Annotated in this window: 76 protein-coding genes, 1 other RNA gene and 1 pseudogene; 39 read left to right on the top strand and 39 right to left on the bottom strand. The window is 73.3% G+C overall.

Annotated elements, in window-relative coordinates:
* Positions 1 to 251: 251 nt before the first annotated feature.
* Positions 252 to 635 carry a hypothetical protein gene (locus IF89_RS41050; protein WP_158717936.1) on the top strand — a complete coding sequence of 128 codons (384 nt, stop codon included), beginning with the start codon at positions 252 to 254 and terminating at the stop codon, positions 633 to 635.
* Between the two features lie 34 nt (positions 636 to 669).
* Here the strand turns inward: IF89_RS41050 and IF89_RS0129015 are convergent, their stop codons facing one another.
* From IF89_RS0129015 to IF89_RS0128985, 6 genes are all read right to left on the bottom strand, one after another.
* Entirely contained in the window at positions 670 to 1680 is a 1011-nt protein-coding gene (locus IF89_RS0129015) for an LLM class F420-dependent oxidoreductase (RefSeq protein ID WP_030774376.1), read from the bottom strand.
* A 97-nt stretch (positions 1681 to 1777) separates the two neighbouring features.
* Entirely contained in the window at positions 1778 to 4378 is a 2601-nt protein-coding gene (locus IF89_RS41045; RefSeq protein ID WP_158717935.1) for a peptidoglycan recognition protein, read from the bottom strand.
* Between the two features lie 145 nt (positions 4379 to 4523).
* On the bottom strand, positions 4524 to 5339 hold the full coding sequence (locus tag IF89_RS0129005) for a membrane protein (protein WP_030774371.1): 816 nt from the start codon (positions 5337 to 5339) through the stop codon (positions 4524 to 4526).
* Between the two features lie 155 nt (positions 5340 to 5494).
* On the bottom strand, positions 5495 to 6478 hold the full coding sequence (locus IF89_RS0128995; protein WP_030774370.1) for an N-acetylmuramoyl-L-alanine amidase: 984 nt from the start codon (positions 6476 to 6478) through the stop codon (positions 5495 to 5497).
* A gap of 88 nt (positions 6479 to 6566) precedes the next feature.
* Positions 6567 to 7208, bottom strand: a complete 642-nt coding sequence (locus IF89_RS0128990) for a class I SAM-dependent methyltransferase (RefSeq protein WP_030774367.1) — start codon at positions 7206 to 7208, stop codon at positions 6567 to 6569.
* A 94-nt stretch (positions 7209 to 7302) separates the two neighbouring features.
* Complete coding sequence (locus tag IF89_RS0128985; protein WP_030774364.1) at positions 7303 to 8706, bottom strand: SMI1/KNR4 family protein; 1404 nt, start codon at positions 8704 to 8706, stop codon at positions 7303 to 7305.
* 129 nt (positions 8707 to 8835) lie between these two features.
* On the opposite strand from IF89_RS0128985, the gene IF89_RS0128980 reads away from it, so the two are divergent.
* The 5 genes from IF89_RS0128980 (at position 8836) to IF89_RS0128960 (ending at position 14943) form a co-directional block, all read left to right on the top strand.
* Positions 8836 to 9684, top strand: coding sequence for a helix-turn-helix domain-containing protein (locus tag IF89_RS0128980; RefSeq protein WP_030774362.1), 849 nt, complete (start codon positions 8836 to 8838; stop codon positions 9682 to 9684).
* A complete protein-coding gene (locus tag IF89_RS0128975; protein ID WP_030774360.1) occupies positions 9644 to 9838 on the top strand; it encodes a DUF397 domain-containing protein in 195 nt (64 codons plus the stop codon). Before IF89_RS0128980 ends, IF89_RS0128975 begins: the two co-directional genes overlap by 41 nt.
* Before the next feature lie 35 nt (positions 9839 to 9873).
* Positions 9874 to 11481: a serine/threonine-protein kinase gene (locus tag IF89_RS0128970; protein ID WP_030774358.1), complete on the top strand. Its 1608-nt coding sequence runs from the start codon at positions 9874 to 9876 to the stop codon at positions 11479 to 11481.
* A gap of 129 nt (positions 11482 to 11610) precedes the next feature.
* Entirely contained in the window at positions 11611 to 13743 is a 2133-nt protein-coding gene (locus tag IF89_RS0128965; protein ID WP_030774355.1) for an acyl-CoA dehydrogenase, read from the top strand.
* A 12-nt stretch (positions 13744 to 13755) separates the two neighbouring features.
* Entirely contained in the window at positions 13756 to 14943 is a 1188-nt protein-coding gene (locus IF89_RS0128960; RefSeq protein WP_030774353.1) for a lipid-transfer protein, read from the top strand.
* A 70-nt stretch (positions 14944 to 15013) separates the two neighbouring features.
* On the opposite strand, the gene IF89_RS0128955 is transcribed toward IF89_RS0128960, so the two are convergent.
* The 4 genes from IF89_RS0128955 to IF89_RS0128935 all read right to left on the bottom strand — a co-directional run bounded on the left by IF89_RS0128955 (position 15014) and on the right by IF89_RS0128935 (position 16913).
* Positions 15014 to 15499 (bottom strand): hypothetical protein, encoded by a 486-nt coding sequence (locus tag IF89_RS0128955; protein WP_030774350.1) that lies wholly within the window; start codon positions 15497 to 15499, stop codon positions 15014 to 15016.
* Between the two features lie 9 nt (positions 15500 to 15508).
* Positions 15509 to 15766, bottom strand: coding sequence for a hypothetical protein (locus IF89_RS38390; protein ID WP_420706977.1), 258 nt, complete (start codon positions 15764 to 15766; stop codon positions 15509 to 15511).
* Between the two features lie 79 nt (positions 15767 to 15845).
* Positions 15846 to 16397, bottom strand: a complete 552-nt coding sequence (locus IF89_RS0128945) for an RNA polymerase sigma factor (protein ID WP_030774343.1) — start codon at positions 16395 to 16397, stop codon at positions 15846 to 15848.
* A 162-nt stretch (positions 16398 to 16559) separates the two neighbouring features.
* The gene (locus IF89_RS0128935) at positions 16560 to 16913 is read right to left on the bottom strand and encodes a DNA-binding response regulator (RefSeq protein WP_234327902.1); all 354 of its coding nucleotides are present in this window, start codon (positions 16911 to 16913) and stop codon (positions 16560 to 16562) included.
* A gap of 217 nt (positions 16914 to 17130) precedes the next feature.
* On the opposite strand from IF89_RS0128935, the gene IF89_RS0128930 reads away from it, so the two are divergent.
* The 3 genes from IF89_RS0128930 to IF89_RS0128920 all read left to right on the top strand — a co-directional run bounded on the left by IF89_RS0128930 (position 17131) and on the right by IF89_RS0128920 (position 20120).
* Positions 17131 to 17985 carry a MaoC/PaaZ C-terminal domain-containing protein gene (locus IF89_RS0128930; RefSeq protein WP_030774338.1) on the top strand — a complete coding sequence of 285 codons (855 nt, stop codon included), beginning with the start codon at positions 17131 to 17133 and terminating at the stop codon, positions 17983 to 17985.
* 37 nt (positions 17986 to 18022) lie between these two features.
* Positions 18023 to 19099 carry a Zn-dependent alcohol dehydrogenase gene (locus tag IF89_RS0128925; protein ID WP_030774336.1) on the top strand — a complete coding sequence of 359 codons (1077 nt, stop codon included), beginning with the start codon at positions 18023 to 18025 and terminating at the stop codon, positions 19097 to 19099.
* A gap of 79 nt (positions 19100 to 19178) precedes the next feature.
* On the top strand, positions 19179 to 20120 hold the full coding sequence (locus IF89_RS0128920) for a 3-oxoacyl-ACP reductase (RefSeq protein WP_030774333.1): 942 nt from the start codon (positions 19179 to 19181) through the stop codon (positions 20118 to 20120).
* 17 nt (positions 20121 to 20137) lie between these two features.
* Here the strand turns inward: IF89_RS0128920 and IF89_RS0128915 are convergent, their stop codons facing one another.
* Positions 20138 to 21235 carry a hypothetical protein gene (locus IF89_RS0128915; RefSeq protein ID WP_030774330.1) on the bottom strand — a complete coding sequence of 366 codons (1098 nt, stop codon included), beginning with the start codon at positions 21233 to 21235 and terminating at the stop codon, positions 20138 to 20140.
* 224 nt (positions 21236 to 21459) lie between these two features.
* Here IF89_RS0128915 and IF89_RS0128910 point away from each other — a divergent pair, with 224 nt between their 5' ends.
* Genes IF89_RS0128910 through IF89_RS0128900 form a run of 3 tightly spaced genes read left to right on the top strand, consistent with a single transcriptional unit; the run spans position 21460 to position 24502 of the window.
* Positions 21460 to 22317, top strand: coding sequence for a Nif3-like dinuclear metal center hexameric protein (locus IF89_RS0128910; RefSeq protein ID WP_030774326.1), 858 nt, complete (start codon positions 21460 to 21462; stop codon positions 22315 to 22317).
* Positions 22314 to 23057, top strand: coding sequence for a zinc ribbon domain-containing protein (locus tag IF89_RS0128905; protein ID WP_030774323.1), 744 nt, complete (start codon positions 22314 to 22316; stop codon positions 23055 to 23057). Before IF89_RS0128910 ends, IF89_RS0128905 begins: the two co-directional genes overlap by 4 nt.
* Positions 23057 to 24502 carry a bifunctional RNase H/acid phosphatase gene (locus IF89_RS0128900; RefSeq protein ID WP_030774322.1) on the top strand — a complete coding sequence of 482 codons (1446 nt, stop codon included), beginning with the start codon at positions 23057 to 23059 and terminating at the stop codon, positions 24500 to 24502. The genes IF89_RS0128905 and IF89_RS0128900 overlap by 1 nt, the downstream gene beginning before the upstream one ends.
* A 565-nt stretch (positions 24503 to 25067) precedes the next feature.
* Here IF89_RS0128900 and IF89_RS0128895 read toward each other — a convergent pair.
* Together IF89_RS0128895 and rnpB are read right to left on the bottom strand one after the other, a co-directional pair.
* Positions 25068 to 25583: an NUDIX hydrolase gene (locus IF89_RS0128895; RefSeq protein WP_030774320.1), complete on the bottom strand. Its 516-nt coding sequence runs from the start codon at positions 25581 to 25583 to the stop codon at positions 25068 to 25070.
* Between the two features lie 438 nt (positions 25584 to 26021).
* An RNA gene (gene rnpB, locus IF89_RS41055) (RNase P RNA component class A) lies at positions 26022 to 26423 on the bottom strand.
* A gap of 77 nt (positions 26424 to 26500) precedes the next feature.
* Here rnpB and IF89_RS0128885 point away from each other — a divergent pair.
* The 3 genes from IF89_RS0128885 to yaaA all read left to right on the top strand — a co-directional run bounded on the left by IF89_RS0128885 (position 26501) and on the right by yaaA (position 29039).
* Entirely contained in the window at positions 26501 to 27235 is a 735-nt protein-coding gene (locus tag IF89_RS0128885) for a MerR family transcriptional regulator (RefSeq protein WP_030774314.1), read from the top strand.
* On the top strand, positions 27232 to 28062 hold the full coding sequence (locus tag IF89_RS0128880; protein ID WP_030774312.1) for a hypothetical protein: 831 nt from the start codon (positions 27232 to 27234) through the stop codon (positions 28060 to 28062). Before IF89_RS0128885 ends, IF89_RS0128880 begins: the two co-directional genes overlap by 4 nt.
* A 173-nt stretch (positions 28063 to 28235) precedes the next feature.
* Positions 28236 to 29039 (top strand): peroxide stress protein YaaA, encoded by an 804-nt coding sequence (gene yaaA, locus IF89_RS0128875; RefSeq protein ID WP_030774308.1) that lies wholly within the window; start codon positions 28236 to 28238, stop codon positions 29037 to 29039.
* 72 nt (positions 29040 to 29111) lie between these two features.
* Here yaaA and IF89_RS0128870 read toward each other — a convergent pair whose 3' ends face one another.
* Complete coding sequence (locus IF89_RS0128870) at positions 29112 to 29861, bottom strand: bifunctional DNA primase/polymerase (protein WP_030774305.1); 750 nt, start codon at positions 29859 to 29861, stop codon at positions 29112 to 29114.
* Positions 29862 to 29995: 134 nt separating this feature from the next.
* Complete coding sequence (locus IF89_RS0128865; protein ID WP_051807769.1) at positions 29996 to 30643, bottom strand: TetR/AcrR family transcriptional regulator; 648 nt, start codon at positions 30641 to 30643, stop codon at positions 29996 to 29998.
* 76 nt (positions 30644 to 30719) lie between these two features.
* On the opposite strand from IF89_RS0128865, the gene ddaH reads away from it, so the two are divergent.
* Positions 30720 to 31604 carry a dimethylargininase gene (gene ddaH, locus IF89_RS0128860; protein WP_420706976.1) on the top strand — a complete coding sequence of 295 codons (885 nt, stop codon included), beginning with the start codon at positions 30720 to 30722 and terminating at the stop codon, positions 31602 to 31604.
* Positions 31605 to 31641: 37 nt separating this feature from the next.
* On the opposite strand, the gene IF89_RS0128855 is transcribed toward ddaH, so the two are convergent.
* Positions 31642 to 32664 (bottom strand): small ribosomal subunit Rsm22 family protein, encoded by a 1023-nt coding sequence (locus IF89_RS0128855; protein ID WP_030774296.1) that lies wholly within the window; start codon positions 32662 to 32664, stop codon positions 31642 to 31644.
* Positions 32665 to 32673: 9 nt separating this feature from the next.
* A complete protein-coding gene (locus IF89_RS0128850) occupies positions 32674 to 33987 on the bottom strand; it encodes a Bcr/CflA family multidrug efflux MFS transporter (protein ID WP_107047377.1) in 1314 nt (437 codons plus the stop codon).
* Between the two features lie 109 nt (positions 33988 to 34096).
* On the opposite strand from IF89_RS0128850, the gene IF89_RS0128845 reads away from it, so the two are divergent.
* Entirely contained in the window at positions 34097 to 34858 is a 762-nt protein-coding gene (locus IF89_RS0128845; protein WP_030774290.1) for an SDR family oxidoreductase, read from the top strand.
* 102 nt (positions 34859 to 34960) lie between these two features.
* Complete coding sequence (locus tag IF89_RS0128840; RefSeq protein ID WP_030774287.1) at positions 34961 to 35824, top strand: PhzF family phenazine biosynthesis protein; 864 nt, start codon at positions 34961 to 34963, stop codon at positions 35822 to 35824.
* A 121-nt stretch (positions 35825 to 35945) separates the two neighbouring features.
* On the opposite strand, the gene IF89_RS0128835 is transcribed toward IF89_RS0128840, so the two are convergent.
* The 3 genes from IF89_RS0128835 to IF89_RS0128825 all read right to left on the bottom strand — a co-directional run bounded on the left by IF89_RS0128835 (position 35946) and on the right by IF89_RS0128825 (position 39086).
* Positions 35946 to 36809, bottom strand: a complete 864-nt coding sequence (locus tag IF89_RS0128835) for a heme ABC transporter ATP-binding protein (RefSeq protein WP_030774284.1) — start codon at positions 36807 to 36809, stop codon at positions 35946 to 35948.
* 68 nt (positions 36810 to 36877) lie between these two features.
* The gene (locus IF89_RS0128830) at positions 36878 to 38068 is read right to left on the bottom strand and encodes an iron ABC transporter permease (RefSeq protein WP_107047376.1); all 1191 of its coding nucleotides are present in this window, start codon (positions 38066 to 38068) and stop codon (positions 36878 to 36880) included.
* Between the two features lies 1 nt (position 38069).
* On the bottom strand, positions 38070 to 39086 hold the full coding sequence (locus IF89_RS0128825; protein WP_030774280.1) for a heme/hemin ABC transporter substrate-binding protein: 1017 nt from the start codon (positions 39084 to 39086) through the stop codon (positions 38070 to 38072).
* Between the two features lie 115 nt (positions 39087 to 39201).
* On the opposite strand from IF89_RS0128825, the gene IF89_RS0128820 reads away from it, so the two are divergent.
* The 3 genes from IF89_RS0128820 to IF89_RS0128810 all read left to right on the top strand — a co-directional run bounded on the left by IF89_RS0128820 (position 39202) and on the right by IF89_RS0128810 (position 42917).
* Positions 39202 to 40731, top strand: a complete 1530-nt coding sequence (locus IF89_RS0128820; RefSeq protein ID WP_078628578.1) for an HtaA domain-containing protein — start codon at positions 39202 to 39204, stop codon at positions 40729 to 40731.
* A gap of 61 nt (positions 40732 to 40792) precedes the next feature.
* Positions 40793 to 42238, top strand: coding sequence for an HtaA domain-containing protein (locus IF89_RS0128815; protein WP_030774275.1), 1446 nt, complete (start codon positions 40793 to 40795; stop codon positions 42236 to 42238).
* Positions 42239 to 42257: 19 nt separating this feature from the next.
* A complete protein-coding gene (locus tag IF89_RS0128810) occupies positions 42258 to 42917 on the top strand; it encodes a PhzF family phenazine biosynthesis protein (RefSeq protein WP_107047375.1) in 660 nt (219 codons plus the stop codon).
* Positions 42918 to 42961: 44 nt separating this feature from the next.
* Here the strand turns inward: IF89_RS0128810 and IF89_RS0128805 are convergent, their stop codons facing one another.
* Together IF89_RS0128805 and map are read right to left on the bottom strand one after the other, a co-directional pair.
* Complete coding sequence (locus IF89_RS0128805) at positions 42962 to 43609, bottom strand: heme oxygenase (biliverdin-producing) (RefSeq protein ID WP_030774271.1); 648 nt, start codon at positions 43607 to 43609, stop codon at positions 42962 to 42964.
* Positions 43610 to 43739: 130 nt separating this feature from the next.
* Positions 43740 to 44597: a type I methionyl aminopeptidase gene (gene map / locus IF89_RS0128800; protein ID WP_030774269.1), complete on the bottom strand. Its 858-nt coding sequence runs from the start codon at positions 44595 to 44597 to the stop codon at positions 43740 to 43742.
* Between the two features lie 92 nt (positions 44598 to 44689).
* On the opposite strand from map, the gene IF89_RS0128795 reads away from it, so the two are divergent.
* Positions 44690 to 44944, top strand: a complete 255-nt coding sequence (locus IF89_RS0128795; protein ID WP_030774267.1) for a hypothetical protein — start codon at positions 44690 to 44692, stop codon at positions 44942 to 44944.
* 46 nt (positions 44945 to 44990) lie between these two features.
* Here the strand turns inward: IF89_RS0128795 and IF89_RS0128790 are convergent, their stop codons facing one another.
* Entirely contained in the window at positions 44991 to 45596 is a 606-nt protein-coding gene (locus tag IF89_RS0128790; protein WP_030774264.1) for a hypothetical protein, read from the bottom strand.
* An 85-nt stretch (positions 45597 to 45681) separates the two neighbouring features.
* On the opposite strand from IF89_RS0128790, the gene npdG reads away from it, so the two are divergent.
* The gene (gene npdG / locus IF89_RS0128785) at positions 45682 to 46386 is read left to right on the top strand and encodes an NADPH-dependent F420 reductase (RefSeq protein ID WP_030774261.1); all 705 of its coding nucleotides are present in this window, start codon (positions 45682 to 45684) and stop codon (positions 46384 to 46386) included.
* A gap of 97 nt (positions 46387 to 46483) precedes the next feature.
* Positions 46484 to 46675, top strand: a complete 192-nt coding sequence (locus IF89_RS0128780) for a hypothetical protein (protein ID WP_030774259.1) — start codon at positions 46484 to 46486, stop codon at positions 46673 to 46675.
* Between the two features lie 89 nt (positions 46676 to 46764).
* On the opposite strand, the gene IF89_RS0128775 is transcribed toward IF89_RS0128780, so the two are convergent.
* On the bottom strand, positions 46765 to 47568 hold the full coding sequence (locus IF89_RS0128775) for a site-2 protease family protein (protein ID WP_030774256.1): 804 nt from the start codon (positions 47566 to 47568) through the stop codon (positions 46765 to 46767).
* On the opposite strand from IF89_RS0128775, the pseudogene IF89_RS47910 reads away from it, so the two are divergent.
* Positions 47567 to 50927: pseudogene (locus IF89_RS47910) on the top strand (AfsR/SARP family transcriptional regulator). The gene IF89_RS0128775 and the pseudogene IF89_RS47910 sit on opposite strands and share 2 nt — an antisense overlap.
* A gap of 57 nt (positions 50928 to 50984) precedes the next feature.
* Here IF89_RS47910 and IF89_RS0128765 read toward each other — a convergent pair.
* The 3 genes from IF89_RS0128765 to panB form a co-directional block, all read right to left on the bottom strand.
* Complete coding sequence (locus IF89_RS0128765; RefSeq protein WP_030774254.1) at positions 50985 to 51836, bottom strand: ABC transporter permease; 852 nt, start codon at positions 51834 to 51836, stop codon at positions 50985 to 50987.
* The gene (locus tag IF89_RS0128760) at positions 51833 to 52855 is read right to left on the bottom strand and encodes an ATP-binding cassette domain-containing protein (RefSeq protein ID WP_030774251.1); all 1023 of its coding nucleotides are present in this window, start codon (positions 52853 to 52855) and stop codon (positions 51833 to 51835) included. The genes IF89_RS0128765 and IF89_RS0128760 overlap by 4 nt, the downstream gene beginning before the upstream one ends.
* A 123-nt stretch (positions 52856 to 52978) precedes the next feature.
* Positions 52979 to 53848, bottom strand: a complete 870-nt coding sequence (panB, locus tag IF89_RS0128755; RefSeq protein ID WP_030774248.1) for a 3-methyl-2-oxobutanoate hydroxymethyltransferase — start codon at positions 53846 to 53848, stop codon at positions 52979 to 52981.
* A 288-nt stretch (positions 53849 to 54136) separates the two neighbouring features.
* On the opposite strand from panB, the gene IF89_RS0128750 reads away from it, so the two are divergent.
* Complete coding sequence (locus IF89_RS0128750) at positions 54137 to 55165, top strand: endonuclease/exonuclease/phosphatase family protein (RefSeq protein WP_030774246.1); 1029 nt, start codon at positions 54137 to 54139, stop codon at positions 55163 to 55165.
* A 71-nt stretch (positions 55166 to 55236) separates the two neighbouring features.
* Here IF89_RS0128750 and IF89_RS0128745 read toward each other — a convergent pair whose 3' ends face one another.
* Positions 55237 to 56991 (bottom strand): NAD+ synthase, encoded by a 1755-nt coding sequence (locus IF89_RS0128745; protein ID WP_030774243.1) that lies wholly within the window; start codon positions 56989 to 56991, stop codon positions 55237 to 55239.
* A 105-nt stretch (positions 56992 to 57096) separates the two neighbouring features.
* A complete protein-coding gene (locus IF89_RS0128740; RefSeq protein WP_030774240.1) occupies positions 57097 to 58287 on the bottom strand; it encodes a hypothetical protein in 1191 nt (396 codons plus the stop codon).
* A 433-nt stretch (positions 58288 to 58720) separates the two neighbouring features.
* Here IF89_RS0128740 and IF89_RS0128735 point away from each other — a divergent pair, with 433 nt between their 5' ends.
* Together IF89_RS0128735 and IF89_RS0128730 are read left to right on the top strand one after the other, a co-directional pair.
* Positions 58721 to 59422 (top strand): DUF998 domain-containing protein, encoded by a 702-nt coding sequence (locus IF89_RS0128735; RefSeq protein ID WP_043194528.1) that lies wholly within the window; start codon positions 58721 to 58723, stop codon positions 59420 to 59422.
* A complete protein-coding gene (locus tag IF89_RS0128730) occupies positions 59419 to 60348 on the top strand; it encodes an alpha/beta fold hydrolase (RefSeq protein WP_051807765.1) in 930 nt (309 codons plus the stop codon). The genes IF89_RS0128735 and IF89_RS0128730 overlap by 4 nt, the downstream gene beginning before the upstream one ends.
* Positions 60349 to 60364: 16 nt before the next feature.
* Here the strand turns inward: IF89_RS0128730 and IF89_RS0128725 are convergent, their stop codons facing one another.
* From IF89_RS0128725 to IF89_RS0128710, 4 genes are all read right to left on the bottom strand, one after another.
* Entirely contained in the window at positions 60365 to 60784 is a 420-nt protein-coding gene (locus IF89_RS0128725) for a CBS domain-containing protein (protein ID WP_030774233.1), read from the bottom strand.
* 184 nt (positions 60785 to 60968) lie between these two features.
* Positions 60969 to 61652: a DUF305 domain-containing protein gene (locus IF89_RS0128720; RefSeq protein ID WP_030774231.1), complete on the bottom strand. Its 684-nt coding sequence runs from the start codon at positions 61650 to 61652 to the stop codon at positions 60969 to 60971.
* Positions 61649 to 62350 carry a DUF3105 domain-containing protein gene (locus IF89_RS0128715; RefSeq protein WP_030774229.1) on the bottom strand — a complete coding sequence of 234 codons (702 nt, stop codon included), beginning with the start codon at positions 62348 to 62350 and terminating at the stop codon, positions 61649 to 61651. The genes IF89_RS0128720 and IF89_RS0128715 overlap by 4 nt, the downstream gene beginning before the upstream one ends.
* 56 nt (positions 62351 to 62406) lie before the next feature.
* On the bottom strand, positions 62407 to 62784 hold the full coding sequence (locus IF89_RS0128710; protein ID WP_030774227.1) for a hypothetical protein: 378 nt from the start codon (positions 62782 to 62784) through the stop codon (positions 62407 to 62409).
* A gap of 172 nt (positions 62785 to 62956) precedes the next feature.
* Here IF89_RS0128710 and IF89_RS0128705 point away from each other — a divergent pair, with 172 nt between their 5' ends.
* The 3 genes from IF89_RS0128705 to IF89_RS0128695 all read left to right on the top strand — a co-directional run bounded on the left by IF89_RS0128705 (position 62957) and on the right by IF89_RS0128695 (position 65746).
* Complete coding sequence (locus IF89_RS0128705; RefSeq protein WP_030774225.1) at positions 62957 to 64318, top strand: glutamine synthetase family protein; 1362 nt, start codon at positions 62957 to 62959, stop codon at positions 64316 to 64318.
* Positions 64319 to 64642: 324 nt separating this feature from the next.
* Positions 64643 to 64897 carry a hypothetical protein gene (locus tag IF89_RS0128700; protein WP_234327901.1) on the top strand — a complete coding sequence of 85 codons (255 nt, stop codon included), beginning with the start codon at positions 64643 to 64645 and terminating at the stop codon, positions 64895 to 64897.
* 183 nt (positions 64898 to 65080) lie between these two features.
* Entirely contained in the window at positions 65081 to 65746 is a 666-nt protein-coding gene (locus IF89_RS0128695) for a hypothetical protein (protein ID WP_051807763.1), read from the top strand.
* A gap of 13 nt (positions 65747 to 65759) precedes the next feature.
* Here the strand turns inward: IF89_RS0128695 and IF89_RS0128690 are convergent, their stop codons facing one another.
* Positions 65760 to 67829, bottom strand: a complete 2070-nt coding sequence (locus tag IF89_RS0128690; protein ID WP_030774216.1) for a PIG-L family deacetylase — start codon at positions 67827 to 67829, stop codon at positions 65760 to 65762.
* A gap of 250 nt (positions 67830 to 68079) precedes the next feature.
* Positions 68080 to 70572 carry a PIG-L family deacetylase gene (locus IF89_RS0128685; RefSeq protein WP_051807761.1) on the bottom strand — a complete coding sequence of 831 codons (2493 nt, stop codon included), beginning with the start codon at positions 70570 to 70572 and terminating at the stop codon, positions 68080 to 68082.
* A gap of 275 nt (positions 70573 to 70847) precedes the next feature.
* Between IF89_RS0128685 and IF89_RS0128680 the strand changes: the two genes are divergently transcribed.
* Positions 70848 to 73844 (top strand): bifunctional [glutamine synthetase] adenylyltransferase/[glutamine synthetase]-adenylyl-L-tyrosine phosphorylase, encoded by a 2997-nt coding sequence (locus IF89_RS0128680; protein ID WP_030774210.1) that lies wholly within the window; start codon positions 70848 to 70850, stop codon positions 73842 to 73844.
* Here IF89_RS0128680 and IF89_RS0128675 read toward each other — a convergent pair.
* Entirely contained in the window at positions 73795 to 74661 is an 867-nt protein-coding gene (locus tag IF89_RS0128675) for a CAP domain-containing protein (RefSeq protein WP_063831360.1), read from the bottom strand. The genes IF89_RS0128680 and IF89_RS0128675 overlap by 50 nt on opposite strands.
* Positions 74662 to 75620: 959 nt before the next feature.
* On the opposite strand from IF89_RS0128675, the gene IF89_RS0128670 reads away from it, so the two are divergent.
* Both IF89_RS0128670 and IF89_RS0128665 read left to right on the top strand, forming a co-directional pair.
* Positions 75621 to 75989 carry a hypothetical protein gene (locus tag IF89_RS0128670; protein ID WP_030774204.1) on the top strand — a complete coding sequence of 123 codons (369 nt, stop codon included), beginning with the start codon at positions 75621 to 75623 and terminating at the stop codon, positions 75987 to 75989.
* Positions 75986 to 76495 carry a GNAT family N-acetyltransferase gene (locus tag IF89_RS0128665; RefSeq protein WP_030774201.1) on the top strand — a complete coding sequence of 170 codons (510 nt, stop codon included), beginning with the start codon at positions 75986 to 75988 and terminating at the stop codon, positions 76493 to 76495. The genes IF89_RS0128670 and IF89_RS0128665 overlap by 4 nt, the downstream gene beginning before the upstream one ends.
* Here the strand turns inward: IF89_RS0128665 and IF89_RS0128660 are convergent.
* The 3 genes from IF89_RS0128660 to IF89_RS42525 all read right to left on the bottom strand — a co-directional run bounded on the left by IF89_RS0128660 (position 76492) and on the right by IF89_RS42525 (position 80449).
* On the bottom strand, positions 76492 to 77379 hold the full coding sequence (locus tag IF89_RS0128660; protein WP_051807759.1) for a phosphatase PAP2 family protein: 888 nt from the start codon (positions 77377 to 77379) through the stop codon (positions 76492 to 76494). The two genes, IF89_RS0128665 and IF89_RS0128660, sit on opposite strands and share 4 nt — an antisense overlap.
* A gap of 74 nt (positions 77380 to 77453) precedes the next feature.
* Entirely contained in the window at positions 77454 to 78494 is a 1041-nt protein-coding gene (locus tag IF89_RS0128655) for a LacI family DNA-binding transcriptional regulator (protein WP_030774196.1), read from the bottom strand.
* 26 nt (positions 78495 to 78520) lie between these two features.
* Positions 78521 to 80449 (bottom strand): glycoside hydrolase family 13 protein, encoded by a 1929-nt coding sequence (locus IF89_RS42525; RefSeq protein WP_043194527.1) that lies wholly within the window; start codon positions 80447 to 80449, stop codon positions 78521 to 78523.
* Between the two features lie 222 nt (positions 80450 to 80671).
* Here IF89_RS42525 and IF89_RS0128645 point away from each other — a divergent pair, with 222 nt between their 5' ends.
* Genes IF89_RS0128645 through IF89_RS0128625 form a run of 5 tightly spaced genes read left to right on the top strand, consistent with a single transcriptional unit; the run spans position 80672 to position 86487 of the window.
* The gene (locus IF89_RS0128645; protein WP_030774191.1) at positions 80672 to 81943 is read left to right on the top strand and encodes an extracellular solute-binding protein; all 1272 of its coding nucleotides are present in this window, start codon (positions 80672 to 80674) and stop codon (positions 81941 to 81943) included.
* A 7-nt stretch (positions 81944 to 81950) separates the two neighbouring features.
* Positions 81951 to 82997, top strand: a complete 1047-nt coding sequence (locus IF89_RS0128640) for a carbohydrate ABC transporter permease (RefSeq protein ID WP_030774189.1) — start codon at positions 81951 to 81953, stop codon at positions 82995 to 82997.
* Positions 82998 to 82999: 2 nt separating this feature from the next.
* Positions 83000 to 83842 carry a sugar ABC transporter permease gene (locus IF89_RS0128635; RefSeq protein WP_030774187.1) on the top strand — a complete coding sequence of 281 codons (843 nt, stop codon included), beginning with the start codon at positions 83000 to 83002 and terminating at the stop codon, positions 83840 to 83842.
* 51 nt (positions 83843 to 83893) lie between these two features.
* Positions 83894 to 85483, top strand: coding sequence for a glycoside hydrolase family 13 protein (locus IF89_RS0128630; RefSeq protein WP_030774184.1), 1590 nt, complete (start codon positions 83894 to 83896; stop codon positions 85481 to 85483).
* Positions 85471 to 86487, top strand: a complete 1017-nt coding sequence (locus IF89_RS0128625; protein WP_420706975.1) for a LacI family DNA-binding transcriptional regulator — start codon at positions 85471 to 85473, stop codon at positions 86485 to 86487. The genes IF89_RS0128630 and IF89_RS0128625 overlap by 13 nt, the downstream gene beginning before the upstream one ends.
* Positions 86488 to 86724: the final 237 nt, after the last annotated feature.

The raw sequence follows: 86724 nt of genomic DNA, 5'->3' as shown, positions 1-86724 counted from the left end.
TGGTGTGGAGCCTAGACACCTCCACCACACCGGAGGTCTCCGCCATGATCAAGACCCAGCCCTGTTAACAACGCTCGTGATCAATACACCTAGGCCGTGTCTTTCGGATCGTGCCGGGCTCGCGGAGCCCGGCACGCACCCTGATCCGGCCCGATCCACAGACACACTCCAGGTGTGTCGTCCTCCCACAGCCCCCTGGTCGGGGCGGGCCTCGCGGCCCCCTCGACCGCGGGGCTGTTTGAATGGGGGGCGTGATCGAGTACGTGGTGCTGGCCGGCGGGATCGGGGTCGTCGGATGGCTGGTGCGCCGCAAGCACCTGGCGCGGGTGGCTGCCGGGCCCGTGCCGGGAATCCCCGGGATGGCGCGGCAGCCGGCCGGGCAGGGGCGGTGGCGGCCGGGACGGGTGCATGCCGACGGCGGCACGGCCCGCTGGGTCCCGGAGCGCGGCGAGGCGGTGGCGCTGCCCGGCGGGCGGGCCACCGGTCTGAGGATGCCGTCGATGAAGGAGGGGATCTCCATCCATCCCGGGTCGCGGATCGTGACCTGCGCCTACGAGGGCGGCGGGACCATCGAGATCGCCGTGATGCCGCTGGACGTGCGGGAGCTGCTGGAGGCCGTGCCGCGGGCGGAGTGACCGGGCGTCCCGCGCCGCCCGGCGGTCGTCGGTCTCAGCCGTTGAGCTCGGCCAGGACGCGCAGGGTGTGCGGGTCCGGGGCGGTGACGAGGAGGTCGGTGACGGGCCCCTTGCGCCACAGGTCGAGGCGTTCCGCGATCCGCTCGCGGGGGCCGACCAGTGAGATCTCGTCGGCGAAGGAGTCCGGGACGGCGAGTACGGCCTCCTCCTTGCGGCCCGCGAGGAAGAGCTGCTGGATGCGGCGGGCCTCCTCCTCGTAGCCCATCCGGGCCATCAGGTCGGCGTGGAAGTTGCGGGCCGCGTGCCCCATGCCGCCGATGTAGAAGCCGAGCATGGCCTTGACGGGGAGCAGGCCCTCGGCGATGTCGTCGCAGACCTGGGCGCGGGCCATCGGCGCGATCATGAACCCGTCGGGGAGGTCCGTGAGGGAGGCCTGGTGGACGCCGGTGCGGGTCGGCGACCAGTACAGCGGGAGCCAGCCATCGGCGATGCGGGTGGTCTGGGCGATGTTGTTGGGCCCTTCCGCGCCGAGGAGGAGCGGCAGGTCCGCGCGGAGCGGATGGGTGATGGGCTTGAGGGGCTTGCCGGTGCCGGCCGCGTCCGCGCCCCGGTAGGGGTGGCTGTGGAAGCGGCCTTCGAGGGCGACCGGGCCCTCGCGGCGCAGCACCTGGCGGATGACGTCGACGTACTCACGGGTGGCGGTCAGCGGGCTCGCGGGGAACGGGCGCCCGTACCAGCCCTCGACGACCTGCGGACCGGACAGGCCCAGGCCGAGCATCATCCGGCCGCCGGAGAGGTGGTCCAGGGTCAGGGCGTGCATGGCGGTGGCGGTCGGGGAGCGGGCGGCCATCTGCGCGATGGCGGTGCCCAGGCGGATCCGGGAGGTGTGCGCGGCGATCCAGGTGAGCGGGGTGAAGGCGTCGGAGCCCCAGGCCTCGGCGGTCCACACCGAGTGGTACCCGAGGTTCTCGGCCTCGGTGGCGAGGTCGAGGTGGGCGGGGGAGGGGCCGCGGCCCCAGTAGCCGAGTGCGAGTCCGAGGCGCATGAACGGTTCCCTCCAGCCGTAACTGACGAAGCGTCAGGTGACTGTAGGGCAACGGCCCCCCGCCCGGAAGGGCGGGGGGCCGCGGCTCCGGCCCGGGCTACTTGCTGAAGTAGCCGGTGATGTCGGCGATGAGGTCGACGCTGCCGGCGTTGTTGTAGAAGCTGACCTTCCCGTCCACGACCGGGACGACGACCAGGTTGGGGATGGTCTGGCCGGCGGTGAAGTTGAGGTTCGAGGCGCTCGTGCGGGTGGTGCCGCTCGGGTACACCGACACGTAGCTGGACGTCGTCGGGTTGGTCGCCGTCACGTTCAGGATCACCGCGGTGACACCGGTGGCCGGGACGCCCTCGACGCCCGCCACGGTCAGGGTGACGACTCCGCCCTGCCCGACCGGTGCCTTGGCGGCGCCCAGCCCGCTACGGGTGTCCATCAGGCGCTTCGGACCGAGGTTGGAGTGCTTGGCGCCCGCGCCCGAGGAGGTGAAGTAGCCGGTGATGTCGGCGATGAGGTCGACGCTGCCGGCGTTGTTGTAGAAGCTGACCTTCCCGTTCACCACCGGGACGACGACCAGGTTGGGGATGGTCTGGCCGGCGGTGAAGTTGAGGTTCGAGGCGCTGGTGCGGGTGGTGCCGCTCGGGAAGACGGACACGTGGCTGGACGTGGTCGGGTTGGTCGCCGTCACGTTGAGCACCACCGCCGTGAGGCCGTCCTGTGCGGGGAGCCCGTCGACGGCCGAGAGGTCGAGGTCGAGGACGCCGCCCGCGCCGACCGGGGCGACCGGGACGCCTCCCGTGCCGCTCCGCGTGTCCAGGACCCGCTTCGGGCCGAGGTTCATGTGGGTGCCGCCCTCGCCGCTCGCGAGGAAGTAGCCGGTGATGTCGGCGATCAGGTCGACGGTGCCCGCGCTGTTGTAGAACTGCACGATCCCGTCGTGGACGGGCACGACGACCAGGTTGGGGATGGTCTGCCCGGGGGTGAAGTTGAGGTTCGAGGCGCTCGTGCGGACCGTGCCGTTGGGGTAGACCGACACGTGGCCGGACTCCGTCGGGTTGGTCGCCGTCACGTTCAGCACCACGGAGGTCACCCCGTACGCCGGGACGCCCTGGACGCCGGCGACCTTCAGGGCCACCACGCCGCCCGGTCCGACCTTGGCCTTCGGCACGCCCAGGCCCTCGCGGGTGTCCATCAGGCGCTTGGGCAGGACCGGGACGTACTTGACGTCCGAGACGTCCGCGTCGACCGTGACCGGCAGGGTCGTGGAGACCTTGCCGTTCACGGCGGTCGCCCGGATCTGCACCCGGTGGCTGCCCAGGCCGAGCATGGTGGCGACGCGCGTGGCGTCACCGGCGACCGTCGCGACCGACGCGCCGTCCACCAGCAGCTCGAACGAGCGCACCAGCGGTGCGGCCGTGCTGGTGGAGAAGTCGACCACCAGCTGTCCCGGGGTCTTCACCGTGTCACCCGGCGCGACTGCCTTGTCGTTCACGGCGCCGATCTTCAGCCGGGCCGCCGGGCCCGACGTGCGGATCGTGTCCAGCTGCGGGTACAGCTGGTGGCCCGGGCACTCGGTGTTGAAGCCGTCCCGGTGCCCGGAGACCGTGCGGAACGGGTACTGCTGACCGGCGGTGAAGCTGGTGCCGGCGTAGTTCTTCTGCGTGGCGCCCGCAGTCAGCGCGGTCGTGCCGTTCATGTCCGCGTCGTACTGGCCCAGCTTGTACGCGGCCATCTTCGAGATGCCGTCGAGCGCGGCGGGCGAGGCCCCGGCGTTCGTGTAGTCGCCGAGGACCGCGACGCTCGTCGACTCCGAGTTGAAGCCGTAGGTGTGGGCACCCATCACGGGCTGGTCCACGCCGCCCTGACGGCCCTCGAACAGGGTGCCGCACTTGTCGACGAGGAAGTTGTAGCCCAGGTCGCGCCAGCCGTTGGTCTTCACGTGGTAGACGTGCAGACCGCGGACGATGGCCGCGGAGTCGGTGCACTCGTACGGGGCCGTCGCCGCCGTGTGGTGCACGAACAGGGCCTTGATCCTGCCGCCCGCGAGGTAGATCGGGCCCTCGTTGTTCAGGGACTCGTCGGCCCCCCACTGGGCGCGCGTGACAACGTCCGGTCGCGGCGCCGTCGACTCCGGTCCGGGCGCCACCGCGGCGGCGGCCGGCCCGGCGCCCGAGGCGGGCGCGGACTTCGCCGTACCGCTGCGCCCGGGCTCGCCCGGGTCCACCAGGTTCAGCTCCAGACCGGCGGGCAGCGCGGCGGAGCCGCCGCTCACCCGTACCTCGGCCCCGTCCGCGGCACCGACCCACACGGGCTCCGTGGCGCCGCGCGCTCCGGGCCGGTTGCCGTCGAGGCCGCCCTTGAGCGGCTCCAGCGCGACCCACGGCGTCCACGCCCCCGTCGCGGCGTTGCGGCTGCGGGCCTCGATCTTTCCCTGCACCTCGGCGGCGGCGTCCTTCCAGGACACCCCCATGAGGCCGAACCGCTCGGTGCCGTGCGCGGAGACCGAGGCCTCCGTGGCGCTCTTCGGCTCCAGCGCGAGCCTGCGGACCGATCCCTCGACCGGGCCGGCCGTCCCGGCGGCAGCGCTGCTGCCCGCCCGGTCCGGGCCGGGTCCGGCGGCCACGGCCACCCCCGGCAGGCTCAGCGCCACGACGACGCCGAGCGCGGCGGCCAGAGCCGTTGCGCGCGTGCGACTTGCTATCACGTAGTTCCCCACCCGTTTCAACTCATCGAATATGAGTGCTGGTTGGGGCGATGCTACTGACTCGTACCGACAGCTCCGAACGCACGTCGCCCCGCCGGCGGCTGCCGGCGGGGCGACGGGGTGGAACGGGTGGGGCGTCGGCGGTTCAGCCGCGCTGGATCCCCGAGGTGTCGCTCAGGATGCCGCGACGGCCGTCCTGGGTCTGCGCGACGAGCGCGGTCCCGCCGCGCTGCTCGACCGCCAGGTACCAGGTGCCCGGCGCGAGTTCGGCGATCTGCGTGGGCGAGCCGTCCTCCGCGAAGAGGGGCCGGGCCACCGGCACGGCGAACCAGAACGGGCTGAAGTCCGCCGCCGGGGCGGGCGCCGCCTGGTGGCCGGCGCCGGAGTCGTGCTGGCCCGGCGCCGGGGTCGGCGTGCCGCCGTACGGCGGGACCGGCTGCGGGGTGGAACCGTACGGCTGCTGCCCGCCCGGGTAGCCGTAGCCGGCACCCTGCTGCGGCTGGCCGCCGTACGGCTGCGGGGCGGCGGGCCGCGCCTCCGGCACCAGCGAACCGGCGAGCGCCGGGACCTTCGCACCGAAGACGGCCACACCGGCCAGGGCCAGGGTGGCGAGGAAGGCGATGACCGCGCCCGCGCCCAGGTCCAGCGTGCTCGGGCAGGTGATCAGCGCCCACAGGGCGGACCAGGCGGCCGAGACGGCGAGCACGGTGCCCCACCCCGACAGCGGCATGCCGAGCACCTTGCGGCTCTCCGGCTGGAAGCGGCTGGCGACGAGCAGACCCGCGGCGATGAAGCCGAGCAGGAAGACGCTGGGCAGCACCAGACGGTAGGCGTCGGTGTCCCACGCGCTCGGCAGGTCGCCACCCGTGGTGGAGTAGAAATCGAGGAACGAGGCGATGAACAGCAGCGCCGCTGCTCCGATCACCACGCCGTCGCCTCGAGTGAGGGAGCGGATGTTCACGTCTCAGGTGTCCTTCTCGGTCTCGGTCGTCTCGTGGTGCCGCGGTCGCAGCGCAGATCGTGCCTGCAGCAGGGCGGGCGGCACCATGGTACGGAGGTTCTCCGCGGCCGAGAGGATCGGGGCGGCGGGCGTCCCGGCGGGACGCCCGAGAGGGACTACCCGCCCAGGAAGCCGACGATGCCGTCCGCGATGCCCTGGGCCGCCTTCTGCCGCCACTCCGGACTCGTCAGCTTCGCCGCGTCCTTGGCGTCACGCATGTTGCCGCATTCGATGAACACCTTGGGCCGAGTTGACAGGTTCAGTCCGCCCAGATCGTCCCGGACCACCAAACCGGTACCACCGCCGAGGTAGTTGGCGGGCTCCGAACCGGTGGTGCGGGCGAAGTTCCCGGCGATGCGTTCGCCCAGCTCGCGCGACGGTTCGACGATCTTCGCGGTGTCGGCGGCGCCGCTCCTGACCTTGGCCGGGAGGATGACGTGGAAACCCCGGCTGCCGGACGAGACCCCGTCGGCGTGCACGGACACGACGGCGTCGGCCTTGGCGTCGTTGCCGATGCGGGCGCGCTCGGTGATGCACGGCCCCCAGGCGCGGGCGCCGGTCTCGTGGGTGAGGACCACCTTCGCGCCCTGGGCCTCCAGCGCGGTCCGCAGGCGTTTCGACACGTCCATCGTGAACTCGGCTTCCATGTAGCCGGAGTTCGTGGTGGTGCCGGTGGTGTCGCACTCCTTGCGGTTGGTGCCGATGTCGACCTGCTGGTCGATCTCGTCGGTGTGCTGGAAGTTGCCGGTGTTGTGCCCGGGGTCGACGACCACGGTCTTCCCGGTGAGCGGCCCCTTGGCGGGCGCCGGTAGGGGGGCCGCCGCGGGCGTGCCCGGGCTGTCGCTGGGGGTGGAGCCCGGCTTGGCGTCCCGCTGGCCCGGCGACACGGTCGCGTGGCCGGCGGGCTGCGGCGCCGGGCGGGGACGGCTCTCGTCCGACCCGGCGCCGGACAGCGCCTGGGTCAGGACCCAGCCGGCGAGGCAGGCCGGGGCGAGCGCGGCGATCCCGACCACGAGCGTGGAGCGTCGGGTGAACCAGTGCCGGTCCGGATTCGCCGAGGGGCCGGACTCGGGGGGCGGGGAGCTGTCGTCGTAGCGCACGTCGGCGATGCTAGACCGCCGCCCGGCGGCCCGACCGGTACTGCGCCATCCGGGGGCGTGGTGCGCTTATATGAGTGGCGGGTCGGCGTCAGAGGCCCGGCCCGGTGCGGCGCAGCACGCGCAGCGAGTCGGTGACGGAGACCTCCTCGAAGGCCCCCGAGGCGAGGGCGCGCAGGTAGATCCGGTAGGGGGCCTGGCCGCCGTCCGCCGGGTCGGGGAACACGTCGTGGATGACGAGCGTGCCGCCCTCCGCGACGTGCGGGGCCCAGCCCTCGTAGTCCCCGGTGGCGTGCTCGTCGGTGTGGCCGCCGTCGATGAAGACGAGGCCGAGCTTGCCGCCCCAGGTGGCGGCGACCTGCGGGGAGCGGCCGACGATCGCGATCACGTGCTCCTCCAGACCGGCCCGGTGCAGGGTGCGGCGGAAGGTCGGCAGGGTGTCCATCAGCCCGATCTCCGGGTCCACGACCGTCTGGTCGTGGTACTCCCAGCCCGGCTGCTGCTCCTCGCTGCCCCGGTGGTGGTCCACGGTGACCGCGGCCACGCCGGCCTCGCGGGCGGCGTCGGCCAGCAGGATGGTCGAGCGCCCGCAGTACGTGCCGACCTCCAGCAGGGGCAGCCCGAGCCGACCGGCCGCGGCGGCGGCCTCGTACAGGGCCAGGCCCTCCCGCACGGGCATGAAGCCCTTGGCCGCCTCGAAGGCGGCGAGGGTCTCCGGCTTGGGGCTGGCCATGGCGTTCCTCCTGCTGAGCTGCGTGTGGCCGCCCATGCTGCCCTACCCGCCGGTAGGACGCCACGGCCGGGGTGGCCTCCGACCGGCCCGCCGGCTACGCCCGTGGTCCGAGGTCGCCTTCCAGGACCGTCCGGACGATCCGGGGCCGGTCCCACAGGTCCAGGATCTCGTTCGCGACGGCCACGATCGGCAGGGGGTCCTGGTCGCCGTGCGTCCTGATGGCGGCGGCCGAGAGGCCGCGCGGCACCGTTCCGGCGTCCAGGAGCACGCGCCACTCCTGCGGGCCGAGTTCGAGGTATTCCAGCCCGGTGAGTGCGGCGATCTCCAACGGGTCGGCCAGCGTGCCGGGGTACGCGGTCAGCGTGCGCAGACGGGGCAGCCCGAGGACGGGGGCGAGGCTGAGCGGTGCCTCGTCCCACACCCCGATGGACAGGACCTCCAGGCCCGGATGCGCGGCGGCCTCGACACTGCGCAGGCTCGCGACGTTGACCCGGGCGACGGCGGGCGGCCGCCGCTGCCCGCACCCGCGGGGCTCCGAGCCGAGCCGGCCCAGCACGAGGTCGGTGAGGGAGTCGGCGACCAGCTCGGCGCCGACGTTCTCCTCGTGGGACAGCATGATGATCTGGCCCTTGTGCCCACGGGGGCCGGGTGTCAGGTCGACGGCCAGCCGGTCTCCCCCGCCGTTGTCGCCGAAGGCGATCCAGCCGGGTGAGCCCACCAGACCCTGCACCCTGGCCCCGGGCCCGGTGACGACCGCCTCCATCGCCGCGAACTCCCAGCGGCACCGACGGGACGCCGCGTCCGCGACGTACAGGCCGTCGAGGTCGAACAGCTCGCAGCCAACAGCCTCGCACTCGTTCCTCGCCGCGTCGTGGTCGCCACTCAGGTCCTCCCACCGGGCCCGCTTCACCCGGTACAGGACCTTGAGCTCGTCCGGCAGGGTCACGCCCAGGCGTGCTTCGGCCGCCGCGATCTCCTCCTCCGTCGCGCCGATGGCGTGCGGCAGCCGTTCACGCAGCGTCCGCTCCAGCAGCTCCAGGTCGGCCGAGGGGGCCGGCGCCGCCCCGGGGGCCGGTTCGGGGAGCCGTCGCCACGGCTCGGGGACAGCGCCGTCGACCAGGATCAGCGCCCCCGGGTGCGGGGTCCCGATGCCGGGTTCCACGGCGGGGCTGGGGCCCAGCAGCTGGAGCACGGTCCGCCCGGTCGGTCGTATCTCCGCGGTGAACGAGACGTCGTCGACCCCGGCGTCCGCGAGCGCCTCCTGCACCCGCTTCACCGCGTCGTGCTCCTCCTGCATGTCCTCCACCTGTGCGGCCCGGCCGGGGGGCGGCATCCGCCGGGTGAGGGCCAGGCTCCAGCCGCCCCGGCCGATGCGGCCCGTCACGCGGACGGAGCCGGCGGCGGACCTGCGCGCCCGCTCGGCGCGCAGGAGCCGCAGTACCGGTGCCCAGGTCGCGAAGTCGTTCATCGATGCGTCGGAGAGTCCCTGATCAGCCATGGCCGGACCGTACGCGGGGCCGCTGACATCGACGCCGTAGGGGGGTTCCTGGCGGAACGGGTCACCGGACGGTGCGCGGATGGCTACGCTCGGCCACGCAACCGGTAACCGGCTTGGGGGTGACCGTCCTTGGTCGGCGTGCGCGACCTCGATCCCAGCGCCTCACCGCTGGACTACTACGGCTCCGAACTGCGCCGCCTGAGAGAGGACGCGGGCCTCAACCAGGCGCAGCTCGGCAGCATCGTCTTCTGCACGGGATCGCTCATCGGCCAGGTCGAGACCACCCGCAGGGTCCCGACGCGGGATTTCTCGGAACGGGTGGACGCGGCGCTGGGGACGGGCGGGGTGTTCTCCCGGCTGGTGGGGCTGGTGCTGCGGCACCAACTGCCGACCTGGTTCCAGGCGTACGCGGAGATGGAGGCGCGGGCGGCGTACATCTCCTCGTTCCAGGCACAGCTGGTGGACGGCCTGTTGCAGACCGAGGCCTACGCGCGGGCTGTGTTGGCGGCGTGGAGCCGGGAAAACCTCGACGCGAAGGTGGCGGCCCGAATGGAGCGGCAGCGCATTCTGCACCGAGAGAACCCGCCACTGAGTTGGGCGGTGTTGAGCGAGGCCGTGCTTCACCAGGAGGTGGGTGGCCGAGAGGTCATGAGGGAGCAGCTCGCCCACCTGTTGGCTATGCAGAGGCGACAATGGGTGCAGGTGCAGATTCTGCCGTTCGAGGCGGGAGCACACGCGGGACAGATGGGCTCGTTCACGCTCCTGCGGCTGGAAGATGAGCATGACCTGGTCTACACCGAGGACTTTGTGCAGGGCCACATGACGGCCAATCCACAGGCCCTCAGAGAGGGTTCGCTCCGATACGATCATTTGCAGGCAGCTGCCCTGCCCCTGGAGGCATCGGCGGCCCTGATCGCCCGCGTAATGGAGGAGCGCTATGGAGACCATCCAGAACATGACGGGCGCGAAGTGGCGTAAGTCCTCGTACAGCGGTGACACCGGGGGTCAGTGCGTCGAGGTCGCACCCCAGCCCCACCTCGTCGCCGTGCGGGATTCCAAGGTCCCCGAGGGTCCCGTGTTCGCCGTCAGCCCCGCCGCCTTCGCCGCGTTCGTGAAGGCCGTCTCTGTATGATCCGCTCCCGACTCGGGGAGTAGGGGGCGGGGGACATGGAGCAGGTGGAGCCGGGGGGTCCGACGCGCGTGGGGCCGTTCGAGGTCGTCGGCGTGCTCGGGCAGGGCGGGATGGGGCGGGTGCTGCTGGCGGCCGGTCCGGACGGGCGGCTCGTGGCCGTCAAGGAGGTCCTTGCGCACTTCGCCGACGACGAGGGCTTCCGAGCCCGTTTCCGCCGTGAGGTCACCGCCTCGCGCAAGGTGTCCGGTGCGTACACGGCCGCCGTGATCGACGCCGATCCGGACGCGTCGACGCCCTGGCTGGCCTCGGTCTTCGTCGCCGGGCCCTCCCTCGGCGCCGTGGTCAAGGCGGTCGGGGTGCTGCCCGAGGAGGTCGTACGCCGTCTCGCCGCGGGCCTGACGTCGGCCCTGGCCGAGATCCACCGGGCCGGGCTCGTGCACCGTGACCTCAAGCCCGACAACGTACTCCTCGCGGAGGACGGCGTGCGCGTCATCGACCTCGGCATCGCCCGGGCCACGGAGGGCGGGGCGGAGGGCGATACCGGGCTGACACGTACGGGGTTCGTCGTCGGATCACCCGCGTACATGTCGCCCGAGCAGGCGGAGGGGCATCCGCTCACGCCCGCCAGCGACGTCTTCTCCCTCGGTTCCGTGCTGGTCATGGCGCTGACGGGCCGCAGCCCCTTCGCCGGGACCTCCACGCTCAAGACGCTGTACGAGGTGGCGCACGGCGAGCCGGACCTCGGCGGGGTCCCGGCGGGCCTGCGCGGCCTCGTCGCACGCTGCCTGGCCAAGGACCCGGAGGCCAGGCCGACCCCGGCGGAGCTGCACGAGCTGATCGGTCCGGTGCCCCCGGCGGGCCGCCAGTGGCCGTCCGCCGTGTACGGCATGCTCACCGCCCAACGGGTAAGGATCGACGCCCTGTTGGCCGGCCGCTCCTCGGACGGTCCGGAGTCGGCCCCCGCCCCCGCGCGCCTTCCGGAAGCCGCCCCCGCCCCCGGGTCGGGCTCAGTCCCGGCCCCCGCGCCGCGGCCCGTACCGCAGGTGGTGCCGTCGCCACCGACCGGCGTCCCCGGTGTCACCGGCCCCCGCAGCCGGTGGCGTGCACCGCGCCGGATCGCGGCACTGGCGGCGGCCGCGGTCCTGCTCGTGGCCGGTACCGGGACCGCACTGTACGTCCGGGACCGGATGAACGCCCCCATCGCCTACACCGGGATCCCCGGTTGCCAGGCGGCGCGCAAGGCCCTGCCGCTGGAGTTGCGGCCGTCGGGCCGGGACACCTGGTCCCAGACGGCCGACGGCCTGGAGTCCAGCTGCAACGGGGGCGGCGACACCGCGGCGTCGCCGACCGCGCTGGTGCGATGGGAGCTGGCCCTCGGCGGGGACGCGGACGCCAACGCGGCGGCGCAGAAGAAACGCTTCCAGTCGGCGGCGGCCGGTCGGCGCGAGGCACCCCGTCTCGGTTTCGGCACCGAGGCCCACTGGGGATCGGCGGACGCCGACTGGACCTGCGTACTCGCCGTACGGGAGGGCAACCTCTCCGTCCGGGTGAGCCTCCGGGCGAAGCCGTACACCAAGGGCGCCTGCGAGACGAAGGCGAAGGACGTCGCCCGCGCCGCGTTGAAGGCCGCTACGCGCCGCTGACCGCCTGCGGGTGTGCCTTGAAGCAGCGGATCGGGCCCCGGGGCCGAAGTACCGGCCGGGCGCGGGGAATCGGGGAAACACCGTTGCCTGACCTTCCGTCAGAATGGAACGTGTTCTAGCCTGCCGCGCATGGGCATCGGAATCACGCAGGAGCAGCGGGAGTTGGCCGAGGCGGTCCGCGGCTGGGTGGCGCGGGTCATGCCGCCGGAGGAGGTGCGCAAGCTGCTCGACTCCCCGCCGCGAACCGGGGTGCGGCCCGGCTACTGGGACGCGCTGACCGCGTCGGGCCTCCTGGAGCCGCACCTGGAGGGCGGGACCCTGCTCGACCTGGCCGTCGTCGTCGAGCAGGCGGCCCGGGGGGCGCTGCCCGGCGCGTACCTGCCGAGCGTGCTGGCCTCCGTACTGCTGGACCGGGCCGGGGCCGAGCCGCTCGCCGGCCGGGTCGGGGCGGTCGCGCTGGGGCCGGGCACCCTGACCGCCGTGGCCACCGAGGGCGGCGGGCACCTGCTCGACGGGGTCGCCCCGCCCGTGCTCGGCGCCGGCGAGGCCGACCTCGTGCTGCTCGCCGCGGAGGCCGCGCACGGCACCCGCTGGTTCGCCGTGGACGCCGCCGCGCTGGACATCCGGACGCACGAGAGCGCCGATCCCACCCGCCCCACCGCCGAGGTGCGGGCGCGCGGCACGGCGGTCCCGGCCGGACGGCTGCTGGAAGTCGACGCCGCGCTCGTCCGTGACCTCGCCTGCACGCTGTTCGCCGCCGATGCCTGCGGCACCGCCGGGTGGGCCCTGCACACGGCGGCCGAGTACGCGAAGGTGCGCGAGCAGTTCGGGCGGCCCATCGGGCAGTTCCAGGGCGTCAAGCACCTGTGCGCCGACATGCTCGTACGGCTGGAGCAGGCGCGCGCGCTGGCCTGGGACGCCGCGCAGGCCATGGACGAACCCGCCGGTGTGCGCTCGCTCGTGGCGGCCCTCGCCGCCGGGACCGCCCTGGACGCGGCCTACTCCTGCGCCAAGGACTGCATCCAGGTCCTCGGCGGAATCGGCTTCACATGGGAGCACGACGCCCACATCCACCTGCGCAGGGCGGTCGTCGCCCGCCAGCTCCTCGGACCCGGCGACGGGCACCGCTTACGGGCCGTGCGGTGCGCGGCCGCCGGGGCGCGCCGTGAGCTGCGCCTGGAACTGCCCGCGCAGGCCGAGGCGTACCGGGCGAAGGCGCGCGCGGCCATCGAGGACGCGCGGGGGCTGGACCCGGCCGCGGCCCGGCGGATCCTCGCCCCCACCGGCTACGCCGCCCCCCAGCTGCCGCCGCCCTACGGCCTCGGCGCGGGGCCCGTCGAGCAGCTCGTCGTCCAGCAGGAACTGGCGGCCGCCGGGGTCGAGCTCTGCGACCTCGGCATCGCCACCTGGATCGTGCCCTCCCTGCTGGCCCACGGCACGCAGGCACAGCGCGACGCCTACGTACTGCCCACCCTGCGCGGGGAGATCACCTGGTGCCAGCTCTTCTCCGAGCCGGACGCCGGCTCCGACCTGGCCTCGCTGCGGACCAGCGCCGAGCGGCGGGCGGACGGCTCCTGGCTGGTCAACGGGCAGAAGGTGTGGACGAGTTCCGCGCACAGCGCCGACTTCGGCATCCTGCTGGCCCGCACCGATCCGGCCGCGCCCAAGCACAAGGGGCTCGGCTACTTCGTCGTCGACATGAGGAACACCCCCGGCATCGACGTCCGGCCGCTGAAGGAGATCACCGGCGAGGCCCTCTTCAACGAGGTGTACCTCGACGAAGTGGAACTCCCGCCCGACGCGCTGGTCGGCGCGGCCGACGGCGGCTGGCAGGTCGCCCGCAACACCCTCGGCAACGAACGGGTGCACATGGCCGACCGGATGACCTTCGACACCGGACTGGAGGCGCTCCTCGCGCGCGCTGCCGACCTCGACGGCGCCCAACGGGCGCGGATCGGCGCACTGGCCGCCGAGGCGCACGCCCTGGCCTGCATGGGGCTGCGCACCACCCTCCAGCAGGTGTCGGGGCTGGAGCCGGATGCGGGGGCGTCGTTGCGCAAACTGGTCCAGACGCCGCACCAGCAGCGGACCGCCGAGCTCGCGCTCGAAGTGCTCGGGCCGGCGGGTGCGGTGCGGGAGGGGGCGGGGGAGCGGGCGGTGCACGGGCTGCTCATGTCCCGCTGCCTGACCATCGCCGGGGGCACCACGCAGGTCCAGCTCAACGTCGTCGCCGAGCGGATGCTCGGCCTTCCCAGGGACTAGGAGTCACCGGGCATGAAGTCGTACATCGTGGGCGTGGGCATGACGAAGTTCGAGAAGCCCGAGTCGCGGGACCAGCAGTACTGGGACATGGCGAAGGAGGCCGGGTCCGCGGCGCTCGCGGACGCGGGCGTGGACTACGGGCTGGTGCAGCAGGTGCCGGTCGGCCACTGCTTCCAGGCCTCCACCGCCGGCCAGCGGGCGGCGTACGAGCTGGGGCTGAGCGGGGTGCCGGTCTACAACGTCAACAACAACTGCGCGACCGGGGCGACGGCGCTGATGATGGCGCGGCAGTTCGTGGAGGGCGGACTGAGCGACTGCGTACTGGCGCTGGGCTTCGAGAAGATGAAGCGGGGCGCGCTGGGCGGGGGCGCGGACGGAGGGGACTTCGCGACCTCGCCGGTGGCCCGGCACTACGGGATCATGACGGCGGGGCACGGTTTCGAGATGTCCCCGCCCACGGCACAGATCTTCGGCAATGCGGCGCGCGAGCACATGGAGCGCTACGGGACCACACCCGCGCAGCTGGCGGCGGTCGGCGCGAAGAACCACCGGCACTCCGCGGACAACCCCAACGCGCAGTTCCAGGACGTGTACTCGGTCGAGGAGGTCCTCGCGGCGAAGGAGATCCATGCCCCGCTGACGAAGCTCCAGTGCTCGCCCACCTCGGACGGCGCGGCGGCGGTCCTGGTGGTGTCCGAGCGGTTCCTCGTGGCGCACGGACTGCACGACAAGGCGGTGGAGATCGTCGCGCAGGCGATGACGACGGACACGGAGGAGTCGTTCGCGTCGGGCTCGTGCATCGACGTGGTCGGCAAGCCGATGACGGCGGCCGCGGCCCGGCAGGTGTACGAGGCGTCCGGGCTCGGCATCGAGGACGTGGACGTGGTGGAACTGCACGACTGCTTCTCGATCAACGAGCTGCTGACGTACGAGGCGCTGGGCATGTGCGAGGACGGGGCCGCGGGCACGCTGGTGGAGAGCGGGGCCACGACGTACGGGGGGCGGTGGGTGGTGAACCCTTCGGGCGGGCTGATCTCCAAGGGCCACCCGCTGGGGGCGACGGGCCTCGCCCAGGCCGCGGAACTGGTCTGGCAGCTGCGCGGTGCGGCGGGGGCGCGGCAGGTGCCGGGCGCCCGTGTGGGCCTGGCCCACAACATCGGCCTGGGCGGCGCGGCGGTGGTCACCCTACTCCGCCGCTGACGCCCCGGACCCGTGACCGGGGGCGCCGCCCCGGCGGCCGCCGACGGGGGCCGGATCCGGCAGCCGGCGATCACAGCCGGAAGACACCGCGCCAGGTCCAGCCCGCGGCCAGCACCGCTTCGCGCAGCGGCGCCTTCACCGCCGCGGAGCTGAAGCCGGACTCCGGTACCAGGCGCCGCCGGCCTTCGGCGTCCCGCCCGAACCTCCACTGCCTGGAGGTGGAGTTGACCGGCCCACGGGTGTGCTTCCACCCCGAGCCGTCGAAGGACCTCTCCCCGCTCTCCAGGCGCTCCCACTGCTCGTCCAGGGTGCGGACGTCGCGGGCCCCGGCGTCCAGGCGCAGCAGCGTATGGCCGCGCTCGGGGTGCCAGGGGCCCGGCGGGATCCGCCACACCGCCACCAGGTGGGCGCCTTCCCTCGCGGTGCCTTCCCGCAGGACGAACGGAGCGTCCGGGCCGTCGAGCGCGAGCAGCGCGGCCCGGAGCTCCGCGGCGGAGCGTACCGGCGTACCGGGCTCGGGGTGCCGGGTGCCGGTCAGTCGGTCGAGGAGGCCCATCGGGCCAGCCTACGAAATCCCGTTCCCGCCGCCGGACCGCCCTCCCGCCGACGTGAGTTCGCAGCTGCCGTTCGCGCACTGCCTTCGGAGCCGGCCCCGGGAGACGGTCTCGGCCAGGCCGATCGCCCAGCACATCGGGCAGCCGCGCAGCGCGACCACACCGACCGGGGCGAGGAGCAGGGTGGCCGGGCCGAAGACCGGGACGAGGGCGAAGGCCGCGATCAGGGAGCCGAAGCCCACCGCGCCCCGCGCCAGGTGCCGCGGCACGGACGCACTCGCGAAGCTCGATCCGGAGCGGGGTGGGGGGCCCGATCCGCCCCCGGGCACGGACGCCGGGGCCTCGGTGTCAGTGGTGGGCAGCGGCACGGGTGTCTCCCAGGGTGAGTCGGAGCGCGGCACGCGCCCGGTGGAGGCGCGACTTCATCGCGGCCGTGCCGAGGCCCAGCGCGTCGGCGGTCGCCCGCCCGCTGTGCCCCTGCACGTCCCGCATGATCAGGACCCGCCGCTGGTCCGCCGGCAGCGCGGCGATGGCCTCCGCCACCCGCCCCGCCTCCAGGCGCCGCAGCACCTCGTCCTCCGCCGACAGGACGGCCGAGTCCGGCAGCGGCGCCCGCTCCCTCGGCACCAGCCGGGCCCGCCGCAGGCACTCGTTGCGGACGATGCGGAACATCCACGACGCCAGCGCCCCGGACGCCCTGAGCATCCCGATCCTGCGGTACAGGATGATCAGCGCCTCCTGGGCCGCGTCCTCGGCGTCCTCACGCGACGCGCACAGGGAGTACGCGAAGCGCCGTACGTTCGGGTGCGCCCCGGCGACCAGGGCCGTGAGCGAATCGAGGTCGCCGGCCTGCGCCGCGGCGACCAGGGACTCGCCCGGCCAGTCCGTCCGCTCAGCCACGGGCCCGGCCCCGGCGGCGCAGGACGGCGACGGTGCACGCGCAGAGCAGGACGGCCGCGCCGGCGACGACGAGAACAGTGGTCATGCGAAACCTCCGGTTCAGGTGCCGACCCACCTCGGTGTCGGCAACGTACACAAGAGGCGCGGGTCCCCCGAAAGGATTCACCCCAGGGCCGGATCGACCACCGTCTCGCCCGTCGAGGCGCGGCGGACGGCGTCCGCCAGATCCTCGACCGGGCCGTCCCGCAGCACCAGCCCCGCCGCGCCGGCGGCGAGGGCAGCCTCCCGCAGGCCCGGGTGCGCCGAGCCCGTCAGGACGAGGACCCGGCACTCCGGTTCGTCCTCCAGCAGGGCCGTCACCGCCGCCAGGTCCTCCACCAGCGCCACCGCCGGACGGGCCATCGGGTCCCGTACGACCTCGATGTCCGGCTGGAGGCCGAGCTGCAGCGCGAGGGCCGGACTGTGCGGGTCCAGCAGCACCCGCAGGGAGCGGGCCTGGCGGTGTTCCACGGGCATTTCGTCCACCCGCCCAGCCTATCTGACGGGCAGTCATGAGTCTTCCCAAGTGCGGGGGCGTGCGTTATACATTCCCTCACCGGCCGAGCCTAGAACGCGTTCTAGAACCGGCCGTCCCCCATACGACCTCGGTGCGGCCGACGGTGCGGACGACCGCGCCGAGGTCTTCCAGGGCAGCGATTTTCCCGCTCGACCGACGACAGGGAGCCGCATCCTCATGCCGATCGATGCCGCCAGGGCCCTCGCCGCAGACCCCCGCCGGGGGGACATCGGCTGGGACCACAAGGACATCCAGCTCTACCACCTCGGCCTCGGCGCCGGTCTGCCGGCGAACGACCCGGACGAGCTGCGCTACACCCTCGAATCCAAGCTGCACGTCCTGCCCAGCTTCGCGACCGTCGCCGGCGCCGGCATGGCCATGCTCGGCGGCCTCGGCCAGCCCGGCATCGAGGTCGACCTCGCCCACGTCCTGCACGGCGGCCACTCCATCGAGCTGCACCGGCCCATCCCCGTCCAGGGGCGCGCCACCTCCAGCTCCAAGGTCGCCGCCGTCTACGACAAGGGCAAGGCGGCCGTCATCGTGCTGCGCTCCGAGGTCGCCGACGCCGACGGCCCCCTGTGGACCAGCGATGCGCAGATCTTCGTACGGGGCGAGGGCGGCTTCGGCGGCGAGCGCGGCCCCTCCGTCAGGGAGGAGCTGCCCGCCCGCAACCCCGACCGGGTCGAGGAACGGCCCGTCCGCGAGGACCAGGCGCTCCTCTACCGCCTCTCCGGCGACTGGAACCCGCTCCACGCCGACCCCGAGTTCGCCAAGCTCGCCGGCTTCGACAAGCCGATCCTGCACGGCCTGTGCTCGTACGGGATGACCCTCAAGGCCGTCGTCGACACGGCCCTGGGCGGGGACGTCTCCCGGGTCCGCGCCTACCGCACGCGCTTCGCCGGGATCGTCTTCCCGGGCGAGACGCTGCGCATCCGGATGTGGCAGGAGCCCGGCCGCGTCCTGGTGTCGGTGACCGCCGTCGAACGCGACGACGCGCCGGTCCTCGCCGACACCGTCGTCGACCACTCCTAACACTCCGCCCCCCGACAGCACCGACAGGAGCCGCACCGTGCGCGCAGCACTGCAGAGCGAGATCGGCCAGGACAAGCTGGAAGTCGTCGACGACATGCAGGCCGTGGGCTTCGGCCCCGGCAAGGTGAGGATCCGCATCAGGGCCACCGGCCTGTGCCACTCGGACCTGTCCGCGATGAGCGGCGTCCTGCCGCAGCCCGCCCCCTTCGTGCCCGGCCACGAGGGCTCCGGAGTGATCACCGACGTCGGCGACGGCGTCACCGGCCACGCGGTCGGAGACCGCGTCCTCGTCTGCTGGCTCCCGCCGTGCGGCCACTGTCCGTCCTGCAGGCGCGGCCAGGGCCACCTGTGCCTGGAGGCCTTCGGGAACGTCGCCACCCCCAACTTCAAGCGGGGCGACGGCGACGTCTTCGGCTTCGCCGGCACCGGCACCTTCTCCGAGGAGATGGTCGTCCCGGCCGCCTGCGCCGTCCCGATCCCCGACGACCTTCCCTTCGACATCGCGGCACTGATCGGCTGCGGCGTCACCACCGGCCTCGGAGCGGCCGTCAACACCGCCGAGGTGCAGGCCGGATCGTCCGTGGCCGTCATCGGCTGCGGCGGCGTCGGCATCTCCGTCATCCAGGGCGCCAAGGTGCAGGGCGCGGCCCAGATCATCGCCGTGGACCCGGTCGAGTCCCGCCGCGAGGCGGCCCTGCGCTTCGGGGCCACCGAGGCGGTCTCCCCGGAGGAGTTCGCCGACGCCAAGAACCGGATCACCGCCGGAGAGGGCTTCGACTACGTCTTCGAGGTCGTCGGCACGTCCGCGACCGCGCAGAAGGCGTACGAGATGACGCGGCGCGGCGGCTCCGTCGTCGTGGTCGGTGCGGGCGCCCTCGACGACAACTTCCAGGTCAACATGTTCTCGCTGTTCTTCGACGAGAAGAAGATCCTGCCCTCGATGTACGGAGGCGGCGACGTGCTCCGCTCCTACGAGCGCACCATCGCGCTGTGGCGGGCCGGCCGTATCGACCTGGCGAACCTGATCACGCACCGGGTGAGCCTGGCCGAGGTCAATGACGCCCTCGACCAGATGCGCACGGGCGTCGCCCTGCGCACCTGCATCGAACTCTGACGCTCCCCCGGCACCCGCGCCCCCAACGGCTCCGACCTGATCCGACCTGCTCCGACCTGATCCGAGAGGAACGCCACCGATGTCACTCCCACTTGAGGGGCTCAGCGCCATCGTCACGGGCGCCGGCCGCGGTCTCGGCCGGGCCGAGGCGATCGAGCTCGCGCGGCTGGGCGCGAGCGTGGTCGTCAACGACCTCGGCCGGCCCGGCCGGGACGGCTCGGGCGAGGCCTCGGCCGCCCCGGCGCAGGAAGTGGCGCAGGAGATCCGCGCGGCCGGCGGGCAGGCCGTCGCGCACCTCGGCGACGTCGCCGACTTCGAGCAGGCCGGCGAGCTGGTCGAGCTGGCGGTGGGCACCTACGGCAAGCTCGACGTCCTGGTCAACAACGCGGGCATCCTGCGCGACCGGATGGTCTTCTCGATGTCGGAGGAGGAATGGGACTCGGTGATCCGCGTCCACCTCAAGGGTCACTTCAACACCACCCGCTTCGCATCCGCCCACTGGCGCGAACGGTCCAAGGCCGCAGGCGGCCCGGTCTACGGCCGGATCGTCAACACCTCCTCCGAAGCCTTCCTCGGCGGCTCGGCCGGGCAGCCGAACTACGCCGCCGCCAAGGGCGGCATCGTGGGCCTCACGACCTCGACCGCCCTCGCCCTGGCCAAGTACGGGGTGACGGCCAACGCCATCTGCCCGCGCGCCCGCACCCGGATGACGGAGGACGTCTTCGCCGGCTTCGAGGTCCCCGAGGACGGCAGGCTGGACGCCCTCGCCCCCGAGCACGTCGCCCCGCTCGTCGGCTACCTGGCCTCACCCGCCTCCGCCCGGGCCAACGGGCAGCTCTTCGTCGTCCACGGCGGCATCGTGGTCGTCATGGAACGCCCCAAGGTCGCCGCCAAGTTCGACACGGGCAAGGAGGCCTTCTCCTACGAGGAGCTCGACGCGGTCCTCACCCCGCACTACGAAGCCCGACCGGCGAACGAGACCTTCGCCGCCCCCGAGGTCCTGGGCCTGAAGCACGGCTGAACCGTGGGGGGCTGGCCCTACCGGCCCGGCAGCGGCGCCTGCTGGAGCGGGATCGGGCGCGCCGAGGGCGGGGCCGGCGGGGCCGCCGACCGGACCGGCACGTCCACCCGGACCGGCGGCGGGGGAGAGGCGGGAAGCGCCGTCCCGAGGATCCCGCAGGGCACCTCCGGTGTCGCGTACGGCAGGTGCAGACGGCCCTGCGGGCTGAACAGGCCCGCGCCGCCGAGCCAGCCCGCCGGGGCGGTCATCCGAAAGACGTGCCGGTCGGCCGGGCGCCACAGGCCGATGTCCCCCTCGGGCAGCCGCAGCGCCACCCCGCAGGTCTCCGGCATCAGGGCCTGGCCCGGCTGGACGGCGAAGGGCACGGCGTCCCCCCGCCGCAGGCACTCGGGGAAGCGGACCGGGCGCGAACTGCCGAGGACGCCCCAGCCCAGCCGCGGTTCGCCCGGGGCGTCGGAGCGGATCAGCAGCAGTCCGCTGTCCGGGTCGGCCAGCAGCAGGCGGTCGTCGCTGTCCTCCGTGATCTGCAGCAGCGGGGTGACCCTGCCGTCGCCGCCGAGGTCCACCGTGACGGCCTTCGCGGTCCCCTCCAGCTCGCGGTCCAGGGCCAGCAGCCGGCCCGTGCGGTCCAGCCACACCCCGCCGGAGCAGCGCCCCGGGATCCGGGCCACGCGCTGCGGCCCGAAGGCGGACCCCGCCACCTGCCACAGCGTGGTCACGGTGTCCGACGCGGCCACGGCGAAGGCACCGATGCCGTCCGGGGCCGGCGGCAGCAGGAAGACCCGTACGCCCTCCTGCGCGTCCACGCCGCCCAGCTGCAGCTCTCCCGTGCGCGGCCCGGCCGCGGCGCCCGTCGGGTACAGCAGGGCGAAGGCGTGCCGGTCCGCGACGCGGCGGTGGATCAGCACGCGCCCGTCGGTCAGGGGGAGGAGCTCACTGTCCGCCTCCTCGGGCTGGGCGAGGGGCAGGGGTACCGCGTACGGCTCGGGACCGGCGAGGGTCCAGCGTTCCGCGTAGCGCGCCTCGCCCTCCCCGGCGAGCCGGGCGGCGTACGACCCGTCCGCGGAGATCGTGAACGGGGCCGTGGTCGTCATCTCGATGGCACAGACAGTCATCCGGGCCGTCACCTCCGGTGAGGAAGCTAGTTTTCGGGATTCCTGCCGAACAACACGACCAAGGCGGCTTCACACGTAAGGGTGTCCGGGCGGCGATTCGTCTGTGATGCGCGGTGCGGTTGTGCTGCGAGGCATCGAAAGACAGGCCCGGCGGGCGGGCTCCGGGCCGCTTCGCAGGTACCGCTGCTGACCGGACCGGCCGCCACGGACGGTAGCCTTGGCCCGTGCCCCGTCTCTCTGAAGTCATCGCCGCGCTGGACGCTCTCTGGCCCCCCTCGCGGGCCGAGCAGTGGGACGCGGTCGGAACCGTGTGCGGCGACCCCGACGCCGAGGTCGGCCGGGTCCTCTTCGCCGTCGACCCCGTCCAGGAGATCGCCGACGAAGCCGTGGACCTGGGCGCCGACCTGATCGTCACCCACCACCCCCTCTACCTGCGGGGCACCACCACGGTCGAGGCCGGCACCTTCAAGGGCCGCGTCGTGCACACGCTCATCAAGAACGACATCGCGCTGCACGTCGCCCACACCAACGCCGACACCGCCGACCCCGGCGTCTCCGACGCCCTCGCCGGCGCCCTGGACCTGCGGATCACCGGCCCGCTGGTGCCGGACCCCAGCGACCCGGACGGACGCCGCGGCCTCGGCAGGATCTGCGAACTGGACCGTCCCGAGACCCTGCGGGAGTTCGCCGCCCGCTGCGCGGCCTGGCTGCCGCCGACCGCCCAGGGCATCCGCGTCGCCGGCGACCCGGACGCGATGATCCGGCGGGTCGCCGTCAGCGGCGGCTCCGGCGACAGCCTCTTCGCCGAGGTCCGCGCCGCCGGCGTCGACGCCTTCGTGACCGCCGACCTGCGCCACCACCCGGTGTCCGAGGCCCGCGAGCAGAGCCCGCTGGCCCTCGTCGACGCCGCCCACTGGGCCACCGAGTGGCCCTGGTGCGAGCAGGCGGCCGCGCAGCTCGACGCGATCTCCGAGCGCCACGGCTGGGGTCTGCGCACCCACGTCTCGCGCACGGTCACCGACCCGTGGACGGTGCACGCGCCGTCCGTACCCTCCCCTTCTACCTCTGGAGCCCCCAACTGAACGCCGAGCCCGCCGACCAGATCCGACTTCTCGATGTCCAGGCGCTGGACGTCCGGCTGTCTCAGCTCGCCCACAAGCGCAAGTCGCTGCCCGAGCACGCCGAGCTCGACACGCTCACCAAGGACCTGGCGCAGCAGCGCGACCTGCTGGTCGCCGCCCAGACCCAGGCGAGCGACACGGCCCGCGAGCAGACCAAGGCGGAGCAGGACGTCGACCAGGTGCGCCAGCGTGCGGTCCGCGACCAGCAGCGGCTCGACTCCGGCGTGGGCATCTCGGCCCGGGACCTGGCGAACCTGCAGAGCGAGGTCGTCTCCCTCGCCAAGCGCCAGGGCGACCTGGAGGACGTGGTCCTGGAGGTCATGGAGCGCCTGGAGGCGGCGCAGGAGCGCGTCTCCGAGCTGACCGAGCGCGTCTCCGCCCTGGAGGCCAAGGTGGCGGACGCCACCGCCCGCCGCGACGCGGCCACTACCGAGATCGACACCGAGGTCGCGAAGGTCACCAAGGACCGCGAGGTGATCGTCACCTCGATGCCGGCCGACCTGATGGCGCTGTACGAGAAGATCCGCGTCAAGCAGGGCGGGGTCGGCGCCGCACGCCTCTACCAGCGCCGCTGCGAGGGCTGCCGGCTGGAGCTCGACATGGCCGAGGTCAACGAGATCAAGGCCGCGGCCCGCGACCAGGTCGTCCGGCACGAGAACTGCGGCCGCATCCTGGTCCGTACGGCCGACTCGGGCATCTGATGCCGCGTTTCGTCGTGGAGGCGGACGGCGGGTCCCGGGGCAACCCGGGGCCGGCCGGCTACGGCGCCGTCGTCCTCGACCCGGCCTCGGGCGAGACGCTGGCCGAGCGCGCCGCGTACATCGGCGTCGCGACGAACAACGTGGCCGAGTACAAAGGTCTGATCGCAGGCCTCACGGCCGCCCGCGACCTCGCGCCCGACGCGGTGGTCCTGGTGCGGATGGACTCCAAGCTCGTCGTCGAGCAGATGTCGGGCCGCTGGAAGATCAAGCACCCGGACATGAAGCCGCTCGCGGCCGAGGCCGCGCGGATCCTGCCGCGCGCGCAGGTGACGTACGAGTGGATCCCGCGCGAGCGGAACAAGCACGCCGACCGGCTCGCCAACGAGGCGATGGACGCGGGCAGGCGCGGCGGGCAGTGGGAGCCGTCGGCCTCCTCGGCGGCCCTCGCGACGCCGTCGGTCCCGGCGGCCCCCTCGGGACCGCCCGGCGACGCCGCCGCGGGCGCGGCGGCCGCCCGCGCGGCCCTGGCCGCCGCCCGGTCCGGCCCCGACACCGCGGCGGCCCGGGGCATCGCCGGCGACGCGGCCGCGACCGCGGCCCGCACCGGTACGGCGTCGGTGGGCGCGGCCTCCGCACCGGCCGGTCCCGGCCGCGCGGCCACCGCACCGGCGCCCGCCCGGGCAGGGGCCGACATCCTCTTCGCCGAGCCCGGTCCCGGCACGGACGCGCAGATCCCCGCGGCGGCGCCGGCGTCCGACCTGGACGCCCACGCGACGACGGGCAGCGCGCCCGCGGGCGGGCAGGGCTGGGGTCCCGACATGGGGCCGCCGGCCACCTTCGTACTGCTGCGGCACGGCGAGACGGCGCTCACCCCGCAGAAGCGGTTCTCCGGGAGCGGCGGGAGCGACCCCGAGCTGTCCCCGGCCGGCCGCCGGCAGGCGGCGGCCGTCGCCGAGGCGCTCGCCGCCCGCGGTACCGTCCAGGCGGTCGTCAGCTCCCCGCTGCTGCGCTGCCGCGAGACCGCGCAGGCGGTCGCCGACCGCCTCGGCCTCGGCGTGACGGTCGAACAGGGCCTGCGCGAGGTGGACTTCGGCGCGTGGGAGGGCCTGACCTTCGCCGAGGTGCGGGACCGCTTCCCGGACGACCTCCAGGCCTGGCTGGACTCCCCGAAAGCCGCCCCCACCGGGGGCGGGGAGAGCTTCGCGGCCGCCACCCGGCGGATCGCGGCGACCCGCGACCGGCTGCTGGCCGAGCACGCGGGCCGCACGGTCCTGCTGGTCACCCACGTGACGCCGGTCAAGATCCTGGTGCGCCTGGCGCTGGGCGCGCCGCCGGAGTCGCTGTTCCGCATGGAGCTGTCGGCGGCCTCCCTCTCGGCGGTGGCCTACTACGCGGACGGCAACGCCTCGGTCCGCCTCCTGAACGACACGGCGCACCTGCGCTAACCCTGGCGGGGCTGGGCGGGGTGCGGGCCGGTGTGCCGGGGCCCTGCCCCGGCCAAGGGCCGCGCGGGCGGCCGCCGCGCCCGCGGCGGCGTCGCCGGGCGGTCCCGACCGCTACGGTCGCGGACACCCGAGGCCGTGCGGCAAGAGCTGTGGGCCCTGCTCGCAGTCCACCAGGCCATCCGCCGGTTCGCGCACGCCGCCGCCGCGAGCAGCCCCGCCCTGGACACGGACCGGCTCTCCTACCTCCGCTGCGTCCGGATCGCCCGCCGCAGTGTGGCATTCCAGCACAACACCTCCCGACGCACGCTGACCAGCGCCTGGAAGGAGGCCACGCAGGAAGCGCGCTCTCGCTTGCTGTCGGATCAAGAAGCCGATGCGGTGGCCGATCCTGCGAACTCGGAGCGGCCGCAGCAAGGTCGAGCCGAGCCGGTGGGCCCACAACCAGACCACCAAGCAGCGCAAACACAGGGGAGCCGGCAGACCTGTGCCCCGCCAACCAGAGCTCCCGCCCCAAGCGGTGGTTTCAGGAAAAGGCTGCGCCCGTATCAGTCGTGGTTCACGGTGGTCAGATCCAGTGGTAGTTGGTGTCGTCCAGGGTCGGCAGGAAGGCCCGGGCGGCATCGAGCGGCACTGTGGGAGTAGCCAGCTCGGCGAGCGGGACTGGTGGGAACAGAGCCTTGTCGGCCGTGTCCTTGTAGTGGATCCAGATGAGGTGGCCGGCTCCGGCGGTGTCATCGTGCTCGACGGTACGCAGGCGAGCACGGGTGACATCGACGATGTGGAGGCGGAAGACGAGGTGGAGTTTGCGGGGCGGGGTGCTTCCGGGTCGGGCCACCATGGCGTCCCGGATCCAGGTCAGTCGCGGGACACAACTCGATTCTGAGAGGTCCAAGCCCAGTTCTTCGTCGAGTTCGCGTGCGAGGGCCTGATGGATCCGTTCCCCGGGTTGGACGTTGCCACCTGGGAGGGTGTATTGGTCCTGGCCGTTCTTGATGCGGTGGATGAGGGCGATCTCGTCGCCGTTGAACAGGGCCGCGGCGACGCGGATCTTGATGCGGGTGAAAGGTTCGGCGGAGGTCACTGAGGGGCTTCTCCTTCGGTGGATGAGACGTCGTTCTGAAACGATCAGTAAGCGCGCGGATCAGAGTGGAGCGAGGATCATGAGGATTTCGTCGCGGTCGTCACCTGCGGCGAGCCGGAGGGCGCCAGGCCACCGGCCGCGGGTCTGAACATGGTGGACGGTGCCCCAGTGTGAGATCAGCCTGAACGGGTCGCGACGGACGTTGAGCCAACCTGCGAGTTCCCCGTCCATGGTTGCGGCGAGCAGTCGACCGGTGTCGGGGGAGAGCAGGTCGATGATGCGATCGAGGGCCGAAGTCACCGTGGCGGCAGCGACAGGCGGGAAGGGGAAGCCTCCGCCCGTACCAGATGCAACCTGGCCGGCGGTCGAGGCGCAGCGTCCGGGGAGCGCCGCAGCACCACCACCGGACCGCCACCCCCGAACGGGAGTGGAAAGGGGCAGACGAGCCGGCCTGTACGCCGGGTTCTGTCACCCGGTGACCTCGCGGTCGCCGGGGAGACGGCCATCCATCTAGGACCGACGTTGCCGCCGGCCTCGTGCGGTCCACCCGCGAACTCGGGCGGGCAGCCCTCAAGCGTTCGCGCAGACCCGTCCGGGGACGGGTCCTCTTGACCTTGCTCCAGGTGGGGTTTACCTAGCCGCCTGGGTCACCCCAGGCGCTGGTGGTCTCTTACACCACCGTTTCACCCTTACCGGAGGCCGAAGCCCCCGGCGGTCTGTTTTCTGTGGCACTGTCCCGCGGGTCACCCCGGGTGGGCGTTACCCACCACCCTGCCCTGTGGAGCCCGGACGTTCCTCGGCGGGATCCGGGGATCCCGACGCGGCCGCCCGGCCGACTCGTCTGCCGTGGCGACCATGGTACCGGCTGTGCCGTCGCCGCTTGACCTTGCCGCAACGGCAGGGTTTCTACTGGGGGCATGCGGATCGGAGAGATCGCCGCGGTCGTCGGGGTCACCACCCGCGCGATCCGGCACTACCACCATGTCGGGCTGCTTCCGGAACCGGAGCGGCGCCCCAACGGATACCGGGCCTACACCGTCCGGGACGCCGTCCTGCTGGCCCGTGTACGCCGCCTCACCGAGCTGGGGCTCAGCCTGGACGAGGTCCGTGACGTCCTCGCCGACGACGCCGGGCGGGACCTGGCCGACGTACTGGCGGAGCTGGACGCCGACCTCGCCCGGCAGGAGGCCGCGATCAAGGAGCGCCGGCGGCGGCTCGCAGTGCTGCTGGCCGCCGGGCCGGGGGAGGGGGAGCCGCTCTCGCCCGCTCTCGCCGACCTGCTGGCGAAGGCGCCGCGGACGGCGTCCCCGGCCGCGGCGAAGGACCGCGAACACCTGACGCTCCTCGACGTCTCGGGCGCGGGCGGTCAGGAGGTCTACGCCGCCCTGGGGACGGTCGCCGCCGACCCGGGGGTGCTCGCCCTGTACGAGCGGCTGGACGAACTCGCCGACGCCCCCGTGGACGACCCGCGGATCCCGGGCCTGGCGGCCGAGCTGGTGGCCGCGGTCCCGGAGGAGGTGTTCGCCGTGATCCCCCGGGACGGGGTGGTCGTGCCCGGGTTCAAGGAGGCGCTGCTCGCCGAGTACGCGCCCGCGCAGGCGGAAGTGGTGCGCCGGGTCATGGAGGCGTTCGTCGAGAGGGGGCGGGGATGACGGGCGCGGTGCGGTCGGCCCGGCTGGCGGGGGCCGCGGTGCTGCCGGCGGAGCTGGCGCTCGTGGTGTGCGCGGCGGCCGGGCTGCGGCTGCCCGCGCCGGTCCTGGCCGCCGCGGAGGCCGTGGTGTGCGGGGTGCTCGTACTGGAGGCGTGGGTGCTGCGCGGGCTGTACACCGCAGCCCGGGCGGCCGGCGAAGCACCCGGAGCTGCCCTGCGGACGGCGGTCGCGGCCGTGGTCCCGGTGCAGGTACGGCGGCTGCTGCGGCACGAGCTGCTGGCCGGCGCCTCCCTCGGCCGGTGGGTCCTGCGGCGCAAGCACGGGGTGCGCCCCGGCGACCTCGCCGCCGCGTACACCGGACCGCAGACGGCCATGATGTACGGGATGGTCTTCGTGTCGGTGGTCGAGACCTTCGCGCTGGCCCTGCTCATCCCCTGGCCGGCGGTGCACCGGGTGGTGCTCGTGCTGGACGTGTACGGGATCGTGCTGCTGCTCGGCCTGCACGCCGCCTGCGTCACCCGGCCGCACGTGGTCGGCGCCGACGGGTCGCTGCGGATCCGCTACGGGGCCCTCTTCGACCTCGCCGTCCCGCCGGACGCGGTGGCCTCGGTCCGGGTGGACCGGCGCTACCCCCAGGGGCGGCTGGTCACCGTCTCCGAGGAGGGGGTGCTCGACCTCGTCGTCGGCAGCCAGACCACCGTGACCCTGGAACTGCACCGTCCGCTCGCCTTCACCCGTCCGCTGGGCGCGAGGGCGACGGCCCGCACGGTCCGCTTCCACGCCGACGATCCCCACGCCCTGGTCGGCGCCCTGCGCCGGCCGGCGTGAGCGTCCTGCTGCGGTCGACCGGACGGGCGGCCCATCCCGGCGGGCGTCCAGGGCGTGTCTTTCGGAGCATGCCGGGCTCGCGGGGCTCCCTGGTCCGGTGACCCCTAGGACACGCCCTAGGCTGGCCGGGGGGCCGCATCCCCCGCGCCGTGTCGTACTGAAGGAGAACCACCGTGCTCGTGCTGCTGCCGCCCTCCGAGGGAAAGGCCGCCGGAGGCTCCGGCGCACCGCTGGAGCCGCAGGAGCTGTCGCTGCCCGGGCTGGCGCAGGCCAGGGCGGCGGTACTGGAGGAGCTGGTCGAGCTGTGCGCGGGCGACGAGCTGAAGGCCCGTGAGGTGCTGGGCCTGAGCGAGGGCCTGCGGGGCGAGGTCGCCAAGAACGCGGGGCTGCGCTCGGCCGCGGCCCGCCCGGCGGGGGAGATCTACACCGGCGTGCTCTACGACGCGCTGGGCCTGGCCGACCTGCCCGCGGCGGCGCGGGCGACCGCCGAGGACGCACTCCTGGTCTTCTCGGGACTGTGGGGCGCGGTGCGGATCACCGACCGCATCCCCTCGTACCGCTGCTCGATGGGCGTCAAGCTGCCCGGTCTGGGGGCCCTCGGCGCGTACTGGCGCGCTCCCATGGCCGAGGTGCTGCCCGCTGCGGCCGGGGACGGGCTGGTGCTGGACCTCCGTTCGGCGGCGTACGCGACGGCGTGGAAGCCGAAGGGGGAGGTCGCGGGCCGGACCGCGACCGTGCGGGTGCTGCACTCGCAGGTGGTCGACGGCGTGGAGAAGCGGTCCGTGGTGAGCCACTTCAACAAGGCGACGAAGGGCCGGCTCGTCCGGGACCTGCTGCTGGCCGGGGCCGTGCCCGCATCGCCGGCGGAGCTGGTGACGGCCCTGCGGGACCTGGGCCACGTCGTCGAGGCCGAAGCCCCCGCGAAGGCGGGCCGGGCGTGGTCCCTCGACGTGGTCGTGACACAGATCCACCACTGACGGGCCGTCACCGGCGCGCGGTACCGGCGGCCCGGGGCCGGGGAAGGGGCGCCGCCCCCGGCGCCCCGTGCCTCAACGGCCCAGCGGCCAGGCCACCGTGGCCGGGGTGCGGTCGGAGGTGTCCGCGTACGCGGCGCAGGCGTCGGTCAGGGCTTCCAGGAGGGTGAGCGGGTCCGGGAGGGGGTGTTCCGTGCCGCGGACCCAGGCGACCGCCCGGTCACCGGGGAGGGCCGCCGGGGGGACCAGGACGTAGCTGCCGCGGCAGTGCCAGCGCAGCCCGGGGTGTTCGGCCATCGTCTCGGGGTGGCAGTCCAGCGCGCACGGCCACCATTCGTCCTCGTCCTCGGGGGTGCCGCGGGTGGCGGTGAAGAAGAGCATCCGGGCCTGGTCGCCGATGCCGCCCGATTCGGCGACGGGGCCGACCTTGACGCCGGCCTCCAGGAGCCGCGCGAGGGCGGCGGCGCCGGCTTCCAACGGGACGTCGAGCACGTCGTGGACCATGCCGGTCGCGGTGATGAAGTTGGCCTGGGGCTCGTTGCGCGCCCACCGCTCGATCTGCGCGCGGTCGGTGGTCGACTGCGTCTGCCAGGCGAAGGAGACGGGATGTCGGGCCGGGGTCGGACATCCGATGCGGTCGCACGAACATCGGTAACCGGCGGGATGGGCGGCGGGGGCGAGCGGCAGACCGGCGGCTGCGGCAGCCAGGAGGAGCGCTTCGCGCTCCCGGGCGGGGTCCTCGGCGGTGGGCTTCTGCCGCCGGCGCAGCCACTGGGAGATCCTGCTCTGCTCGCCGCGTTTGACGCGGCCGGACTCAGACCCCATCTATCCCCTCACCTCACCGTTGCCCCGGCAGACCTTCACATGGTCCCACCATCCTGCGCCCCGGGTGACCGCTCTCGACGAGCGGGGGGCCGGGGATGGGTGAGCGCCAACCCCTACATACCCCCAGAATCGGGTCAAACATTCCCTGGTGAACGCGGGTTGTCGTGCGGTGGACGTGCGGTGACGTTTGCCACCCCGCCGAGTACGCGGTCCACGAGCGCGTCGGTGTAGGCGTGCGTCAGGGGGGCGGTGCGCAGCAGCCAGCGGTACGTCAGGGGACCGAGGAGCATCTCCACCGTCAGCCGCAGGTCGGCGTCGGGTGCGAGCTGACCGGCTTCGCGGGCGGTGCGCAACCGGGCCTCGTACAGGGCGAGCTGCGGCTCCAGCAGCTCCTCGGTGAAACGCGCGCCGAGCTCGGGGTCGGTGGCGCCGGCCGCCGTCAGGGCGCGTGCGGGGGCCTCGTACTTCTCGTCGTTGAACTCGTCGACCGTCGCCCTCAGGACGTGCTTGAGGTCCGCGGCGAGGTCGCCGGTGTCGGGGAAGCCGGTCCACTCGGCGGCGGTCTCCGCGTCCCCGGCGAGGGCGAGGGAGGCTTCCAGGAGGACGGCGGCCTTGGAGGGCCACCAGCGGTAGATGGTCTGCTTGCCGACGCCCGCGCGGGCGGCGATGGCCTCGATCGTCAGCTTGTTGTAGCCGACCTCCCCGACCAGGGCGAGCGCGGCGTCGAGGATGGCGCGCCGGGAGCGGTCGCTGCGGCGCGTGGCGTCAGGGGTCTTGGTCATACCGCGAACCTATCAAAGCGAGACGTCTCGTCTCTCCTTCTTCCGTCGTTTTCGTAAACCACCCCATCGGTCCACTGTGCCGTCCCCCGTCCAGGAGGGACGATTCTCTCCAGCACTCGTCCCGAGTCGTGAAAGTCGTGAGGAGCCTTCTTTGCGCAGAGACGCCACACCCCGGCGCTATCTGATGTGCCCACCCGCACACTTCAAGGTCACGTACTCCATCAACCCGTGGATGGATCCCACGAAACCGGTGGACCTGCCCCTCGCCCAGGCACAGTGGGAAGACCTCAGGGACCGGTACGTGTCCCTGGGCCACACCGTCGAGACCCTCGTACCGGATCCCGCCCTGCCCGACATGGTGTTCGCGGCGAACGGGGCGCTGGTGATCGACGGCCGGGTCCTCGGAGCCCGGTTCGCCCACCCCGAACGGGGCCCCGAGGCCCGGATCCACCTCGACTGGTTCCGCGGGCACGGCTACCAGGACGTCCACGAGCCCGCCCACGTCAACGAGGGCGAGGGCGACTTCGCCGTCACCGCGAGCTTCGTCCTCGCCGGGCGCGGCTTCCGCTCCAGCCCGCTCTCGCACGCCGAGGCGCAGGAGTTCTTCGGCCGCCCCGTCATCGGGCTCGACCTGGTGGACCCCCGCTACTACCACCTGGACACCGCGCTCAGCGTCCTCGACGGCGACGAGGTCATGTACTACCCGGACGCCTTCTCGCCCGGGAGCCGGCGCGTGCTCCGCCGCCTCTTCCCCGACGCGCTCATCGCCGACGGCCGGGACGCGGCCGCCCTCGGACTGAACGCGGTGTCCGACGGCCGGCACGTACTGCTCCCGCAGGCGGCCGCCGGGCTGTTCGGCCCGCTGCGGGACCGGGGCTTCGAACCGGTTCCGATGGACCTCGGCGAACTGCTCAAGGGCGGCGGCAGCGTCAAGTGCTGCACCCAGGAGCTGCGGTCGTAGACCGCCGGCGGCGGGCCCGCCGGCCCGCCGGGGCGGTCTAATCCTCCCGGTCCGCCGGGGGCGGCGGCCAGGCCCGGCCCCAGTCGGCGTCCCGCGCGGCCTTGTACAGGCCGCCGTGGCGCTTGGTCACGTTGACCCGGGTCAGGCCCGCGCCGTCGCCCTCCTCGGGGCCGCACAGCTCCAGCAGGACCAGCCCCTTGCGGATCTGCGGCTTGCGGATGATCCGCGAGGCGGCCGGCTCCACCGGGAAGCGCGTCGCGGCGACGTAGCTGAACTTCTCGTCCTCGTAGGGCAGCGAGCCGCCCTTGACCTGCCGGTGCAGGGAGGAGCGGCTGACCCGCGCCGAGAAGTGGCACCAGTCCTGGCCGACCTCGATCGGGCACGTCCCGTCGTGCGGGCACGGGGCGGCGACCCGCAGCCCGGCCGCGATCAGCTGGTCGCGGGCCTCCCGGATGCGCAGGTACCCCTCCGGCGTGCCCGGCTCGATCAGCACCACCGCCCGGCCGGCGCGCGCCGCCTCGGCGACGACGGCCGTGCGGGCCTGCTCGGTCAGCTCGCCGAGTACGTACGACACCGTCACCAGGTCGGCCTCGGGGATCGCCAGGCCCGCGCCGATGACGGCCCGCCGCCACTCGGCGCCGCTCAGCACCGGCGAACCGGAGGCCGCCGCCAGCTGTCGGCCCAGGGCCAGCGCCGGCTCGGCCCAGTCCAGTACGGTGGTCCGCCGCGGGCCGTCCCAGGTGGCGTCGACCGCCCAGGTCGCGGCGCCGGTGCCGCCGCCCACGTCCACGTGCGAGCCCGGAGCCCAGTCGGGCGCCGCCTCGGCGAGGCCGTCCAGAGCGGCCCGCACCGCTTCGAAGGTGGCCGGCATGCGGTAGGCCGCGTACGCCGCGACGTCGGAGCGGTCGCGCAGGACCGGCGCGTCGGTGGGGGTCCGCCCCCGGTAGTTGGCGATGAGCCGTTCGACGGCGGCCGAGGCCTGCTTGGGCGGCAGCCCGTCGAGCAGCCCGCCGAGCGCGCTGCGGAGGGTCTCGGCGGTGGTGGGGGCGGAGGCGTTCACCTGCGAAGTTTACGCCGCAGTCGAAGGCGCCCCGGCCTCGCGGGCCTGCTGCCACGGCCGGCACAGGGCGAGGAAGCAGCTCGCCGACAGCACCGCGCACACCAGCTGCACCAGCGCCATCGGCACGGCCGTGTCCTCGCCCGCGATGCCCACCAGCGGCGAGGCGATCGCGCCGACCAGGAACGAGCAGGTGCCGAGCAGCGCGGATGCCGATCCGGCCGCGTGCGGGGTCCGCATCAGCGCCTGTGCGTTGGTGTTCGGCAGCACGATGCCCATCGCCGACATCAGGACGAACAGCGCGGTGGCGATCGGGACCAGCCCGACCTCGCCGAAGACGCCCGTCGCCATCAGCAGCAGGGACACCGTGGCGGCCGTGACGACCGCCAGCCCGACGGCCAGCACCTTGTCCAGGCTGACCCGGCCCACCAGCAGCTTGCCGTTGATCTGGCCGACGAGGATCAGGCCGACGGAGTTCAGGCCGAAGAGCAGGGAGAAGGTCTGCGGCGAGGCCCCGTAGATCTCCTGCACCACGAAGGGCGAGGCGGAGATGTAGGAGAAGAGCGCGGCGAAGGCGAAGCCGCCGGTCAGGGTGTAGCCGGTGAAGACCCGGTCGCCGAGGAGCCCGCGCATGGTCCGCAGGGCGGAGCCGACGCCGCCGGTGTGCCGGCGCTCGGGCGGCAGGGTCTCGCCGAGGCCGCGCCACACCAGCAGGGTGAGGAGCGTGCCGACGGCGGTCAGGACGACGAAGACGCCCCGCCAGTCGGCGAAGCGCAGCACCTGGCCGCCGATGAGCGGCGCGACGATCGGAGCGGCCCCGGAGATGAGCATCAGGGTGGAGAAGAAGCGGGCCATCTCGTCGCCGTCGTACAAGTCGCGGACGACGGCACGCGCGATGACGACGCCGGCCGACCCGGCCAGCCCCTGGAGCAGCCGGAAGGAGATCAGCAGCTCGGCGGTCGGGGCGAGCGCGCAGAGCGCGGTGGCGAGGACGTAGACGACCATGCCGGCGAGCAGCGGCCGGCGGCGGCCCCACCGGTCGCTCATGGGGCCGATGACGAGCTGGCCGAGGGCCATGCCGGCGAGGCAGGCGGTGAGGGTCAGCTGGATCGTCGCCGCGGGGCTGTTCAGGACGTCGGTGACCTGCGGCAGCGCCGGCAGGTACATGTCCATGGACAGCGGGGGGAGGGCGGTCAGCCCGCCGAGTATGAAGGTGACGAGCAGGCCCGTGCGGCGTGCTGCCCTCAGGGGCGCGGCGGTGGGGGCGGAGGGCGATGCGGACGACGAGTCGTGCGAGGGTGCCGTCGCGGGGCCTCTCTCCGTCATACGGGACTCCAGTCTTCTCATCTGCTCTTATGCACCCCTGACCGCCCCATGCTCTCAGCAATCGGAACGTCCCGGGTCCGCAGCGCGGTGTGACGTACCCTGCGGCCCCATGGACGAACGTACGAAGAAGATCGCCGTCGTGACCGGCGCAGGCAGCGGAATCGGCCGCTCCGTGGCGCTGGCCCTGGCCGCCGCTGGCTGGGCCGTGGCCGTGGCGGGCCGCCGGGCCGAACCGCTGGAGGAGACCGCCGCGGCGGCCGGGCCGGACGCCGACGTGCTGTGCGTCCGGGCCGACGTCAGCGACCCGGAGGACGTGACTGGGCTGTTCGAGTCAACGCGCGCCCGGTACGGCCGCCTCGACCTGCTCTTCAACAACGCGGGCACCTTCGGCCCGGGCGGGGTGCCGCTGGAGGACATCACCCACGAGGCCTGGCGCTCTGTCGTCGACGTCAACCTGACCGGCGCCTTCCTCTGCGCACAGGCCGCCTTCCGGCTGATGAAGGCGCAGGACCCGCAGGGCGGCCGCATCATCAACAACGGCTCCCTCTCCGCCCACGTGCCCCGCCCGCACTCGATCGCCTACACCGCGACCAAGCACGCCGTGACCGGCCTGACGAAGTCCCTGTCGCTGGACGGGAGGCCGTACCGGATCGCCTGCGGCCAGATCGACATCGGCAACGCGGCGACCGAGATGACCGAGCGGATGCAGACCGGCATCCTCCAGGCCAACGGACAGCTCGCCGTCGAACCGGTCATGGACGCCGCCGACGTGGCCCGCACGGTCCTGCACATGGCCGAGCTGCCGCTGGAGGCGAACGTGCAGTTCGCGACGGTGATGGCCACGTCCATGCCGTACATCGGCCGCGGTTAGGGGTGTTGCGAAGGTCCTGTGCGGCGCCCGCGGTGTCCGGTGCGTGCTCTCGGCGCGGATGTTGCGTTGCCACCGCGCGGGGCGGGCGCCGATCATGACCGCATGACCGACACCGAGGTACTGCGCTACACGGCCTTCTCCGGCGACCCGAACGGCGGCAACCCCGCCGGGGTCGTGCTCGACGCCTCCGGCCTGGACGACGACGCGATGCTGGAGATCGCCGCCGGACTGGGCTACAGCGAGACGGCCTTCCTCACCGGCCCGCCCGCGGGGCCGGGCGGCCGGGACGGCCGGGCCTTCACCGTGCGCTACTTCAGCCCGAAGGCGGAGGTCCCCTTCTGCGGCCACGCCACCATCGCCACGGCCGTCGCGCTGGCGGAGCGGATCGGGACCGGCGAACTGCTCCTCGCCACCCGGGCGGGAACCGTGCCGGTGTCCGTCACCGCCGAGGACGGCCTGCTGCGGGCGACGCTGACCAGCGTCGAGCCGCACACCGAGGAGATCACCGCCGCCGACCTCGCGGAGGCCCTCGCCGCGCTGGACTGGCCGCAGGCCGACCTCGACCCGGCGTTCCCGCCGCGGATCGCCTACGCCGGAGCCCGCCACCTGGTGCTCGGCGCCGCCACCCGCGCGCGGCTCGCGGACCTGGCCTACGACTTCGCCCGCCTGGAGGCGCTGATGCGGCGCCTGGACCTCACCACCCTGCAACTGGTGCACCGTACGGGCCCGGCGGAGTTCCACGTACGCGACCCGTTCCCGGTCGGCGGTGTCGTCGAGGACCCGGCGACCGGCGCCGCCGCGGCCGCCTTCGGCGCATACGCCCGGGAGCTGGGCCTGGTCCCGCGAGACGCGGTGCTGACCCTCCACCAGGGCGCGGACATGGGCCGTCCGGGCGTGCTCACGGTGGAACTGCGCGACGGCGACCCCCGCGTCCGTGTGGGCGGTACGGCGGTCCGCATCGCATGAACGCGGGTCTGCCGGTCCTCGGCCTCCCCGAGGCGGAGGTGCCCGCCGCGCCGGCCGTCCGGATCGCCGACCCGGAGGCACAGGCCTGGCCCGGCTCCGCCCCGGGGCACGAGCTGCCGGGTCAGGCAGGGGGACCGTCCGGCAGGCCAGGGCGTTGCGCGGCCCGTACGGGGACCACCAGCGGGGCGCCCGTGCGCGGGTGCGGGACCACCTCGACGGGTTGGCGGTACACCCGGCTGAGGAGGGTGTCGCGGAACACCTCGGCGGGCGGGCCGTCCGCGGCGATCCGCCCGTCGTGCAGGACGGCGGTCCGGTCGGCGTAGGCGGCGGCCAGCCCCAGGTCGTGCAGGACGACGACGACCGCGTCACCGGCCGCGGCCCGCTCACGGCAGATCCGCAGCACGAGTTCCTGGTGGCGCAGGTCGAGTGCGGCGGTCGGCTCGTCGAGCAGCAGCAGCGGGGCCCGCTGGGCGAGGACGCGGGCCAGCGCGACCCGGGCCCGCTCGCCGCCCGAGAGCGCCGAGAAGGGACGCGCGGCGAACGCGGTCACCTCGGCAGCGGCCATCGCGGTGGCCACGGCCTCCTCGTCCGCCTCGGCGAAGGGCGTGCCGGCCCAGGGCGCGCGGCCCATCCGTACGACGTCCTCGACCGGGAAGGGGAAGGACAGCGCGGCCGACTGGGGCAGGACCGAGCGGCGCAGCGCCAGCTCGGGAGCGCTCCAGTCGCCCACCGGGCGGCCGTCGATGCGGACTTCGCCGGAGGCGGCCGGCAGGTCGCCGGCGAGTGCGCCGAGGAGGGTGGACTTGCCCGCGCCGTTGGGGCCGACCAGGGCGAGCACCTCTCCGGCCCGGGCGGTCAGGTCGATGCCGGCGAGCACGTCGCGCTGCCCCAGCCGGACGTGCAGGTCCGCGGCCTCGGCGAGGGCCGCGCCGGGCGCCGGGCGGGGCGGGACGGTGCGGCGGCCCCGGGAGAGGAGGCGGGCCAGCGGGCCGGGCCGGGTGACGGTCGTGGCCGCCGTACCGGTCGGGGGTGTCCGGGCGGGGGGTGTGCGGCTCACGCCCAGCCTCCTTGCTTGCGGCGGGTGCGACGCAGCAGCCAGAAGAAGAAGGGGCTGCCGATCAGGGCGGTCAGGACGCCGAGGGGGAGTTCGGCGGGCTGGGCGAGGGTCCGGGCGGCGAGGTCGCCCGCGACCAGCACCACGGCGCCGGCGAGGGCGCTGCCGGGGACCAGGAAGCGGTGGCCGGGGCCGTTGGCCATGCGCAGCAGGTGCGGGACGAGCAGGCCGATGAAGGTGATGACGCCGGCGACGGCCACCGCGGCCGCGGTCAGCAGCGCGACGACCAGGATGAGGGCGAGCCGCAGCCGTTCGACGTCGATGCCGAGGTGGCGGGCGGGTCGTTCGCCGAGGGAGAGGAGGTCGAGCCGGCGGGCGTAGAAGGGGGCGATGGCGAGGCCGGCGACGGCGCAGGGGAGGACCGCGAGCACCTTGGGCCAGGTGGCCTGGGCGAGGGAGCCCAGCTGCCAGAAGGTGATCTGGTTGACCTGGCCGCTGTCGGCGAAGAACACGAACAGGCCGATGAGGGCGCCGGCGAAGGCGTTGACGGCGATGCCGGTGAGGATGAGGGTGACGACCTCGGTCCTCCCGCCGTTGCGGGAGAGCAGGTAGACGGCGCTGACGGTGACGAGGCCGGCGACGAACGCGCAGACGGTGATGGTCCAGTTGCCGAAGAAGCTGAGGCCGAGGCCGATGGCGGCGACGGCGCCGACGGCGGCGCCCGCCGAGATGCCGATGACGCCGGGCTCGGCGAGCGGGTTGCCGAAGACGCCCTGCATGAGGGCGCCCGCGCAGCCCAGGCTCGCGCCGACGAGCAGGGCCAGCACGACACGGGGGAGGCGTACGTTCCACAGCACGCTCTCGCCGACGCGGTCGAGCGGTGCCCCGCCGACGCCCAGGCGGTGCTGGGCGGAGGCGAGTACGTCGGCGAGGGGGATGCCGTAGGCGCCGGTGCCGGCGGAGAACAGGGCGAGGAGGAGCAGGCAAGCGAGGAGGGCGAGGGCGAGCCAGAGGGGTCTGCGGCCGCGGCGCACGCCCGCGCCGGACGCGGCGCCCTTCGGGGATCGCCCCGGCCCCCTCCCCGGCGCGGCGGGTTCGGCCGCGCTCCCCGGCGCGGCGGGTTCGCTCGGCGCGGTGGTGGTGCCCGCCGGGACCCCGCGGTCCGCGGCGGAGCCGTACGGGAGGGCCACCTCAGGCTCCCTTGCCGTGGAGCTGGGTGATGAGGGACGACAGGACCTGGTCCGTGCGGGGGCCGTAGTTGAGGAGGACGCCGTCGTCGACCGTGACCACGCGGCGGTCCATGCCGGCCGGGGTCTGCGCGACGCCCGGGATCTTCACCAGGCCGTCGATGCCGCCGACCGATGCGAGGCCCTTGGACATGACCAGGATCGCGTCGGGGGCCGCGGCCGCCAGGGCCTCGCTGGTGATCGGGGTGAAGTCCTTGCCGAGGCCCGACTCCTTGCCGGTGTCGACCGCCCCGGCCGCTTCGAGCAGGGAGGCCGCTCCGGAGTCCGAGCCGCCCAGCAGGTAGACGGAGGCGGTGCCGCGGAGGTAGAGGAAGGCGACCCGGGGTTGCTTGCCCGAGTCGGCAGGAACGTTCTTGCGGGCGGCCGCGATGCGGTCCGCGGTGCGCTGGTTGAGCTGCGTGCCGGCGTCCCTGACGCCGAGGGCGGCGGCCACGGCGTCGATCCGCTTCGGTATGTCGTCCAGCCCCTTGGCGGGAGCGACGACGACGACCGGGATGCCGGCGTCGCGGATCTGCTGGACCGCTTCGGCGGGGCCCGTGGTGGTCTCCGCCAGGACGAGCGTCGGACGGAGGGAGAGCACGCTCTCGGCGGAGACGTCGTGGCCGCGTGTCACCACCGGCAGCGCCGCGGCCTGTTCGAACGTGGCGGTGATGTCCCGGGCGACGACCTGCTTGCCGAGCCCGAGGGTGTGGACGATCTCGTTGAGGCTGCCGGTCAGCGGGACCACCCGCTCGGCGGAGGCCACCGTGACCTGCGCGCCGTCGGCCGAGGGCACGGTCGCCGGCAGGACGGGCCGCGGTGTCGCCGCGAGCGGCTCCACCCGGTCCGGGACGGCGGCGGGAGCGGGGGCGGCGGGGCCCGGTGGGGTGGCCGTACCTCCGCATCCCGTCAACGCGAGTGCCAGTGCTGCCACGGCAACGGCGAGACGGGGAAAGCGGTGTGACGCGGCGGGCGTAGGCACGAAGGCACCGTCCTGATCGTCCGACTGAGGTTCTGGGGACCCGGGGGTTTTCATCCGGCCCAGGTGTAGCTTAGGTTAGCCTAACCTTGCTTGCTAGACCCTGGAGGGGGCATTCATGCCCGCGAGACCCGTCCGTACGCTCGCCATCGCCCTGCTGGCGGGCCTGTTGGGGGCCCTGCTCCCGGCGACTGCCGCGCACGCGGGCACCGTACAGGGGGGTCGACTCGACTGGGGCATCAAATCGTCCTTCCAGAGTTATGCCACCGGTCCGGTGGCGAAAGGCGGTTTCACGCTGAAGGGCGGAGCCGCCACGGTCGGCGGGAGCCTGTTCCGCTTCCACTCGGCGACCGGTTCCTACGACCCGGCGACCGGTGCGTTCGAAGCCTCGTACGCGGGGGGCGTGACCTTCCAGGGGCACCAGAAGCCCGACGGAGCACACGAGTTGGACATGACCGTCAGCCGCCCCACCGTCAGGATCGGCGGTGGCGGCGGGACGCTGTACGTGGACGTCTCCAGCAAGGCCAAGGACACCGGCACCGTCAGCAACCGCAGCCAGGTGCCCTTCGCGACGCTCGGCGTCGGCGGGATCGACATGAAGGGCGCCGCCGGCCCGTTGACCCTCACGAACATCCCGGTCACCCTGACCGCCCAGGGGGCCCAGGCGTTCGCCGGCTACTACCCCGCCGGTGCGCAGCTCGATCCCCTCTCCCTGTCGGCCGACGTCAGGACGGCGCCGGCGGCCGAGTCCCGGCCGCCCGCGGATCCGCAGCCGGGCACCACCCCTCAGGCGTCGCAGGCGCCGGGTGCCTTCGCCGACGCCGCCGTCGACTGGGGGGTGCGCCGTACCTTCCGCGAGTACGTCACCGGCTCGATCGGGCAGGGCGGGTGGACGCTGTCCGAGGGGGCCCAGGACGGCGGTGCACTGTTCCGCTTCCCGCAGGGCAAGGGTGCGTACGACGGCCGGAAAGGCACCCTCGACGCGGCCTTCGCCGGAACGGTCCGCTTCACCGGCGTCCACTTGGACCTGACGCTCGGCAGCATGGCCGTGAAGGTGGAGAACGGCAAGGGGGTGCTGTCCGCGGACGTCACGACAGCGGGCACGACGAAGAACGCCGTCCCGCTCGTCGAGTTCGACGCCGCGGCCCTGAAGACGGAGGGTGCGCTGGTCACCCTGGCCGAGGCCCCGGCCGTCCTCACGGAGGGCGGCTCCCAGGCCTTCAACTCCCTGTACAAGGCCGGCACCGGGATGGATCCCGTCTCGCTCGCCGTCGCGCTCGACGCGACGGCGAAGCTGCCGGTCCTGCCCGACCTCGGCTCCGCGACCTCCCCGTCGGCAACCCCCGCCGCCTCCGCGTCGTCGGCCGATCCCGCCCCGGGGGCGGACGCCTCGGGTGCGTCGGGCGCGTCCTCCACCACCGGCCTCTACGCCGCCCTCGCCGCGGCCGTCCTTCTGCTGGCCGGTACCGCCCTCCTCCTGGGCAAGCGGAAGCGCCGCACCGCCGTCGCCGACGGCTCCGCCACCGCGACCCCGGCACCGGAGCCGGACGCTCAGTCGGACCCGACACCGGAGCTCAACGCTGTACCGGAGTCGGGTTCGGACTCGGCTCCGGCTCCCGGCTCGGGCTCCGGTGACGCGCCGAAGTAGTGCCGCGCGTTCCTCGCGCACCCCACCCCCTGTTCCCTTCCCCTTCCTGGAGTTCTCCGCGATGTCGTCCATCCGCCGCCCGATCTCCCTCGCGGCTGCCGTCCTGACCGCCGCCGCCCTCGGCGCCACCGCCCTCGCCCTGCCGGCCACGGCCGCTGGCGGCCCCCCGACCGGGCCGGTGAAGATCGTCGGGGGTTCCCTCGACTGGGGTGTCCTCGCGAGCTACCGCGCGTACGTGACCGGCATGGCCAAGGGCACCATCACCGTCGCCGACGGCGCCCTGCAGAACGCCGACGGCACCCTCCGGTTCGTCGACCCGACCGGCCAGTACGACCCCGCGGGCGGCCACGTGGTGAAGGCGGCTTTCAAGGGCAGCGTCACCTTCTCCTCGCCCGCCCCGCCGACCGGCCACGGCTTCGAGGTCAAGCTCTCCGACATCCGGATCGACACCGGTACCAAGAAGCTGACCGCTGACGTCACCAGGTCCGGTGCCACCGCCCAGGACGTCCCGCTGGCCACCGTCGCCTTCGCCGGCCAGTCGATGGCCGGACTCGCCACGACCCTCACCAAGGAGGCCGCGGACGCACTCGGCTCCGCGGGCTACGAGGGCAAGGCCGGGGACCCGCTCACCGCGAGCCTGAAGTTCGAGGAGCGCCCCGCCCCCGAGCCGACCCTGCCGAAGCCGACCCCGACGCAGCCGACTCCCACCCAGCCGAACCCCACCCCGCCGGCCGACAGCACGCAGAAGGTGCTCAACGGCAGGCTGACCTGGGGCGTCAAGGAGTCCTTCCGCCGGTACGTGCTCGGTGCGGGCTCGATCACCCCGGCCGGCGGCGCCGCCAAGAACGGCCAACTCTTCGACTTCGCCTTCGGCAAGGGCGAGCTGGACGTGACGAAGCAGAAGCTGAACGCCTCCTTCGAGGGCAACCTCCGCTTCCAGTACGCCGCCCACGGCATCGACATGACCTTCGGCAACCCGCGCGTCGACGCCACCGGCAAGGCCGGCACCCTCTACGTCGACGTCAAGACCGCCGCCGGCAGCCGGGCGGGTGTCGCCTTCGCCACGCTCGACCTGTCGAAGACCGACTACAGGACGAAGAACGGCGTGCTGGCGCTGAACGCCGTCCCGGCGGCCTTCACCGCCGAAGGCGCCGCCGCCTTCGCGAACGACACCACCGGCTCCATGTACAAGGCGGGCGACGCGATCGACCCGCTCACCTTTTCGGTGGCGGTGGACAAGGACGCCACCCTGCCGCCCACCGGAGGCGCCACCGGCGGTACCTCGGGCGGCGGCTCCACGGGCGGCACCGCCGGCGCCGCGGGCGGCAGCGCGGGCGGAGGCGCCTCGGTCGGCGGTTCGACCGGCGGCGGCTCCGTCGGCGGCCGTCTCGCCGACACCGGCGCCGACGTCCCGGCCGGTGCCCTGCTCGCCGCCTCCGGTCTTGTGACCGCGGCCGGCGCGGGCACGGTCCACCTCGCGCGCAGGCGTCGTACGGCCCGGCTGTGAACCGTGCTTGAATTCCCGCGTGAACGATCTCGATGTGCTGAGGGTCTTCTGCGCGGGTGACGGCCGGTACGGCAACCTGCTCGGTGTCGTGCGGGACGGCCGGACCTGCCCCGACGACGCGTCCCGGCAGGCGCTGGCCGCCGAACTCGGCTACAGCGAGACGGTGTTCGTCGACGACCCCGAGCGCGGGGTCGTCGACATCCGCACGCCCGGCACGCGGATGTCCTTCGCGGGACACCCGCTGGTCGGGGTCGCCTGGCTGCTGGACATCGAGGAGCTCCAGCCGCCCGTCGGCTCCGTATGGGCCCGTGACGACGGGGAGTTCACGTGGATCACGGCCCGGCCCGAGTGGGTCGAGGGCAAGCGCACCCGGCAGTACGACAGCGTCGCCGAGGTCGATGCGCTTCCGGCCCCGCCGCCGGGTGAGGGCTGGCTGTACGCATGGGCGTGGGAGGACGAGGCCGCGGGCCGCGTCCGGGCCCGCGGCTTCCCGCGCCGCCCCGACGGCGTCATCGCCGAGGACGAGGCCACCGGCTCGGCGGCGATCCTGCTGACGGCGGAGCTGGACCGCGCCCTGAACATCACCCAGGGCGCCGGCTCCCAGATCCTCACCGCCCCCGGCGCGGACGGCACCATCGAGGTGGGCGGCCGCGTCCGCTTCGCCCCGCCCCTCGCCTAGAGCCGGCGGGTACGGGGGCCCGTACCCGGCCACGCTCCGACGGGTCACGCGCTGAGGCGGAACTCCTCGCCCAGCTCGCGGAAGACCGCCCCGTTGAAGTCGAAGGCGCGCTTGCACTCGTCGATGATGCGCTGCTTCTCCAGGTCGTCGGCGGCGATCGCGTCCAGCAGCTCGCGGTAGGTCCGCTTGAAGGCGGCAGGGTTGGAGATGTCCGCGAACACGTAGAAGCGGACGCCGTCGCCCTTGCGCTCGAAGCCCCACGTCCGCTCCGCCTTGTCGCGGATGATCTGCCCGCCGGAGAGGTCGCCGAGGTAGCGGGTGTAGTGGTGGGCCACGTACCCGCCGGGCCACTCGGCCGCGCACTGGGCCACCCGTGCCGCATAGGCCTCGGTCGACGGCAGTGCCACCGCGTTCTCGCGCCACTGCGGGCCCCGCAGGTGCGCGAGGTCCCGCTCTATCTCCGCGACGCGCATCAGCTCGGGCCGGATGAACGGACCGGCCACCGGGTCGTCCGCGAGGGACTCGGCCGCATCCTCCAGGGCCCGGTACACGAACCACAGCTGTTCGGTGTAGCGGGTGTACGCCTCGACCCCGAGCCGTCCGCCCAGCAGGTCGCTCATGAACGTCGACGTCTCGGCCTCGGTGTGCTGCTCGTGCGATGCGACGCGGATGACCGTAGAGAAGGCGTCCAAGGCGGACCTCCAGGGAAGAGGAAGCGGGCGTGACGGCAGTGCCGTCACGCCCGATCCTCCTACTTAGGCTTGCCTAAGTCAATGTGTTCCCGACGTCTTGTCGGTAAATGAGGGCCCTTCCGGACACCCCTCAGGGAAGGGTCAGGATGTCCGCCCCGGAATCCGTCACCACCAGCGTGTGCTCGAACTGCGCGGTGCGCTTGCGGTCCTTGGTGACGACCGTCCAGCCGTCGTCCCACATGTCGTAGTCGTGCGTGCCCAGGGTCAGCATCGGCTCGATCGTGAAGGTCATCCCCGGCTCCATGACCGTGGTCGCGTGCGGGCTGTCGTAGTGCGGGATGATCAGGCCGGAGTGGAAGGACGAGTTGATGCCGTGGCCGGTGAAGTCGCGGACCACGCCGTAGCCGAAGCGCTTCGCGTACGACTCGATGACCCGGCCGATGACGTTGACCTGGCGGCCCGGCTTGACGGCCTTGATCGCCCGGTTCAGCGCCTCGCGGGTGCGCTCCACCAGCAGCCGCGACTCCTCGTCCACGTCGCCGCACAGGTAGGTGGCGTTGTTGTCGCCGTGCACCCCGCCGATGTACGCCGTCACGTCGAGGTTCACGATGTCGCCGTCGCGCAGGACGGTGGAGTCGGGGATGCCGTGGCAGATGACCTCGTTGACGGAGGAGCACAGCGACTTCGGGTAGCCGCGGTAGCCGAGCGTCGAGGGGTAGGCGCCGTGGTCGCACATGTACTCGTGGGCGACCTTGTCGAGCTCGTCGGTGGTCACCCCCGGCGCGATCAGCTTGGCGGCCTCCTCCATCGCCCGGGCGGCGATCCGGCCGGCGATGCGCATGGCCTCGATGGTCTCGGCCGTCTGCACCTCCGGTCCGGTGTACGGAGCGGGCGCGGGCTTGCCGACGTACTCGGGCCGGCGGATGTTTCCGGGAACGGAACGGGCGGGAGAGAGCTCGCCTGGTACGAGCAGCGACTGACCGGACATGCAAGCGAGTGTATCCAGCGGGGATGGGGCAGCATGGCGGACAGAGCAGCACACAGCGGCTTGCGGAGGCATCGAGAGGAGCCTGGACGACGATGGCCCTGTTCAAGAAGCGCCAGGTGGGCAAACCCGGCGAGTGGTACTACTGCCTGGTCCACCAGAAGGTCGAGGAAGGCCCCGAGTGCCCGGCGAAGGACAGGTTCGGCCCCTACGCCTCGCGTGAGGAGGCCGCCCACGCCATGGAGACGGCGCGGGAACGCAACCTGGAGTGGCAGAACGACCCCAACTGGAACGACAGGACCCCCGAAGAAGAAGAGGGCACCGGGACGGGCACGGGCACGGCCGGCTGACAGGAGCGCGGCCGGCCGCGACGGACGCCGGCGGCGCCGGGAGCGGCTACCAGCGGCTGGGCGGCGGTGCCATCAGCCGGTCCGCCAGCCCCGCCAGCCGGTCCCGCAACCGGCGGGGCCCGCGCCGCACGGGCGGCCCGTTCTCCCCGGCCGCCGCGCTGACCAGGTGCTGCACGGTGTCCAGGTCCAGCTCGGCGCCGTCCTCCGGCACCGACAGCACGTCGTGCGCGAGCGTACCCAGCTCCCGGTCCCCACCGTCCAAGGACAGCACGGTCGCCCCGGCGCGACGGGCGTCGTGCACCCGCTCCAGCAGCCCCTCGCCGGGCTCCCGCGGCGCCACCACCAGCACCGTGTGGCCCCGCCCGGCCGCCGCCAGCCGGCCCAGCCCCACTGACAGGTGCGGCGGCGCCCCGGGCCGTACGCGGTGCCGCACGAGCGTCGGCGCCAGCTGCGGTTGGCCCGACCAGGCGGCCTCGTCCACGAGGTGCGCGGCCATGTGCCAGGGCTCGTAGCCCTCGGTCCCCACCAGCAGCAGCTTCGCGCCGGCCGGCACCACCGACCGGCGCAGCGCCCCGGCGAAGCGGCGCGCCTCGCCCGGCCACTGCGTACCGGCGAGCACCTCGCGCAGCAGGGCGACCCTGACGGCATCCATGGCGGCAATCCTCCCGCATCACACCGACACGGGGGGCGCTTCCCCCGTCTTCGGCCCTGGGCTACCCGGCAGTACCCTCGCCCCCATGACTTCCTCAGACAGCACGCAGAAGCCGCCGGCCAAGGACCCCTGGGACCTGCCCGACGTGTCCGGCCTCGTCGTCGGCGTCCTCGGCGGCACCGGCGACCAGGGCCGGGGCCTCGCCTACCGGCTCGCCCGCGCCGGCCAGAAGGTGATCATCGGCTCCCGTGCCGCCGACCGTGCCCGCGGCGCCGCCGAAGAACTCGGGCTCGGCGTGGAGGGCGCCGACAACGCCGAGTGCGCGCGCCGCAGCGACATCGTCATCGTCGCCGTGCCGTGGGAGGGCCATGCCGAGACCCTCGAAGCACTGCGCGAGGACCTCGCGGGCAAGCTCGTCGTCGACTGCGTCAACCCGCTCGGCTTCGACAAGCAGGGCGCCTACGCCCTCCAGGTCGCGGAGGGCAGCGCCGCCCAGCAGGCCGCCGCCCTCCTGCCCGACTCCCGCGTCACCGCCGCCTTCCACCACCTCTCGGCGGTCCTCCTCCAGGACGAGTCGATCGACGAGATCGACACCGACGTGATGGTCCTCGGCGAGTCCCGCGCCGACACCGACATCGTCCAGGCCCTCGCCGCCCGCATCCCCGGCATGCGCGGCATCTTCGCGGGCCGCCTGCGCAACGCCCACCAGGTGGAGGCCCTCGTGGCGAACCTGATCTCCACCAACCGCCGCTACAAGGCCCACGCGGGCCTGCGCACCACGGACGTCTGACCCCCGACCCGGCCGGGGACCTTTACGGCAGCACTGCGGGGCATGGGGGACACTGGAGGGGCTCTACCGCCTTCCGTGTTCCCGAGGAGCTCTCCCCATGCCCCGCCTTGCCGTGTTCGCCGTTGTCGTCTGCGCCCTCGCCGTGGCAGCGGCCGTCGTCGCCTTCGTGGAGGGCAGCTTCCTCGGGATCGTGTGGGTGCTGCTCGCGGGCCTCACGTCGAACATGGCCTGGTACTACATGCGCAAGGCCAAGGCCGAGAAGGCCGCGACCGCCCCCCGCAACGTCTGAGGCGCGGCCGACCGCGGCCGACCCTCCCTCGGTACGCCGACGTTCATGACCGCCGAAGCCGGAGTGGGCGGACACCGCCCGGCTCCGCCCTAGTCCTGCGGGACCTCGCACAGGCCGGTGCCCTTTTGCCAGAAGCGGTACAGGTCGCGGCCGCAGTACGTCTCCAGCTCCGACACGCCCAGCGCCGACAGGACGGCGTCGACCACGTCGAAGAAGAAGGCGTTGACGCCCGGGATCCACAGCAGCGCGAATACGGCGATCAGGCCGAACGGCGCCAGCGGCTCCACCTCGCGCCGCACCCGGTACGACAGCCAGGGCTCGATCACCCCGTAGCCGTCGAGGCCCGGCACCGGCAGGAAGTTCAAGATCGCCGCCGTCACCTGCAGCAGCGCGAGGAACCCCAGGGCGTAGCGGAAGGCGAGGGGCACCCCTTCCAGGGCGTCCAGCCAGAACGGGGCCGTGCAGACGATCGCGAAGGCCACGTTCGTGAGCGGTCCCGCCGCCGAGACCAGGCTGTGCTTCCAGCGGCCCCGGATCCGGTCGCGCTCGATGAAGACCGCACCGCCCGGCAGGCCGATGCCGCCCAGGATGACGAAGAGCACCGGCAGGACGATGCTGAGCAGCGCGTGCGTGTACTTGAGCGGGTTCAGCGTCAGGTAGCCCTTGGCGCCGACCGTGAGGTCGCCGCCGTGCAGGGCGGTCCGGGCGTGCGCGTACTCGTGCAGGCAGAGGGAGACGATCCAGGCCGCCGTCACGAAGAGGAACACCGCGAGCCCGGCGCTCGCCGAGTAGCCCGTCCACACCGCCCAGCCCGTGACGGCCATGACGGCGCAGACGCCGAGGAATACCGAACTGATCCGCCGCTCGTGGCGGGCGCCGCCCTGATGACCCATGCGGGGCAACCTATCCCGGGCCGCGGACGGAAAACGGTTCGGGGTCGGGCCGGGGTCCGGGGACAATGGGCCGGTGCGTTACGCGATTCTCGGCCCGGCCCAGGCACTCCGCGACGACGGGACCCCCGTGGCCGTCGGCGGCGCGCGCCTGCGCGCGCTCCTGACGGCGCTCGCGCTGCGCCCCGGGCGGACGGTGCCGGTGCGGCTGCTGGTCGAGGAGGTGTGGGACGCGCAGCCGCCGGCCGACGCCGTGGCCGCGCTCCAGGCCCTGGTGGGCCGCCTGCGCCGGGCGCTGGGGCACGCGGCCGTGCTGTCCGCAGAGGGCGGCTACCGGCTGGCCGCCCGCCGCGAGGACGTCGACGTGTACCGCTTCGAGCGGCTGGTCCGGGCCGGCGCCGAGGCCGGGGACCCGGCCGAGGCCGCCGCCCGGTACGAGGAGGCCCTCGCCCTGTGGCGCGGGCCGGCCCTCGCGGACCTGCCCGACCCGGCCGCGGAGGCCGCGCGCTGGGAGGCCGTACGGACGGACGCCCGCCGGGGCCGGCTCACGGCGGCCCTGGCCCTGGGCCGGGCCGAGCAGTGCCTGCCGGAGCTGACCGCGCTGTGCGCGCGGCAGCCGCTCGACGAGTCGTTCCAGGCGCTGCGGATCCGGGCGCTGCGGGACGCCGGGCGCCCGGCGCAGGCCCTGTCCGCCTACGACGCGGTACGCCGGGACCTGGCCGACCGGCTCGGTACGGACCCGGGCCCGGCCCTGCGCGCCCTGCACGCCGAGCTCCTGGCCCCCGCGGAATCCCGCCCGGCCCCCTGGCCCGGGCTCGGTCCGGGCCCCGCACACCCGGCCGCGCCCCCGGCCTTCGGCGCCGGTTCCGCCTCCGGACCGGCGGCGCCGCCCGCCGCCCCGCCGTTCGGCCCGGTGGCGCCCATCACCGCGCTCGGCTCCCCGGCCCCGGCCTCCCCGGCCGGGCCCGGCTCGGGCACCGGTCCCGCGCCCGGGCCGGGTGCGCCCGCCGCCCCTACGGCCGGCGCCGTCCCCGCATCCCCGGCCCGTTCCCCGTACCCGGCCGCGCCCGAGTCGGCCCACGGCCCCGGCGCACCGGCCGCCCCCGCTGCTGCCGGGCCCGCGGGAGACGCCAGCGGCTTCCGGTTCGGGGTGCCGGGCGCCCCGGGTCCCGGCGGCGCCGCCCCGGCGCCGGTGGCGGGCGAAGGCTCCGGACACGTCGCCGCCCCGCCCGGGCAGGGCCACGGCAACCTGCGGGCCCGCCTGACCACCTTCGTCGGCCGTGAGGACGACATCCGCGTCATCGGCGACGACCTGGCGCGGTCCCGGCTCGTGACCCTCCTCGGCCCCGGTGGCGCCGGCAAGACCCGGCTCTCGCAGGAGGCCGCCGAGGCGCACGAGGGACGCGGCGGTTGGCCCGACGGCGTCTGGCTCGTCGAGCTGGCCCCCGTCGACGACCCGGAGGACGTCGCCGAGGCCACCCTCGCCGGCCGCGGCCCGGCTGCGGCTGCTGACGCCGCGGCAGATCGCGGACCGGCTGGACGACCGTTTCCGGCTGCTGACCAGCGGCGCCCGTACGGTCCTGCCGCGCCAGCAGACCCTGCGGGCGGTCGTCGACTGGTCCTGGGACCTCCTCGACGAGGCCGAGCGGACCGTGCTGCGCCGCCTGTCGGTCTTCGCGGGCGGCTGCGACCTCGCCGCCGCCGAGGCCGTCTGCGGTGACGCCGACGCTGCACCCTCCGGCATGGACGTTGCCGACACCCTCGGCTCCCTCGTCGACAAGTCCCTCGTGGTCGCCGCCCCCGGCCCCGACGGCATGCGCTACCGCCTCCTGGAGACGGTCGGCGAGTACGCCGCCGAGCGCCTCGCGGAAGCCGGCGACGACCGCGACGCGACCGGCCGCCGCCACCTCGTCCACTACCGCGAACTCGCCCGCACCAGCGACCCGCTGCTGCGCGGCCGCCGCCAGCGGGCGGTGGCCGAACGGCTCGCCACCGAGTACGAGAACCTCCGTACCGCCCTGCGCCGGGCCGTCACCACCCGCGACGCCGACGAGGCACTGTGCCTGGTCCACTCGCTCGGCTGGTACTGGCACCTGCACGACCAGCGGACGGAGTCCCGGCACTGGGCGGAGGCGGTCGCGGCGCTCGGCCCCAACCCGTTCACCGCGCCCGTCGTCCCCGCCGAGCCGGTGTACGGGCAGCTCGTGGACGCGCCGCCGCCCTACAGCGGCGAGGTGCTCACCGAGGCCTGGCGTGCCCTGCACCTGGTGCGGCTCGCGGCCCGCGACCAGACCAACAAGGACTGGGACGACCCCGAGGTCCGGGCCCTGGTCGACGGGGTGATCGCCGCGTACCGGCCCGGGCTGCCGCAGACCTGCCGGACGCCGGCCTCCCTGTGGATCTACGCCGTCATGATCGCCGGCGAGGCCGGGCTGCTCAAACGGGTCGTCGACGCGACCGTGGACACCGCCCGCACGCTCGGCCACCGCTGGGAGCTCGCCTCCGCGCTCCAGTTGCGCGCCAACATTCTCGCCAACCGCGCCGACTGGGCGGGCGACGCCTCCCGCGACGCCGACGAGAGCCTGGACCTCTTCCGGGAGCTGGGCGACGACTGGGGCTGCGCGGAGGCACTGTCCGCCCGCGCCGAGTCCCGGGAGCGGCGGGGCGAACACGCCCTGGCCGCCCGGGACTACCGCGAGGCGATCGCGTACGCGGAGCGGCTGGGCGCGAAGGCACAGGTGACGGTGTTGCGCGTGCGGATGGCCGGTGCGCTCACCGAGACGGGTGAGATGGCGGAGGCCGAGCGGATCCTCACCGAGATCACCGCCACGGTGCAGCGCTTCGGCAACGAGGCGATGCCCGCGGCCCGGATGTTCCTCGCGGGCATCCTCGGCCGGACCGGCCGGATCGCCGAAGCCCGCATCCAGATCCAGGTGCTGCGCGAGGAGTTCGCCTACGGCGCCTACGCCATCTTCGACGTGTTCCTGCTGGCCACGACGGCCTGGCTGGACAATCAGGACGGCCGGTACGAGGACGCCCTGCAGCGCATCCGCGAGGCCGCGGCCGCCTTCCGGCACCCGCTGGCGCTGATGGTCGCCCCGCACCTGCCGGCCACCTTCCTGCTGACCGCCGCCGTCTCCCTCGTGTCGCCCGGCGGCCCGCAGCGGGCGCACGACGGGGCGCGGCTGCTCGGCGCCCACCGGGCCCTGCTGCCGCCCGACCACGTCCCCGTGACGACGGAACGGGAGGACTTCGCCTTCGCCGAGAAGCAGGCCCGGTCCGCGCTCGGTGACGCCGCCTACGAGGCGGCGTACGCCGAGGGCGGCGGCCTCACCCTGGAGGAGGCCACCGCCCTCGTCTGACCCGGCCCCCGGCCGGTGCCCGTCCGGGACGCGATCCGGAGAGGACCGGTCCGCGGGTCAGGTCTTCTGGCGGAACTTGCGCACCGCGAGCGGCATCGTCACGGCCGTGATGGCCAGCGACCAGGCCAGCGTCATCCACACCGAGTCCCCGACGGGAGTGCCGTTGATCAGGGCGCGGGCGGCGTCGGCCAGGTTCGACAGCGGGTTGTAGTCCGTGAAGGACTGCAGCCAGCCCGGCATCGTGGACGGCGGGGCGAAGATCGAGCTGCCGAACTGCAGCGGCATCAGGACCAGCATCGCCATGCCCTGGACGGCCTGCGCGCTCTGCATGGTGAGACCGAGCAGGATGAAGATCCACATGAGGGCGCTGCCGAAGACCGCCGACAGCCCGATGGCGAGGAACAGGTCCAGCACCGAGGACTTGATCGACAGGCCGAGCATGAAGCCGACGGTGAGCAGGATGGCGATGGCCACCATCATCCGGCCGAGCTCGACGACGATCTTGGCGAGGAGCACGGACGACCGGGCGATCGGCATGGACCGGAACCGGTCCATCACGCCCTTCTTGAAGTCGTCGTTGACGCCGGTGCCCACCGCCATCGCGATGTTCATGCCCATCATGGCCATGAGGCCCGGCACCACGTAGTTGACGTAGTCCGCCTGGTTGCCCTTGCCGGAGATCGCACCGCCGAAGACGAACACGAACAGCAGCGTGAAGATGATCGGCATGAACAGGACGTCGAACATCGACTCCGGATCCTGCTTGATCTGCAGGGCGTTGCGGCGCACCAGGGCGCCGATGTGCCGCAGGTTGGCCCGCAGGCCGATCCGGCCGTCACCGCGCGGGGCCGCCGCCGAGGGCCGGTCGGGCGCGGTGGGAGCGGGCTTCGTCGTGGTTACGGTGCTCATGCCGCGACCTCCTCGGTCTTCTCGGTGGGGACGGAGTCCTCGGCGAGCGCGGGCTTCTGGCCGGTGATGGCCAGGAACACCTCGTCGAGGCTGGGCAGGTAGGTGCCGAGGTCGGCGATCGCGTACCCGCGGGCGGCGAGCAGGCCGACCACGGCGGTCAGCTGCTCGTCGCTGAGGATGGGGACGAGGAGCACGCCCTCGTCCGGCACGGCCTGCGAGCCGGCCACGCCGTCCAGTCCGGCCTCGGCCAGCGAGCGGGCCATGCCCGGCAGGTCCGCGGCGGACACCGGACGGATCTTCAGGGTGCGGCCGCCGACGCGGGCCTTCAGCTCGTCCACCTTGCCCTTGGCGATGACCTTGCCGCGGTCGATGACCGTCAGCTCGCTCGCGAGCTGCTCGGCCTCCTCCATGTACTGGGTGGTGAGCAGCACCGTGGCGCCCTCCGCGACCAGGCGCTGCACCTCGTCCCACACCTCGTTGCGGGTGCGGGGATCGAGCCCGGTCGTCGGCTCGTCCAGGTAGATGACGGCCGGCCGGCCGATCAGCGAGGCGGCCAGGTCGAGGCGGCGGCGCATTCCGCCGGAGTAGTTCATGGCGGCCTTCTTCGCCGCCTCGGTCAGGGAGAAGCGCTCCAGCATCTCGTCCGCGCGCAGCCGGGCGTCCTTGCGGGAGAGGTCGAGCAGCCGCCCGATCATGTAGAGGTTCTCCCAGCCGGAGAGCTTCTCGTCGACGGAGGCGTACTGGCCGGTCAGGCCGATGGTGCGGCGCAGCTGCCGCGGCTGGCGGACCACGTCGAAGCCGGCGACGGTCGCCGTACCCGCGTCTGGGGTGATCAGGGTGGAGAGGCAGCGCACCAGCGTCGTCTTGCCGGCGCCGTTGGGCCCGAGGACCCCGAGGACCGTGCCCTCGCGGACATCCAGGTCGACACCGTCGAGGGCCTTGGTCTCGCCGTAGTGCTTGACCAGCCCCCGCACCTCCACGGCGTTGGGGTTCTTGTCGTTTCGCGTCATGCCGACCATGGGAGCACCCGCCACTGACAAAGCACCGACAGACGACCGACAAACGTACGACAGACGTACGACAGCCCGCCGACGGGGCGTCGGCGGGCTGTCGGAGCGGTGCAGGTCACACCGGTGTACGCGTCAGTGGAAGGCGTGCTGCTCCTGCGGGAACGTTCCCCCGACGACGTCCTCGGCGAAGGCCTTCGCCGCGTCCGTCATCGTCTCGCGCAGCTTCGCGTACTGCTTGACGAACTTCGGCATCCTCCCGCCGGTCAGACCCATCATGTCGGTCCACACCAGGACCTGGGCGTCGCACTCGGCGCCCGCGCCGATGCCCACGGTCGGGATGTGCAGGGACCGGGTGACCTCGGCGGCCAGCTCGGCCGGGACGAGCTCCAGCACCACCGCGAAGGCGCCCGCGTCCTGCGCGGCCTTCGCGTCGCGCAGCAGCTGGTGCGCGGCCTCGTCGCCGCGGCCCTGGACCCGGTAGCCCATGGCGTTGACGGACTGCGGGGTCAGCCCCAGGTGGGACATCACCGGGATGCCGGACTGCACGATCAGCTCGGTCTGCGCCAGCGAGCGCTCGCCGCCCTCCAGCTTCACGGCGCCCACCCCGGCCTCCTTGACCAGGCGGGTCGCGCTGCGCAGCGCCTGCACGGGGCCTTCCTGGTACGACCCGAACGGCATGTCGCCGATGACCAGGGCGCGGCTGGTGCCGCGCACGACGGCCGCCGACAGCATGGTCATGTGGTCCATCGTCACCGGGACGGTGGAGTCGAAACCGAGGTGGCAATTGCCCATCGAGTCGCCGACGAGGATCACCGGGATGCCGGACTCGTCGAAGACCGACGCGGTCATCGCGTCGTAGGCGGTGAGCATGGGCCACTTCTCGCCGCGTTCCTTGGCGAGGGTCAGGTCGCGGACGGTGATGCGCCGGGTGCCCGTGCCTCCGTACAGGGTGGGGGAGGCGGCGGCTGCGGGTTCGCGGGCAGGCGAAACGGCATGCGTCATGGCAACTGCTCCTTGTGTGATCTCGAGGCACCCTCACGGTGTCCCCGGACTCACCCACCATGGTGGCATCCCCGTGGGGGTGGGCGGAAGTGGTGCGCGCCGGCCGCCGGGCCGGGGTCGCCAATGTGCGCGTTTCGTGACAAGCGGAACCCCGTGCGTTCAACCGTTCGTCCTCCCCGGCGTGCGACCGTGACGGACGGTCGTGACGTACGGCACGGAAGGCTCCGCTTCATCGCCTAGGGTCAAGGGGCGGGGACGGAGCGCGAGCACGGCAGTGAGGGCAGTGGCATGGCACAGGCGTACAGGACGGAACCGGGGAACGGCGGCTCGGAGCCCGAGCCCTCCCCGTCCCGCTTCCGGCGCCGGCTGGCCGAACTGCGCCGGGACCCGGGGATCTGGCGGCGCGGACCGGTCCTCGCCGCGGTCGCGGTCCTGCTGTCGCTGGTCATGATCTTCCACGCCGAGCTGCCCAACGACGTCGGCAACCTCGGCAGTCTCACCGAGACCTTCCTGCCCTGGCTGGGCCTGGCCGTACCGGTCCTGCTGGTGGGGGCCGTCCTGCGCCGGTCGGCGACCGCGCTGGTCGCGGTCCTGCTGCCCGCGGTGGTCTGGCTGAACCTCTTCGGGGGCCTGGTCTTCGACAAGTCCGGCACCGGCGGCGACCTCGTCGTCGCCACCCACAACGTCGACGCCGACAACCCCGACCCGCGCGGCACCGCCGCCTCCGTCGCCCGCTCCGGCGCCGACGTCCTGGCCCTGACCGAGCTCAAGGGCAGTGCGGTCCCCGTGTACGAGAAGGCGCTGGCGGCCACGTACAAGTACCACTCGGTCGAAGGCACCGTCGGGCTGTGGAGCAAGTACCCGCTGAGCGGCAGCGCGCCCGTCGACATCAGGATGGGCTGGACCCGGGCCATGCGGGCCACCGTCGCCACCCCGCAGGGCGAGGTCGCGGCCTTCGTGGCCCACCTGCCCTCGGTCCGCGTCAAGCTCAATGCCGGCTTCACTGCCAACCAGCGCGACGACAGCGCCGACGCGCTGGGCGCCGCGCTCGCCGCAGAACCGCTGAAGAAGGTCGTCCTCCTCGGCGACCTGAACGGCACCATGAACGACCGTGCCCTGTCCGAGGTCACCTCGCAGATGCGCTCCACCCAGGGCGCGGCCGGCGACGGCTTCGGCTTCAGCTGGCCGGCGCAGTTCCCGATGGCCCGCATCGACCAGATCATGGTCCGCGGGATCCGGCCCGAGGCCTCCTGGACCCTGCCCCGCACCGGCAGCGACCACCTGCCGGTCGCCGCGCGGCTGACGGTCGCGAAGTAGCCGGGGGAACCGACAGCCCCCGGAAAGAGGGGCCCGCCACACCGGTGGCGGGCCCCTCCGTGCGCGGACGCCTACGCCTGCTCGCGCCAGCCGTTCGTGATCGGCAGGCGGCGGTCCTTGCCGAAGCCCTTCGCGGAGATCTTCGTGCCCGGCGGGTACTGGCGGCGCTTGTACTCGGCCGTGTCGACCATCCGCAGCGTCTTCGCGACCAGCTCGGCGTCGAAGCCTGCGGCCACGATCTCCTCCAGCCCCTGGTCGCGGTCCACGTACAGGGCCAGGATCGCGTCGAGCACCGGATAGTCCGGCAGCGAGTCCGTGTCCACCTGCCCGGGGCGCAGCTCGGCGCTGGGCGGCTTCATGATGGAGTTCTCCGGGATCGGCGGGGTCTCGCCGCGCTCGGCGGCCGCCCGGTTGCGGTACCGGGCGAGCCGGAAGACGTCGCTCTTGTAGACGTCCTTGATCGGGCCGTAGGCGCCCACCGAGTCGCCGTACAGGGTGGAGTAGCCGACGGCCAGCTCCGATTTGTTGCCGGGGGCCAGCACGATGTGGCCCTCCTGGTTGGACAGGGCCATCAGCAGCGTGCCGCGCAGCCGCGACTGGAGGTTCTCCTCGGCCAGGCCGGTCAGACCGAGCGCGCCCATGTAGGCGTCGAACATCGGCTCGATCGGCACCGTCCGGAAGTTCAGGCCGGTGCGCTCGGCCAGGTCGGCCGCGTCGCCCTTGGAGTGCTCCGAGGAGTACTTCGAGGGCATGGAGACCCCGTACACGTTCTGCGCGCCGATCGCGTCGCATGCGACGGCGGCGACGAGCGCCGAGTCGATCCCTCCGGAGAGCCCGACCAGGACGGAGCGGAATCCGTTCTTCCGCACGTACGCGCGCAGGCCCACGACCAGTGCGTCGTAGACCTCCTCGTCGTCGTCGAGGCGGTCGGCGTAGCCGCCGGGCACGACCGGCTCGTACGCCTCCACCGGCTCCTCGGACAGGACGACGCGGTCGATGCGCAGCCCGTCGTCCACCACCCCCTCGGGGGCGTCGGCGCGCGCGGCCGGCAGGTCGAGGTCGACCAGGACGCAGCCCTCGGAGAACTGCGGGGCGCGGGCGATGACCTCGCCGTCGGCGCCGACGACGATCGAGTCGCCGTCGAAGACCAGCTCGTCCTGGCCGCCCATCATCGCCAGGTAGGCCAGGGTGCAGCCGGCCTCCTGGGCGCGCTTGCGCACCAGTTCGAGGCGGACGTCGTCCTTGTTGCGCTCGTACGGTGAGGCGTTGACGGAGACCAGCAGCCCGGCGCCGGCGGAGCGGGTGGCGGGTACGCGGCCGCCGTCCTGCCAGAGGTCCTCGCAGATGGCCAGGGCCACGTCGACGCCGCGCACGCGGATCACCGGCTGGGTGTCGCCGGGCACGAAGTACCGGAACTCGTCGAACACGCCGTAGTTGGGCAGGTGGTGCTTGGCGAAGCGCAGCACCACGCGGCCGCGGTGCAGGACCGCGGCAGCGTTCTCCGGAGAGCCGGCCGGGCGCCCGAGCCGGGGCGTCGCCCTCTCCGTCCGGTCGAGGTAGCCGACGACGACCGGCAGTTCGCCGAGCCCCTCGGCGGCCAGGCGCTCCGCGAGGTCCCGCAGGGCGCTGCGCGAGGCCTCGACGAAGGAGGCCCGCAGGGCGAGGTCCTCGACGGGGTACCCGGTCAGCACCATCTCCGGGAACGCCACCAGGTGGGCGCCCTGCTCGGCGGAGTGCCGGGTCCAGTGGACGACCGAGTCGGCGTTGGCGGCGATGGCGCCGACGTGCGAGTCGATCTGATTCAGCGCGAGGCGTAGTTGAGGCACGGGGCCCAGTCTAATCGTCTTTCTGACGCGATGTCCTGGGGCCCGTGTCCTTCCGGGGTTTCCGGCGCGCCGCACGGGGGCGTCGGGCGGTGCCGGACGGCTGTGTCAGCCGAGGGGGCCGGCGTACTTCACGTCGTCGAGGAGGGTTCCGGCGGCGATGTCCGCGGTGATGCTCTTCGTGCCTTCGGGGATCTCGAACGCCACGACGCCGCTGGCGGATTCGCCCGGCAGGATCGATCCCTTCACCATCTTCGGGACGCTGGCGCCGCCCCCGCTGTCGAAGACCATCTCGGCCGTCATGCCCTTGTCGTCACGGACGTTGGGCACGGCGTAGATCACCTCGTGCGGTGCGGTCGAGCCGTTGGTGATGGTGATGGTGAGCTGGACCGCGTTCTTCACCTGTTCGCGGGCGATGATGCCCTTCGGCTCGTACTTCGTCGGCGCCGACAGGCTCACCTTGACGCCGTTGGGGTAGGTGAAGGTCTCACCGAACGGCAGCGCGCTGGTCAGACCGGGGACCTGGGAGGGCGACGGGGACTTCGACGGCGAGGGCTCACTGCTGGGGTACGGCCCGTCGAGGTCCAGGTCGTCGATCTCGGCGCCCGCCTCGATGCGGTCGGAGGCCCGGTCGACGACCGAGACGGTCAGGAAGAAACCGCCGACCGAGGCGAGGATGCCCACCCCGGCGAGAACGGTGCCGACGACGGCCAGCGACTTGTTGGGCGCGCCGTTGTTGGCGCGCACGATGGCGCCGATGCCCAGGCCCACGCCGGTCACGGCGAGGATGGCGCCGAGCCAGAAGAGGAACGGCACGCAGCCGAAGACGATGCCGGAACCGCCGACGATCACGGCCGCGACCGCCAGGCCGTTGGTGGTCGGGGCGGCGGGCTGCGCGTAGCCGCCGTACGCGGCGGCGCCGTGGCCGGCGGTGTGCCGGGCCCACGGATCGGCGGGGGCGGGGATGCCCGGAGCGAGGGGTGCGGGGGGTGCACCGAACGGCGCGGGCGGGAGCGTGGGGGCCGGAGTGGGAGGTGCGAACGCCGACGGGGCCGCCACAGGGACGGGGGTGGGGGCTCCGGCCGCGGCGGGTGCGTCGGCGGGCCGGCCCGCTTCCGCCTCGGGGGCCGCTTCGGCGACCGGCTCCGCGGCGGAGGCGGCGGACTCCGGGGCGGGGGTCTTGGCGAGCGAGAGCGGCTGGGCGGGGGCCGGTGTGGGAGCCGTCTCGGGAAGGGGCGTGCCCTCGGGTTCCGCCGGCGGGCCGGTGGGCGTGCTGGGCGGGTTCGGCGGGGTGGTCATACCGGCGGGGCGTCCTTTGTCGCGGCTGTCGTGATCACAGCAAGAGTGCCACGCCGGAGGCGAACGCCCTTCCGAATTCCCGCGCGCCCGGCCCGGGGCAGGTGGCTCCCGATCGGCCCGCAGGTGGCTCCCGATCGGCCCGCGTACCGGCGCGGAGCGGCCGGAATGTGGCGAGCGCCACCGCGCGCACCGGCACCGGGAGCCCCCGCCGAGGCAACGCGCCGGCCCGCGGGCACGTCCTCCATGGCGTGGGCCTCGGCGGGACGGCCCGGGACGGCATGATGCCGGCGGCGCCCGGCGGCAGCGCGGCGAGCAGCAGGAGCCGGAGCCCCGGGGCGGCCCGCCGAGCACTGCGTGTCATGGCCGGGACTCTGTCCGGGGTGGGTGTCCGGCCGGAGGTACGACCCCGAGCTTGCTTAGGATTAGTCACACTATGTCCCCATATGGGCTCACTCCGCGCACCGCCCGGCCGGTCGCCCTGCTGATCGGCCTCGCCGGCGCGGCCTACACCGCGTGGGTGCTCGAAGTCGTCCTCTCCACCGGCCTCAACCCCATCGAGACGTACGTCAGCGAGCTCGCCGCCCAGGACCAACCGCTCGGCGGCCTCTTCCGGGCCACCGACTTCACCGCCGGAATGCTCGCCTTCGCCGGCGGCCTGCTGGCCCTGGTACGGCTGCTGAAGTACGCCGAGTCCCGCCGCGCGTGGGCGGTCGTCGGCTGGGCCGGTGTCACCCTCTTCGGCGCGGCCACCGCGGCCGACGCATGGCTCCCGCTGAGCTGCACGCCCACCGCGGACCCGGAGTGCGCCGCCCGCGAGACCGCCGGGCTGGTACCCGCCACCCACCAGGCCCACACCGTCAGCAGCAGCCTCGCCATGACGGGCGCCCTCGTGGGCCTGGTGGCCCTCACCGTCGCAGCCCGCCGCTACGGCTGGTTCGCCCCGCTCGCCCGCTACGGCCCCGCACTCGTCGTCCTGGAGCTGCTCGCCACCGCCTGGACCCTGTCCGCCATCGCGATGTTCACGGCCGGCCGCGGCACCTGGGCGCTGGGGGCCGGTCAGCGGCTCCAGGTCCTGCTCGTGGCGATCTGGCTGGTCCTGCTCGCGTACTCCGTCCTCAAGGAACGCCGGACATGACCGCGTACGAACCGTCCGGGACGCCGCACCCGGCAGGCCGGGGAGGAACGGGCGCGTTCGTACGCGTCGGCGGGGTGCCGCTGCACGTACTCGTCGAGGGCCGGGGGCCGGTGTGCGTGCTCAGCGCCGGACTGGCCATGGCCTGGTTCGACTGGGACGAGGTCGCCGCCCTGCTCGTCGCCGCGGGCCGCACCGTCGTCCGCTTCGACCGCCCCGGGCACGGCCTGAGCGGCCCGGCCACCGCCCCGCCCACGACCGCCGGGGAGGCCCACCGGATCGCCGGCCTGCTCGACGCGCTGGGGTACGGCGGGCCGGGCGCAGCCCCGGTCACCGTCGTCGGGCACTCGATCGCCGCCTTCCACACCGAGGGCTTCGCCCGCCTCCACCCGGAGCGCACGGCCGCCCTGGTGCTGGTCGACGCCAGCGTCGAGGAGGATCCCCGTACGGTTCTGCCGGCGGCGCTGCGCACCGGCGCGGCACGCCTCGCCGGCCGGGCCGTGACGGCGGCCGGCCTGCCGGCCGCGGTGGGCCCCGCGGCGCGGCGCGCCACCGTACGGGCCTCCCGCACCGGCGGCGGCGACCCGGCCGCGCGGGACCTCGTACGCCGCTGCTACCGCACCGGCCGCGTCTGGCGCGGCGCGCTGCTGGAGAACTCCCGCTACCCGGACATGGCCGCCGAGCTGCTGGTGCTGCGCGCCGCCCGGCCGCTGACCGCCCCCGCCACCGTCCTCGCCGGCCACGACGGATCGGCCGGGCGCGGTGCACTGCGCTGGCTCGGGCGCCAGGCGGACCTCGCCGACCGGCTGGGCGCCCGGTTCGAGGTGGCCGAGCCCGCCGGCCACCTGGTCATGCTGGACCGCCCGGACCAGGTGGCCCGGGCGGTGGTGGAGACGGGCGGTCGGGGGACGGCGGACGGGGACGGGTGAAGGGGACGGGCCCGCGTCACTGCCGGGCGTAGACCTTCTCGACGAAGCCGGCCAGCTGCTCGTCGGACAGGTGCTGGGCGAGGTCGGCCTCGCTGATCATGCCGACCAGCCTCTTTTCCTTGATCACGGGCAGCCGCTTGATCCGGTGGCTCTCCATCTCGTCCAGCACGGCGGACACGTCCGCTTCGGCCTCGATCCAGCGCGGGGTGCCCCGGGCCATGTCCCCGCACGTCGTCTTCGACGGGTCCAGGCCCTTCGCCACGCAGTGCACGACGATGTCGCGGTCGGTGACGATCCCGCACAACCGCTCGTCGGAGTCGCTGATCGGCAGCGCACCCACATCGAGCCGGGCCATCAGCTCGGCCGCCCGGTCGAGCGTCTCGTGCGCCGGTATCCACTGGGCCCCGGGGTGCATGATGTCTGCGGCGGTGGTCATGAAGAAAACCTCCTCAGCACGCCGTTGGCGGCCGGCTGCGGGCGCACCCGGCCGGGCGTCCCCTCTCGCGTGCGTGCGGCCGGCCGGATCGCCCTACCGCCGTCCGTACTGCCGGGCAGGTCGGGCGCAGTACACGCCCGTACGGGTGAGAGGGCGCCTCCCCCCACCGTACGAGCGTGTCCCGTCACCCGCGCGGGGTGGCTCCGCGCTGCCTCAGCATGTCCGCCATCAAGGTGAGCTCGGAGCGCTGCGCGTCGACCATGCCCTGCGCCAGCTCCCGCTCGACCGGGGTCCCGCACTGCTGCGCACACCCCTCGGCCATCGCCACGCCCCCCTTGTGGTGGTCGGTCATCAGCTGGAGGAAGAGCACCTCCGCGTCCCGCCCCGAGGCGGCGCCGAGCTGCTCCAGCTCCTCCTTGGTGGCCATGCCGGGCATCAGCGACCCGGGCCCGGCCGGGCCGTGGCCGGCGTGCCCGCCGTGGCCCGCCGAGCCCCCCATCCACGACATCGGCGGCTCACCGGCCACCACCTTCGGCAGCCCCCACAGGTCCAGCCAGCCCAGGAGCATGCCCCGCTGGTTGGCCTGGGTGTTGGCGATGTCGTAGGCGAGGGTGCGCACCGCCTCGTCCTGGGTGCGGTCCCGGACGACGAAGGACATCTCCACCGCCTGCTGGTGATGGACCGCCATGTCCCGGGCGAAGCCGGCGTCGGGGGAGTGCAGCCCCGGCGTGCGCGGGGCGGCCCCGGAGGCGGGCCGGGCCGCGGACCCGCCGTTCGCCGCGGCGACCGTGGCCGCCGCCGCGAACAGCAGCGCCAGCAGCACGGCCGTCCCCGCGACCCAGTACGTACGGGGAATCGCGCGGCTCACTTCGCCGCCAGACCGTTCGTGCAGGCCGCACCGGGCTCCGGGGTCTGCTCACCCTGCACGTACTTGGTCAGGAACTGCTTGACCCGGGGGTCGTCCGCGCTGTCCACCGTGAGCTGCTTGCCCCACGCGCTGAGCATGATCGCGCCGGCCTGCTCCTTGACCGGGCTCATCAGCGTGTACGGGGTCTTGCCGACGGTCTCGGCGAGCTTGTCGACCTCGGCCGGGGCGGCCTTGTCGTTGTACGTCACCCAGACGGCGCCGTGCTCCAGCGAGTGGACGGCGTTCACCTCGGGCAGCGGGGTCTTGTAGACGTCGCCGTTGCAGTTCATCCAGCGGGGGTGGTGGTCACCGCCGACGGGCGGGTTCATCTCGTACGTCACGGGCGTCTCGACGTGGTTGCGGCCGAGCTTCTTCACGTCCCACAGCTGCTCGCCCTCGACGGGCTTCTTGCGGATCTCCTCCGCCTCCTTGCGGAGCTGCTCCGCGGCCTCCTGCTTGCGCTGCTCGGCCTGCTTCTGGTCGATCAGCACCCAGGCGCCGAAACCGACGAGACCGACGACGACGGCCGACGAGACGGTGATCGCGATCGCCTTGTTGCGCCGCTCCCGGGCCTTCTCGGCGCGGCGCATCTCGGCTATGCGCGCCTGGCGGGAGGTCGGGTCGGTGTGCTGGGGGGTCCTGCCGGACTTGCTGGCCATGTGCCCTGGTTCCTTCTTCTGATGAGGGGGGTGGACGGAACGCACAACCGGACCCGTCAGGTCCGCAGCACCTGGAGAACATGCAGGTCGGGGGCGCGCGCCAGCGGCTCGGGCGACCCGGTCCGCCCCGCGGCCCGGGCGCGGGCGCCGGGCTGCGGCCCGCCGCCCGGCACGGTCACGGCGGGCGGCGGCACGGGCGGCACGGCCGGGGTCACGTGCGCGAGGGGGGAACAGCCGGGCGGCTCGTACGGGGACACGCAGACGACGTGCTCCGCTCCGTGCGCCCGCACCTCGGGGGCGGCGGCGTGCGGCTCAGCGGGGCGCGCACACAGGAACAGCGCGCCCGCCAGCGCCCCGAGGACCGCCAGCAGGACGGCACGCCGGAGCGCGGAACGTCCACGACGCCCCCGCTGCGCGTACTCCCGGCCCCCCATGGGCGCAGATGGTAATGCTCATGACCGGCCGGAGGTCAGTGCGGGGGTGCCGCGAGCTTTCCCGGGTGCGTAATGTGGCGGAAACCACCGCTGGCGATACTGGGCCGACCCGACTGTGCCGCGACCCGTCGGGCGGTGGTGCACAGGCCGTCTGAACTGCGAGGATGAAGGCATGGACAAGCAGCAGGAATTCGTCCTCCGGACGCTTGAGGAGCGCGACATCCGCTTCGTGCGCCTGTGGTTCACCGACGTACTGGGCTTCCTGAAGTCCGTCGCGGTCGCCCCCGCGGAGCTGGAGCAGGCCTTCGACGAGGGCATCGGCTTCGACGGCTCCGCCATCGAGGGCTTCGCGCGGGTCTACGAGTCCGACATGATCGCCAAGCCGGATCCGGGCACGTTCCAGATACTGCCGTGGCGCGCCGAGGCCCCCGGCACGGCCCGGATGTTCTGCGACATCCTCATGCCGGACGGCTCCCCGTCCTTCGCGGACCCCCGCTACGTCCTCAAGCGCATCCTGGCCAAGACCTCCGACCTGGGCTTCACCTTCTACACCCACCCGGAGATCGAGTTCTTCCTGCTGAAGGACAAGCCGCTGGACGGCAGCCGCCCGGTGCCCGCCGACAACTCCGGCTACTTCGACCACACCCCGCAGAACGTGGGCATGGACTTCCGCCGCCAGGCGATCACGATGCTCGAATCGATGGGCATCTCGGTGGAGTTCAGCCACCACGAGGGCGCACCGGGACAGCAGGAGATCGACCTGCGCTACGCCGACGCCCTCTCCACGGCCGACAACATCATGACGTTCCGCCTGGTCATGAAGCAGGTCGCCCTCGAACAGGGCGTCCAGGCCACCTTCATGCCCAAGCCGTTCTCGGAGTACCCCGGTTCGGGCATGCACACCCACCTGTCCCTCTTCGAGGGCGACCGCAACGCCTTCTACGAGTCGGGCGCCGAGTACCAGCTCTCGAAGGTCGGCCGCTCCTTCATCGCGGGCCTGCTGCGCCACGCGGCGGAGACGGCCGCGGTCACCAACCAGTGGGTCAACTCGTACAAGCGCATCTGGGGCGGCTCCTCGCGCAGCGCCGGCGCGGGCGGCGAGGCTCCCTCGTACATCTGCTGGGGCCACAACAACCGCTCGGCACTCATCCGCGTCCCGATGTACAAGCCGGGCAAGATGGGCTCCTCCCGCATCGAGGTCCGCTCGATCGACTCGGGCGCCAACCCGTACCTCACGTACGCCGTCCTCCTGGCGGCCGGCCTCAAGGGCATCGAGGAGGGCTACGAACTCCCGGCGGGCGCCGACGACGACGTCTGGGCCCTCTCCGACGCGGAACGCCGGGCGATGGGCATCGAACCCCTGCCGCAGAACCTCGGCGAGGCCATCTCCCTGATGGAGCGCAGCGAACTGGTCGCGGAAACCCTCGGCGAGCACGTCTTCGACTTCTTCCTGCGCAACAAGAAGCAGGAGTGGGAGGAATACCGCTCGGAGGTCACCGCCTTCGAACTCCGCAAGAACCTCCCGGTCCTGTAAGGGCAGGTCAGCAGCAGTACGTCAGCTGGGGAAGGGCCCTCGGCCGCATGCGGCCGAGGGCCCTTCTGCGATCTCCGGGCGGGAGTCCGGCCATGCTGCGTGCCTGCCGCCGCCCGGGACTGGGGAGTGCGGCGCAAGTGGCGCGGTGCCGGCCATGGTGGGCACGGGGACACGGGGGGCGTGCCCAGGGGGCGCGCGTTGTCGAAACGATACAGCCGCGGGCATTGGAGTGAACTGCCGTTCCCGGCGGTGCCTCCGGGCGTTGGACCGGCCGACGCGCACATCGACCAGCGCGTCGTCGTTCCACAGATCCTTAGGGGAGTCATGCGTATTCGTTCTGCTGTCACCGCGTCCGTCCTGGCCGCCGGCATCCTGCTGGGCGGGGCCGGTGCCGCCCTGGCCAACGACGGGGTCGACATCGACTACTTCTCCGGCGGCCGCGCGGGCTTCTCGTCGAACTGCTCCTCGCTCGCCGCGGTGCCCGCCACCAAGCCGGGCTTCACGGGCCCGATCTACACCTCCACCTGCCTCACCGACGGCGAGCTAGAGTGGGCGAAGGGCAACCACCTGGGTGCCTGATCCGGCGCCCCGCGCCCGGGGGCGGACCGACGGCGACGTCGTCCGCCCCCGCGGCGTCCCCGGCGCGGGAACTCCGGCGCGGGAGCTCTTGGGGAGAACTTTGCCCGGTCGGGCGCATGCGATCCGGTCCGAGCGTGCAGGCGATCCGATGGACACCCGCAGCCGCACCCCCAGGACCCGTGCATGGACGTACACACCGCCCGCCCCCTGGGCCGGGCGATGCCCGTCCCCGAGCGCGTCTGGTACGCCTCCTACGGCTCCAACATGCACATGCACCGGCTCACCGCCTACATCGCCGGCGGCATCCCGCCCGGGGCGGCGCACGCCCACCCGGGCTGCCGCGACCGGCGGCCACCGGAGCGCTCCATCCCGGTCGAGCTCGACGGCAGCCTGTACTTCGCCACGGAGTCGCTGGTGTGGACCGGCGGCCGGGGCTTCTACGACCCCGACGCCCCGGGCCGGATCCGCGGACGCGCCCACCTGGTGACCACCGGTCAGCTGTCCGACATCGCCGCACAGGAGATGTACCGGGAACCGGGGGCGGACCTCGACCTCACGCCCGTCCTGCGGGACGGCCGCCACGCGCTCGGCCCCGGCCGGTACGAGACGCTCGTCTGCCCGGGCACGATCGAGGGGATCCCCGTGGTCACCTTCACCGCCCCGTGGACCCTCGGGGACGTCGAGCTGCGCACCCCGTCCGCCGCGTACCTGCGCCACCTGGCCGCCGGCCTTCTGGAGTCCGGCCCCTGGACGGCACAGGACACCGCCGGCTACCTCTCCACCTGCCCGGGCGCCACCGGCACCTGGACCCCCGACCGCGTCCGCGCCCTCCTGGCGGCCACCCCCTGAGGCCCGGAGGCGTTCAGCGGGTTGCGCGGTGCCAGGTGGGGTGGTTCCGGGTGGTCGAGGTGTGGAGTTCGGCGTCAAGGCCGAGGACCGTCGTGGTGGTGGTGCCGTCCGGTTCCAGGACGGCCGCCGGGGCGCCCGCGAAGAGCATGCGCGACTCGGCCCAGGCCGGGGGGCCGCCGAGGCCGGAGGTGCTGATCGTGCCGCTGTCGGCGCGGCCCGCCACGTGGCGGCCCGCCGCGCCGACCGCGCCGTAGCCGGCCCGGCCGCCCGCCTCCGTGACGCTGGAGACCTGGGGCCGGGTCGCGGAGCCCGCCGTGACCACGGCGGTGCGCACCACCCCCGAGTCGGGGCGCCGGAAGTACAGGCGGACGCCCGCGCCGTCCGGGGACGCCGTCAGGGGGACCGTCGTGGCGGGCAGGCCCGTCGGTGAGGGCCCGCGCAGCGGGCCGTCCGGGTCGGCCTGGGTCCAGGCGAGCACCGAGGCCGTCGTCGTCGCGTACACGTGCCGCCGCCCGGCGGCGTCGACCGCCGTGACCGGGTCGCCCTGCAGGTCCTCGCCGCCCAGCCGCTGCCAGGGCGAGAAACCGCCGTCCGGCTGCTGGGTGGACGCGCGCAGCGTGCGGCGCGCGTCGCGCAGGTAGACCGTCAGCAGTCCCCGCCCGTCCACGCCGGCCGCGGGGGCGCTGATCGCCGAGGTGCCGTCGTCGTCGCCCTGCTCGGGGGTGCCGAGCGACTGCCACGCCCCGAACGTCCCGTCCGGCGCGGACTGGACGGCGTACACCACCTCGCGCCGGTAGTCGGCGGGGGCGGGGCCGAGGGCGGTGCGGGTGGCGAGGACGCCGACCCGCCCGTCGGGCAGCCGGACGGCGGTCGCCCCCGGGTCGATGCCCGGTTCGGCGCCCGGACCCGTGAGGAAGACGGGCTTCTCCCAGACGCCGCCGGCGTCGCGCCGCCAGTACGCCATGCGGCCGTCCAGCACCGTGAACGCCCACAGGCGGCCCGGCGTCCCCTCCGTCAGCCAGGACGCGTGGTCGGCGCGGGTGTAGCGCAGCGACTGGGCCCAGTTGCGCCCGGTCGGGTTGCCCGCGACCTTGCGGTCGCCGCATCCCGAGGGGCTGCCGCAGTGGTCCTGGTGGTCCTGCCAGGCGTAGGTCCGCAGGTAGCCGGTCTTCGCCTCGGCCGTCTGCGGGTCCAGCGAGTGCGGGAGCGTGCTGTTGTGGTAGCCGAGGTAGCTCTGCACCGAGAAGTGCGGGCGCCGCTGCACCTGTTGGGCGTAGGCGGCGGTGGCGGCCTGCACGAAGCGGGCGCCGTACATGTGGTCCTGGTGGTCGGTGTAGCGGCCGCTCTCCGGGTACCGGCCGGGCGTCGGGTCCTGCATCCGTAGCGTCGTGGGCCGGTACTGCTCCAGGACCCCCGCCACCGTCTGTATCAGCTGGTCCTTCGTGTACGAGAAGCCCTGTTTGACCGGGGTCCCGGTGGTGAGCTGGGACTCCAGCGCGGGTATTCGGCCGTTCCACAGGCCGCGCAGGCTCTCGGGCGTGTCCCCTCCGGTGCTGCGGGCCTCGCGCAGCATCAGCCACACCAGGCTGACCTGCGGCTTCGCTATGAGTACGTCGATCTCGGCGCGGCCGCCGCCGGCGGTCGGCACGGCCGTGCGCCGCCACGCGCTGGTGCGGTCGCCGGTGGCCATCTGGGCGTAGGCGGAGCGTATGCCGTTCTGCCGCGCCTCCGCGTAGTGGGCGCGGTCGGCGGGCTGTTCGGGATCGCGGGCGGCGTCGCCCTGCGCCTGGTTGCGGCCGTCGGACTCGCCGGAGGTGAGGTAGGCGGTGGTGACCTGGGTGCCGGACCGGAGGGAGCGGCTGAGGTCGGGGTTCATGAAGAACAGGTCGTCGTCGGGGTGCGCGACGACTTGGACGACCGATCCGGCGGTGACGCTCGCGGGCAGCGCGACCGTCGGGTTCTTCCCCTGGGCGGCCCCGGAGGCCTGCTGGCCGGAGGCCACGGAGAGGACGGAGAGTACGCCGGTGGTGCCGGCTGTCAGCACGGTGAGCAGGACCGCGAAGCGGCGACGGGTCACGGGCATCGGGCACGCCTTGGGTTCGGTCCGGGCAGGGCAGGACGGGACAGGACAGGACGGAACAGGTCAGGACAGGACCGGACAGGACTGGACAGGACAGCGAACTGATTCGTTGAGCAGTCAGAAAGAGTCCGAATCGGCGGACTTGGTTCACCGCAACGGCCGATGACTGCTGCTGTCCGGGGGCTGACGGATGTGGTCCGCGGCGTGTCAACCGTGCGTCTTGCGGCGCTTCACCGTGCCGCCACGCGGCATGTCACGGTGCCGCGTTGCGCGGGCCCACCGGCTGCCACGGCGCCAGGTAGGCGTCCGGGGCGTCCGCCGACGAGGTCACGTACAGGCGTGCGTCGAGCCCCACCACGGCCAGGCTGACCAGGTTCCTCCCCGTCATCGTCGAGGACGGCGCCCCGACGAACATCAGCGGGGACCGCCCCCACGGCCGGCCCGGCCCGACCTCCGAGCCCAGCTGCCCGCCCGCCGTTCGGCCCGCCAGCACGTGCCCGCTCGCCGTCACCGACCCGAAGCCGTTCAGCCCGCCGAGGTCGGTCATGTGGTTGACCTTCAGCCCGCCCTCGGCCGTCAGCAGTGCCGTACGGACGTTGCCCGAGCCGGGCTTGCGGAACCAGAGCCGTACCCCGCCCTCGCGGCCCTCCGCCGTCAGCGGCAGCGTGGTGTCCGGCAGCCCGGTGGCCGTGGCCCGGCCCAGCGGAGCGCCCGGCTCCGGCTGCGCCCAGCCGACGACCGACTTCGTCGTCGCGGCCAGGACGATGCGCCGCCCCGCGCCGTCGGTCGCCGTGACCGGAGCGCCGTGCAGGTCCTCACCGCCGTACCGCTCCCACGGGCCCCAGCCGCCGTCGGCCTGCTGCACCCGGCCGCGCAGACCGTGGGCGCCGTCGCGGACGTACGCCGCCAGTCGCCCGGTGCCGTCGACCGAGACGGCCGGCGCGCTGATGTCGGAGGTCGACGTCTCGTCGGCGGCCTCGGGCGTGCCGAGCGACTGCCACTCCCCGAACTCCTCGGTGCCGGGCGCCCTTTGGATCGTGTGGACGACCTCACGGCGGTAGTCGGCGGGCCGTGCCCCGAAGGAGGTACGGGTACCGAAGACCGCGATGCGGCCGTCCTCCAGGGTCACGGCGGACACGCCCGGGTCCATGCCGGCCCCGGGCAGCAGGTCGGGGCCGCGCCAGGGGCCGACCGGGCCGGGTCGGTGCCAGACGGCGACCCGGCCGTCCAGCACCGCGAACGCCCACAGGCCGTGGTCCTCGTCGGAGGTCAGCCAGTTGGTGCCGGTGCCGCCGGCGTAGTGGACGGTGTCCGTCCAGCGGTTGCCGGCCGGGCGGTCGGAGATCTTGAGGTCGCCGCAACCGGCGTCGCTGCCGCAGTGGTTCTGCCGGTCGAGCCAGGCGTAGGTGTCGAGGCTGTCCAGCTTTTCCTTCGCCTCCTGCGGGTCCAGCGCGCTGGGGAGGGAGCCGTTGACGTAGCCGACGTAGTTCTGCACCGCGAAGTGCGGGCGGTCCCTGACGTCCTCGGCGTAGGCGGCCGCGGCCATCTGCACGAAGCGGGCGCCGTAGAGGTGGTCCTGATGGTCGGTGTACTGCCGGGTGTCCGGGTACCGGCCGGGGGTCGGGTCCTGGAAGCGGAGGGTGGTGGGCCGGTACTGCTCCAGGACACCGGCGAGCGTCCGGACGACCTGGTCCTTCGAGTACGCGAACCGCTGCTTGACCGGGGTGCCGGAAGAGAGCATCGACTCCAGGCGGGTGATCCTGCCGTCCCAGAGGCCGTGCAGGCTGTCCGGGACGTCGGCGTGGCCGTGGCCGGCTTCGCGCAGCTGCAACCAGACGAGGTGGACCTGGGGTTTGGCCATGAGGACGTCGACCTCGGCGTGGCCGCCGCCCTTCGTCGGTACGGAGGTCCGCTTCCAGGCGCTGCTGCGGTCGCCGGTGGCCATCTTGGCGTAGGCGGCGCGGATGCCGTTCTGGCGGGCTTCGGCGTAGGCGGGCTTGTCCGGGGCGGTCGAGCCGGTCGGCGGGGTGGCGGCGGTCGAGCCCTTGGCGGGGGCGGCGTTTATTCCGTCGGCCTCGCCCGCGGTGAGGTATACGGAGGTCACGGGATGGCCGGCGGATATGGAGTACCGGAGGTCGGGGTTGAGGAAGTACAGGTCGTCGTCGGGGTGCGCGACGACCTGGACCACCCGGCCGGCGTCGGGCACGGCGCCGGCGGCCACGGGTGCGGTGGCCGCGGTGTCCGGGGCCGCGGGGGAGCGGTCGAGGCCGGCGAGGGCCTGGTGGCCCCTGACCACGAACATGCCGGTGGCGGCCAGGGCCGCGCAGAGGGCGACGCCCTTGACGAGGCCGGCCCACCGGTGGCCCCGGCGCGCCTCCCCGGCGCCCGGCCGCCCACCCCGACGCCGCTGCGTCCCGGCCGCTGACGCCGGTACGGGCCCGTCGGGAGCCGCTGGCCGACGGGGTGCCCGTGCCTGCTGCGGCGCGACGGCCGCGGGCTGCTCCGGACGGGCGCCGGCCTCGCCGGCCCCGCCGTGTCGGCCGTCCCCACCCGGCTGCGAGGCGTGGGGAAACTGACGCATCGCGTCGGGGCGTTGAGGCTGGTCGGGCAGGTGGGTCTGGTGGTACTGCCGGGCCTCCGGGCTCCGCCCGTGCTGCCCGTACCCCTCCTGCCGGTACGCCGGATCCGCCTCCGGGACCGGCACTCCGCCCGGCCAGGGGCCCGGTCGGGGGTGTCCGTCGGGCATGGGGCGGGGCTCCTTGTGGCCGGTCGGCGGGGAGCGGGCCCCATCACGCGACAAGTATTCGGATCATCCGATAAGCCACGCCATGGTACGTCCCGGTGAGTCGAACGCCTGCTCCGGCTAGGCTCGTCCCCGGCAGGTCAGGGCAGTGCGAGCAGTCAGCGCAGAGCAGTCGGTGCAGTGCAGTGCGCTGCAGCACAGCGCAGAGCCCGGGCAGTGCAGAGCCCGGGCAGCACAGAGCCCGGGCAGTGGCAGCGACGACCGCGGGAGGCGGCGGGATGACGGTCCCGGGACGCAGGAGCAGCACCTTCATCCGACTGCTCCGCAGCGGTTTCACCGACCCCTCCGCGGCCGCCCGGCTGCTCGACTGCGACGTGCTCTCCGCCGTCCGCGCCGATCCCGTCCTCCTCGACGCCCTCGGGGCGACCGCCGACCCCGACCTCGCCCTGCGTGGGCTGGTCCGGCTCGCCGAGGCCCAGCCGGCCGGCGACCTCCCCGGGCTCCTCGACACCCTCGTCAGCGCCAAGCCCCTCCGCGACCGCCTCCTCGGCGTACTCGGAGCCTCCGAGGCCCTCGGCGACCACCTCGCCCGCCACCCCCGCGACTGGCGCGGCCTCGTCACGTACGAGGCCGCGGACCTGCATCCCGGACTGCCCGAGTTCGAGCGCGGCCTCGCGGACGCCCACGACCCCGTCGCCCTGCGCGTCGCCTACCGCCGCTGCCTGCTCTCCATCGCGGCCCGCGACGTCTGCGGCACCATCGACGTCGCCCAGACCGCCGCCGAGCTCGCCGACCTCGCCACCGCCACCCTCCGCGCGGCCCTGCGGATCGCCACCGCCGCCGCCCCCCAGGACGCGGCGCTCTGCCGCCTCGCCGTCATCGCGATGGGAAAGTGCGGCGGCAACGAGCTCAACTACGTCTCCGACGTCGACGTGATCTTCGTCGGGGAGGCGGTGAACGGCGCGGCCGGCGGCGACGAGTCCAAGGCCCTCCAAGCCGCCACCCGCCTCGCCTCCCACCTGATGCGCATCTGCTCGGAGACCACCGTCGAGGGCACCATCTGGCCCGTCGACGCCAACCTCCGCCCCGAGGGCCGCAACGGCCCCCTCGTCCGCACGCTCTCCTCCCACCTGGCCTACTACCAGCGCTGGGCCAAGACCTGGGAGTTCCAGGCGCTCCTGAAGGCCCGCGCCGTCGCCGGCGACGAGGCCCTGGGCTCCGCCTACATCGACGCCATAACGCCCCTGGTCTGGCAGGCGGCCGAACGCGACAACTTCGTCCCCGACGTCCAGCAGATGCGCCGCCGCGTCGTCGACAACATCCCCGCCGCGCAGGTCGACCGGGAGCTCAAACTCGGCCCCGGCGGCCTGCGCGACGTCGAGTTCGCCGTCCAGCTCCTCCAGCTCGTCCACGGCCGCAGCGACGCCACCCTGCACTCCGGCACCACCCTCGACGCCCTGCACGCCCTCGCCGCCGGCGGCTACGTCGGCCGCGCCGACGCCGCCCAGCTGCACGACGCGTACCGCTTCCTGCGCACCATGGAGCACCGCATCCAGCTCTACCGGCTGCGCCGCACCCACCTCGTCCCCGAGGACGAGAACGACCTGCGGCGCCTGGGCCGCTCCATGGGCCTGCGCACCGAACCCGTCGCCGAGCTCAACAGGGCCTGGCGCCGGCACGCCTCCGTCGTACGCCGCCTGCACGAGAAGCTCTTCTACCGGCCGCTGCTCGACGCCGTCGCCCAGCTCGCCCCCGGCGAGACCCGGCTCTCCCCGCGCGCCGCGGGCCAGCGCCTCGAAGCCCTCGGCTACGCCGACCCGGCCTCCGCGCTGCGCCACCTCGAAGCCCTCGCGTCCGGCGTCACCCGCAAGGCCGCCATCCAGCGCACCCTGCTTCCGGTGATGCTGGGCTGGTTCGCCGACTCCGCCGACCCGGACGCCGGCCTGCTGAACTTCCGCAAAGTCTCCGACGCCCTCGGCAAGACCCCCTGGTACCTGCGGCTGCTGCGCGACGAGGGCGCGGCCGCCGAGAACCTCGCCCGCGTCCTGTCCGCCGGCCGCCTCGCCCCCGACCTGCTGATGCGGGCCCCGGAGGCAGTGGCCCTGCTCGGCGACCCCGAGGGACTGGCGCCCCGTACGCAGGAGGCCCTCTGCCAGGAGGTCCTCGCCGCCGTCGGGCGTGCCGACACTCCCGAGGCGGCGGTCGCCGCGGCCCGCGGGGTGCGCCGCCGCGAGCTGTTCCGTACGGCCGCGGCCGACATCATCGGCTCCTACGGTACGGAGGACAGCCCGGCCGAGGAGGACCACGGAGCCCTGGTCGACCGGGTCGGCGGGGCCGTCTCCGACCTCACCGCGGCGACCGTCGCGGGCGCCCTGCGCGCCGCCGTCCAGTCGCACTTCGGCGACACCCTGCCCACCCGCTTCGCCGTCATCGGCGTCGGCCGCTTCGGCGGCCACGAACTCGGCTACGGATCCGACGCCGACGTCCTCTTCGTGCACGAACCGCGCGAGGGCGTCGACGAGCAGGAGGCGGCCAAGGCCTCGCAGACCGTCATCGCCGAGATGCGCAGGCTGCTGCAGCTCCCCACCGCGGACCCGCCGCTGCTCATCGACGCCGACCTGCGCCCCGAGGGGCGTTCCGGCCCGCTGGCGCGCACGCTGGCCTCCTACGCCGCCTACTACCGACGCTGGTCGCTGACCTGGGAGAGCCAGGCGCTGCTGCGGGCCGAGCCGGTGGCGGGCGAGGAGGAGCTCGGGCGGCGCTTCATCGAGCTGATCGACCCGCTGCGCTACCCGGCCGAGGGGCTCGGCGAGGACGCCGTGCGTGAGATCCGCCGTCTGAAGGCGCGGATGGAGTCGGAGCGGCTGCCGCGCGGAGCCGATCCGACCCTGCACACCAAGCTGGGCCGCGGTGGACTCAGCGACGTCGAGTGGACCGTCCAGCTGATCCAGATGCGGCACGCCTGGGCCGAACCGGGCCTGCGGACCACCCGGACCCGCGAGGCCCTCGCGGCCGCGCACGCGGCCGGCCTGATCCCGACCGACGAGGCGCAGATCCTGGACGAGGCCTGGGTCCTGGCGACCCGGGTCCGCAACGCCGTGATGCTGGTGCGCGGCCGCGCCGGGGACACCTTCCCGTCCGAGGCCCGCGAGCTGGCGGCGGTCGGCCGCTACCTCGGCTACGCCGAAGGCACGGTCGGTGAACTGCTGGACGACTACCGCCGCATCACCCGCCGCGCCCGCGCGGTGGTCGAGGAGTTGTTCTACGGAGGCTGACCGCCCGCGCACCGCCGGGCACCACCGCGCACGCACCGCGGCAGCGGGCCGTGCCGAAGTTCTGGGTCCAGTAGGAGTTCGGCTGGGCGAGGCCGATGCCGATCTCCTTGAAGGAGCAGTTCAGGATGTTCGCGCGGTGGCCGGGGCTGTTCATCCAGCCCTCCATGACCTTTTCGGGCGTGCTGTAGCCGTAGGCGACGTTCTCGCCGTACGTGCTCCACGCGTAGCCGGCACGGGTGATGCGCGTGCCGGGGTTCGAGCCGTCGGAGCCGGTGTGGGACATGTTGCTGTGGGCGGCCATGTCCGCGCTGTGGTCCTGCGCGGCCTTCGTGAGCTTCGCGTTCAGGGTGACGGCCTGGCATCCGGCGGCGGCGCGCTCCTGGTTGACCAGGGCGAGGACGGCGGCGACGGAGCCGGAGGCGGCCGGCGCGGGCGAGGTCTGCGGCGGCTGCGGCGCCTGCGGCTTCCTGGTGGCCGGCGGCTTCGCGGGCTGCGGCTTCGCGATCTGCGGAGGCTGCGCCTGCGTCGGCTGCGCCTGCGGGGGCGGGGCGGGCCGGGTGGGCTCCGCGGCCGGCTGTTCGGTCGCCGGCGGGCTGGTCGGCGTCGTGGGGACGTCCACCGGGACCATGGTGTTCGGGTCGGCCGAGGGCACGTACTGCCACGGGCGCTGCGCCTGGTGGCTCACGGTCCGGGTCCGGCCGGAGTCGTCGCCCGTGTCGAAGCAGGCCATGGCGGCCGTGGGAACACCCACGATTCCCAGTGCGCTGACGCCGATGACTATCTTCCGGTACTGCTTCTTCTTCCGATGCTTCTGCATGCGTAACCTCATTCGGTGATCGCGAAGCCTCCGGCGCCGGAACTGCGGGACGCCGGAATGGTCGACATTCTTAGAAGCCCGCCATTGGCCTGGCAAGTTTCCGATTCGCGAGCGCCCCGGGGATTCGGCGCGCGGCTTGAAAGAGGCCGGTGATCGTGCATGGTCACGATCAGGTCACTGTCACCGCCATGTGATGTGTTTTCAGGACCGGCCGTGACCAGGGAAGTAGGGCCAAGGTAAGGCGGTCGTCGGGATTCCGTTCCCGCAGGAGAGGGGAATGTCGAATCCAAAAGGGACAAATGACGAAATGTCGACGGGGTGGCCCGCCCGAGAAGCCCTCCGGCGCCGGGACCCGTGTCGTGACGCATGTCACGCAACCGGCTGCCGGATCGCTGCGTCGTGAACGCCTGCCCTGTTTCCGCGGGACTCATTCGGAGGAATTGCCGACGGGGCCGTGAATGATCAGGTCGACGGTGGGCGTGATCGCCGGGAAGGGGAAACGCCGGGGTACGCGGGCGCCGCTTCGGTCGTCATCGGCTGGGTCGGCAGCGAGCGCGTGAGCGCGGCGGTCGGCGCCGGGGGTTCAGCCGGTGCTCCCACCACAGGGCCGCGGCGGGGCGCCAGGCGTACCGTGTCGCGCTCGGAGAGCAGCAGCCGCGAATCGCGCAGCCGCAGCCGGGCCGTGGGTCGAATGCGTTTATGGGGTTGTCGGGAGCCGAAGTGCCCGGGAATTGCCCTGCGCGCCAGCTCGGTTGGGGTGATCAATCCGCCCGGGCGAGAGGGGAGGGGGAGGTAGGGAAGGTCATTTCCCCGGTTATTGGTCCTTGGGGTTGTGCGTCACCGGATATCGATCCGCCGGGTCGTGGAAACCTCGATCCGGAGCGCAGCCCGGGCGCGAGCTGCAGCGTGACCGCCGTACAGGCGGAACCCGTGCGCCGCCTGACGGAGCCCCCCGGAGCGTGGACCAGGCCGCGCACGTGTACGGGCGGCCCACGGGCGACCCGGAGCCGTCCGTGCCGGTGCTGTCGGCAGAGGTGGACCCGGCCTGGACCGGCCGGTCCGACCTCCCGGTGCAGGAGGTGGTCCGCGGCCTCGGAGAGATCGGTGCTCCGGCCGTTTCGGCGGCGCCCCTCCTGCGTAGGATCCTGGCGCAGGAGGGACGGCTCAGCCGACCCTTCGCCCGGGTGCGGATCCTCACCGATCAGGCGTACGTGCGCACGCTCACCGAAGCCCTGGAAGGGATCGCCCCCGGTACGGGGGCGGCCCACGCCCCCGCACGCGTACCCGCAGCCCGGCAGCGGGGAGTAGTCGTCAGGTGGTCGCCATGACGTTCACGGTTCGCCGCGCGGGCCCGTACGACGGGGACGTCCTCGGCGCGATCCACGCCGCCGCCTGGGAGGCGGCGTACGCGCCCTTCTTCGATCCGGGATTCGCCGCGGACGGGATCGCGAGCAGGCGTACCCGCTGGCACGCACGGCTCGCACAGCAGGACTCCACGATCCTGCTGGCCGAAGCGGACGGCCGGCCGGTGGCCATGTCCGTATACCGCCCGTCCTCGACCAGGCCCGGCCTCGCCGAGATCCTCTCCTTCTACAGCCACCCGGAAGGCTGGGGAACGGGCGTCGCCGCTGTCCTGATGACCGAGACGCTGGGGCACCTGCGCGGTGCCGGGTTCGCCCGGGCTCATCTGTGGACGCTGCGCGACACCCCACAGTCGCGGCGCTTCTACACCAAGGCCGGTTTCACCGAGAGCGGCGCCGTCCGCGCCCACGACTTCGGCGACGGGCGGCCGCTGACCCAGGTCGAATACGAGCGCAGGAGCGTCGGGGCCTAGCGGGTGCGGAAACGGTTCAGGAGCTCCGACGCCGGATGCGGGCCCGTGTGCTCGGGGTGCCGGGGCAGGCGGTGCGGCATCGCGCCGTACCAGGAGCGCGAGACGGTGTAGCCGAACGCCAGGCAGATCATGCCGCCGACGGCGTCGAGCCAGAAGTGGTTGGCGGTGGCCACGATGACGACGAGGGTCGCCGTCGGATAGAGCAGACCCAGGATCCGCGCCCAGGGGGCCGAGGCGACCGCGAAGATCGTCAGCCCGCACCAGAGCGACCACCCTATGTGCATGGACGGCATCGCAGCGTACTGGTTCGACATGTTCTTGAGGTTCCCGGAGGCCATCGAGCCCCAGGTGTGGTGGACCAGTACGGTGTCGATGAAGTTCTGCCCGTTCATCAGCCGCGGCGGCGCGAGCGGGTAGAAGTAGTAGCCCACCAGAGCCACGCCGGTGGTGGCGAAGAGGACCAGGCGCGTGGCGGCGTACCGGCCCGGATGGAAGCGGTAGATCCACACCAGCACGCCGATGGTCACGACGAAGTGGAGCGTCGCGTAGTAGTAGTTCATGCCCACGATCAGCCACGTCACGGAATTGACGGCGTGGTTGACCGACTGCTCCACGGCGATGCCGAGGGTCTGCTCGACGCTCCAGATCCAGTCGGCGTTCGCGAGGGCGATCGACTTCTGCTCGGGCACGGCGTTGCGGATCAGCGAGTAGGTCCAGTAGCTGATGGCGATCAGCAGGATCTCGAACCAGATCCGCGGCCGGCGCGGGACGCGCAGCCGGGCGAGCGGGGCGCGGTCGGACGCCGGGCGGGTCTCGGTCTCGACCACTACGGGTGAGGAGACGTCCGTCCGGGTTTCCAGTGTCTTCACGCTCGATTCACCCATGGGGAGAGAGTCTGCCAGATGAGCTCCCGCCTCCGATCATCCCTCGGTACGGTCTTCGGCGCAGCCGGTCCGTCTCAAGTACGAGAGGCGCTGCGCCGCTGGCCGGGGCCCGAGGCCGTGGAGCCGCGCACCACCAGTTCCGGCAGGAACACGAACTCACTGTGCGGGGCCGGCGTACCGCCGATCTCCTCCAGCAGGGTCCGCACCGCCGCCTGGCCCATCGCCTGCACGGGCTGGCGGATGGTGGTCAGCGGCGGATCGGTGAAGGCTATGAGCGGGGAGTCGTCGAAACCGACGACCGAGACGTCGTGCGGTACACGCAGCCCCTGCTGGCGGGCGGCGCGGATCGCACCGAGCGCCATCATGTCGCTCGCGCAGACCACCGCCGTGCAGCCGCGTGCGATCAGCGCGGACGCGGCGGCCTGGCCGCCTTCGAGGGAGTAGAGGGAGTGCTGGACCAGTTCCTCGGTCTCGGCCTCGTCGAGGCCGAGGCGCTCCTTCATCCCCGCCCGGAAGCCCTCGATCTTGCGCAGGACCGGCACGAAGCGCTTCGGTCCGACCGCGAGGCCGATCCGGGTGTGGCCGAGCGCGGCGAGGTGGGTGACCGCGAGGTGCATCGCGGCGCGGTCGTCGGGGGAGACGAAGGGGGCCTGCACCTTGTCGGAGAAGCCGTTGATCAGGACGTAGGGGACGCCCTGCCCGCGCAGTTGGTCGTAACGGCCCATATCGGCCGTGGTGTCGGCGTGCAGGCCGGAAACGAAGATGATCCCGGAGACGCCGCGGTCGACGAGCATCTCGGTCAGCTCGTCCTCGGTGGAGCCGCCGGGCGTCTGCGTGGCGAGGACGGGCGTGTAGCCCTGGCGGGTCAGCGCCTGGCCGATGACCTGGGCGAGCGCGGGGAAGATGGGGTTGTCCAGCTCGGGCGTGATCAGGCCGACGAGGCCGGCGCTGCGCTGGCGCAGGCGTACGGGGCGCTCGTAGCCGAGGACGTCGAGCGCGGCCAGCACTGATTCGCGGGTGCCCGCGGCCACACCGGGCTTGCCGTTGAGCACGCGGCTGACTGTGGCTTCGCTGACCCCCGCCTGGGCTGCGATGTCGGCTAGCCGTGCGGTCACGGGATTGGACTGTACCGGCCGCCACGTCAAAATGCCCACCACGTGCACGAATCCGGGGGAAGACGGACGGTGCGGCCGTCGGTCTCGACGGGGGAGCTGGAGAGTACGGGGCGCCCGGGTGCGGGGAGTTCCACGGGGTCGGGGCGGGTGTTGAGGGTGCAGGCGAAGCCGGGGCGCGTGAAGAGGAGCACTCCCTCGGGGGCGGGGAGCCAGCGCATCCCGCCGGGATCGGGGGATGCACCGGCCTCGGGGGCGCCGAGGCCGGGCATGGCCCGGCGCAGCTCCAGGGCGGCGCGGTAGAGCTCCAGCGTGGAGTGGGGGTCGCCGGTCTGGGCGGCGACGCTGAGCCCGGCCCACTCGGGGGGCTGCGGCAGCCAGCTCCCGGCCGGACCGAACCCGTAGGGGGGCTCCGCGCCGGCCCAGGGGATGGGGACGCGACAGCCGTCGCGCAGCCCGTCCTGCCCTTCCGCCTCCGGCGCGGTCTGCAGATCGGGCTCAGGCCCGGGCCCACTGCCGGGCTGCGCCCGACCGGCGCCCTGCGCCTGCGGCGCGCTCTGCGGTCCGGGGACGGCCCCGGTCCGGTCGCCTGGTTCCGCCCGGTCGGGGTTCTGCGCCTGCGGCGCGGGCTGGACGCGCGCGGTGGTGTGCGGGCGGGCGGGGATCTCGGCCGCGGGCCGGGTTCGGGGCGTCGGCGGCGGGGTGGGGGGTTCGGCGGGGCGCGGGGCGACGACGGAGGGGGACTGCGGGCGGCGCCCGCGGCGGAAGGCGGGGTCCTGCCGGGATTCCGGGGGGAGGGAGGCGACCTCCGGCAGGCCCAGTTCCTCGCCCTGGTAGAGGTAGGCCGAGCCCGGGAGGGACAGCATCAGCATGGCCGCGGCGCGGGCGCGGGCCAGGCCCTGCGCCCCGCCCCCGTAGCGGGTGACGTGGCGGACCACGTCGTGGTTCGACAGGACCCAGGTGGTGGGGGCGCCGACCGAGGTGGTGGCGGACAGCGACTCGTCGATCACCGTACGCATCGCCTCCGGGTCCCACGGGCAGGTCAGGAAGCGGAAGTTGAACGCCTGGTGGAGCTCGTCCGGGCGGACGTACAGGGCGAGCCGCTCCGAGGACGGGGCCCACGCCTCGGCGACCCCGATGCGCGACCCCTCGTAGGAGTCGAGCAGCCGCCGCCACGAGCGGTGGATCTCGTGGACCCCGTCCTGGTCGAAGAACGGCAGCGGTTCGGTGCCGATCAGCGTGGCCTGGGCGCCGCGGCCGATGTCCGGCAGGCCCTCCGCCTTGACCATGCCGTGGGCGACGTCGATGCGGAAGCCGTCGACGCCGAGGTCGAGCCAGAAGCGGAGGATCGAGTCGAACTCCGCCATGACCTCGGGGTGGGTCCAGTCCAGGTCCGGCTGCTCGGGCGCGAACAGGTGCAGGTACCACTCGCCGTCCGCGACCCGCGTCCACGCCGGACCGCCGAAGATCGACTCCCAGTCGTTCGGCGGGAGGTCCCCGCCGGGTCCCCGCCCGCGGCGGAAGAGGTAGCGCTCCCGCGCCCCCGGCTCCCCGGCGAGCGCGGCCCGGAACCACGGGTGCTGCTCCGAGGTGTGGTTAGGGACCACGTCCACGATGACCCGCAGCCCGAGCCCGTGGGCGGCCCGGACCAGCTCGTCGGCGTCGGCGAGGTCGCCGAAGAGCGGATCGACGGCCCGGTAGTCGGCGACGTCGTAGCCGCCGTCCGCCTGGGGGGAGACGTAGAAGGGGGTGAGCCACACGGCGTCGACCCCGAGGCGGGCGAGGTGGGGGAGGCGTTGGCGGACACCGCGCAGGTCGCCGATCCCGTCGCCGTCGCTGTCGGCGAAGGAGCGTACGTACACCTGGTAGATGACGGCTTCGCGCCACCAGTCACCGCTCGCAGTCGTCGCGTTGCTGTAAGCGCTTGCAAGGCCGACGGCCGTCGACTCATGGGTCATATCGGGGTCAACGCCGCCACTGCCCCCCTGGTTGCGGGCCCGGGCAGTCGAAGACGACTCGAACTAACAGCAAGCTGCGGCAACCGTCCGGACACACGGATGTAACGATCGCCTCCGCTTGCAGAAAGTTTGCGCAAGGCCTTTCGGTCCTCTTTCAGTCTTGTTACGTTCCTGGCAACTCGGGACCGCGAGGGCGCGGCCGGGATCATCGAAGGAGTTCATATGCGGCGTGGCATAGCGGCCACCGCGCTGGTCGCGGCCCTGGCGCTCGCGGCGACGGCTTGCGGCGGTGACGACAAGGGCGACGGCGGGACCGACGCCGGCGGCGAGCTTTCCGGCACGGTCACGTGGTGGGACACCGCGAACGACGCCGAGAAGGCCAGCTTCCAGAAGATCGCGGAGGCGTTCACCGCGAAGCACCCGAAGGTCACCGTCAAGTACGTCAACGTCCCGTACGGCGACGCGCAGAACAAGGTGAAGAACGCCTTCAGCAGCGGTTCCGACGCGCCTGACGTGATCCGCGCCGACGTCGGCTGGGTCGCGGACTTCGCCTCCCTCGGCTACCTCGACGAGGTTCCGGCGGACATGGCGAAGAAGGTCGACAGCGAGTTCCTGCCGCAGGCCGCGGCCAGCGGCAAGTACGAGGGCAAGACCTACGCCGTGCCGCAGGTCATCGACACCCTCGGCCTCTTCTACAACAAGAAGATGCTCGCCGACGCCGGCGTCGAGCCCCCGAAGACCCTGGCGGAGCTGAAGACCGCCGCCGAGGCCATCAAGGCGAAGACCGGCAAGGCCGCCCTCTACCTGCGCGGCGACGACTCCTACTGGTTCCTCCCGCTGATCTACGGCGAGGGCGGCGACCTCGTCGACGCGAAGAACAAGACGGTCACCGTCGACAACGAGGCGGGCGTCAAGGCCTTCAAGACCGCCCGCGACCTGGTCGCCTCGGGTGCGGCGATCACCAACGCCACCGACGGCTACGCCAACATGCAGACGGCCTTCAAGACCGGCGAGGCCGCCATGATGATCAACGGTCCGTGGGCCGTCGCCGACACCTACGCCGGCGACCAGTTCAAGGACAAGGCCAACCTCGGCATCGCCGCCGTCCCGGCCGGCTCCGCCAAGGCCGGCGCCCCGCAGGGCGGCCACGACCTCGGCGTCTACGCCGGCTCGAAGAACCGCGCCGCCGCCCACGCCTTCGTCGAGTACATGACCTCGCAGGAGGTCCAGGTCCAGTCCGCCAAGGAGCTGAGCCTGCTGCCGACCCGTACCGCCGCCTACGAGCAGCCGGACGTCAAGAGCAGCGAGATGGTCCAGTTCTTCAAGCCGGCCGTGGACAAGGCCGTCGAGCGCGCCTGGATCCCGGAGAACGGCTCCCTCTTCGAGCCGCTGAAGGTCGAGTACACCAAGGCGATCACCGGGGCGTCGAGCCCGGAGGACGCGGCCAAGGCGGCCGGTATCGAGTTCCGCAAGATCCTCAAGGGCTGGAAGTAACGAAACGATGGCTGCTGACACCAGCCAGTCGGTGGTGAAGGCCGCGGACGACGGAGTCGGGAACGACTCCGCCGTCCGCGGCCGGAGCCGCTGGACTGACAGCGGGAACACAGGCAAGACACGGAACGAAGGCGGCCTCAGGCGCGCCCTCGCCACGCACTGGTACGCCTGGACCATGGTCGCCCCGGTGGTGCTCGTCCTCGGCGTGATCATCGGCTGGCCGCTCGTCCGCGGCATCTACCTGTCGCTGACCGACGCCAACGAGCGCAACGTCGCCCGTGACATCGGCGCCCGCCACATCGACGCCAGTTACGAGTTCATCGGACTCGACAACTACACGGCCGTCCTCGGCGACCCGGTGTTCCTGCAGCGGCTGGTGTGGACGGTCATCTGGACCGTCGCGTGCGTGTCCATCACGTTCGTGCTCGGACTGACCCTCGCCAACATGCTCAACCGGCAGTTCCGGGGCCGCGCCGCCTACCGCATGGCGCTCATCCTGCCCTGGGCCGTGCCCGGCTTCGTCTCCGTCTTCGCCTGGCGGTTCCTCTTCAACCGCGACAACGGCATCCTCAACAAGGTCCTCGACGGCGGCGGCATCGTCGCCGTGCCGTGGCTCGACGACCCCACCTGGGCCAAGTTCTCCGTCATCGCCGTCAACGTCTGGCTGGGCATCCCCTTCATGATGGTCGCCCTCCTCGGCGGCCTGCAGTCCATCCCCGGCGAGCTGTACGAAGCCGCCGAGATGGACGGCGCCAGCGCCTGGCAGCGCTTCCGGCACATCACCCTGCCCGGACTGCGCGCGGTGAGCATGACCGTGATCCTGCTCTCCACCATCTGGACCTTCAACATGTTCCCGGTGATCTTCCTGCTCACCCGCGGCGGACCGGGAGACTCCACCGAGATCCTGGTGACCCAGGCCTTCCGGGAGGCCTTCATCACGAGCCCGCGCGACTTCGCCGTCTCCGCGACGTGGGGCGTACTGATCCTCCTGCTGCTCATGATCTTCGCGCTGGTCTACCGGCGCTCGCTGCGCAAGCAGGGAGAGGTGTGGTGACCATGACCAGCACGCGTACCCGGGGCAGCCGCTCCCCGCTCGCCTCCGTCGGCCTGCACGCCACGCTCGTCGTCGCATCCGTCGTCGCCGTCTTCCCCGTCCTGTGGATCCTGCTGACCTCGCTCAAGCCCGCGCAGCACGCGATCACCACGGACTTCGTCAAGGAACCCACGCTCAGCAACTACACGTACCTGCTGGAGTCGAGCCACTTCCTGGACTGGTTCCTCAACTCCGTCCTGGTCGCCGGCGTCACCACCGTCCTCGGTGTCTTCATCGCCGCCACCACCGGATACGCGGTCAGCCGCTTCAAGTTCCCCGGCATGAAGCCCCTCATGTGGACCCTGCTCATCACGCAGATGTTCCCCATGGCCATCCTGATCGTCCCGCTCTACAACCTGATGGGACAGCTCGGGCTGCTCAACCAGCCCGTCGGCCTGATCATCACCTACCTCACCATCGCCGTGCCGTTCTGCGCATGGATGATGAAGGGCTTCTTCGACACCATCCCCGTCGAGATCGACGAATCCGGCCGCGTCGACGGGCTGAACCCCTTCGGCACCTTCTGGCGGCTGATCCTCCCGCTCGCCAAGCCCGGCCTCGCCGTCACCGGCTTCTACGCCTTCATCACCGCATGGGGCGAGGTCGCCTACGCCTCCGCCTTCATGGTCGGCGACGAGAACCTCACCCTGGCCGGCGGCCTGCAGACCTTCGTCACCCAGTACACCTCCAACTGGGGTGCCATGAGCGCCGCCTCGGTCCTCATCGCCATCCCCGCGGCGATCTTCTTCGTATTCGCCCAGCGTCACCTCGTCGCCGGGATGACGGCAGGCGCCACCAAGGGCTGACCACCCGAGCCTGCCCGTTCCACCTCCCGGCCCGACCTCTTCAAGGACGACATGACCCAGCACCTCGCCGACGCACTTCCCACCACCACCGGCACCCTGCCCGGCTGGTGGAGAGACGCGGTGATCTACCAGGTCTATCCGCGCAGCTTCGCCGACTCCAACGGGGACGGCATGGGGGACCTCGAAGGCATCCGCAGCCGCCTGCCCTACCTCAAGGACCTGGGCGTCGACGCCGTCTGGCTCAGCCCCTTCTACGCCTCCCCGCAGGCCGACGCCGGCTACGACGTCGCCGACTACCGGGCCATCGACCCCATGTTCGGCACCCTGCACGACGCCGACGCCGTGATCCGCGAAGCCCACGAACTCGGCCTGCGCATCATCGTCGACCTCGTCCCCAACCACTGCTCCGACCAGCACGAATGGTTCAAGCAGGCACTCCGCGAAGGCCCCGGCACGCCGCTGCGCGAACGCTTCCACTTCCGCCCCGGCCAGGGCGAGAACGGCGAACTCCCGCCCAACGACTGGGAGTCGATCTTCGGCGGTCCCGCCTGGACCCGCGTCGCCGACGGCGAGTGGTACCTGCACCTCTTCGCCCCCGAGCAGCCCGACTTCAACTGGGAGCACCCCGCCGTCCAGGACGAGTTCCGCTCCGTACTGCGGTTCTGGCTGGACCTGGGCGTCGACGGCTTCCGCATCGACGTCGCCCACGGCCTCGTCAAGGCGCCCGGCCTGCCCGACCTCGGCCGCGACGAGCAGCTCAAGCTCCTCGGCAACCAGGTGCTCCCGTTCTTCGATCAGGACGGCGTCCACGAGATCTACCGCAGCTGGCGCAAGGTCCTCGACGAGTACGCCGGCGACCGCATCGGCGTCGCCGAGGCCTGGACCCCCAGCGCCGACCGGACCGCCCTCTACCTGCGGCCCGACGAGCTCCACCAGGCCTTCAACTTCCACTACCTGACCACCGGCTGGGACGCCCCGGCGCTGCGCGCCACCATCGACGAATCCCTCGACTCGATGCGGACGGTCGGCGCACCCACCACCTGGGTGCTGTCCAACCACGACGTCGTCCGCCACCGCACCCGCTTCGGCAGCCTGGACCGCGCCCGCGCCGCCGCGCTGCTCATGCTGGCCCTGCCCGGATCGGCGTACGTCTACCAGGGCGAGGAACTCGGCCTGCCCGAGGTCACCGAGCTGCCCGACGACGTCCGCCAGGACCCCTCCTTCTTCAAGGAGAACGGCCAGGACGGGCTGCGCGACGGCTGCCGCGTGCCGCTCCCGTGGTCCGGCGACCAGGCCCCGTACGGCTTCGGCACCGGCGGCAGCTGGCTGCCCCAGCCCGCCGAATGGGCCGGCCTGAGCGTCGAGGCCCAGACCGGCGACCCGGCCTCCACCCTGGAGCTGTACCGCTCCGCCCTGCGCGTGCGCCGCGCCCACCCGCAGCTCGGCGCCGGCGACGCCGTCGAGTGGCTGCCCGCACCCGAAGGCGTCCTCGCCTTCCGCCGCGGGGACTTCGTCTGCACCGCGAACACCACCGGTGAGCCGGTACGCCTGCCCGCCCCGGGCACCGTCCTGCTGACCAGCGGCGAACTCGCCGAGCCCGACGTACTCCCCGCCGACACCACGGTGTGGTGGCAGGGGTGACCTCCGCGCTGCGGCTGACGGACATCGCTGCGCAGGCCCAGGTCAGCGAAGCGACGGTCAGCCGTGTGCTCAACGGCAAGGCGGGCGTCGCGGCCGGCACCCGGCACAAGGTGCTGGCCGCGATGGACCTGCTGGGCTACGAGCGGCCCGTCCGGCTCAAGCGCCGCAGCAACGGCCTGGTCGGACTGCTCATCCCGGAGCTCACCAACCCCATCTTCCCGGCGTTCGCCCAGGTCATCGAACAGGCGCTGGCCGGACACGGCTACACCCCGGTGCTGTGCACGCAGACACCGGGAGGAGCCACCGAGGACGAACTGGTCGAGCAGCTGGAGGAGCGCGGCGTCACCGGCATCGTCTTCCTGTCCGGACTGCACGCCGACGCGCACGCCGACCCGGCGCGCTACCAGCGCCTCGCCTCCCGCGGGCTGCCGTTCGTGATGATCAACGGCTTCAACGAGCACGTGAACGCCCCCTTCATCTCCCCGGACGACCGCGCCGCGGCCGAGATGGCCGTACGGCACCTGCAGGACCTGGGGCACGAACGGATCGGCCTGGCCATCGGCCCGACCCGCTACGTGCCCTCGGCCCGCAAGGAGCAGGGCTTCCGGGCCGTCGTACCGGACGCCGAGGCCGAGGGGCGGATCCAGCGCACCCTCTTCACGGTGGAGGGCGGGCACGCCGCGGGCGGCGCCCTCCTCGACCGCGGGTGCACCGGCATCGTCTGCGGCAGCGACCCGATGGCACTCGGCGTCATAAGGGCCGCACGCGAACGCGGCCTGCGGGTGCCGCAGGACGTGTCGGTGGTCGGCTTCGACGACTCGCCGCTGATCGCGTTCACGGACCCGCCGCTGACCACGGTCCGCCAGCCGGTCCGGGCGATGGCGACGGCGGCCGTCGGCGCCCTCCTGGAGGCGGTCTCGGGAACCCCGGTCCAGCGCACGGAGTACGTCTTCCAGCCGGAGCTGGTGGTACGCGGCTCGACGGGCCAGGTGCCGGCGGGGTAGGGGTCGGCGGGTGGCGGGGGTGGGGTGCTCGGGTGCTCGGGGGCTCCACCCCCGCGGCTCCCCGCTCCCGGCCGGTGGTTGCCCACCCGCCGCGGTCGGCGGTGGGGGCGGGGGCGGGTTGCCTGCGGGTCGGGATCCGGGGGCGGGCTTCGATGAATCGGTGTGGGGGAGGGTCTGGGGGTTTCCCGTCAGTCCCATCGTCCTTCCGTGCCGGGTCGGTCCGTCAAGGGCGCTCCC

Origin of the sequence: Streptomyces sp. NRRL F-2664, from assembly GCF_000719345.1 — a bacterium.
Classification (GTDB): domain Bacteria; phylum Actinomycetota; class Actinomycetes; order Streptomycetales; family Streptomycetaceae; genus Streptomyces.
The sequence above is the reverse complement of the archived record's forward strand: the minus strand, read 5'-3'. Positions and strand labels throughout refer to the sequence as shown.

Bases quoted from the DNA above. Each gene is read 5' to 3' on its own strand.
- IF89_RS0129015 (WP_030774376.1), bottom strand. From the start codon at position 1,680: ATGCGCCTCGGACTCGCACTCGGCTACTGGGGCCGCGGCCCCTCCCCC.
- IF89_RS0128990 (WP_030774367.1), bottom strand. From the start codon at position 7,208: ATGGCCAGCCCCAAGCCGGAGACCCTCGCCGCCTTCGAGGCGGCCAAG.
- IF89_RS0128985 (WP_030774364.1), bottom strand. From the start codon at position 8,706: ATGGCTGATCAGGGACTCTCCGACGCATCGATGAACGACTTCGCGACC.
- IF89_RS0128975 (WP_030774360.1), top strand. From the start codon at position 9,644: ATGGAGACCATCCAGAACATGACGGGCGCGAAGTGGCGTAAGTCCTCG.
- IF89_RS0128970 (WP_030774358.1), top strand. From the start codon at position 9,874: ATGGAGCAGGTGGAGCCGGGGGGTCCGACGCGCGTGGGGCCGTTCGAG.
- IF89_RS0128965 (WP_030774355.1), top strand. From the start codon at position 11,611: ATGGGCATCGGAATCACGCAGGAGCAGCGGGAGTTGGCCGAGGCGGTC.
- IF89_RS0128960 (WP_030774353.1), top strand. From the start codon at position 13,756: ATGAAGTCGTACATCGTGGGCGTGGGCATGACGAAGTTCGAGAAGCCC.
- IF89_RS0128955 (WP_030774350.1), bottom strand. From the start codon at position 15,499: ATGGGCCTCCTCGACCGACTGACCGGCACCCGGCACCCCGAGCCCGGT.
- IF89_RS0128935 (WP_234327902.1), bottom strand. From the start codon at position 16,913: ATGCCCGTGGAACACCGCCAGGCCCGCTCCCTGCGGGTGCTGCTGGAC.
- IF89_RS0128930 (WP_030774338.1), top strand. From the start codon at position 17,131: ATGCCGATCGATGCCGCCAGGGCCCTCGCCGCAGACCCCCGCCGGGGG.
- IF89_RS0128920 (WP_030774333.1), top strand. From the start codon at position 19,179: ATGTCACTCCCACTTGAGGGGCTCAGCGCCATCGTCACGGGCGCCGGC.
- IF89_RS0128915 (WP_030774330.1), bottom strand. From the start codon at position 21,235: ATGACTGTCTGTGCCATCGAGATGACGACCACGGCCCCGTTCACGATC.
- IF89_RS0128900 (WP_030774322.1), top strand. From the start codon at position 23,057: ATGCCGCGTTTCGTCGTGGAGGCGGACGGCGGGTCCCGGGGCAACCCG.
- IF89_RS0128885 (WP_030774314.1), top strand. From the start codon at position 26,501: ATGCGGATCGGAGAGATCGCCGCGGTCGTCGGGGTCACCACCCGCGCG.
- IF89_RS0128880 (WP_030774312.1), top strand. From the start codon at position 27,232: ATGACGGGCGCGGTGCGGTCGGCCCGGCTGGCGGGGGCCGCGGTGCTG.
- IF89_RS0128870 (WP_030774305.1), bottom strand. From the start codon at position 29,861: ATGGGGTCTGAGTCCGGCCGCGTCAAACGCGGCGAGCAGAGCAGGATC.
- IF89_RS0128865 (WP_051807769.1), bottom strand. From the start codon at position 30,643: ATGACCAAGACCCCTGACGCCACGCGCCGCAGCGACCGCTCCCGGCGC.
- IF89_RS0128850 (WP_107047377.1), bottom strand. From the start codon at position 33,987: ATGACGGAGAGAGGCCCCGCGACGGCACCCTCGCACGACTCGTCGTCC.
- IF89_RS0128845 (WP_030774290.1), top strand. From the start codon at position 34,097: ATGGACGAACGTACGAAGAAGATCGCCGTCGTGACCGGCGCAGGCAGC.
- IF89_RS0128840 (WP_030774287.1), top strand. From the start codon at position 34,961: ATGACCGACACCGAGGTACTGCGCTACACGGCCTTCTCCGGCGACCCG.
- IF89_RS0128820 (WP_078628578.1), top strand. From the start codon at position 39,202: ATGCCCGCGAGACCCGTCCGTACGCTCGCCATCGCCCTGCTGGCGGGC.
- IF89_RS0128815 (WP_030774275.1), top strand. From the start codon at position 40,793: ATGTCGTCCATCCGCCGCCCGATCTCCCTCGCGGCTGCCGTCCTGACC.
- map (WP_030774269.1), bottom strand. From the start codon at position 44,597: ATGTCCGGTCAGTCGCTGCTCGTACCAGGCGAGCTCTCTCCCGCCCGT.
- IF89_RS0128795 (WP_030774267.1), top strand. From the start codon at position 44,690: ATGGCCCTGTTCAAGAAGCGCCAGGTGGGCAAACCCGGCGAGTGGTAC.
- IF89_RS0128790 (WP_030774264.1), bottom strand. From the start codon at position 45,596: ATGGATGCCGTCAGGGTCGCCCTGCTGCGCGAGGTGCTCGCCGGTACG.
- npdG (WP_030774261.1), top strand. From the start codon at position 45,682: ATGACTTCCTCAGACAGCACGCAGAAGCCGCCGGCCAAGGACCCCTGG.
- IF89_RS0128780 (WP_030774259.1), top strand. From the start codon at position 46,484: ATGCCCCGCCTTGCCGTGTTCGCCGTTGTCGTCTGCGCCCTCGCCGTG.
- IF89_RS0128775 (WP_030774256.1), bottom strand. From the start codon at position 47,568: ATGGGTCATCAGGGCGGCGCCCGCCACGAGCGGCGGATCAGTTCGGTA.
- IF89_RS0128765 (WP_030774254.1), bottom strand. From the start codon at position 51,836: ATGAGCACCGTAACCACGACGAAGCCCGCTCCCACCGCGCCCGACCGG.
- IF89_RS0128760 (WP_030774251.1), bottom strand. From the start codon at position 52,855: ATGGTCGGCATGACGCGAAACGACAAGAACCCCAACGCCGTGGAGGTG.
- panB (WP_030774248.1), bottom strand. From the start codon at position 53,848: ATGACGCATGCCGTTTCGCCTGCCCGCGAACCCGCAGCCGCCGCCTCC.
- IF89_RS0128750 (WP_030774246.1), top strand. From the start codon at position 54,137: ATGGCACAGGCGTACAGGACGGAACCGGGGAACGGCGGCTCGGAGCCC.
- IF89_RS0128740 (WP_030774240.1), bottom strand. From the start codon at position 58,287: ATGACCACCCCGCCGAACCCGCCCAGCACGCCCACCGGCCCGCCGGCG.
- IF89_RS0128735 (WP_043194528.1), top strand. From the start codon at position 58,721: ATGTCCCCATATGGGCTCACTCCGCGCACCGCCCGGCCGGTCGCCCTG.
- IF89_RS0128730 (WP_051807765.1), top strand. From the start codon at position 59,419: ATGACCGCGTACGAACCGTCCGGGACGCCGCACCCGGCAGGCCGGGGA.
- IF89_RS0128725 (WP_030774233.1), bottom strand. From the start codon at position 60,784: ATGACCACCGCCGCAGACATCATGCACCCCGGGGCCCAGTGGATACCG.
- IF89_RS0128715 (WP_030774229.1), bottom strand. From the start codon at position 62,350: ATGGCCAGCAAGTCCGGCAGGACCCCCCAGCACACCGACCCGACCTCC.
- IF89_RS0128710 (WP_030774227.1), bottom strand. From the start codon at position 62,784: ATGGGGGGCCGGGAGTACGCGCAGCGGGGGCGTCGTGGACGTTCCGCG.
- IF89_RS0128705 (WP_030774225.1), top strand. From the start codon at position 62,957: ATGGACAAGCAGCAGGAATTCGTCCTCCGGACGCTTGAGGAGCGCGAC.
- IF89_RS0128700 (WP_234327901.1), top strand. From the start codon at position 64,643: ATGCGTATTCGTTCTGCTGTCACCGCGTCCGTCCTGGCCGCCGGCATC.
- IF89_RS0128695 (WP_051807763.1), top strand. From the start codon at position 65,081: ATGGACGTACACACCGCCCGCCCCCTGGGCCGGGCGATGCCCGTCCCC.
- IF89_RS0128690 (WP_030774216.1), bottom strand. From the start codon at position 67,829: ATGCCCGTGACCCGTCGCCGCTTCGCGGTCCTGCTCACCGTGCTGACA.
- IF89_RS0128685 (WP_051807761.1), bottom strand. From the start codon at position 70,572: ATGCCCGACGGACACCCCCGACCGGGCCCCTGGCCGGGCGGAGTGCCG.
- IF89_RS0128680 (WP_030774210.1), top strand. From the start codon at position 70,848: ATGACGGTCCCGGGACGCAGGAGCAGCACCTTCATCCGACTGCTCCGC.
- IF89_RS0128675 (WP_063831360.1), bottom strand. From the start codon at position 74,661: ATGCAGAAGCATCGGAAGAAGAAGCAGTACCGGAAGATAGTCATCGGC.
- IF89_RS0128665 (WP_030774201.1), top strand. From the start codon at position 75,986: ATGACGTTCACGGTTCGCCGCGCGGGCCCGTACGACGGGGACGTCCTC.
- IF89_RS0128660 (WP_051807759.1), bottom strand. From the start codon at position 77,379: ATGGGTGAATCGAGCGTGAAGACACTGGAAACCCGGACGGACGTCTCC.
- IF89_RS42525 (WP_043194527.1), bottom strand. From the start codon at position 80,449: ATGACCCATGAGTCGACGGCCGTCGGCCTTGCAAGCGCTTACAGCAAC.
- IF89_RS0128645 (WP_030774191.1), top strand. From the start codon at position 80,672: ATGCGGCGTGGCATAGCGGCCACCGCGCTGGTCGCGGCCCTGGCGCTC.
- IF89_RS0128640 (WP_030774189.1), top strand. From the start codon at position 81,951: ATGGCTGCTGACACCAGCCAGTCGGTGGTGAAGGCCGCGGACGACGGA.
- IF89_RS0128635 (WP_030774187.1), top strand. From the start codon at position 83,000: ATGACCAGCACGCGTACCCGGGGCAGCCGCTCCCCGCTCGCCTCCGTC.
- IF89_RS0128630 (WP_030774184.1), top strand. From the start codon at position 83,894: ATGACCCAGCACCTCGCCGACGCACTTCCCACCACCACCGGCACCCTG.